General features: G+C 60.5%; 80 protein-coding genes and 2 pseudogenes (1 of these 82 cut by a window edge). 44 read left to right on the top strand and 38 right to left on the bottom strand.

Annotated elements, in window-relative coordinates:
- Positions 1-128: 128 nt before the first annotated feature.
- The 4 genes and pseudogenes from BLL36_RS11055 to BLL36_RS11040 form a co-directional block, all read right to left on the bottom strand.
- Positions 129-1,151 (bottom strand): annotated as a pseudogene (locus tag BLL36_RS11055) (CheR family methyltransferase); the annotation flags it as partial.
- Complete coding sequence (locus BLL36_RS11050) at positions 1,148-1,660, bottom strand: chemotaxis protein CheW (protein WP_076951452.1); 513 nt, start codon at positions 1,658-1,660, stop codon at positions 1,148-1,150. The pseudogene BLL36_RS11055 and the gene BLL36_RS11050, both read right to left, overlap by 4 nt.
- Complete coding sequence (locus BLL36_RS11045; protein WP_076951451.1) at positions 1,660-3,282, bottom strand: methyl-accepting chemotaxis protein; 1,623 nt, start codon at positions 3,280-3,282, stop codon at positions 1,660-1,662. The genes BLL36_RS11050 and BLL36_RS11045 overlap by 1 nt, the downstream gene beginning before the upstream one ends.
- A gap of 317 nt (positions 3,283-3,599) precedes the next feature.
- Positions 3,600-4,304, bottom strand: coding sequence for a tellurite resistance TerB family protein (locus tag BLL36_RS11040; protein ID WP_076951450.1), 705 nt, complete (start codon positions 4,302-4,304; stop codon positions 3,600-3,602).
- A 168-nt stretch (positions 4,305-4,472) separates the two neighbouring features.
- Here BLL36_RS11040 and BLL36_RS11035 point away from each other — a divergent pair, with 168 nt between their 5' ends.
- The 9 genes from BLL36_RS11035 (at position 4,473) to BLL36_RS10995 (ending at position 16,762) form a co-directional block, all read left to right on the top strand.
- Complete coding sequence (locus BLL36_RS11035) at positions 4,473-5,384, top strand: LysR family transcriptional regulator (RefSeq protein WP_076951449.1); 912 nt, start codon at positions 4,473-4,475, stop codon at positions 5,382-5,384.
- A 133-nt stretch (positions 5,385-5,517) separates the two neighbouring features.
- Positions 5,518-6,975: a gamma-aminobutyraldehyde dehydrogenase gene (locus tag BLL36_RS11030; protein ID WP_197678449.1), complete on the top strand. Its 1,458-nt coding sequence runs from the start codon at positions 5,518-5,520 to the stop codon at positions 6,973-6,975.
- A 70-nt stretch (positions 6,976-7,045) separates the two neighbouring features.
- Positions 7,046-8,197 carry a putative ABC transporter substrate-binding protein YdcS gene (ydcS, locus tag BLL36_RS11025; RefSeq protein ID WP_076951447.1) on the top strand — a complete coding sequence of 384 codons (1,152 nt, stop codon included), beginning with the start codon at positions 7,046-7,048 and terminating at the stop codon, positions 8,195-8,197.
- A gap of 218 nt (positions 8,198-8,415) precedes the next feature.
- Positions 8,416-9,450, top strand: a complete 1,035-nt coding sequence (locus tag BLL36_RS11020) for an ABC transporter ATP-binding protein (RefSeq protein ID WP_076951446.1) — start codon at positions 8,416-8,418, stop codon at positions 9,448-9,450.
- Between the two features lies 1 nt (position 9,451).
- The gene (locus BLL36_RS11015; protein ID WP_076951445.1) at positions 9,452-10,381 is read left to right on the top strand and encodes an ABC transporter permease; all 930 of its coding nucleotides are present in this window, start codon (positions 9,452-9,454) and stop codon (positions 10,379-10,381) included.
- The gene (locus BLL36_RS11010; RefSeq protein WP_076951444.1) at positions 10,371-11,180 is read left to right on the top strand and encodes an ABC transporter permease; all 810 of its coding nucleotides are present in this window, start codon (positions 10,371-10,373) and stop codon (positions 11,178-11,180) included. Before BLL36_RS11015 ends, BLL36_RS11010 begins: the two co-directional genes overlap by 11 nt.
- A gap of 177 nt (positions 11,181-11,357) precedes the next feature.
- Positions 11,358-12,782 (top strand): gamma-aminobutyraldehyde dehydrogenase, encoded by a 1,425-nt coding sequence (locus tag BLL36_RS11005; RefSeq protein ID WP_076951443.1) that lies wholly within the window; start codon positions 11,358-11,360, stop codon positions 12,780-12,782.
- 140 nt (positions 12,783-12,922) lie between these two features.
- Positions 12,923-14,785, top strand: a complete 1,863-nt coding sequence (locus tag BLL36_RS11000; protein ID WP_076951442.1) for an NAD(P)-binding protein — start codon at positions 12,923-12,925, stop codon at positions 14,783-14,785.
- A 351-nt stretch (positions 14,786-15,136) separates the two neighbouring features.
- A complete protein-coding gene (locus tag BLL36_RS10995) occupies positions 15,137-16,762 on the top strand; it encodes a glucan biosynthesis protein D (protein ID WP_076951441.1) in 1,626 nt (541 codons plus the stop codon).
- Positions 16,763-16,824: 62 nt separating this feature from the next.
- Here BLL36_RS10995 and BLL36_RS10990 read toward each other — a convergent pair whose 3' ends face one another.
- The 3 genes from BLL36_RS10990 to BLL36_RS10975 all read right to left on the bottom strand — a co-directional run bounded on the left by BLL36_RS10990 (position 16,825) and on the right by BLL36_RS10975 (position 20,507).
- The gene (locus BLL36_RS10990; protein ID WP_076951440.1) at positions 16,825-17,010 is read right to left on the bottom strand and encodes a hypothetical protein; all 186 of its coding nucleotides are present in this window, start codon (positions 17,008-17,010) and stop codon (positions 16,825-16,827) included.
- Positions 17,011-17,285: 275 nt separating this feature from the next.
- The gene (locus tag BLL36_RS10985; RefSeq protein ID WP_076951439.1) at positions 17,286-18,392 is read right to left on the bottom strand and encodes an NADH:flavin oxidoreductase/NADH oxidase; all 1,107 of its coding nucleotides are present in this window, start codon (positions 18,390-18,392) and stop codon (positions 17,286-17,288) included.
- A 213-nt stretch (positions 18,393-18,605) separates the two neighbouring features.
- The gene (locus tag BLL36_RS10975; protein WP_076951437.1) at positions 18,606-20,507 is read right to left on the bottom strand and encodes a potassium transporter Kup; all 1,902 of its coding nucleotides are present in this window, start codon (positions 20,505-20,507) and stop codon (positions 18,606-18,608) included.
- A 364-nt stretch (positions 20,508-20,871) separates the two neighbouring features.
- Here BLL36_RS10975 and BLL36_RS10970 point away from each other — a divergent pair, with 364 nt between their 5' ends.
- The 7 genes from BLL36_RS10970 (at position 20,872) to tsaA (ending at position 25,351) form a co-directional block, all read left to right on the top strand.
- Positions 20,872-21,138, top strand: coding sequence for a type II toxin-antitoxin system RelB/DinJ family antitoxin (locus BLL36_RS10970; RefSeq protein ID WP_076951436.1), 267 nt, complete (start codon positions 20,872-20,874; stop codon positions 21,136-21,138).
- Complete coding sequence (locus tag BLL36_RS10965; protein ID WP_083735278.1) at positions 21,135-21,227, top strand: hypothetical protein; 93 nt, start codon at positions 21,135-21,137, stop codon at positions 21,225-21,227. Before BLL36_RS10970 ends, BLL36_RS10965 begins: the two co-directional genes overlap by 4 nt.
- Positions 21,228-21,395: 168 nt before the next feature.
- Positions 21,396-22,736, top strand: a complete 1,341-nt coding sequence (gene rimO / locus BLL36_RS10955) for a 30S ribosomal protein S12 methylthiotransferase RimO (protein WP_076951434.1) — start codon at positions 21,396-21,398, stop codon at positions 22,734-22,736.
- A 96-nt stretch (positions 22,737-22,832) separates the two neighbouring features.
- Positions 22,833-23,300, top strand: coding sequence for a GNAT family N-acetyltransferase (locus BLL36_RS10950; RefSeq protein ID WP_076951433.1), 468 nt, complete (start codon positions 22,833-22,835; stop codon positions 23,298-23,300).
- Positions 23,301-23,411: 111 nt separating this feature from the next.
- On the top strand, positions 23,412-24,122 hold the full coding sequence (locus BLL36_RS10945; protein WP_076951432.1) for an rRNA pseudouridine synthase: 711 nt from the start codon (positions 23,412-23,414) through the stop codon (positions 24,120-24,122).
- Between the two features lie 68 nt (positions 24,123-24,190).
- Positions 24,191-24,652 carry a YehS family protein gene (locus tag BLL36_RS10940; RefSeq protein ID WP_076951431.1) on the top strand — a complete coding sequence of 154 codons (462 nt, stop codon included), beginning with the start codon at positions 24,191-24,193 and terminating at the stop codon, positions 24,650-24,652.
- Between the two features lie 3 nt (positions 24,653-24,655).
- The gene (tsaA, locus tag BLL36_RS10935) at positions 24,656-25,351 is read left to right on the top strand and encodes a tRNA (N6-threonylcarbamoyladenosine(37)-N6)-methyltransferase TrmO (RefSeq protein WP_076951430.1); all 696 of its coding nucleotides are present in this window, start codon (positions 24,656-24,658) and stop codon (positions 25,349-25,351) included.
- 182 nt (positions 25,352-25,533) lie between these two features.
- Here tsaA and fpr read toward each other — a convergent pair whose 3' ends face one another.
- Complete coding sequence (fpr, locus tag BLL36_RS10930) at positions 25,534-26,313, bottom strand: ferredoxin-NADP reductase (protein ID WP_003172178.1); 780 nt, start codon at positions 26,311-26,313, stop codon at positions 25,534-25,536.
- Positions 26,314-26,436: 123 nt separating this feature from the next.
- Between fpr and BLL36_RS10925 the strand changes: the two genes are divergently transcribed.
- Positions 26,437-27,363: a LysR family transcriptional regulator gene (locus BLL36_RS10925; RefSeq protein ID WP_048720074.1), complete on the top strand. Its 927-nt coding sequence runs from the start codon at positions 26,437-26,439 to the stop codon at positions 27,361-27,363.
- A gap of 3 nt (positions 27,364-27,366) precedes the next feature.
- Here the strand turns inward: BLL36_RS10925 and BLL36_RS10920 are convergent, their stop codons facing one another.
- The 3 genes from BLL36_RS10920 to BLL36_RS10910 all read right to left on the bottom strand — a co-directional run bounded on the left by BLL36_RS10920 (position 27,367) and on the right by BLL36_RS10910 (position 29,427).
- Entirely contained in the window at positions 27,367-27,729 is a 363-nt protein-coding gene (locus tag BLL36_RS10920) for a diacylglycerol kinase (protein ID WP_076951429.1), read from the bottom strand.
- A 75-nt stretch (positions 27,730-27,804) separates the two neighbouring features.
- Entirely contained in the window at positions 27,805-28,455 is a 651-nt protein-coding gene (gene erdR, locus BLL36_RS10915) for a response regulator transcription factor ErdR (RefSeq protein WP_003189050.1), read from the bottom strand.
- Positions 28,456-28,707: 252 nt separating this feature from the next.
- Complete coding sequence (locus BLL36_RS10910) at positions 28,708-29,427, bottom strand: tRNA-uridine aminocarboxypropyltransferase (RefSeq protein ID WP_076951428.1); 720 nt, start codon at positions 29,425-29,427, stop codon at positions 28,708-28,710.
- A gap of 179 nt (positions 29,428-29,606) precedes the next feature.
- Here BLL36_RS10910 and BLL36_RS10905 point away from each other — a divergent pair, with 179 nt between their 5' ends.
- Both BLL36_RS10905 and BLL36_RS10900 read left to right on the top strand, forming a co-directional pair.
- Positions 29,607-30,041 carry a PA3611 family quorum-sensing-regulated virulence factor gene (locus BLL36_RS10905; protein ID WP_076951427.1) on the top strand — a complete coding sequence of 145 codons (435 nt, stop codon included), beginning with the start codon at positions 29,607-29,609 and terminating at the stop codon, positions 30,039-30,041.
- Between the two features lie 287 nt (positions 30,042-30,328).
- Positions 30,329-31,441, top strand: a complete 1,113-nt coding sequence (locus tag BLL36_RS10900; RefSeq protein ID WP_076951426.1) for an LOG family protein — start codon at positions 30,329-30,331, stop codon at positions 31,439-31,441.
- A 206-nt stretch (positions 31,442-31,647) separates the two neighbouring features.
- Here the strand turns inward: BLL36_RS10900 and recX are convergent, their stop codons facing one another.
- The 10 genes and pseudogenes from recX to BLL36_RS10850 all read right to left on the bottom strand — a co-directional run bounded on the left by recX (position 31,648) and on the right by BLL36_RS10850 (position 38,111).
- Positions 31,648-32,115 (bottom strand): recombination regulator RecX, encoded by a 468-nt coding sequence (gene recX / locus BLL36_RS10895; protein WP_076951425.1) that lies wholly within the window; start codon positions 32,113-32,115, stop codon positions 31,648-31,650.
- A gap of 8 nt (positions 32,116-32,123) precedes the next feature.
- The gene (recA, locus tag BLL36_RS10890; protein WP_048720087.1) at positions 32,124-33,182 is read right to left on the bottom strand and encodes a recombinase RecA; all 1,059 of its coding nucleotides are present in this window, start codon (positions 33,180-33,182) and stop codon (positions 32,124-32,126) included.
- 83 nt (positions 33,183-33,265) lie between these two features.
- Positions 33,266-33,766, bottom strand: coding sequence for a CinA family protein (locus BLL36_RS10885; RefSeq protein WP_076951471.1), 501 nt, complete (start codon positions 33,764-33,766; stop codon positions 33,266-33,268).
- An 81-nt stretch (positions 33,767-33,847) separates the two neighbouring features.
- Positions 33,848-34,318: a lysis system i-spanin subunit Rz gene (locus BLL36_RS10880; RefSeq protein ID WP_076951424.1), complete on the bottom strand. Its 471-nt coding sequence runs from the start codon at positions 34,316-34,318 to the stop codon at positions 33,848-33,850.
- Positions 34,306-34,861 (bottom strand): annotated as a pseudogene (locus BLL36_RS10875) (glycoside hydrolase family 19 protein). The gene BLL36_RS10880 and the pseudogene BLL36_RS10875 overlap by 13 nt, the downstream one beginning before the upstream one ends.
- A gap of 386 nt (positions 34,862-35,247) precedes the next feature.
- Positions 35,248-35,577 (bottom strand): hypothetical protein, encoded by a 330-nt coding sequence (locus BLL36_RS10870; RefSeq protein WP_076951423.1) that lies wholly within the window; start codon positions 35,575-35,577, stop codon positions 35,248-35,250.
- An 8-nt stretch (positions 35,578-35,585) separates the two neighbouring features.
- The gene (locus BLL36_RS10865; RefSeq protein WP_083735276.1) at positions 35,586-35,771 is read right to left on the bottom strand and encodes a zinc finger domain-containing protein; all 186 of its coding nucleotides are present in this window, start codon (positions 35,769-35,771) and stop codon (positions 35,586-35,588) included.
- Between the two features lie 136 nt (positions 35,772-35,907).
- Positions 35,908-36,423, bottom strand: coding sequence for a hypothetical protein (locus tag BLL36_RS10860; protein ID WP_076951421.1), 516 nt, complete (start codon positions 36,421-36,423; stop codon positions 35,908-35,910).
- 21 nt (positions 36,424-36,444) lie between these two features.
- The gene (locus BLL36_RS10855) at positions 36,445-36,789 is read right to left on the bottom strand and encodes a phage holin family protein (RefSeq protein ID WP_076951420.1); all 345 of its coding nucleotides are present in this window, start codon (positions 36,787-36,789) and stop codon (positions 36,445-36,447) included.
- 587 nt (positions 36,790-37,376) lie between these two features.
- Positions 37,377-38,111: a LexA family transcriptional regulator gene (locus BLL36_RS10850; protein ID WP_076951470.1), complete on the bottom strand. Its 735-nt coding sequence runs from the start codon at positions 38,109-38,111 to the stop codon at positions 37,377-37,379.
- A gap of 617 nt (positions 38,112-38,728) precedes the next feature.
- On the opposite strand from BLL36_RS10850, the gene BLL36_RS10845 reads away from it, so the two are divergent.
- From BLL36_RS10845 to fdxA, 3 genes are all read left to right on the top strand, one after another.
- Positions 38,729-39,004 (top strand): DUF3077 domain-containing protein, encoded by a 276-nt coding sequence (locus tag BLL36_RS10845; protein ID WP_076951419.1) that lies wholly within the window; start codon positions 38,729-38,731, stop codon positions 39,002-39,004.
- A gap of 306 nt (positions 39,005-39,310) precedes the next feature.
- Positions 39,311-41,902: a DNA mismatch repair protein MutS gene (gene mutS, locus BLL36_RS10840; RefSeq protein WP_076951418.1), complete on the top strand. Its 2,592-nt coding sequence runs from the start codon at positions 39,311-39,313 to the stop codon at positions 41,900-41,902.
- A gap of 142 nt (positions 41,903-42,044) precedes the next feature.
- Positions 42,045-42,368 carry a ferredoxin FdxA gene (gene fdxA, locus BLL36_RS10835; RefSeq protein WP_076951417.1) on the top strand — a complete coding sequence of 108 codons (324 nt, stop codon included), beginning with the start codon at positions 42,045-42,047 and terminating at the stop codon, positions 42,366-42,368.
- Between the two features lie 494 nt (positions 42,369-42,862).
- On the opposite strand, the gene apbC is transcribed toward fdxA, so the two are convergent.
- On the bottom strand, positions 42,863-43,957 hold the full coding sequence (gene apbC / locus BLL36_RS10830; RefSeq protein WP_076951416.1) for an iron-sulfur cluster carrier protein ApbC: 1,095 nt from the start codon (positions 43,955-43,957) through the stop codon (positions 42,863-42,865).
- 172 nt (positions 43,958-44,129) lie between these two features.
- On the opposite strand from apbC, the gene metG reads away from it, so the two are divergent.
- The 4 genes from metG (at position 44,130) to BLL36_RS10810 (ending at position 48,401) form a co-directional block, all read left to right on the top strand.
- Positions 44,130-46,181 (top strand): methionine--tRNA ligase, encoded by a 2,052-nt coding sequence (gene metG, locus BLL36_RS10825; protein ID WP_076951415.1) that lies wholly within the window; start codon positions 44,130-44,132, stop codon positions 46,179-46,181.
- Between the two features lie 266 nt (positions 46,182-46,447).
- Positions 46,448-47,428 (top strand): electron transport complex subunit RsxB, encoded by a 981-nt coding sequence (gene rsxB, locus BLL36_RS10820; protein WP_076951414.1) that lies wholly within the window; start codon positions 46,448-46,450, stop codon positions 47,426-47,428.
- Positions 47,429-47,472: 44 nt separating this feature from the next.
- Complete coding sequence (gene nth / locus BLL36_RS10815; RefSeq protein WP_076951413.1) at positions 47,473-48,111, top strand: endonuclease III; 639 nt, start codon at positions 47,473-47,475, stop codon at positions 48,109-48,111.
- A 107-nt stretch (positions 48,112-48,218) separates the two neighbouring features.
- Positions 48,219-48,401 (top strand): PA3496 family putative envelope integrity protein, encoded by a 183-nt coding sequence (locus tag BLL36_RS10810; protein ID WP_076951412.1) that lies wholly within the window; start codon positions 48,219-48,221, stop codon positions 48,399-48,401.
- A gap of 84 nt (positions 48,402-48,485) precedes the next feature.
- On the opposite strand, the gene BLL36_RS10805 is transcribed toward BLL36_RS10810, so the two are convergent.
- From BLL36_RS10805 to BLL36_RS10795, 3 genes are all read right to left on the bottom strand, one after another.
- A complete protein-coding gene (locus BLL36_RS10805) occupies positions 48,486-49,118 on the bottom strand; it encodes a response regulator transcription factor (protein WP_010212736.1) in 633 nt (210 codons plus the stop codon).
- A gap of 617 nt (positions 49,119-49,735) precedes the next feature.
- Positions 49,736-50,953, bottom strand: a complete 1,218-nt coding sequence (locus tag BLL36_RS10800) for an argininosuccinate synthase (RefSeq protein ID WP_012722490.1) — start codon at positions 50,951-50,953, stop codon at positions 49,736-49,738.
- Between the two features lie 129 nt (positions 50,954-51,082).
- Positions 51,083-51,991: a flagellar protein MotY gene (locus BLL36_RS10795; protein WP_076951411.1), complete on the bottom strand. Its 909-nt coding sequence runs from the start codon at positions 51,989-51,991 to the stop codon at positions 51,083-51,085.
- Between the two features lie 156 nt (positions 51,992-52,147).
- Between BLL36_RS10795 and pyrC the strand changes: the two genes are divergently transcribed.
- Positions 52,148-53,194, top strand: coding sequence for a dihydroorotase (pyrC, locus tag BLL36_RS10790; protein ID WP_076951410.1), 1,047 nt, complete (start codon positions 52,148-52,150; stop codon positions 53,192-53,194).
- The gene (rnt, locus tag BLL36_RS10785) at positions 53,191-53,862 is read left to right on the top strand and encodes a ribonuclease T (protein ID WP_076951409.1); all 672 of its coding nucleotides are present in this window, start codon (positions 53,191-53,193) and stop codon (positions 53,860-53,862) included. Before pyrC ends, rnt begins: the two co-directional genes overlap by 4 nt.
- Positions 53,863-53,919: 57 nt before the next feature.
- On the opposite strand, the gene BLL36_RS10780 is transcribed toward rnt, so the two are convergent.
- A complete protein-coding gene (locus tag BLL36_RS10780) occupies positions 53,920-54,522 on the bottom strand; it encodes a peroxiredoxin (protein WP_057724790.1) in 603 nt (200 codons plus the stop codon).
- A gap of 242 nt (positions 54,523-54,764) precedes the next feature.
- Between BLL36_RS10780 and BLL36_RS10775 the strand changes: the two genes are divergently transcribed.
- Together BLL36_RS10775 and bfr are read left to right on the top strand one after the other, a co-directional pair.
- A complete protein-coding gene (locus BLL36_RS10775) occupies positions 54,765-54,983 on the top strand; it encodes a bacterioferritin-associated ferredoxin (RefSeq protein WP_017526354.1) in 219 nt (72 codons plus the stop codon).
- 200 nt (positions 54,984-55,183) lie between these two features.
- Positions 55,184-55,654 (top strand): bacterioferritin, encoded by a 471-nt coding sequence (gene bfr / locus BLL36_RS10770; protein WP_076951408.1) that lies wholly within the window; start codon positions 55,184-55,186, stop codon positions 55,652-55,654.
- A gap of 68 nt (positions 55,655-55,722) precedes the next feature.
- Here the strand turns inward: bfr and grxD are convergent, their stop codons facing one another.
- Entirely contained in the window at positions 55,723-56,061 is a 339-nt protein-coding gene (gene grxD / locus BLL36_RS10765; RefSeq protein ID WP_076951407.1) for a Grx4 family monothiol glutaredoxin, read from the bottom strand.
- Between the two features lie 77 nt (positions 56,062-56,138).
- Positions 56,139-58,247 (bottom strand): molybdopterin oxidoreductase family protein, encoded by a 2,109-nt coding sequence (locus BLL36_RS10760; RefSeq protein WP_076951406.1) that lies wholly within the window; start codon positions 58,245-58,247, stop codon positions 56,139-56,141.
- A 431-nt stretch (positions 58,248-58,678) separates the two neighbouring features.
- Here BLL36_RS10760 and argF point away from each other — a divergent pair, with 431 nt between their 5' ends.
- Both argF and BLL36_RS10745 read left to right on the top strand, forming a co-directional pair.
- Positions 58,679-59,599, top strand: a complete 921-nt coding sequence (gene argF, locus BLL36_RS10750; RefSeq protein WP_076951405.1) for an ornithine carbamoyltransferase — start codon at positions 58,679-58,681, stop codon at positions 59,597-59,599.
- Positions 59,596-60,705, top strand: a complete 1,110-nt coding sequence (locus BLL36_RS10745) for an ABC transporter ATP-binding protein (protein WP_076951404.1) — start codon at positions 59,596-59,598, stop codon at positions 60,703-60,705. Before argF ends, BLL36_RS10745 begins: the two co-directional genes overlap by 4 nt.
- 74 nt (positions 60,706-60,779) lie before the next feature.
- Here BLL36_RS10745 and ybaK read toward each other — a convergent pair whose 3' ends face one another.
- Positions 60,780-61,250, bottom strand: a complete 471-nt coding sequence (ybaK, locus tag BLL36_RS10740; RefSeq protein ID WP_076951403.1) for a Cys-tRNA(Pro) deacylase — start codon at positions 61,248-61,250, stop codon at positions 60,780-60,782.
- A 327-nt stretch (positions 61,251-61,577) separates the two neighbouring features.
- On the opposite strand from ybaK, the gene BLL36_RS10735 reads away from it, so the two are divergent.
- From BLL36_RS10735 to BLL36_RS10685, 11 genes are all read left to right on the top strand, one after another.
- Positions 61,578-62,435: an MIP/aquaporin family protein gene (locus BLL36_RS10735; protein WP_076951402.1), complete on the top strand. Its 858-nt coding sequence runs from the start codon at positions 61,578-61,580 to the stop codon at positions 62,433-62,435.
- Positions 62,436-62,512: 77 nt separating this feature from the next.
- Positions 62,513-64,018 carry a glycerol kinase GlpK gene (glpK, locus tag BLL36_RS10730; protein ID WP_076951401.1) on the top strand — a complete coding sequence of 502 codons (1,506 nt, stop codon included), beginning with the start codon at positions 62,513-62,515 and terminating at the stop codon, positions 64,016-64,018.
- Positions 64,019-64,114: 96 nt separating this feature from the next.
- Positions 64,115-64,870 carry a DeoR/GlpR family transcriptional regulator gene (locus BLL36_RS10725; RefSeq protein ID WP_076951400.1) on the top strand — a complete coding sequence of 252 codons (756 nt, stop codon included), beginning with the start codon at positions 64,115-64,117 and terminating at the stop codon, positions 64,868-64,870.
- A gap of 286 nt (positions 64,871-65,156) precedes the next feature.
- Positions 65,157-66,695, top strand: a complete 1,539-nt coding sequence (gene glpD, locus BLL36_RS10720) for a glycerol-3-phosphate dehydrogenase (RefSeq protein WP_076951399.1) — start codon at positions 65,157-65,159, stop codon at positions 66,693-66,695.
- Positions 66,696-67,062: 367 nt separating this feature from the next.
- Positions 67,063-67,989: a glutamate/aspartate ABC transporter substrate-binding protein gene (locus tag BLL36_RS10715; RefSeq protein ID WP_076951398.1), complete on the top strand. Its 927-nt coding sequence runs from the start codon at positions 67,063-67,065 to the stop codon at positions 67,987-67,989.
- Positions 67,990-68,182: 193 nt separating this feature from the next.
- Positions 68,183-68,929: an amino acid ABC transporter permease gene (locus BLL36_RS10710; protein ID WP_076951397.1), complete on the top strand. Its 747-nt coding sequence runs from the start codon at positions 68,183-68,185 to the stop codon at positions 68,927-68,929.
- Positions 68,929-69,600 carry an amino acid ABC transporter permease gene (locus BLL36_RS10705; RefSeq protein WP_076951396.1) on the top strand — a complete coding sequence of 224 codons (672 nt, stop codon included), beginning with the start codon at positions 68,929-68,931 and terminating at the stop codon, positions 69,598-69,600. The genes BLL36_RS10710 and BLL36_RS10705 overlap by 1 nt, the downstream gene beginning before the upstream one ends.
- Entirely contained in the window at positions 69,597-70,331 is a 735-nt protein-coding gene (locus BLL36_RS10700) for an amino acid ABC transporter ATP-binding protein (RefSeq protein WP_076951395.1), read from the top strand. The genes BLL36_RS10705 and BLL36_RS10700 overlap by 4 nt, the downstream gene beginning before the upstream one ends.
- Positions 70,332-70,581: 250 nt before the next feature.
- A complete protein-coding gene (gene aauS / locus BLL36_RS10695; RefSeq protein WP_076951394.1) occupies positions 70,582-72,483 on the top strand; it encodes a two-component sensor histidine kinase AauS in 1,902 nt (633 codons plus the stop codon).
- Complete coding sequence (aauR, locus tag BLL36_RS10690) at positions 72,480-73,829, top strand: two-component response regulator AauR (RefSeq protein WP_076951393.1); 1,350 nt, start codon at positions 72,480-72,482, stop codon at positions 73,827-73,829. The genes aauS and aauR overlap by 4 nt, the downstream gene beginning before the upstream one ends.
- Entirely contained in the window at positions 73,829-74,167 is a 339-nt protein-coding gene (locus BLL36_RS10685; protein WP_076951392.1) for a GlpM family protein, read from the top strand. The genes aauR and BLL36_RS10685 overlap by 1 nt, the downstream gene beginning before the upstream one ends.
- Positions 74,168-74,297: 130 nt before the next feature.
- Here BLL36_RS10685 and BLL36_RS10680 read toward each other — a convergent pair whose 3' ends face one another.
- The 6 genes from BLL36_RS10680 to BLL36_RS10655 all read right to left on the bottom strand — a co-directional run bounded on the left by BLL36_RS10680 (position 74,298) and on the right by BLL36_RS10655 (position 81,615).
- Positions 74,298-75,695 carry a sigma-54-dependent transcriptional regulator gene (locus tag BLL36_RS10680; protein ID WP_076951391.1) on the bottom strand — a complete coding sequence of 466 codons (1,398 nt, stop codon included), beginning with the start codon at positions 75,693-75,695 and terminating at the stop codon, positions 74,298-74,300.
- On the bottom strand, positions 75,685-77,454 hold the full coding sequence (locus BLL36_RS10675) for a sensor histidine kinase (protein ID WP_076951390.1): 1,770 nt from the start codon (positions 77,452-77,454) through the stop codon (positions 75,685-75,687). The genes BLL36_RS10680 and BLL36_RS10675 overlap by 11 nt, the downstream gene beginning before the upstream one ends.
- On the bottom strand, positions 77,454-78,578 hold the full coding sequence (locus BLL36_RS10670; protein ID WP_076951389.1) for a GNAT family N-acetyltransferase: 1,125 nt from the start codon (positions 78,576-78,578) through the stop codon (positions 77,454-77,456). The genes BLL36_RS10675 and BLL36_RS10670 overlap by 1 nt, the downstream gene beginning before the upstream one ends.
- A 76-nt stretch (positions 78,579-78,654) precedes the next feature.
- Entirely contained in the window at positions 78,655-79,536 is an 882-nt protein-coding gene (locus BLL36_RS10665) for an alpha/beta hydrolase (RefSeq protein ID WP_076951388.1), read from the bottom strand.
- On the bottom strand, positions 79,533-80,927 hold the full coding sequence (locus BLL36_RS10660) for an aspartate aminotransferase family protein (RefSeq protein WP_076951387.1): 1,395 nt from the start codon (positions 80,925-80,927) through the stop codon (positions 79,533-79,535). The genes BLL36_RS10665 and BLL36_RS10660 overlap by 4 nt, the downstream gene beginning before the upstream one ends.
- A complete protein-coding gene (locus tag BLL36_RS10655; RefSeq protein ID WP_076951386.1) occupies positions 80,920-81,615 on the bottom strand; it encodes an MtnX-like HAD-IB family phosphatase in 696 nt (231 codons plus the stop codon). Before BLL36_RS10655 ends, BLL36_RS10660 begins: the two co-directional genes overlap by 8 nt.
- A 217-nt stretch (positions 81,616-81,832) precedes the next feature.
- Here BLL36_RS10655 and BLL36_RS10650 point away from each other — a divergent pair, with 217 nt between their 5' ends.
- Entirely contained in the window at positions 81,833-82,588 is a 756-nt protein-coding gene (locus BLL36_RS10650; RefSeq protein ID WP_076951385.1) for a MipA/OmpV family protein, read from the top strand.
- 133 nt (positions 82,589-82,721) lie between these two features.
- Here BLL36_RS10650 and BLL36_RS10645 read toward each other — a convergent pair whose 3' ends face one another.
- The 3 genes in view from BLL36_RS10645 to BLL36_RS10635 are tightly spaced (each overlapping or abutting the next) and all read right to left on the bottom strand, a layout consistent with a single transcriptional unit that may run on beyond the window.
- Positions 82,722-83,114 (bottom strand): DMT family transporter, encoded by a 393-nt coding sequence (locus BLL36_RS10645; protein WP_076951384.1) that lies wholly within the window; start codon positions 83,112-83,114, stop codon positions 82,722-82,724.
- Positions 83,111-83,491 carry a DMT family transporter gene (locus BLL36_RS10640; protein WP_076951383.1) on the bottom strand — a complete coding sequence of 127 codons (381 nt, stop codon included), beginning with the start codon at positions 83,489-83,491 and terminating at the stop codon, positions 83,111-83,113. Before BLL36_RS10640 ends, BLL36_RS10645 begins: the two co-directional genes overlap by 4 nt.
- Positions 83,488-84,364, bottom strand: the 3' portion of a protein-coding gene (locus tag BLL36_RS10635) for an arginase family protein (RefSeq protein ID WP_076951382.1). 44 nt of this gene lie beyond the right edge of the window; the window shows 877 of its 921 coding nt (coding positions 45-921); its start codon lies beyond the right edge, outside the window; it ends in the stop codon at positions 83,488-83,490. Before BLL36_RS10635 ends, BLL36_RS10640 begins: the two co-directional genes overlap by 4 nt.

Genomic DNA, 84,364 nt, shown 5'->3' with positions numbered 1-84,364 from the left:
AGTGCCGAAATTGATGGAGTTGATGGGCTGAAAGGCCCTTTTTTTCTTCAAGTCCGCAAAAACAAATGCCCCGACAAGTCGGGGCATTTGTTTTTAGCCGGTGCAGGCTGCGTTTTCACACAGCCTGAAGCGGCGCGGGCATCAAAGCTTTTGCCTTCGTTGGCCAGGGTGGCGATGCGGCTGAGCAGGTCGGCCGCGTCGGAGTGCGGCGCTTTGGCCGGCAGTATCGGGGCGCTGAGCGTGCTGAACGGCCGTGGCCTGGTCGGAATCGATGCCGCGCTGCGCTGAGGCATAGGCGCCGGGATCGGCACCGACATGGACATGAACACCGGCCGTGGTTCCGGCTTGACCGGCTCGGCATGCCGACTGAACGCGAAGGACTGCGGCACCCCAATCGAACGCATGCCATGGCGCCCCAGCAGACCGCCCTCGGCCGGGCCGATAAACAGCACGCCGTCCATATGCGTCAGGCCCTTGAGCACCTCGAACACCTGCTGCTGGGTCGGCTGATCGAAGTAGATCAGCAGGTTGCGGCAGAACACAAAGTCATAGCTCGCCTCATTGGCCAGCAGCGCAGGGTCGAGCAGGTTACCGACTTGCAGGCGCACTTGTTCGCGCACGCGGTCGGCGATGTGGTAGCCGTCGCCATGCTCGATGAAGTGCCGGTCGCGAAAAGCCAGGTCACCGCCGCGAAACGAGTTCCTGCCATACACCCCACGTCGCGCGCGCTCCACCGACAGCGGGCTGACATCCAGGCCCTGCACCTTGAACTGGTGCGGCGCCAGGCCCGCATCCAACAGCGCCATGGCAATCGAATAGGGCTCTTCACCCGTGGAACACGGCAAACTGAGGATGCGCAGTGCGCGCATCTGCTTGATCTCGGCCAGGCGCGCGGCAGCCAGGCGGGCCAGGGTCGCAAAGGATTCGGGGTAACGGAAAAACCAGGTTTCGGGGACGATCACCGCTTCGATCAGCGCCTGCTGTTCATGCTCGGAACTCTGCAGGTGTTGCCAATATTCGCAGGGTGTTTGCGCATTGACCGCCTGGGTGCGCTGGCGCACCGCGCGCTCGATGATTGCTTCGCCGACCGACGCAACGTCCAGGCCGATGCGCTCTTTGAGGAAAGCAAAGAAACGCGGGTCGTCGCTCATACGCTCAGCTCGGTAGAAAACAGCACGGCGCGCACATCATCGGTGAGCAATTCATTGACGCTGATCCACTGCATCAAGCCAAGGGCGTCCTCACGCACCGGCCCCAGGTAAGGCGCCTCGCGGTTGTCCAGGCCATAAGGCTTGAACTCGCCAAGGTCGCATCGCAGGGTGTCGGTGGCTTGTTCCAGGATCAGCCCCAGCCAGCGTGGCTGGGCCCAAGGCTGCGGCTGGTAATTGACCAGTACCAGGCGCGTGCTGGTACGGGCCTGGGCCGGTTTGCCGAAGGTCAGGGCGCTGAGGTCGATCACCGGCACCAACGCGCCGCGATGGGCGAAGATGCCCGCCACCCATGCCGGCGCATGGGCGATCGGCTTCAAAGGCAGGCGCGGCAGCACCTCGGCCACTTCGGTGGCCTTGAGGGCATAACGCTCGCTGCCGATGTTAAACACCAGGAACAACGCTTTTTTCGCTGCCGGGACAGCGCCGCGTTTAGCCGCGAGGTCGCTCATCAGACTTTGAAACGCGACACGCCGCTGCGCAGACCGACCGCAACCTGGCTCAGTTCATCGATGGCAAAGCTGGCCTGGCGCAGGGACTCCACCGTCTGGCTGCTGGCATCGCCCAGTTGCACCAGCGCGTGGTTGATCTGCTCGGCGCCGGTGGCCTGGGCCTGCATGCCTTCGTTGACCATCAACACCCGCGGCGCCAAGGCTTGGACCTGATGGATGATCTGCGACAGTTGCTCGCCGACTTGCTGCACTTCAAACATGCCGCGACGCACCTCTTCGGAAAACTTGTCCATGCCCATCACGCCGGCGGAAACGGCCGATTGGATTTCTCGCACCATCTGCTCGATGTCGTAGGTCGCCACGGCGGTCTGGTCGGCGAGACGGCGTACTTCGGTGGCGACCACGGCAAAACCGCGGCCGTATTCACCAGCCTTCTCGGCCTCGATAGCGGCGTTGAGCGACAGCAGGTTGGTCTGGTCGGCGACCTTGACGATGGTGACCACCACCTGGTTGATGTTGCCGGCCTTCTCATTGAGGATCGCCAGCTTGGCGTTGACCAGGTCGGCGGCGCCCATCACCGAGTGCATGGTTTCTTCCATGCGCGCCAGGCCTTGCTGACCGGAACCGGCGGCGACCGAAGCCTGGTCGGCGGCGGTGGAGACCTCGGTCATGGTGCGCACCAGGTCCTTGGACGTGGCCGCGATTTCGCGGGACGTGGCGCCGATCTCGGTGGTGGTCGCGGCCGTTTCAGTCGCGGTCGCCTGTTGCTGCTTGGAGGTGGCGGCAATCTCGGTCACCGAGGTCGTCACCTGCACCGACGAGCGCTGCGCCTGGGACACCAGGGCCGTAAGCTCGGTCATCATGTCGTTGAAGCCGGTTTCGACGGCGTTGAATTCATCCTTGCGCGCAAGGTTCAAGCGCTTGCTCAGGTCGCCGTCGCGCATGGTTCCGAGGATATCGACGATGCGCTGCATCGGCGACATGATCGCGCGCATCAGCAGCAGCCCGCACAGGCCGGCGGCGAGGATGGCGATGACCAGCGACACGGCCATGCTGATCTTGGCCGACAGGACTGACTCGTCGATCGCCGCAGTGGCGCGATCAGACACATTCTTGTTTTCAGTGATGATGTCGTTGAGCTTCATGCGCCCTTCGGTCCAGATCGGCGTCAACTGCTCCTCGAGCAGCACGTTCGCCCCCGCCAGGTCCTTGGCTTCCACGCGTTCCAGCACTTGGGCCAACACCTTGTTGTAGTTGATATGCGCGGCCTTGAAGTTGTCGAACTCCATGCGGTCGGCCTGGCTATGAACGGTTTTTTCGTAATTGGCCATCTGCTGTTCGATACGCGCTTCGAAGGACTTGTAGTCCGCCCTGTCGGCATTGGTGAACGCTTTATCGTCCCGTAGACCAATGATATCGATGGTTTCGAGGTAGCTGTCGACCCACGCGCTGCGGATCATCGAACTGAGATAAACCCCCGGCACCGCGTCATCGCGTACCGATTCCTGGCTGGTTTCGATCTGCAGCAACCGTGAGTAGGACACCACGACCATCAACAGCATGATCGCGATAATGACCGCAAAGCTCGCCAGAATCCGTTGGCGCAAGGTCCAATTCTTCACAGTGTTTCCTCGAAGTGCCGATCAAATGCGGGGGAGTATAGCCGAGCATTGGCCTTATTAAATCAATGGTTTCGCGTGTCAATAACGTTCACGCAAAACAAATGTGGGAGCGGGATTGCTCGCGGCCTGTAGTGAGCGGGCTTGCCCCGCGCTGGGCTGCGAAGCGGCCCCAATAAAAACACCGCCGACCTCTCCAGGTAGAACCGAGTCGCCTGGTTTGGGGCGGCTTCGCCACCCAGCGCGGGGCAAGCCCGCTCACTACAGGCCGCTTTCGCGAGCAAGCCCGCTCCCACATTTTTATCGGTGTAGGACAGGTATTAACTTAGCCGCACTTGTTTTTCCAATTCAGCCTTCAACCCTGGCTCGAGTTTCAGTTGGCGGGCCAGTTCGTCCAGGTAGGCCTTTTCCATGAAGTTTTCCTCATCCACCAGCATCACGCTGGCGATGTACATCTCGGCGGCCATTTCAGGCGTGCCCGCGGCCCGCGCAACGTCCGCCGGGTCCAGGGGTTTGTTCAGCTCGGCGTGCAGCCAGCTTTGCAACTCGCGGTCGTTATCCAGCTTGGTGAATTCGCCTTCGATCAGCGCGCGTTCGCGCTCATCCACATGGCCGTCGGCCTTGGCTGCGGCGACCAGCGCCTTGAGGATGCCCTGGCTATGCTGCTCGACCTGGGCCGGCGGCAGGCGGTCGATGGTCTGCGGCTCGCCCTGAGGCGCGCTGGCCTGCTGCGCCTGCCAATTGCCGTAGGCCTTGTAGGCGATGACGCCCAAGGCCGCCAAACCGCCGTAAGTCAGGGCCTTGCCGCCGAATTTGCGCGCTTTTTTATTGCCCATCAGCAAGCCCATGGCGCCGGCTGCCAGGGCGCCGCCGCCCGCGCCACCGAGCAAACTGCCCAGGCCTCCGCCACCGAGCAGACCGCCCAGTGCGCCTTTGTCGTCCTGCTTACGTTGGCCGCCAGCCTTGTTTTGCAACATGTCCTGGCCGGACTTGAGCAACTGATCGAGCAATCCACGGGTATTCATTCGCAGCCTCCAGACACTTGGGTTCATAGGACCAATAGGCCGCCAGCGTAAAACTAAGTGCCAAAAAGGCCTTATCTAGAGTGCTTCCAGATGTAACGCGGCTACCCCTCGCTTAAATCGATATACACTCAAGCGCATCTATAAAAACACCTCACTGGTGATTCCAGCATGATGACCTTGCGTCAAATCAGGCACTTTATTGCCGTGGCCGAAACGGGTTCGATCTCCGCCGCCGCGCAAACCGCCTTCATTTCCCAGTCCACCCTGACCCTGGCGATCCAGCAACTGGAACAGGAAATCGGCGTCAACCTGTTCAACCGCCATGCCAAGGGCATGACCCTCACGCACCAGGGCCATCAATTCCTGCGCCAGGCGCACCTGATTCTCGCCACCGTCGATAACGCCAAGCGCAGCCTGCAACAGAGCACCGACCAGGTCGCCGGCCAGTTGATCGTCGGCGTGACCAGCCTGGTCGCCGGCTATTACCTCGCAGACCTGCTGACGCGCTTCCAGCGCGCCTACCCCAATGTCGAAATCCGCGTGATGGAAGATGAGCGCCCGTATATCGAGCATCTGCTGGTCAGCGGCGAAATCGACGTGGGCGTGCTGATCCTTTCCAACCTGGAAGACCGCCACGCCCTGCAGACCGAGGTCCTCACTCATTCGCCGCACCGCTTGTGGCTACCGGCGCAGCATCCGTTGCTGGAACACGACAGCATCAACCTGGCCGATGTGGCGCGCGAGCCGTTGATTCAGCTGAACGTCGACGAAATGGGCCACAACGCCCAGCGCATGTGGACCGGTGCAGGCCTGCAACCGCGCGTAAGCCTGCGTACCGCCTCCACCGAAGCGGTGCGCAGCCTGGTGGCGGCGGGCCTTGGCGTGTCGATCCAGCCGGACATGACCTACCGGCCCTGGTCGCTGGAGGGCGACATCATCGAAGCGCGGCCGATTGCCGACCTCAGCCAGACCCTCGACATCGGCCTGGCATGGCGTCGGGGCACGGCACGTCCGGCGCTGGTGGATCCGTTCCTGACCGTCGCCCGTGAACAACCGCACCCACGCAAGCCATCTATTTAATCGAATGCTGCTTTCAGTATTTAGTATTTGTTGACCTCGCGTCTGGCCTCTAGTCTCTGTACATCCATAAGAGAAAGGTCGGGCGACTTATAAGAGAACGCCCATGGCCGCACAAGAAAAGAGACCGCGAAAAATGTCCGGCGCGCCCACCCCGCTGCTCACCGCGTTGCTGATCGACGGCGAACTGGTCCAGGGCCAGGGCTTCGTCGAGCCGATTCTCAATCCGGCCACCGGCGAAGTACTCACCCAGATCGCCGAAGCCAGCACCGAGCAAGTGGAGGCCGCGATCCTTGCCGCCCACCGCGCCTTTGCCGGCTGGTCGCGCACCACGCCGCAGCAACGCTCCAATACTCTGCTGGGCATCGCCGACGCCATCGAGAAACAAGCCGACCACCTGGCCCGCCTGGAATCGCTGAACTGCGGCAAGCCGTTGCACCTGGCGCGCCAGGACGACTTGAGCGCCACCGTCGATGTGTTCCGCTTTTTCGCCGGGGCCGTGCGCTGCCAGACCGGGCAACTGAGCGGCGAGTACCTGCCGGGCTACACCAGCATGGTGCGCCGCGATCCCATCGGGGTCGTGGCTTCGATTGCGCCGTGGAATTACCCGCTGATGATGGCCGCCTGGAAGATCGCCCCGGCCCTGGCCGCCGGTAATACGTTGGTGTTCAAGCCATCGGAACACACGCCGCTGTCGATCCTCGCCCTGGCGCCTGCGCTCAACCAGTTACTGCCGCGCGGCGTGATCAACATTGTGTGTGGCGGCGGCGAAGGCGTCGGCAGCCATCTGGTCAGCCACCCCAAGGTGCGCATGGTTTCGCTGACCGGCGATATCGTCACGGGGCAGAAAATCCTGCAGGCCGCCTCCAAAACCCTCAAGCGCACGCACCTGGAACTGGGCGGCAAAGCCCCAGTGATCGTGTGCGACGACGCCGATCTGGCAGCCGTGGTCGAGGGCGTGCGCGCCTATGGTTACTACAACGCAGGCCAGGACTGCACCGCCGCATGCCGCATCTACGCCCAGGCCGGCATCCACGACAAGCTGGTTGCCGAACTGGGCGCGGCGGTCAGCAGCCTGCGCTTTGCCGGTAAACGCGACGCCGACAATGAACTGGGCCCGCTGATCAGCACGCGCCAGCGCGACCGTGTGGCCAGCTTTGTCGAACGCGCCCTCGGCCAACCGCACATCGAACGCATCACCGGCGCCGCCGTGCATTCCGGGGCGGGCTTCTATTACCAGCCCACCCTGCTCGCCGGCTGTAAACAAAATGATGAAATCGTGCAGCGAGAAGTGTTCGGCCCGGTGGTCACCGTGACCCGCTTCGACACGCTGGAACAGGCGGTGGATTGGGCCAACGACTCCGAATACGGCCTGGCCTCGTCGGTGTGGACCCAGAACCTGGACAAGGCGATGCAGGTGGCGGCGCGCCTGCAATACGGCTGCACCTGGATCAACAGCCATTTCATGCTGGTCAGCGAAATGCCCCATGGCGGCTTGAAGCGCTCGGGGTATGGGAAAGATCTGTCCAGCGATTCGCTACAGGACTACAGCGTGGTGCGCCATATCATGGCGCGCCACGGCCAGCATCTTTAAAACAACAACTAAGCTCATGCGTCACCGTTGCACACACTGCCCCGACCATAATTAAAGAAGAGGGAACCCCATGTCCGCGCATAAGACCGCACTGCTCAGTGCCTTGACCACCGCGCTGCTGGCCAGCGCCAGCCTCCAGGCCGCCGAACCGCTCAAGGTGGTTGGCCCTGGCGAAGGCCAGCTGGATATCGTCGCCTGGCCCGGTTATATCGAACGTGGCGAAAGCGACAAGGCCTACGACTGGGTCAGCGGTTTCGAGAAGGAAACCGGCTGCAAGGTCAACGTGAAAACCGCTGCCACCTCTGACGAAATGGTCAGCCTGATGGCCAAGGGTGGGTACGACCTGGTCACCGCGTCGGGCGATGCGTCGCTGCGCCTGATCGTCGGCAAACGCGTGCAACCGATCAATACCGCGCTGATTCCCAACTGGAAGCACATCGACCCGCGTCTCAAGGATGCGCCCTGGTACGTGGTCGGCCAGCAAACCTACGGCACCCCGTACCAATGGGGCCCGAACGTATTGATGTACAACACCAACGTGTTCAAGACCGCGCCCACCAGTTGGAGCGTGTTGTTCGACACGCAAACCCTGCCGGACGGCAAGCCCAACAAAGGCCGCGTTCAGGCCTATGACGGCCCGATCTACATCGCCGATGCGGCGTTGTACCTCAAGTCGACCAAACCCGAGCTGGGCATTCAGAGCCCTTACGAACTGACCGAAACCCAGTACAAGGCCGTGCTCGAGCTGTTGCGCGCCCAGCAACCCCTGATCCACCGTTACTGGCACGACACTACTGTGCAAATGAGTGACTTCAAGAACGAAGGCGTGGTGGCCTCCAGCGCCTGGCCGTATCAGGTCAACGGCCTGCAGAACGAGAAGCAGCCGATTGCCTCGACCATCCCGAAAGAAGGCGCTACAGGCTGGGCCGACACCACCATGCTGCACACCGAAGCCAAGCACCCGAACTGTGCCTACAAGTGGATGGACTGGTCGCTGCAGCCGAAGGTCCAGGGCGATGTCGCCGCCTGGTTCGGCTCGCTGCCGGCCGTGCCTGCGGCCTGCAAGGAAAGTGAACTGCTCGGCGCCGAAGGCTGCAAGACCAACGGGTTCGACCAGTTCGAGAAGATCGCTTTCTGGAAAACCCCGCAGGCTGAGGGCGGCAAGTTCGTGCCGTACAGCCGCTGGACCCAGGACTACATTGCGATCATGGGCGGGCGGTAAGGCCCCCAGTTAATGGAGATCTCTTGTGGGAGCCGGGCTTGCCCGCGATAGCGGTGTATCAGTCAGAGATGTGCAAACTGACACACCGCTTTCGCAGGCAAGCCAGCTCCCACATTGGACCGCGCCAGACCTTACGACCGTGCACACCGACTCCTTTGTTTTCCAGAAGTCCAAACCGGGCCGCTGCGACGGCCCATGCTTTTTCGGAGCACCGCACCATGACGCTTGCAGTCCAATTCACCCATGTTTCCCGTCAGTTCGGCGAAGTGAAAGCCGTCGACCGGGTTTCCATCGATATCCAGGACGGCGAGTTCTTTTCCATGCTCGGCCCTTCCGGTTCCGGCAAGACCACCTGCCTGCGCCTGATCGCCGGGTTTGAGCAGCCGAGCGCGGGCTCGATTCGTATCCACGGCGAGGAAGCTGCCGGCTTGCCGCCGTATCAACGCGATGTCAACACCGTGTTCCAGGATTACGCGCTGTTCCCCCATATGAATGTGCGCGACAACGTGGCCTATGGCCTCAAGGTCAAGGGCGTGGGCAAGGCCGAGCGCCTCATGCGTGCCGAGGAGGCATTGGCCATGGTGGCGCTTGGCGGTTATGGCGAGCGCAAACCGGTGCAGCTTTCCGGCGGCCAGCGCCAGCGCGTCGCCCTGGCCCGCGCATTGGTCAATCGCCCGCGCGTGCTGCTGCTGGATGAGCCGCTGGGCGCGCTCGACCTCAAGCTGCGCGAACAGATGCAGAGCGAGCTGAAAAAGCTGCAACGCCAACTGGGCATCACCTTTATTTTCGTGACCCATGACCAGACCGAAGCGCTGTCTATGTCTGACCGCGTGGCAGTGTTCAACAAGGGCCGCATCGAACAGGTCGACACCCCGCGCAACCTGTATATGAAGCCGGCCACTGCCTTTGTCGCCGAGTTTGTCGGCACCTCTAATGTGATTCGCGGCGAGCTGGCCCAGCGCCTCGGCGGCAGTGCGCAGCCGTTCTCGATTCGTCCGGAACATGTGCGTTTTGCCGAGGGCCCGCTGGGCGCCGGCGAAGTGGAGGTCAGCGGCCTGCTGCATGACATCCAGTACCAGGGCAGCGCCACGCGCTATGAACTGAAACTGGAAAACGGCCAGGCGTTGAATATCAGCCAGGCCAACAACCAGTGGCTGGATATCAGCAGCGGCCATCAGGTCGGCCAGTCCATCACCGCCCGCTGGGCGCGGGAAGCCATGACGCCGCTGACCGACAGCACAGGCGAGGTGTGACATGAGCCTGGCCGTTTCCCATCCACCGATGCGCAGGTTTTCCAACCTGCTGTACCGCAAGCCCAACCTGTACCTGGCGATGCTGCTGATACCGCCGTTGATATGGTTCGGCGCGATCTACCTGGGGTCCCTGCTGACCCTGCTGTGGCAAGGCTTTTATACCTTCGACGACTTCACCATGGCGGTCACGCCGGACCTGACCCTGGCCAACTTCGCCGCGCTGTTCCAGCCGTCGAACTTCGACATCATCCTGCGCACCCTGAGCATGGCAATCGTAGTGTCGATCGCCAGCGCGGTGGTCGCGTTCCCGATTGCCTATTACATGGCCCGCTACACCACGGGCAAGACCAAGGCGTTTTTCTACATCGCCGTGATGATGCCGATGTGGGCCAGCTATATCGTCAAGGCTTATGCCTGGACGCTGCTGCTGGCCAAGGGCGGCGTGGCGCAATGGTTCGTGCAGCACCTGGGGCTGGAGCCGGTGTTGCAGTTCGTGCTGGGCATTCCCGGCGTGGGCGGCAGCACCTTGAGTACCTCTCACTTGGGGCGGTTCATGGTGTTTGTGTATATCTGGCTGCCGTTCATGATCCTGCCGATCCAGGCGTCGCTCGAGCGCCTGCCGCCGTCGCTGCTGCAGGCATCGGCCGACCTTGGCGCCAAGCCGCGCCAGACCTTCATGCAGGTGATCCTGCCGCTGTCGGTGCCGGGGATTGCCGCAGGTTCCATCTTCACGTTCTCGCTGACCCTGGGCGATTTCATCGTGCCGCAGCTGGTGGGCCCGCCGGGTTACTTCGTCGGCGGCATGGTCTACGCACAGCAAGGCGCCATCGGCAATATGCCCATGGCCGCGGCGTTCACCCTGGTGCCCATCGTGCTGATCGCGGTTTACCTGTCCATCGTCAAACGCCTGGGGGCCTTCGATGCACTCTGACAAATCATCACTGGGCTTGAAGATCGCAGCCTGGGGCGGCCTGGTGTTTTTGCACTTCCCGATCCTGATCATCTTCCTCTATGCCTTCAACACCGAGGAAGCCGCGTTCAGCTTTCCGCCCCAGGGCTTTACCCTGAAGTGGTTCAGCGTGGCCTTCGCGCGGCCGGATGTGCTGGAGTCGATCAAGTTGTCCTTGCAAATTGCTGCCATCGCCACCCTGATCGCCATGGTGCTTGGCACCCTCGCGTCGGCGGCGTTGTATCGCCGTGAGTTTTTCGGCAAGCAGGGTGTGTCGCTGATGCTGATCCTGCCGATTGCATTGCCGGGGATCATCACCGGCATCGCACTGCTGGCGACGTTCAAGACGTTGGGCATCGAGCCGGGGATGTTCACCATCATCGTCGGCCACGCGACCTTTTGCGTGGTGATCGTCTACAACAACGTCATCGCACGGTTGCGCCGTACGTCCCACAGCCTGATCGAGGCCTCGATGGACCTGGGCGCCGACGGCTGGCAGACCTTTCGCTACATCATCATGCCCAATCTGGGCTCGGCCTTGCTGGCGGGGGGCATGCTTGCCTTTGCGCTGTCGTTCGACGAAATCATCGTCACCACCTTCACCGCCGGCCACGAACGCACCTTGCCGCTGTGGCTGCTCAACCAACTGAGCCGCCCGCGCGATGTGCCGGTGACCAACGTGGTGGCGATGCTGGTGATGCTGGTGACGATGTTCCCGATTCTCGGGGCTTATTACCTGACGCGTGGTGGTGAAAGCGTGGCGGGTAGTGGCGGTAAATAAACCACAACAACCTGCTTCGGGAGAAACACGGTCAATGTGGGAGCTGGCTTGCCTGCGATTGCGGTGGGTCAGTTGATGAATTGGCTGGCTGATACACCGCTATCGCAGGCAAGCCAGCTCCCACAGTTGAATCGTGTTTCTTCAGAGAGAAAACCGTCATTTGAGGAGGATTGAATCATGCAAACCAAACTCTTGATCAACGGCCAACTGGTACAAGGCGAAGGCCCGGCCCAGGCCGTATTCAACCCGTCGCTGGGCCGTGTGCTGGTGGAAATCAACGAAGCCAGCGAAGCCCAGGTCGACGCCGCCGTGCGCGCCGCCGACGCAGCCTTCGACGGCTGGTCGCAAACCGCGCCCAAGGACCGCTCGCTGTTGCTGCTGAAACTGGCTGACGCGATCGAAGCCCACGGCGAAGAGCTGGCCAAGCTGGAATCGGACAACTGCGGCAAGCCCTACAGCGCCGCGCTGAACGACGAAATCCCGGCGATTGCCGACGTGTTCCGTTTCTTTGCCGGCGCCAGCCGTTGCATGAGCGGTTCGGCGGCGGGCGAATACCTGCCCGGGCACACCTCGATGATCCGCCGCGACCCGGTGGGCGTGGTTGCCTCCATCGCGCCGTGGAACTACCCCTTGATGATGGTCGCCTGGAAAATCGCCCCGGCCCTCGCCGCCGGTAATACCGTGGTGCTCAAGCCGTCGGAACAAACCCCGCTGACCGCCCTGCGCATGGTCGAACTGGCCGCTGACATCTTCCCGGCCGGTGTGCTCAACCTGGTGTTCGGCCGTGGGCCGACCGTCGGTAGCCCGCTGGTGACTCACCCCAAAGTGCGCATGGTGTCGCTGACCGGTTCCATCGCCACGGGCGCGAATATCATCGCAAGCACCGCCGACAGCGTTAAGCGCATGCACATGGAGCTGGGCGGCAAGGCGCCGGTGATCATCTTCAATGACGCGGATATCGACGCCGCCGTGGAAGGCATTCGTACCTTCGGCTTCTACAACGCCGGTCAGGATTGCACCGCGGCGTGCCGGATTTATGCCCAGGCGGATATCTACGATGCGTTTGTCGAAAAGCTCGGCGCGGCGGTCGCCAGCATCAAATACGGCTTGCAGGATGATCCGGCCACCGAGTTGGGCCCGTTGATTACCGCACAGCACCGCGACCGTGTCGTCGGGTTCGTCGAGCGTGCGGTGGCGCAGTCGCACATCCGTCTGGTCACCGGTGGCAAGGCGGTGGAAGGCAACGGCTTCTTTTTTGAGCCGACGGTGCTGGCCGACGCGCAACAGGACGACGAGATCGTGCGCCGCGAGGTGTTCGGGCCGGTGGTGTCGGTGACCAAGTTCACCGATGAAGCGCAGGTGCTGGCCTGGGCCAACGATTCGGACTACGGCCTGGCGTCGTCGGTGTGGACCGCCGATGTAGGACGCGCCCATCGCCTGGCCGCACGCTTGCAGTACGGCTGCACCTGGGTGAATACCCACTTCATGCTGGTCAGTGAAATGCCCCACGGTGGTCAGAAACTGTCCGGCTACGGCAAGGATATGTCCATGTATGGGCTGGAGGACTACACCACTGTGCGCCATGTGATGTTCAAGCACTAATGCTGTGCCCCCTGTGGGAGCGGGCTTGCTCGCGAATGCGGTACATCCGGCACACATGTGTCGACTGACACACCGTATTCGCGAGCAAGCCCGCTCCCACAGGGGATCTCCTTATAACAATAAATAATTCGTAGGTTCCCATGGATATCACCCGCCGCGACTTCCTCAACGGCGTCGCTGTCACGATTGCCGCCGGCATGACCCCACTGCAATTGCTGCAGGCCGCTCCCGATGGTCGCTACTACCCACCAGCGCTCACCGGCCTGCGCGGCAGCCATGTCGGCTCATTCAAAGTGGCACACCAGATGGGCTGGGAAAAGAAAGCGTTCGACACCGACAAACTGCCGATCGCCGAAGACTATGACCTGGTGGTGGTCGGGGGTGGCTTGAGTGGTTTGTCGGCGGCGTGGTTCTACCGCGAGAAGCACCCCAAGGCGAAGATCCTGATCCTGGAAAACCACGACGACTTCGGCGGCCACGCCAAGCGCAATGAATTCCAGGCCGGTGGCCGCATGATCATTGGCTACGGTGGCAGCGAGGCGTTCCAGTCGCCCAGCCACCTGTACAGCAAGGAAGTGAACGGGCTGTTGAACAAGCTCGGGGTGAATATCAAGCGCTTCGAGACCGCCTTCGATCGCCAGTTCTACCCGAACCTCGGCCTGTCGCGCGGGGTGTTTTTCGACAGGGAAAACTTCGGCGAAGACAAGCTGGTCACCGGCGACCCCACGCCGATGGTGGCCGACGACATCGCGCCGGATCAGTTGAATGCGCGCGCCATTGGCGATTTCATCAATGACTTTCCGCTGCCGCAGGCAGACCGCCAGGCCCTGATCGAACTGCACACGGTGCCCAGGGACTACCTGCCGGGCAAGACCGCCGAGGAAAAAGCCGACTACCTGGCCGCCACCAGCTACCGCGATTTCTTGCTCAAGGATGTAGGCCTATCGGAAGGCGCGGTGAAGTACTTCCAAAGCCGGACCAACGACTTCATGGCCCTGAGCATCGATGCAGTGGCCTCGGCCGACGCCTATAGCGTGGGTTTCCCAGGTTTTGCCGGGATGAACCTGGCGCCGATCAGCGAAGAGGCCGCAGCGGAAATGGAAGAGCCCTACATCTACCACTTCCCGGATGGCAATGCTTCGGTGGCGCGGTTGCTGGTGCGCGGTTTGATCCCTGGCGTGGCGCCGGGGCACACCATGGACGATATCGTGCTGGCGGCGTTTGACTACGCCAAGCTCGATCAGCCCCAGGCTGCAGTGCGGTTGCGCCTCAACAGTACCGCGGTCAGCGTGCGTAACGTCGGGAACCATGTGCATATCGGCTACAGCCGTGGCGGACAACTCGCACAAGTGCGCGGCAAGCGCTGCATCCTGGCCTGCTACAACATGATGATCCCGTACCTGTTGAAGGATCTGCCGGCGCCTCAAGCCCATGCCCTGAGTCAGAATGTGAAATACCCGCTGGTGTACACCAAAGTGGTGATCCGCAACTGGCAGTCATTCCAGAAGTTGGGCGTGCATGAAATTTACGCGGCGACCCAGCCCTACAGCCGGATCAAGCTGGATTACCCAGTCAGCATGGGCGGCTACGACCACCCGCGCGACCCGACGCAGCCCATTGGCTTGCACATGGTCTACGTGCCCACCAGCCCCAACAGCGGCATGAACGCCCGTGACCAGGCGCGCGCCGGGCGGGGCAAATTGTATGGCCAGACATTCGAGCAACTGGAAGCGCAGTTGCGCGAGCAATTGCAACGCATGCTCGGCCCTGGTGGGTTCAACCATCAGACCGATATCCTGGCGATCACTGTCAACCGCTGGTCACATGGTTATGCGAGCTTTTCCAACAGTCTGTTTGATGACGCCGATGAGAGCGAAGCGTGGATGAACCTGGCGAAAAAACCGGTGGGGCACGTGAGCATCGCCAACTCGGATGCCGCGTGGAGTGCGTATGCGCATGCGGCGATAGATGAAGCGTTCAGGGCGGTGGGGGAAGTAGCCTGAGAATAAGGCTTTAAGGCCAGCAATGAACACTTGTGGGAGCTGGCTTGCCTGCGATGGCGGCCTATCAGCCAATATTGTAGTGACTGAATTACCGCCATCGCAGTCAAGCCAGCTCCCACATTGGAATTTGTTCTTAGGTTATGTGTTCGCAAGTAGAGCCGGAAATGTCTTGTCGCATTTGCAATGCCATCACCCCGCTATCAATCAATTTTCCTACGTCATCGAACCGCTTAAGCTATCCGGCGTCTGTTTAATGTCCGTTGTGTTTGGCCGAAGGCATGTCCGAACCGTAATTTCTGATCCGCTACGTGCCAGGAACGGCGCGGGATTTGCTCACGACAGGTTGTCTCTATGCACCGCAGGAATTTGCTCAAAGCGTCCATGGCCATTGCGGCCTACACCGGTTTGTCGGCCAGTGGCCTGCTTGCCGCCCAGGCCTGGGCCGGGAACCGTGCCGCCGACGGCAAGGCCGTGGCGTTCGATTTCGAAGCGCTCAAAGCCCAGGCCAAACAGCTGGCCGGGACCGCTTACAAAGACACCAAACAGGTGCTGCCGCCGACATTGGCGACCATGACACCGCAGAATTTCAACGCCATCGGTTACGACGGCAAGCATTCGCTGTGGAAGGAATTGAACGGCCAACTGGACGTGCAGTTCTTCCACGTCGGCATGGGCTTCAAGACACCGGTGCGCATGCACAGCGTCGACCCCAAGACCCGCGAAGCGCGCGAGGTGCATTTCCGCCCTTCGCTGTTCAATTATGAAAAAACCACGGTGGACACCAAACAACTGACCGGGGATTTGGGTTTTTCCGGCTTCAAGCTGTTCAAGGCCCCGGAGCTGGACCGCCATGACGTGCTGTCGTTTCTCGGTGCCAGCTACTTCCGCGCGGTGGACTCCACCGGCCAGTACGGCCTCTCCGCCCGTGGCCTGGCCATCGACACCTACGCGAAAAAACGCGAAGAATTCCCTGACTTCACACAGTTCTGGTTTGAAACCCCGGACAAGAACGCCACCCGCTTCGTGGTCTACGCCCTGCTTGATTCGCCGAGCGCCACCGGCGCCTACCGCTTCGATATCGACTGCCAGGCCAATCAAGTGGTGATGGCCATCGACGCGCACATCAATGCGCGTACCGCCATTGAGCAACTGGGCATCGCGCCGATGACCAGCATGTTCAGCTGCGGCACCCATGAGCGCCGGATGTGCGACACCATCCATCCGCAAATCCACGATTCAGACCGCCTGGCCATGTGGCGTGGCAACGGCGAGTGGATCTGCCGCCCGTTGAACAACCCGGCCAAGTTGCAGTTCAACGCGTTTGCCGACAAAGACCCGAAAGGCTTCGGCCTGGTGCAGACCGACCATGAATTTGCCAGTTACCAGGACACGGTGGACTGGTATAGCAAGCGCCCGAGCCTGTGGGTCGAACCCACCACCGCCTGGGGCGAAGGCTCGATCGACCTGCTGGAAATCCCCACCACCGGCGAGACCCTCGATAACATCGTGGCCTTCTGGACCCCGAAAAACCCCGTGGCGGCCGGCGACTCGCTGAACTATGGCTACAAACTGTACTGGAGCGCCCTGCCACCGGTGAGTACGCCGTTGGCACAAGTCGACGCGACCCGCTCAGGCATGGGTGGCTTTACCGAAGGCTGGGCACCGGGCGAACACTATCCCGAGGTGTGGGCACGCCGCTTTGCGGTGGACTTCAAGGGGGGCGGCCTGGATCGCCTGCCACCAGGCACCGGGATCGAGCCGGTGGTGACCTGCTCCCATGGCGAAGTCAAAGACTTCAGCGTGCTGGTGCTGGACAACATCAAGGGCTACCGCATCCTGTTCGATTGGTACCCGACCAGCGACAGCGTGGAGCCGGTGGAACTGCGCCTGTTTATTCGTACCCAGGACCGCACCTTGAGCGAAACCTGGTTGTATCAGTACTTCCCGCCGGCACCGGAGCAGCGCAAGTACACCTGATCAGGATGTTCCTCCTCTATGGGAGCCGGCCTGAACGGCTCCCATAGGGTTCAATACAATGCTCAGAACCGCGACACACTTTTCATCGCCCCCATCAAATAGCGCATCGCCACCTGATCGCTCTCGGTCAAGGCGCGGTAATGCGCCAGCAATTGGGCTTCGTCCGAGTTCAATTTTCGTCCGCGCAGACACATCCTGCGCGTCAGAAAAGACACCACCACACCCGCTACACCATAGGACTTGGCCATGGACTGTTTCTCCTGATATCCATCAAAAACTCCTGTTGCCCATCACCCGCCTCGCATGAAGCGCAATGCCTGGGTGAACACACCCGCTGACTTCCTGGGCCAGAACTCAGGCGTATCCTAAGGGTAGAAAAAATCTCGTCTCGTGTGGGATTTTTTTAGAGTATTCACTTAAATAAATGGCTTGGGTAACAAATACCTACAGACTTTTCCCACGCTTACAGTAAGAAAAAAACCCACCGGATCAAGGTGGGTTTCTTTGAATACTAAACGACTTATCAGTCGCGTAAATCGGACTCATGAATCGGCTGGTCACGGTGCGTGGCGCGCTGATACTGCGCCGGCCAGATTGCCTTGCGCCCGCCCAGATCGTCGTCGGCATGCAACGGCCAGTACGGGTCACGCAGCAGTTCCCTGGCCAGAAAAATGATATCGGCCTGGCAAGTGCGCAGGATGTGCTCGGCCTGGGCCGGCTCGGTGATCATGCCGACGGTGCCGGTGGCGATGCCCGACTCCTTGCGCACGCGCTCGGCAAAGCGCGTCTGGTAGCCCGGGCCGGTGGGGATCTCGGCGTTCGCGGCGGTGCCACCGGAGGAGACGTCGATCAGGTCGACCCCCAAGTCCTTGAGGCGGCGCGCCAGTTCGACGGTTTCATCGGGGTTCCAGCCATCTTCCACCCAGTCGGTGGCCGAGACCCGCACAAACAGCGGCAGCTCCTGGGGCCAGACCTCGCGCACGGCCCTGGTCACTTCAAGCACCAGGCGGATACGGTTTTCGAAGGAGCCACCGTACTGGTCCTGACGTTGGTTGCTGATGGGCGAGAGGAACTGGTGCAGCAGGTAACCGTGGGCGGCGTGGATTTCCACCACCTCGAAACCCGCGGTCAAGGCGCGCTTGGCGGCGGCGACAAAGTCGGCGGTTACTTGCCGGATCTGCTCTTCATCCAACGGTTTGGGCTGGGTGTGTTGCGGGTCGAAGGCAATCGGCGACGGACCTACCGGCACCCACCCGCCCTCGTCCGGCTTGACGCTGCCATGCTTGCCGATCCATGGCCGATGGGTGCTGGCCTTGCGCCCTGCGTGGGCCAGTTGGATGCCGGCCACCGCGCCCTGGGCCGCGATAAAACGCGTGATCCGTTGCAGCGGTTCGATCTGTTGGTCGTTCCACAGGCCCAGGTCTTGGGCGGTGATGCGGCCATCCGCGGTCACGGCGGTGGCTTCGGTGAAAATCAGCCCGGCGCCGCCGACGGCCCGGCTGCCGAGGTGCACCAGGTGCCAGTCATTGGCCAGGCCATCCTCACTGGAGTACTGGCACATCGGCGAGACCGCGATACGGTTGAGCAGGGTCAATTGGCGCAGGGTGTAGGGTTCTAGCAGCTGACTCATGGCGCACCTCTTCTGGGTTCTATGGGCACTCCTGTAGGAGCGAGCTTGCTCGCGAAGAACCCGAGAGCGCCGCGCTGAGTCAGATTTCCCGCGTGATCGTTAACGACCTTCGCGAGCAAGCTCGCTCCTACAGAGCCTAGTCGACAACGGTGGATTGCACAGGGTTCAGAAAGGAACGCGGGAGCCGATTGCCGGCTCCCGCGCTGCAAACGCTTACATTTCGACCTGAGTGCCCAGCTCGATCACCCGGTTGACCGGGAGTTTGAAGAAACGCAGGTTGCCGTTGGCGTTCTTCAACATGAAGGCGAACAACCCTTCACGCCAGCGCGCCATGCCTTCGAGTTTCGAGGCAATCACCGTTTCGCGGCTGAGGAAGTAGGTGGTACGCATCGGGCTGAAATCCAGGTCTTCCAAGTGGCACAGCTTCAATGCTTCGGGCACATCCGGCTCATCGGTAAAGCCAAAGTGCAGGATCACGCGGAAGAAGCCTTCACCGTAGGCGTCCACCTCGAAGCGCCGCGCAGCCGGCACGCGAGGAATGTCTTCGTAGACCACCGTCAGCAACACCACTTGCTCATGCAGCACCTGGTTATGCAGCAGGTTGTGCAACAGCGCATGGGGCACGGCGTCCGGACGCGCCGTGAGGAACACGGCGGTGCCCTGCACCCGATGGGGCGGCTGCACGCGGATACTGCTGATAAAGATAGGCAGCGGCAGCCCGCCTTCGTCGAGGCGCTCCACCAGCAATTGCTTGCCGCGCTTCCAGGTGGTCATCAGCACGAACAGTACGATCCCCGCCAATACCGGGAAGGCGCCGCCCTGGATGATCTTCGGGACGTTGGCGGCAAAGTAGAGCCCGTCGACCAACAGGCAGCAGACCAGCACGGGCACAGCCAGTATCGGCGGCCATTTCCACAGCAGCAACATCACCGCCGACACCAGGATGGTGGTCATCAGCATGGTGCCGGTCACCGCCACGCCGTAGGCCGATGCCAGAGCATTGGACGACTCGAAGCCCAGCACCAGCAGGATCACGCCAACCATCAGCGACCAGTTCACCGCGCCGATGTAGATCTGGCCCTGTTCGGCACTGGAGGTGTGCTGGATATGCATGCGCGGGATGTAGCCCAACTGGATTGCCTGGCGCGTCAAGGAGAACGCACCGGAGATGACCGCCTGGGAGGCAATCACCGTGGCCAGGGTGGACAACACCACCAATGGGATCAGCGCCCAGCTTGGGGCCAACAGGTAGAACGGGTTGCGTGCGGCTTCCGGGTCGCCCAGCAGCATGGCGCCCTGGCCGAAATAATTGAGCACCAACGCCGGCAGCACCAGGATGAACCAGGCGCGTGCGATGGGTTTGCGGCCGAAGTGGCCCATGTCGGCATACAGCGCTTCGGCACCGGTCAGTGCCAGTACCACCGCGCCGAGGATTGCCACGCCAATGCCGGGATGCGCCTCGAAGAAACGCACGGCCCACATCGGATTCACGGCGCTCAGCACTTCAGGGTGCAGGGTGATGCCATACACGCCCAGGCCGCCGAGCACCAGGAACCAGGTGACCATCACCGGCCCGAACAGCTTGCCGATGCGGTCAGTGCCGTGCTTCTGGATCAGGAACAAGGCTACCAGCACCACCAAGGCGATCGGCACGACCCATTGTTCCAGGCCGTCGAACGCCAGCTCCAGGCCTTCAACCGCCGATAGCACGGAGATCGCCGGGGTGATCATGCTGTCGCCGTAGAACAGCGCAGCGCCGCACAGGCCACAGACCACCAGGAAACTGCGCAACTTCCTGCGCTTCCCCGCCGCCCGTCGCGCCAGTGCCGTGAGCGCCATGATGCCGCCCTCGCCCTGGTTGTCGGCGCGCAGGACGAACAGCATGTACTTGATCGAGACGACCCAGATCAGCGACCAGAAGATCAGCGCCAGGATCCCCAGCACACCGTCATGGTTGACCTGCACTCCATAACCGCCGTTGAACACCTCTTTAAGGGTGTAGAGCGGGCTGGTCCCGATATCGCCGTAAACCACCCCGACCGCTGCCACCAGCATGCCAATCGGCTTGGTATTTGACTGTTCGGCACCTGCTGCCTGATTACTCGCGTGACCCATCAACCACTCCTGCCCTTTGACCTGCGGTCTTTATTAACAACGCTTCTAAGCGACCCCTAGCATGCGCTGTTTTACTTCTCGTAACAGACGTTTTGTTGACCTTAGGATTTTACCTACACGCAACGGCGCGAAGCATAGCGCAGCAGGCTTTGCATTTCCTTGCATAACGCAGGCGTCTTTTTGCCTGCATTGACGCCACTCAACACCAACGCTACGTTTTCGTTTTTTTACAGACACCACGATTCCGACGTATGGGTCACTTGGCGCCATCCCTGGAACAAAAAGCGTTGATCAGCTTTGACGGGTTGATCCATACCCCAGCTGTAGCCACAACGTAGCTACAATCTTTAGAAGGAGTCGTGATATGTCCACATTATTGAAAACCACTGACGTGCGTTGCCGCATCGACGAGGATTTGAAAGAGCGCGCCACTGCTGTGCTCAATGCCTGCGGGCTTAGCCTCAGTGACGCCCTGCGTCTTTTCCTCCGCCAGGTAGTGACAACGCAGGGGCTGCCTTTTGAGGTACGCGTCCCTTCGGAGAAAACCGCTCGCGCCATGAAGCAAGCGCATGCTATCCGTCGCCAATTTGACTCGATCGATGACATGCTAAGGGACGCCGATGCCATATAGGTGGTGATCTCCTGCTGATTTATGAGCAATCGCGGGCTGACCTGATCACTTTTGTGGACTTGGGGAGCCACGCTGAATTATTTGCTTAGGCATCGGGTATTGAATAGCGCAGCACTCGTCGCATTTCCCCGCATAAAGCTGGTCAAGTGCGCTGCCCGTCGCTAGAATTGCGCACTTTTTGATCAGAGGCACACCAAGTGCCCATCCGCCGCCCTGTCGTGCCCGACTGGCCGCGTCATTCAATACCGAGGTTAGACATGTCCACCACCGTCGCAAAAGCCAACCCCAAGGTTGGCTTTGTTTCCCTGGGTTGCCCGAAGGCTCTGGTCGACTCCGAGCGCATCCTCACGCAACTGCGCATGGAAGGCTATGACGTTGTGTCCACTTACCAGGACGCTGACGTGGTGGTGGTCAACACCTGCGGCTTCATTGACTCGGCCAAGGCTGAGTCGCTGGAAGTGATCGGCGAAGCCATCAAGGAAAACGGCAAGGTCATCGTGACCGGCTGCATGGGCGTGGAAGAAGGCAATATCCGCAATGTGCACCCAAGCGTGCTGGCGGTGACCGGGCCGCAGCAGTACGAGCAGGTGGTCAATGCCGTGCACGCCGTGGTGCCACCGCGCCAGGACCACAACCCGCTGATCGACCTGGTGCCGCCGCAAGGCATCAAGCTGACACCACGCCACTACGCGTACCTGAAGATTTCCGAAGGCTGCAACCACAGCTGCAGTTTCTGCATCATCCCCTCGATGCGCGGCAAGCTGGTCAGCCGTCCGGTGGGCGACGTCCTGGACGAGGCCCAGCGCCTGGTCAAATCCGGCGTGAAAGAGCTGTTGGTGATCTCCCAGGACACCAGCGCCTATGGCGTCGACGTGAAATACCGCACCGGTTTCTGGAACGGCGCGCCGGTGAAAACCCGCATGACCGAACTCTGCGAAGCCTTGAGCAGCCTGGGTGTGTGGGTGCGCCTGCACTACGTTTACCCGTACCCACACGTGGATGAACTGATCCCGCTGATGGCCGCCGGCAAGATCCTGCCGTACCTGGACATCCCGTTCCAGCACGCCAGCCCGAAAGTGCTCAAGGCCATGAAGCGCCCGGCGTTCGAAGACAAGACCCTGGCGCGCATCAAGAACTGGCGCGAGATCTGCCCGGACCTGATCATCCGCTCGACCTTCATCGTCGGCTTCCCCGGCGAAACCGAAGAAGACTTCCAGTACCTGCTGGACTGGCTGACTGAAGCCCAGCTGGACCGCGTCGGCTGCTTCCAGTACTCGCCGGTGGAAGGCGCCCCGGCCAACCTGCTGGACCTGGCCGTGGTGCCGGACGAGGTCAAGCAGGACCGTTGGGAGCGCTTCATGGCGCACCAGCAAGCCATCAGCTCGGCGCGCCTGCAACTGCGCATCGGCAAGGAAATCGAAGTGCTGATCGACGAAGTCGACGAACAAGGCGCGGTCGGCCGTTGCTTCTTCGATGCGCCGGAAATCGACGGTAACGTGTTTATCGACGATGCCAGCGGCTTGAAGCCGGGCGACAAGGTCTGGTGCACCGTGACCGATGCCGACGAATACGACCTGTGGGCTGAAAAGCGCGACTGATCACCAGCTGTGTAAAAAGCCCTGCATCTGATCAAGATGCGGGGCTTTTTTAGGTCTATCGTTTGCCCATTACCCATTCTCGGCAGGGGCAGAAATATGCGTCGGCATTCAATCATCCACACACCCAAAACCAGCGACTATCAAACACTGACAGACATCTGGGAGAATGCAGTGCGGGCCACCCATGATTTCTTGCCGGATAGCTACATCGAACGGCTGAGGAGTCTGGTGCTGACGCACTATCTGGACACGGTGATGCTGATCTGCACCAGGGACGCGCATCAGCACATTACCGGATTTGCCGGTGTGGCCGCAGGCAAGATCGAAATGCTGTTTATCGACCCCAAGCACCATGGCCAGGGCCTGGGCAGTCAATTGCTGCGCTATGCAATCGAGCATATGAATGCCGATGAGCTGGAAGTGAACGAGCAGAATCCACAGGCGCTGGGCTTTTACCTCAAACAGGGGTTCGAGGTGATCGGACGCACCGAGCACGATGGCCTGGGCCAGCCGTATCCATTGCTGCGTATGCGTTTGCGCCAGCAGCAAATATGCAGTGGCTGACGAAACGCAGAACAAGCCAGCTCCCACAAAAAGCACCGAGCTGAAATGGAGCCGGGATTAACCGGCTCCAGGCAGGTACAATAGCCGCCCCCTTTTGTTACGGCCCTTGTCATGACTGACCCCATACGCCTCTCCAAACGCCTTATCGAACTGGTCGGTTGCTCCCGCCGGGAGGCTGAGCTGTTCATTGAAGGCGGCTGGGTCTCGGTGGACGGTGAAGTAATCGACGAGCCGCAGTTCAAGGTCACCACCCAAAAGGTCGAACTCGACCCGCAGGCCAAGGCCACCGCGCCGGAGCCGGTGACCATCCTGATGCACGCCCCTGCCGGCGTGGATGCCGAAACGGCCATGGCGTCGATCAGCGCCGAAACACTCTCGCCGGAACACCGCTTCGGCAAGCGCCCGCTCAAGGGCCATTTCCTGCGCCTGACCGCCAGTGCCGACCTGCAAGCCAAGGCCAGCGGCCTGCTGGTGTTTACCCAGGATTGGAAGATTTTGCGCAAGTTGACCGCCGATGCAGCCAAGATCGAGCAGGAATACGTGGTGGAAGTCGAAGGCGACATGGTTGCCCACGGCCTCAACCGCCTCAACCACGGCCTGACCTACAAAGGCAAAGAGCTACCGGCCGTCAAGGCCAGCTGGCAGAACGAAAACCGCCTGCGTTTTGCGCTGAAAAACCCGCAACCCGGCGTGATCGCGCTGTTTTGCGAAGCGGTCGGCCTCAAAGTCATCGCCATCCGCCGTATCCGCATCGGCGGCGTGTCCATCGGCAAAGTGCCCGTTGGTCAATGGCGTTACCTGTCCGGCAAAGAGAAGTTCTAAGCCGCTCCCCTTTTCGCGACACCGCCCATTGCGGCGGTGTCCTCAGTTGAATATCAGGATTGCCCACCATGATTCACAACGACGTACTACGCAGCGTGCGCTACATGCTCGACATCAGCGACAACAAGATGGTCGAGATCATCAAGCTCGGCGGCATGGACGTGACCAAGGACGACCTGCTGACCTACCTCAAGAAGGACGAGGAAGAAGGCTTCGTGTTCTGCCCGGATGACGTGATGGCGCACTTCCTCGATGGCTTGGTGGTCTTCAAGCGTGGCAAGGACGAGAGCCGCCCGCCTCAGCCGATCGAGACCCCGGTGACCAACAACATCATCCTCAAGAAACTGCGCGTGGCCTTCGAGCTGAAGGAAGATGACATGCACGCCATCCTCAAGGCAGCCGAATTCCCGGTGTCCAAGCCCGAGCTGAGCGCGCTGTTCCGCAAATTCGGTCATACCAACTACCGCACGTGCGGCGACCAGTTGCTGCGTAATTTCCTTAAAGGCCTCACCCTGCGGGTGCGTGCCTGAGCCATGAGCTACAGCGTTTCGCCCGTCGGCTTCGTGCGCTCCTGTTTCAAGGAGAAATTTGCCATCCCACGCCAACCGCAGTTGGCACCCGCCGCCCGTGGCGTGCTGGAGCTGGTGGCGCCGTTCGACGGCGGTGAAGCGGTGCAGGGCCTGGAACAGGTGAGCCATGTGTGGCTGCTGTTCCTGTTCCATCAGGCGCTGGAGGACAAACCGCGCCTGAAAGTGCGCCCACCGCGCCTGGGCGGCAATACGTCCATGGGCGTATTTGCCACCCGTGCGACTCACCGGCCCAATGGCATTGGACAGTCGGTGGTTAAGCTGGACAAGGTCGAGCCGGGCCGTTTGTGGATTTCCGGGATTGATCTGCTGGATGGCACGCCGGTGCTGGATATCAAACCGTATGTGCCCTATGCCGACATTGTCCATGGGGCCACCAACGACATGGCCAGCGGCGCGCCGCAGTTGATACCGGTGCAGTGGCTGAAGACGGCCCTGCATCAGGCACAGAGCCATGCCCAGCGGTTGGATGAGCCGTTGGTGGAGCTGATCGATCAATGTCTGGCACAGGATCCACGGCCGGCGTATCAGATGCCCGGGCCTGAACGTGAGTATGGCGCGCAGTTCTGGGATGTGGATGTGCGTTGGCACTATCCCGAGGCCGGGGTGATTTGTGTGCTGGAAGTGCTTACGGCGCAGTAAATCGCACACACGAAAAAGCCCGCGCTGCCTTCACAGGCAACGCGGGCTTTTCTTTGTAAACACATTCAACCGTAGGAGCGAACTTGCTCGCGAAAAACGAACAGGCACCGCGTTGAGTCAAGATGCCAGCGTTATCGTTGACGTTCTTCGCGAGCAAGCTCGCTCCTAGAAGTGACTCGAAGTCACTTCTCGACGAACGCGCGCTCGATCAAGTAATCACCCGGCTCACGCATGCGCGGCGAGACTTTCAGGCCAAAGCTGTTCAGCACTTCGCTGGTTTCGTCCAACATGCTTGGGCTGCCGCACAGCATGGCGCGGTCGTCCTCGGGGTTGATCGGTGGCAGGCCGATGTCACTGAACAGCTTGCCGCTGCGCATCAGGTCGGTCAGGCGGCCTTCGTTTTCGAACGGCTCGCGGGTAACGGTTGGGTAATAAATCAGCTTTTCACGCAGGGCCTCGCCGAAGAATTCGTTCTGCGGCAGGTGCTCGGTGATGAATTCGCGGTACGCGACTTCGTTGACGTAACGCACGCCGTGGCACAGGATCACTTTTTCGAAACGCTCGTAGGTTTCCGGGTCCTGGATCACGCTCATGAACGGCGCAAGTCCAGTACCGGTGCTGAGCAGGTACAGGTGTTTGCCCGGCTTCAAATCGTCAAGCACCAGGGTGCCTGTCGGTTTTTTACTGATGATGATCTCGTCGCCTTCCTTCAAATGCTGCAACTGGGAAGTCAGCGGGCCATCCGGCACCTTGATGCTGAAGAACTCCAGATGCTCTTCCCAGTTCGGGCTGGCGATGGAGTAGGCGCGCATGAGCGGGCGGCCGTTGGGCTGCTGCAGGCCGATCATCACGAACTGACCGTTCTCGAAGCGCAGGCCCGGGTCACGGGTGCACTTGAAGCTGAACAGAGTGTCGTTCCAGTGATGAACACTGAGGACACGCTCGTGGTTCATGTTGCTCATGTACGGGAAACTCCTGGAAATAGGTCTGCGCTGTATTCAGGCGCGTAATTGCACCGCATTCTAATCGCGGCGACAATATCTGTTAACTGGATTATTAAGATAAGGGTTATCGGTTATATCGATATGCGATTTACTCTCCGTCAACTGCAAGTATTCGTCGCCGTCGCCCAGCAGGAAAGCGTTTCCCGCGCTGCTGGCCTTCTGGCCTTATCTCAATCCGCCGCCAGCACCTCGATTACCGAGCTGGAGCGCCAATCCAGCTGCCAATTGTTCGACCGCGCCGGCAAACGCCTGAGCCTTAACGCCCTTGGCCGTCAACTGTTGCCCCAGGCGGTAGCGCTGCTGGACCAGGCCAAGGAAATCGAGGACCTGCTCAACGGCAAGTCTGGCTTTGGCTCGCTGGCGGTGGGCGCCACCCTCACCATCGGCAATTACCTGGCGACCCTGCTGATCGGCAGCTTCATGCAGCAGCACCCCGAGAGCCAGGTAAAGCTGCATGTGCAGAACACTGCCCATATCGTGCACCAGGTTGCGCACTATGAAATTGACCTGGGTCTAATCGAAGGTGACTGCAGCCACCCGGATATCGAAGTGCAAACCTGGGTTGAGGATGAGTTGGTGGTGTTTTGCGCGCCGCAACATCACCTGGCCAAGCGCGGCGTGGCAACGATGGACGAGCTGACCCACGAGGCATGGATCCTGCGGGAACAAGGTTCGGGCACGCGCCTGACCTTCGACCAAGCCATGCGCCATCACCGTAGCGCGCTGAATATCCGCCTGGAGTTGGAACATACCGAAGCCATCAAGCGCGCGGTGGAGTCGGGGCTGGGGATTGGCTGCATTTCGCGGTTGGCGCTGCGCGACGCGTTCCGCCGCGGCAGCCTGGTGCCGGTGGAAACACCGGATCTGGACCTGGCCCGGCAGTTCTACTTCATCTGGCACAAACAGAAGTACCAGACTTCGGCCATGCGCGAATTTCTCGAGCTGTGCCGCGCTTTCACCGCCGGAGTTCAGCGCAGCGACGAGATCGTGCTGCCGAGCATTGCCTGAGCCTTAGATCAGGATCACGGCCCACACTAGGGTGATCATGGTCAGCGCGACGGCCTGCGCGGCGCTGCCCATGTCCTTGGCGTTTTTCGACAAAGGGTGACGATCCAGGGAGATGCGGTCGATCGCCGCCTCCACCGCCGAGTTGAGCAACTCGACGATCAACGCCAGCAGGCACACGGCGATCAGCAACGCACGCTCGACCCGGCTGACATTCAGGAAGAAGCTCAGCGGGATCAGGATCACATTCAGCAACACCAGTTGGCGAAAAGCCGCCTCGCCGGTGAATGCCGCGCGCAGGCCATCCAGGGAATAACCCCCAGCATTGAAGATACGTTTGATACCGGTTTGACCCTTGAAAGGCGACATAGACGTAGGCAACTGAACCAAAGGAGTGGGGAAACTAGATCACGCACAGTCAAAAAAGCGTGAATCGATGACAGCTTAATGCTGCGAAATTGACTCAAGTTGTTGCAACAGCAGTGCCGCCTGGGTACGCGTACGCACGCCCAGCTTGCGAAAGATCGCTGTCACGTGGGCCTTGATCGTCGCTTCAGACACGCTCAGCTCATAGGCTATCTGCTTGTTCAACAGACCTTCGCAGACCATGGTCAGCACCCGGAACTGCTGCGGTGTCAGGCTGGCCAGGCCATCACGGGCGGCCTTGGCTTCGTCGGACACGTTGATTTCTTCAAAGGCCTGCGGTGGCCAGGACACATCACCGTCCAGCACAGTGCGCACGGCTTTCTGGATGTCTTCCATGGCGCTGGACTTGGGAATGAAACCGCTGGCGCCAAACTCCTTGGAGCGCACCACTACATCGGCTTCTTCCTGGGCCGAGACCATCACCACCGGAATTTGCGGATATTGCCCGCGCAACAGTACCAGCCCGGAAAAACCGTAGGCGCCGGGCATGTTCAGGTCGAGCAGCACCAGGTCCCAGTCGGATTTTTCGGTGAGGCGGGCTTCCAGTTCGGCAATGCTGGCCACTTCGACGAGGCGCACGTCCGGGCCGAGGCCCAGGGTCACGGCCTGGTGCAACGCACTGCGAAACAGCGGATGGTCATCGGCTATCAGGATTTCGTATGTGGCCATTGATTAAATGATCCTGTTTTTTATGGGAACCCTGATGGGTTCAGGGTTCGCCAGTACACAAGGCGAACGCCAGGCAGCGATCGCCACAGGGCGCGCTCGACGTCAAAGGCACCTGGAACGACGTCGAAAATTCACGGTTGCAGCCCAATCGGCGCCCAGCATGCCCAGCGTAGCCTGGGGGGTCAAGCACTACGCCCAGCGGCGTTTCAGCGGCGTGCGGGTTTAAGGTGCCATCATGCGAATGTCGCCTGGCTATACCGCCGGTATATAGGGTGCAAGGCGAGTATGGACGATGTCGGTCGGGTCCAGGGGCAACTGGAATTTGGCCGCCAGGTAATGGGTGCTGAACACGTCGAGGTAGGCATCCAACACTTCGCAGGCCGCCTGGTCACCGGCCAATTCAAGGCACAGGGCGGCGACCTCGGCCGTGCAGAAGTGATCATCACGCTTGGATCGGCGCAGTTTGTAACGCGACAGCTGTTCCGGCGCCAGGCTGAGTACCGGCAAATGCTCCAGATAGGGGCTTTTGCGAAACATCTTGCGCGCTTCACTCCAGGTGCCATCCAGCAGGATGAACAACGGGCGCTTGCCTTCCTCCACCAGCACTTGACTGACAACGCGCTCGGGTGCGACGAATTCACCGGGAAACACGATGTAGGGCTGCCATTGCGGGTCGGCCAACACGTCGAGCAGTTCTGGATCAACCTCGGTGCGCGACCAGGCAAACGCCGTGGTGTCGTCAATCACATCGGCGATCAGCCAGCCGGTGTTGCTGGGCTTCATCGGTTCCACGTCATGCATCAGCAGGCACATCGCCGAGGTTGCGGCGACCTTGGGCCGCCAGGCACACAGGCAGTACTCGGGAATCACCCGGCAGCCCGGGCAGCGCTCGGCACGCGAACCACGATTGAGGAACGGCCGCACGGCGCGGGCCAGACGCTGGGTGCGCAGGCGGGAAACGGCGTGGCTCATTGGATGCGCCGGTGGGACGGGTAAATCGACACGGTTAAAACTCGTGGAAGGCTGAAGTGGCGGCAGTTTACCAGCGATACGCCTGGCTGTAGTGGCCAGGGCTCACCTATAATTGCGCGCCACTGAACGCACAGCGCAGTGGCTGGTCTATGCACCAGTAACCGAATCAGGAGAGTTTCATGCTGCGTTCCATGCTGCGTTTTGTCGCCCCATCCGTCGCCCTCGCGCTGGTATTGCCCGTGTGCGCCCAGGCGGCCTCGCTGCTGGAGGCCCAAATGAACCGGAAACTGCAAAGCGTTGCGGCGGAAAGCAACAAAGACCTGCCCCGGGAAATCGATGAAAAGACCTTGGAAGTGGCCTACACCGTCGAGGGCATGCAACTGATCGATCACCTGAGCGTGCTGCCCGACCGCGCCGAACAGATGCGCGCCAATCCGAAGGCTGTCTACTTCCAACTGGGCCGTAGCGTATGCACCAACCCGGGCTATCGCGAGCTGATGGCCAAGGGTGCGGTCATGCGTTACGAAATCACCGAAAACAAGACCAACCGCCCTGTGGCCTCGGTGAAGTTCGTGGAAGCGGATTGCCCGGCTCCTGTGAAAAAGAAAAAGTAATAGGTTGACCTTCACGCGCTACTGTCCGGTGGCGCGCACTCCCCCGCTTCAACGTCCAGCCGCGGCTAAGCTCCTTGATGAACGACCAATAAGCGGTTGCCAGCCAAGGGTTTTTCGGCCCATCATCCAGTTATCCCAACCCTTCATTCCCAGCGCTTTTTACGCTGTTCTGTAACATTTCCAGGGCAAAAGAAGGTTGCCCCTGCGGCAAGCAGCGACACATGCAGTGTCGTAGCCTCCGGCGAACCTCTGGCCGGCCACCCGGGCCCTGCAAGAAGGAGAAGTGAATGCCTTACGAACCGAATGACCACCTGCTTCGACATTTTGAAGAAAACGGCGCCGACCTCACACAGCAGGTCGAAGCGCAACTCCAACTGATCGCGCCCAACAGCCCGAATATCCCCTTGTATCGCGACATGATCCTCACCGTGTTCCGCATGGCGCAGGACGACCGCGACCGCTGGAACGCCAAGATTACCCTGCGAGCCATCCGCGAACTGGACCACGCCTTCCGCGTGCTCGAACAATTCAAGGGCCGCCGCAAAGTGACGGTGTTCGGCTCTGCACGCACCCCGATGGAAAGCCCGCTGTACTCGCTGGCCCGTGAAGTCGGCGCGGCGCTGGCACGCTCGGACCTGATGGTGATCACCGGCGGTGGTGGCGGCATCATGGCCGCGGCCCACGAAGGCGCCGGCCTGGAACACAGCCTGGGGTTCAACATCACCCTGCCATTTGAACAGCACGCCAACCCGACCATCGATGGTACCGAGAACCTGCTGTCCTTCCATTTCTTCTTTACCCGCAAGTTGTTCTTCGTCAAGGAAGCCGACGCGCTGGTGCTGTGCCCAGGCGGTTTCGGTACCCTTGATGAGGCACTGGAAGTGCTGACCCTAATCCAGACCGGCAAGAGCCCGCTGGTGCCAGTGGTACTGCTGGATGCACCCGGCGGCGGGTTCTGGCAAGGCGCCCTGGACTTTATCCGCAGCCAGTTGGAAGCCAACCGCTACATCTTGCCCACCGACCTCAAGCTGGTACGCCTGGTCTACAGCGCCGAAGAGGCGGTGGAGGAGATCAACCAGTTTTATGCCAATTTCCACTCCACCCGCTGGTTGAAGCGTGAGTTTGTGGTGCGCATGAATCATCCGCTCAGTGATCGAGCGCTGGCCCATTTACAGGATGAGTTTGCCAGCCTGCGCTTGAGTGGCGAATTCCAGCAGCTTGCCTATACCGGCGAAGAACATGACGAGCCGAGGTTCAGCCATTTGACGCGGCTGGTGTTCAATTTCAATGGGCGCGATCAGGGCCGTCTGCGGGAGTTGGTGGACTACATCAATTTGCCGGAGAACTGGGCGCAGGCTCAGGGAAAGACGCAGCAGCGGGTGGCGAAGGAGCCGGCGTGAAACCATAAAACGCAAAAAGGGCCCGCTATTTTCATAGCGGGCCCTTTTTTGGTGGTGTGCCAGGTGCGGTGTGGGGATGCAATTGGGGCTGCTGCGCAGCCCAGCGCGGGACAAGCCCGCTCACTACAGCAGCCCGGCGCGGGGCAAGCCCGCTCACTACAGCAGCCCAACGCGATGCAAGCCGGTCATACAGCCAGCAACTGCGTTCAATCGTCCATATCTCGACCGCTCAATAAGCGGCTGATCATCTCCATTGAAAAACCGCGATAGCTCAGGAAACGCCCTTGCTTTGCACGCTCCCTGGCATCTATCGGAAGATGGCCGGAAAACTTGCGCCGCCAGGTGTCTTCCAACTGCGCCTGCCAGCTGATACCGCACTCGCGCAAGGCAAGGTCGATGTCAGCACGCTGCAGGCCGCGCTGGCTCAGTTCTTCACGAATGCGCGCAGGGCCGTAGCCGGAACGTGCTCGGTAGGAGACAAAACTTTCGAGGTAGCGCGATTCGGAGAGCAACCCCTCTTCCGTCAAACGGTCGAGGGCAGCTTCAATCATCTCGGGCTCCGCGCCGCGCTGACGCAGTTTACGCGTCAGCTCGACTCGACCATGCTCGCGTCGAGCGAGCAGGTCCATCGCGGTGCGCCGAACGGCGACGAGTGTATCGAGTACAACTGTCATCGTTTGCTTCAGATGTCAGTGTCGGCTTCTTCCACTTCTTCAACCGGCTCGCGGTTGGCGGCAGCTTTCACGTCTGGCGCCGGGGTCAGCAGCTTGTCGCGAATCTGCTTTTCAAGCGTGGCAGCGATGTCCGGGTTGTCCGCCAGGAACTTGGCCGAGTTGGCCTTGCCTTGACCGATCTTGCTGCCGTTATAGGCATACCAGGCACCGGATTTCTCGACAAAACCGTGCAAAACACCCAGGTCGATCATCTCGCCGTTCAGGTAGATACCCTTGCCGTAGAGAATCTGGAACTCGGCCTGACGGAAAGGCGGGGCCACTTTGTTCTTCACGACTTTGACGCGGGTTTCGCTACCCACAACCTCGTCACCTTCCTTCACCGCGCCGGTACGGCGGATATCCAGACGGACCGAAGCGTAGAACTTGAGCGCGTTACCACCGGTGGTGGTTTCCGGGCTGCCGAACATCACGCCGATCTTCATACGAATCTGGTTGATGAAGATCACCAGGCAGTTGGCGTTCTTGATGTTACCGGTGATTTTACGCAGCGCCTGGGACATCAAACGGGCTTGCAGGCCAACGTGCATGTCGCCCATTTCGCCTTCGATTTCAGCCTTGGGTACCAGGGCTGCCACGGAGTCAACCACAATCACGTCGATGGCGTTGGAGCGCACCAGCATGTCGGTGATCTCCAGGGCTTGCTCGCCGGTGTCCGGCTGGGAAACCAGCAGGTCGTCAACGTTGACGCCCAGTTTGCCGGCGTACTCTGGGTCCAGGGCGTGCTCGGCGTCGACGAACGCACAGGTGGCGCCCATTTTCTGCGCCTGGGCGATCACCGACAGGGTCAGGGTAGTTTTACCGGAAGATTCAGGACCATAGATTTCAACGATACGGCCTTTTGGCAAGCCGCCAATGCCGAGCGCGATGTCCAGACCCAGAGAGCCAGTGGAAATAGCCGGGATCGCCTGACGGTCGTGATCGCCCATACGCATTACGGCACCCTTGCCGAATTGACGTTCGATCTGACCCAGGGCCGCAGCCAAGGCTTTCTTCTTGTTGTCGTCCATTAAAGTCCTCACGTAATCAATAAGGCCTGACGGCCAACACCTGTATAAGTAGACAGTATTGTTCCACAAAGAACGGAGATCGCCTACCCCTGATTGTCTATTTCTGCTGCAGCTCGTCGCAACAAGCCCTCCAGCGCGGCCTTTACCGTTCGTCGGCGGACCTCGTCGCGGTTGCCGGGAAAGTGCGCAAGCTCGGCAGTGACCTCATCGCCCACGCCAAAAGCCAGCCATACGGTGCCCACCGGCTTGTCGGGCGAACCGCCGTCAGGCCCGGCGATACCGCTGACGGCCACGGCGAAGCGGGCCAGGCTTTTTTTCTGCGCGCCACGGACCATTGCCTCCACCACTTCACGGCTGACGGCGCCCACCTTTGAAAACAATGTTTCCGGCACATTCAACTGCCAGGTTTTCTGCCGATTGGAATAGGTCACATAGCCCGCCTCGAACCACGCCGAACTCCCTGGAATCTGTGTGATCGCTTCTGCGATACCGCCGCCGGTGCAGGACTCGGCAGTGGTGACATGGGCGTTGAGCACCTGTAGACGGCGGCCCAGGTCAGCGGCCAGTTGAGTGATTTCCTTCACGGTCATCTCCAGAGAGGGGGCGGGTTTTGCCTACCCTACAGGAGCCAATCACACGTGCAAGTGACGGAGTGTCTCAAGAAGCTAGCGAGCGACGGCGTGCACATAGGCCTGGCAGGCCCGCAACGCGATCAAGGCGTTATCACCGTCGTCGGTGATGCGGATAATTCGCTGAGCATGCGCCGGGTCAAGTCGGGCTCGCGCGGCTGCATGAACCACGCTGCCGGCGCCGGTGGCGGCTGGCACTGCACAGCCACTGGAGGCGTCGAGAAGGACTGACAGCCGTACATCAGCAGTGGCCAGGCGGTCGCGCAGAGCCGCTTGATGACGTTGGGCATCGATCAACTCCCGGGCATGTCGTATGTCGCTGGCAGTGAGCTGTTGCTCAAGGGCCAGCCGTTGGTCTTGCGCGAACTGTTGCTGATGCAGAGCGGCCTGGATCTGTGTTACCGACAAATGTTCAATCCGCGCCGAGTACCGCCATGCCTGCACCTGCCAGACAACCGCCACCAGCAGGCCTATGCCGATCAGCCGGCACACACCTAGGAAACGCATAACACCGCCTTCGCCCGCGCCCACAGCCGCAGGCGATCCTCCAGCCCATTGAGCCCACCGTTGATGCGCCGCGTAATGGCAGTGAACTGCCCCTTGTCGGCCAGCTCGTTCAGGCCATTGCTCTGCCAGAACCAGCCAGCCGACGCGGCGGCCCATTGGGGCAGCTCGAGCAGCATCGGCTCGCGCAACAAACGATCATCGCCGAACAGTGCCCGGCTGCAGGCCAGATAATTGTGACTACCGGTAATCTGGATCAGCCCCCTGCCCCGGTATGCCTGGCCGTCGCCGTCGGCTTGCGGGGTATTCCCCAGGCGCGCGGCCAACGGGCCGGTGTCGTACCTGCTCAGGTACGCATCACTGCCCAGTTCGCGCACATGGCGCAACTCGGCGGATTCGTGGCCGACTTGGGCGAGGAAGGCGGCGATGCGTATCGGGCGGTCGATCTCGTAGCGAACGAACGCTGTATTCAGGGCGGTTAAAAAAATGCCCGCGCGCGTGGGCGCCAGGCATCACCTGAAGCAGTTGGGGGAGCGTCATGAGCATGGGTTTGACTCTTGGTGATCACGCCATCTTTGTAGGCAATGGTCGTCATTGGCACACCATCTGGTGGGTGTGTGCATCTGCGTGGCCGTGGAGCAACACCAGAGACCACCAAGCAACACAGTGCCGGTACCACCAAGCCACGCGAACACGCCAAGGGCCAGGTCGTTAGGATCCATCGTCACTTCATAGAGAAAAAGTGGCCGAGGTACGACCTGTGCAGATAAGCCAGCTCCAGCAGCACTCCCAGCTCGGAGCAATGGGTGTGGTGGAGACGAAAACGAAAAGGCCCCGCACAATGGCAAGGCCCTGAATAAGTGCGCGGCCTACGCCGCGCGTTGTTGCTTGAAAGTCTGCGTTTACGCAGAGCCGGATCTCTTCAGCGCGGCTTAGGCAACTGTGCCATCAGCGTTGAGATAGTCCCAAGTGACATTGATCTTGCGGTTGTAGTCATTACCCAACAGAAGATAAACCCCAAGCCCTGCCGGGACCATGAAAGGCTCGGTCCGACTCGTCGCAATGAATGCGATAGTTTTGCTGTTATCGAAGGTATCCGCTGGCGGTGTCGCACTCACCACCACAGTGTAAGCGGCGTTAAAATTCACGGTACGCAGAATCAATCCATGTACATTTTGTTCGGGGCCTACAAGCTTATGCGGGCCAAAGGCACCGTTAACGCTTACGTTTACAAATGTCTTGCCGATGGTTTGGATGTCCATGTTTTCACCTATTGAGTCGAATGAATTGTCGCGGAGGATTCCGCTTTCATGTCGCTCAAAGGCGATTGCTCGAGGATCTTGTCCTTCACATGATTCAGCGTCCCGCATCGGGAGCATTTGATCTGGAGCTCTGTAAACCCACCCGTACGGGCGAGAAGTCTTTTGCAGTTACCGCATCTGAATTCTTTCAACATCTGCAAGTCCGTTTATTTATCTGCCAAGCTCCCTCCCGCTCGTGGGAGCAGTGGGGGCCTTGGCTGGCTTGGAAGCTACTGTTGCGATCTGGCAGTATCGAGACCAGGCCGAGGCTATCCCGTAGCAATGCATTGCCTACTCCTGCAACGGGCGGTATTGGTCTGGATCGTCGATGTTCGTGACTTCCCAGCTGCGGGCAAACAGCGGTTTGCCGGTGGGATCGTCGAGCAGTGACGGGCCGAGGTAGAGGTTTTGGGTGAAGGAAACGGTCCAGGTGTCGTAGTCCGTTTCCGCGCCGATGAGGCCGAAGGGTGCCGCAACAATCGCGGTGGGCACGTCGCATTGGTCAGGTGGCAGACCCCAGCGGTTATCCAGGGCCAAGTCCATCAATTGGCTGGCCAGGTCGCAGGCGTCAAACGGTGCCGACGCCCTGGCGACCATGGCCCTGAGCGAGACCGACAACGCATGTGCCTTGCGCCCTGCGAGGGAGCGAACGCCCGGACCGTTGCGCTCAACGCTGATCAAAATGCCGGTGTTATCCGCCGTGCTGGAAAAGTCCTGGTGATTGCCCACCCGCAGTTGCGGGAACGCGCTCTTCAGTGCAACCCCAATAGCCATCGGCAGTTGCGAAGGTTTTTCGAGAAGTGTCATTTGCTTGCATCCTTGCAGCGGTTACTGCTGATCCGGGCGGGAGGTTGGGGCCTCGTTGACCCCGACGCGCTTGGCCGCCCAGCGTTCATAAAGGCCGATGGCCACGTCGGCGCCGGCCATGGCGGTCAGGCAACCAATGGCGCCGGCGGTCCAGATCGACATGCCGGCGGCGTAACACAGCATCAGGGCCGAAACCCCGCAGACCATGCACGCCCCAGACCTGAGCGCCAGGCGCCGAATCAGCGACCAGCCACGGGCCCCCTCCTTGTCGGCGCGCCACATCTCGCCGGAAACTCCGCCAATCAAAGCCAATATGATGACCAGCCAGATAGGCATTTCCGCTAACGCTTGTTGTTCGTTTGTCATGTCACGCCTCCTGGCTGAGCACTGAATAGTCCGTTTTTCAATTACACACACTTCGATAGGTAGGCATTCCAAAAAGCCCGGTAGCCCGGGCTTTTCAGTAATGATGTCCTCGGTCTTTCGGCGCTACTGGCGCGGTATGGACCTTTCCTTGATGTTTTTCCGACCACGATCCCTGTCTGCCGGATAACTGCTTCTGGTGCTTTACGCTGCACACCCGGGTCAGTTGCCAACCCTCTGAACCGTTGAGGCCGGTTCATCGCTGCCTGTTTTTAACGCGGTACAACTAAAGAGCGTCGGCGTCCTTGCCGGTGTTGCCTTGGCATCCTTGCCATCGCTTCGATGGCGTCCATGCCGATATTGCGTGCCTTCCTTGTCTTCCCTGGCAGCATCCTTGCCGCCTCCACCAGGCCTTGTTGGCTGGCTTGAGATGGAGAATAGGACTGTATAAACATACAGTCAATGCATAAATGCATTTATTTCAGAAAATAAATGCACCCGTGCAATTTTAGCGTTTCAGCCGCGGGGTTGAGGTTCTTACAGACGAAAAAAAGCCTGCTCGTTGGCAGGCTTTGTCTTACAGAAAAAGGTTAACGCGCGTACATGCCCCACCAGAACACATGGCCAAGAATGCTGATCTGCTCATCCTGGATATCCTGGAAGCTGTAGTCCTCATCCGGGTGCTCTTCGCGGTTGAAACTGCGCAGGCGAATCCCGGAGGGCAGGCGATAGAGCTGTTTCACGCGCAACTGGCCATTGTGATTGATCGCATACAAATCGCCATCAACGATGTCACCGATCGCACTCTTACCCGCATTCACGCCGACGGTTGCGCCATCGCGCAGCACCGGCAACATGCTATTGCCGCGTACCGTCACACACTTGGCCTGGTCGAACTGCACCCCGTTATGCCGCAGGCTGCGCTTTCCAAAACGCAGGCTGGCCTTCTCGCTTTCCTCGATGACGAATCTTCCTGATCCAGCAGCCAATTCAACCTCACGCAGAAAGGGGATCGACACCTCGTCGTCATTCACGGGGGTGTCGTCGTCCCACAGGCTTATGTCCTTGAGCTCCGAATGCATCGGGTCGCGACCGTCATCCCTCAAAGCGCCCACCACCACGCGCCCGCGCAGTTGGTCGGTGCTTACGCGAAAGTACTCGGCAATGCGGGAGATGTGCTTGTCCGACGGATCAACGATCTTGCCGCTGAGGATCCGGGACAGCGTGGATTGAGGCACGCCGGTACGCCGGTGAAGCTCCGTTGGGGAGATCCGGTCGCGGTCCAGCAGTTCTCTTAAGACGATAGAAACATTGCGTTTTTGCATAATGTGGATAGTGACGGGAGATTTGCGGGTTGGCAAATGCTGATTTGCATATTTATGCATTTGGTAGGCCCATTTATGCTCGGGTGTGCATTGCTGGGCATAGATATCTACACAAATCCCGGTCATTAGATCGTTCCCACGCTCCGCGTGGGAATGCAGCCAGGAACGCTCCGCGTCCCGCCGTGCAGCTGAGGACTTACAAGTGACGCAGAGCGTCACAGGATGCGTTACCACGCGGAGCGTGGGAACGATCGATATGCCTATTTCCTCGGTTGCACCCATCCCACCATCACGCTAACCTCCCCCGGTCGCTGCAAATTCAGCGGCCGGGTGTGAGAACCCGAGCAAATCAAGGCGCAAAGCGCCCAAGAACCCTATCGCGGCGTTTTTTTTCGTCTGCGATATCGTTTTATGGCGGCTGTGCGTGGGAGACCTTCGGGTCTACCGGTTGCCTTGATTGCCGGTTTCTCACCCTGCGCACAGCTGCCACCCAAACCTGTGAGAAGGTTCGTGGCAGTTCCTCAAATCAAGGAGCTTTCACTTATGTGCTTCTACGTTCACCGCACCAAACGGGATCACCGGTCTTGGTTCGTTTCCTCCGTATTCGGAGGTGTTGTATGAATGATGCGCAAGACTTAACCACCCTCGGCGTCACCCCCTTCTCCTTTCACTCCGACCAACCTCTGTTCCGCGTCAACGGCGGCGTTTCCCTGCACGAAGCCCTGCATCACGCCTCCGACCTCCTGCACGTCGCCAAGCAACTCGCAGAAGACGCGGCGATGACCAAAGAGACGGATCGCTACGCCTGGGCATCGCATTACTTGCAGGAGATGGTCAAGGCGGTGGTTGATGATGTGGTGAAGGTGTTGGATTCGCCCGGTAACACTCAGTAATCCGCGAAGGTAAAAAGAGCAGGCGACCGCAAACCTGTGGCGAGGGAGCTTGCTCCCGTTGGGCTGCGTAGCAGACCCATTTTTTGGGGCCGCTGCGCGCCCCAGCGGGAGCAAGCTCCCTCGCCACAGTTACGGTGCTCTTCCTTAAGTGATTGGTATTCGGGCGGCACCACTTTTGTGTTTTAGCTGGCCATCTGCGACCTGCGAAGCCCCGACCTCGCGTGTTAACCTTGCCGCCATCGCAAAAAATGCTGGGCCAAGCGCCCCCTTTGCCCCATCACTTTCAACGAATTTGCCTACTATCCAATGAGTAAAAACACCTCCGATCTGTCCTCCCATACGCCAATGATGCAGCAGTACTGGCGCCTCAAGAACCAGCACCCTGATCAGTTGATGTTCTATCGCATGGGCGACTTCTACGAGATCTTCTATGAGGACGCGAAGAAGGCCGCCAAGTTGCTGGACATCACCCTGACAGCGCGGGGGCAGTCGGCGGGGCAGTCGATTCCGATGTGTGGGATTCCTTACCACTCGCTGGAAGGTTACCTGGTCAAGCTGGTGAAGCTGGGCGAGTCGGTGGTGATCTGTGAGCAGATCGGCGATCCGGCGACGAGCAAAGGGCCGGTGGAACGTCAGGTGGTGCGCATCATTACGCCGGGGACGGTGAGTGATGAGGCGCTGCTGGATGAGCGTCGCGATAACCTGATCGCTGCGGTGTTGGGCGATGAGCGTTTGTTCGGGCTTTCGGTGCTGGATATCACCAGTGGTAATTTCAGCGTGCTGGAGATCAAGGGCTGGGAGAATCTGCTGGCGGAGCTGGAGCGCATCAACCCGGTGGAGTTGTTGATTCCGGATGATTGGCCGAAGGATTTGCCGGCAGAGAAACGCCGTGGGACCAAGCGTCGTGCGCCGTGGGATTTCGAGCGTGACTCGGCGTTGAAGAGTCTGTGCCAGCAGTTCTCGGTGCAAGACCTGAAGGGTTTCGGTTGCGAAACCCTGACCCTGGCCATCGGCGCCGCCGGTTGCCTGCTCGCCTATGCGAAAGAGACACAGCGCACCGCTCTGCCGCATTTGCGCAGCCTGCGGCATGAACGTCTGGACGATACGGTGGTGCTCGATGGTGCCAGCCGTCGCAATCTGGAGCTGGATACCAACCTGGCGGGCGGGCGCGACAACACCCTGCAGTCGGTGGTCGACCGTTGCCAGACCGCCATGGGCAGCCGCTTGCTGACGCGTTGGCTGAACCGTCCTTTGCGAGACTTGACGGTACTGCAAGCGCGCCAGACTTCCATTACCTGCCTGCTGGACGGCTATCGCTTTGAAAAGCTGCAGCCACAGCTCAAGGAAATCGGCGATATCGAGCGCATCCTGGCGCGGATCGGCTTGCGTAACGCGCGCCCGCGTGACCTGGCGCGTCTGCGCGATGCCCTTGGCGCCTTGCCGCAGCTGCAAGTAGCGATGACCGAGCTGGACACGCCGCACCTGCAACAGCTCGCTGTCACGGCCGGCACTTACCCGGAACTGGCGGCGCTGCTGGAAAAAGCCATCATCGACAACCCGCCAGCGATCATCCGTGACGGTGGTGTATTAAAGACAGGCTATGACAGTGAACTGGATGAACTGCAATCGCTGAGCGAAAACGCCGGGCAGTTCCTGATTGATCTGGAAGCCCGCGAAAAAGCCCGTACCGGCCTTGCTAACCTGAAAGTCGGCTACAACCGCGTGCATGGCTACTTTATCGAGTTGCCGAGCAAGCAGGCCGAGTCGGCGCCTGTCGACTATCAACGTCGCCAGACGCTCAAGGGCGCCGAGCGTTTTATCACGCCGGAGCTCAAGGCATTTGAAGACAAGGCGCTGTCGGCCAAGAGCCGCGCCCTGGCGCGGGAGAAGATGCTCTACGAGGCCTTGCTCGAGGGCCTGATCAGCCGCCTGGCGCCGTTGCAGGACACCGCCGCGGCCCTGGCCGAACTGGACGTGCTGAGCAACCTGGCCGAACGCGCGCTGAACCTGGACCTGAACTGCCCACGCTTTGTCAGCGAGCCGTGCATGCGCATCGTGCAGGGTCGTCACCCCGTCGTGGAGCAGGTGCTGACCACGTCGTTCGTCGCCAACGACCTGTCGCTGGACGACGATACCCGCATGCTGGTGATCACCGGTCCCAACATGGGCGGTAAATCCACTTACATGCGTCAAACCGCTTTGATTGTGTTGCTGGCGCATATCGGCAGCTTCGTGCCGGCGGCCAGTTGCGAGCTGTCGCTGGTGGACCGCATTTTTACCCGGATCGGCTCCAGCGATGACCTGGCCGGTGGCCGCTCCACCTTTATGGTGGAAATGAGCGAAACCGCCAATATTCTGCACAACGCCACCGAGCGCAGCCTGGTGCTGATGGACGAAGTGGGCCGTGGCACCAGCACCTTCGACGGCCTCTCCCTGGCTTGGGCGGCGGCGGAGCGTCTGGCGCACTTGCGTGCCTATACGCTGTTCGCAACCCACTACTTCGAGCTGACCGTGCTGCCGGAGAGCGAGCCCCTGGTGGCCAACGTGCACCTCAACGCCACCGAGCACAACGAGCGCATCGTGTTCCTGCACCACGTGCTGCCGGGGCCCGCGAGCCAGAGTTACGGCCTGGCCGTGGCGCAACTGGCCGGTGTGCCGAACGACGTGATCCTGCGTGCACGCGAGCACCTGAGCCGCCTGGAAACCACCGCCCTGCCCCACGAAACCGTGGTCGCCAGCCCGAAGAAAGCCAGCAACAAACCCGCCGCGCCGCATCAGAGCGATATGTTCGCCAGCCTGCCCCACCCGGTGCTGGATGAGTTGGCAAAGCTTGACCTGGACGACTTGACACCGCGCAAAGCGCTCGAAATGTTATATGCACTGAAGACTCGGATATAACGCAGACGCTTGCAAGCTGGTAGACTCTCGCGCGGTTTGGGATGCTGCGGGCTTTTAGCCTGGCCTGCAGACTATCGCTCCCGAACCTCGCGAGCCCTGCCACAAAGGGTTTCGCTGCCGCCGCCTGAGGAGAAAATTAGAAATGACCTTCGTCGTCACCGACAACTGCATCAAGTGCAAGTACACCGACTGCGTAGAAGTGTGTCCGGTGGACTGCTTCTACGAAGGCCCGAATTTCCTGGTTATCCACCCGGATGAGTGCATCGACTGCGCCCTGTGTGAACCAGAATGCCCGGCCGTTGCGATTTTTTCCGAGGACGAAGTGCCTGCGGGCATGGAGCAGTTCATTCAGTTGAACGTCGAGCTGGCGGAGATCTGGCCGAACATCACGGAAAAGAAAGACCCGTTGCCGGATGCGGCAGAGTGGGACGGCAAGCCAGGCAAGATCGCGCACCTCGAGCGCTGACAGCATCGCAGCCCTCAAAAAAGCCCCTTGCGGGCTTTTTTGCATTTCTGGGGCAGGCGTTCACTTTTCTACAGGCAAAAAAAAGGGGCGGTTTGACCCGCCCACATTTTTTCCCTAGTCCCTTTGTTCCTTTTCATCGTCCTGATGAATCGCATCCCGCGATATTCCTTGAACCATCGTTCCGTGATGGCCGTGTCAATCCGTGGACACAGGGCTGATGTTAGAGAGTTCCATGGGAAGTACAACGGGATCCAACTTGGCGACTGACAAGCTTTCCCGCTATAAGCGCATTAATTAATTGTTATATTTCAAAAGGATAGAAAACTCTCCCAATAAATCGGGACGTCCCTGGCGGGTAAAAAAACCGATCGCTTACGATAAAGTAAGCGAATGCTTACACGACTAACTGCGCAATCGCGTCACGCCTGCCCTTTGGCCGTCTTCCAGGTATGAAAAAGCCCCGACTTAGTCGAGGCGCTTTCCCTGCACGGCCCTCAGTCGTCGCTGACAGTAATGGTCGGCATTGCCGGTGCGGCAGCTTCCTGAAGTACGATCCGCGCGCCCACGTGGCGGGCCAGTTCCTGGTACACCATGGCGATCTGACCATCGGGCTCTGCCGCCACGGTCGGCTTGCCGCTGTCGGCCTGCTCACGAATCGACATCGACAACGGTAAAGACGCCAACACCTCAACACCGTATTGGGTTGCCAGCTTTTCGCCGCCGCCCTCGCCGAACAGATGCTCGGCATGCCCGCAATTGGAGCAGATATGCACCGCCATGTTCTCGACCACGCCCAACACCGGGATGTTGACCTTGCGGAACATCTCCACGCCTTTTTTGGCGTCGAGCAGTGCCAGGTCCTGTGGTGTGGTCACGATCACCGAGCCGGCTACCGGGACTTTCTGCGCCAGGGTCAGCTGGATATCACCGGTGCCCGGCGGCATGTCGATCACCAGGTAATCCAGGTCGCCCCAGGCGGTCTGGGTAACCAGTTGCAGCAAGGCGCCGGAAACCATCGGCCCGCGCCAGACCATCGGCGTGTTTTCATCGGTGAGGAAGGCCATCGACATCACTTCCACGCCCAGGGACTCGATAGGCACGAACCACTTCTGGTCCTTGATCTTCGGCCGTGTGCCCTCGGCGATGCCGAACATCACGCCTTGGCTCGGGCCGTAGATATCGGCGTCGAGAATGCCCACGCGCGCGCCCTCGCGGGCCAGGGCCAGGGCCAGGTTGGCCGCGGTGGTGGACTTGCCGACGCCGCCCTTGCCGGACGCAACCGCCACCACGTTCTTGACGTTGGCCAGGCCAGGGATCTGCGCCTGGGCCTTGTGCGCGGCGATCACGCAGTGGATGTCGACCTTGGCCGCCCCGACGCCGTCGAGGCCTTCGATGGCCATTTGCAGCATCTGCGCCCAACCGTTCTTGAACAGACCGGCGGCGTAGCCCAGCTCCAGCTGGACCGAGACCTGGTCGCCCTGGACTTCGATGGCGCGCACACAGCCGGCACTGACCGGGTCCTGGTTCAAATAAGGGTCGGTGTATTGGCGAAGAACGGCTTCCACCGCTGCGCGAGTGACGGCGCTCATGGGCTACTCCCGAAAAAAGACTGACTGAAACAGGCGGCTATCCTAACCGTTCCAGCGGTCCAAAGGCATGCTTTCGCAGGTTCGGAAGATTCGGAAACAGCGCCACGGGGTGAAATATATCCGCTGGCGCTTTATAGTGGCCGACCTCCGTTTCATCAAGTAGCCGAGCCCCATGTCCGAGCCACGCAAGATCCTCGTCACCAGCGCCCTGCCCTATGCCAATGGTTCCATCCATCTTGGCCATATGCTTGAGTACATCCAGACCGATATGTGGGTGCGCTTCCAGAAGCATCGCGGCAATCAATGCATTTATGTCTGCGCGGACGACGCCCACGGTTCGGCCATCATGTTGCGCGCCGAAAAGGAAGGCATCACTCCGGAACAACTGATCGCCAATGTGCAGGCTGAACACAGCGCCGACTTCGCCGAGTTCCTGGTGGAGTTCGACAACTTCCACTCCACCCACTCCGACGAAAACCGCGAGCTGTCGAGCCAGATCTACCTGCGGTTGAAAGAAGCCGGGCACATCGACCAGCGTTCGGTGACCCAGTATTTCGACCCGGAAAAGAAGATGTTCCTGGCCGACCGCTTCATCAAGGGCACCTGCCCCAAATGCGGCACCGAAGACCAGTACGGCGACAACTGCGAAAAATGCGGCGCGACCTACGCCCCGACCGACTTGAAGGACCCGAAGTCGGCGATCTCCGGCGCCACTCCGGTGCTGAAGGACTCGCAGCACTTCTTCTTCAAGCTCCCGGATTTCCAGCAAATGCTGCAAACCTGGACGCGCAGCGGCACCTTGCAGGACGCCGTGGCCAACAAACTCGCCGAATGGCTCGACAGTGGCCTGCAGCAGTGGGATATCTCCCGTGATGCGCCATATTTCGGCTTCGAGATCCCGGGCGAGCCGGGCAAGTATTTCTATGTGTGGCTGGATGCGCCGATCGGCTACATGGCCAGCTTCAAGAACCTGTGCGATCGCACGCCGGACCTGGACTTCGACGCGTTCTGGGGCAAAGACTCCAGCGCCGAGCTGTATCACTTCATCGGCAAGGACATCGTCAACTTCCACGCCTTGTTCTGGCCGGCGATGCTCGAAGGTTCAGGCTACCGCAAGCCAACCGCCATCGCCGTGCACGGTTACCTGACGGTCAACGGCCAGAAGATGTCCAAGTCCCGTGGCACCTTTATCAAGGCGCGCACTTACCTGGACCACCTGTCGCCGGAATACCTGCGCTATTACTACGCCTCCAAGCTGGGCCGTGGCGTCGACGACCTCGACCTGAACCTGGAAGACTTCGTACAGAAGGTCAACTCGGACCTGGTCGGCAAAGTCGTCAACATCGCCAGCCGTTGCGCCGGGTTTATCCACAAGGGCAACGCCGGTGTACTGGTGGCCGAAAACGCCGCGCCGGAACTGACCGACGCTTTCCTGGCCGCCGCGCCAAGCATCGCAGACGCCTATGAAGCCCGCGACTTCGCCCGCGCCATGCGCGAGATCATGGGCCTGGCCGACCGCGCCAACGCCTGGATCGCCGACAAGGCCCCGTGGTCGCTGAACAAGCAGGAAGGCAAGCAGGACGAAGTGCAGGCGATCTGCGCCACGGGTATCAACCTGTTCCGTCAATTGGTGATCTTTCTCAAGCCGGTACTGCCGTTGCTGGCCGCCGATGCCGAGGCATTCCTCAATGTCGCGCCGCTGACCTGGAACGATCACGCCAGCTTGCTCGGCAACCATCAACTGAACGCGTTCAAGCCGCTGATGACCCGTATCGACCCGGTAAATGTCCAGGCCATGACCGACGCTTCGAAAGAAGACCTGATTGCCAGCCAGACCGATACCGGCTCGGCTGCGCCGGCGGGCAATGGTGAGCTGGCCAAGGATCCGATCTCCCCGGAGATCGACTTTGATGCGTTTGCCGCCGTGGACCTGCGCGTGGCGCTGATCGTCAAGGCCGAAGCCGTCGAGGGCGCCGACAAGTTGCTGCGCCTGACACTCGACATCGGTGATGAGCAACGCAACGTGTTCTCCGGGATCAAGAGCGCTTATCCGGACCCGTCCAAGCTCGATGGTCGCCTGACCATGATGATCGCCAACCTTAAGCCACGGAAAATGAAATTCGGTATTTCCGAAGGCATGGTCATGGCGGCCGGGCCGGGCGGCGAAGAGATCTACCTGCTGAGCCCTGACAGCGGCGCCAAGCCGGGTCAACGTATCAAGTAACCTGCAAGGTCTGTGGTTGTGGTTGTGGTTGTGGCGAGCGGGCTTCTTGTGGCGAGCGGGCTTGCCCCGCGTTGGGTCGCGAAGCGGCCTGGAACCTAGAGTCCGCGGTTGACCTGAAAAATACTTACTGGGGCTGCTCCGCAGCCCAACGCGGGGCAAGCCCGCTCGCCACAGAAGCCCATTTGCCACAGAAGACCGCTTGCCATAAGAAGCCCGTTCGCCACATTTAGGCCCTGTTTATTTAACCGGCATGCCATGATCACTTCATGAACCTGATTCAACGCATCGACGCGCTCCTGCCGCAGACCCAGTGCGGCAAGTGCGGGCACCCGGGCTGCAAGCCATACGCCGAAGGCATTGCCCAAGGCGAGGCCATCAACAAATGCCCGCCCGGCGGGCAGGAAACCATCGCCAGCCTGGCGCAACTGCTGCGCCTGCCGGTGCTTGAGTTGGACACGTCCCGTGGCGAAGCGCCCGCGCAGGTGGCCTATATTCGTGAAGCCGAATGCATCGGCTGCACCAAGTGCATCCAGGCGTGCCCGGTGGATGCCATCGTTGGTGCCGCCAAGTTGATGCACACGGTGATCATGGACGAGTGCACCGGCTGCGACCTGTGCGTCGCGCCGTGCCCGGTGGACTGCATAGAGATGCGCCCACTGGCGACTATTATCCCGATCGTCGGCGGCCTGGCGAGCAACGACCGCGAGCGCCATGAGCGTGGCGTCAAGCGCGACCGTGCACGGCGGCGTTTCGAGCAGCGCAACGCGCGCCTGCAGCGTGAAGACGCGCACAAACTCGCCGAACGCCTGGCCCGCGCCCAACGTTCGGTGCCGGCGGCACCGATCCACCTGGACGCGGCGCAAGCAGACCAGGATGCAGCAGTCAAAAAAGCCAAGGTCACTGTGGCAATGAGCCGTGCGCAATTGCACAAGTCACTGAAAGCGTTTGGGCATCCACCGACTTTCGAGCAACAGTCGCAATTAATCCTACTGCAACAACTATTCGAGGCAGCGGAGCAGGCGCTGGCGGCGCTGGAAGTGAACAGCGCACCGGCAGTACCGCTGTCGCCCGGTACCAGCGGCGACCTCAAGCGCGCAAAAATCCAGTTGGCGATGCGCCGAGCCGAACTGAAAAAAGCCCAGGATCAACAGGCCGCCCCGCAGCAATTGGCGCAAGCGCAACACAGGCTTGACGAAGCCCTGCGCCTGGTCGATGCCCATGACTCCACAACCCTGAATACCCGCTGAATTCGCATTCAAGCTGACCGCTTGTGCAAGGAACCGACCGCCCGATGAACGCCGCAAAACGCCTGGAAATTTTCCGCAGATTTCACGAAGACAATCCGGAACCCAAGACCGAACTGGCTTATTCCTCGCCGTTCGAGTTGCTGATTGCGGTGATCCTCTCGGCCCAGTCCACAGACGTCGGCGTCAACAAGGCCACGGCGAAGCTGTATCCGGTGGCGAACACGCCCGAAGCAATCTATGCCCTGGGTGTGGAAGGGCTGTCGGAATATATCAAGACCATCGGCCTGTATAACAGCAAGGCCAAGAACGTTATCGAAACCTGTCGTCTGCTGATCGAACTGCATGGCAGCGAGGTGCCGCAAACCCGTGAAGCCCTGGAAGCGCTGCCGGGCGTTGGACGTAAAACCGCCAACGTGGTGCTCAACACCGCGTTCCGGCAATTGACCATGGCCGTGGACACCCACATCTTCCGGGTAAGCAACCGCACCGGCATTGCCCGTGGCAAGAACGTGGTAGAGGTGGAGAAGCAGCTGATGAAGTTCGTACCCAAGCCCTACCTGCTCGATTCCCACCACTGGCTGATCCTTCACGGGCGCTACGTTTGCCAGGCACGCAAGCCGCGTTGCGGCAGCTGTCGCATCGAAGATCTGTGCGAATACAAGGACAAGACCTCCGACGATTGAGGAAGCATTGGTTTTTTCGATCTACCGATTGAAAAAATCTTTTTTACCAGATCATGGATTATCGTTATAAGGGGCGCCAACGGCAGTCTTAGCCCGGAGTGAACCTTATGAGCACTGGCAAGGAACAACTGGAAGTGGAAGACGACCTCGTCGAGTCGGACGACGATGTGGTCGAGGCCCCCGTGGTAGAGGTCGCCAAGACCAATCTGAGCAAACGCCGCACCATCGACAATCTGCTGGAAGAACGACGCTTGCAAAAACAACTGGCCGATTACGACTTCGATCTCTGATTCGAGCGGTCGACGGCCGGAAGCCTCCCTCACGGAGGCTTTTTTCTGCCGGTCATGCAGGCATTGCGCGGTGCAGGACCTCGTCTATACCAAGCCGTTACGCTGGGCCAATTCAATCAGGTCTACGAGAGAGCGGGCGTTGAGCTTGAGCAGCAGGCGCGTCTTGTAGGTACTGACGGTCTTGTTGCTGAGGAACATGCCGTCGGCGATCTCCTTGTTGGTCCTGCCCCGAGCCAATTGCTGCAATACCATCATTTCCCGACCTGATAGACGCTCGACCATATCGGCCTCGCTGGCATTGCCCATGGTGGAGCGTACCGAATTGAGCGCCTGGTTCGGGAAGTAACTGTACCCCGACAGGACGGCCTTGATCGCGCTCAGCAGCTCGGTCAGGTCCTGTTGCTTGCACACGTAGCCCGCCGCGCCCGCCTGCATGCAACGCATGGAAAAATGACCAGGCGCCTGGGAGGTAAGCACCAGCACCTTGAACGGCGCGGGTTGTTTGGTGGAAGACAGCCGGCAAATAACTTCCAGGCCATCAAGTTTGGGAATCCCGATATCCAGTATGACAATGTCCGGCATATGCTCCCGTGCAAGTTGCAACGCATCGACACCGTTATCGGTCTCGGCAACGACCTCATAACCATGACGTTCCATTAGCATACGCACAGCAAGACGAATGACGGGATGATCATCCACGATCAGCACTTTATTCATGAGAAAGTCCAATTTCGCTGTTCGAATTATTTAGAGCAAGCACAATAGCCTAGTCGTTTCCTAGTTGGCATAGCGTTCCCCCCCAAGCAACAGCAAGCAGAGACCCACCCCACAGCGATAAAGGAAATGCCCTACAAAAAAACGCCATCCCGGAAGTATTCCTTTTTATGGATCCTTTCAGACCTTTCCGGGGGCTTACATATTTTGAGTGAAATATCCCAGGCACAGGAGGGGCTGGGTAAACGTGCCGCACATAACTCTCAGGAAATGCCCCTTGCCTCAGGTGTCCGGCCGAGAAAACCGATAAGGGAAATCCGTTTGCTTCAGTTCCATTAAACATATTCAATTACATCCTTAATTCCTACAGACGGTTCAGCTATTTATATATTCGCTGCACTTGCAAGAGTGAATTTTCTGTAAGACCAGTTCCTACATAGATGTAAAAAATTCATTCCCCCTACAAACTTTTATCAACAATTCATTCAAATCCAGCTGTTGATAAGGTCTTGAAAAAACATCAACGCATGTTTAAGCGCAATAAACATCGCTAACCGCTGAAAACCGTGCAAAAAAAAGGCCCCTTCGAAAAGGGGCCATTCTTTACCGCAGGCTGAAACTTAGAACAACGAGCGGCCTTTGTTGGCCGCGATGCGCATGCGCAACGCGTTCAACTTGATAAAGCCTGCTGCGTCCGCCTGGTTGTAGGCGCCGCCGTCTTCTTCGAAGGTGGCGATGTTGGCATCGAACAGCGAGTCATCGGACTTGCGACCGGTCACGATCACATTGCCCTTGTACAGCTTGAGCCGCACAACGCCGTTCACGTGAGCCTGCGAGGCGTCGATCATCTGCTGCAGCATGAGACGCTCAGGGCTCCACCAGTAGCCGGTGTAGATCAGGCTGGCGTACTTGGGCATCAGCTCATCCTTGAGGTGAGCCACTTCGCGGTCCAGAGTGATGGACTCGATTGCGCGGTGGGCGCGCAGCATGATGGTGCCGCCCGGGGTTTCGTAGCAGCCGCGGGACTTCATGCCCACGTAACGGTTCTCGACGATGTCGAGGCGGCCGATACCGTGTTCGCCACCGATGCGGTTCAGGGTCGCCAGCACGGTGGCCGGGGTCATTTCGACGCCGTCCAGCGCGACGATGTCACCGTTGCGGTAGGTCAGTTCAAGATACTGCGGCTTGTCGGGAGCGTTCTCCGGGGAGACGGTCCATTTCCACATGTCTTCTTCGTGCTCGGTCCAGGTGTCTTCCAGCACGCCGCCTTCATAGGAGATGTGCAGCAAGTTGGCGTCCATCGAGTACGGGGACTTCTTCTTGCCGTGGCGCTCGATCGGGATGGCGTGCTTTTCAGCGTAGTCCATCAGCTTTTCACGGGACAGCAGGTCCCATTCACGCCAGGGGGCAATCACTTTCACGCCGGGTTTGAGCGCGTAGGCACCCAGTTCGAAACGCACCTGGTCGTTGCCCTTGCCGGTGGCGCCATGGGAAATGGCGTCGGCGCCGGTTTCGTTGGCGATTTCGATCAGGCGCTTGGCGATCAGCGGACGTGCGATGGAGGTACCCAGCAGGTACTCGCCTTCGTAGACGGTGTTGGCGCGAAACATCGGGAAAACGAAATCGCGGACGAATTCTTCGCGCAGGTCGTCAATGTAGATCTCTTTCACGCCCATGGCTTGCGCCTTGGCACGTGCAGGTTCGACCTCTTCGCCCTGACCCAGGTCAGCGGTGAAGGTCACCACTTCACAGTTATAAGTATCCTGCAGCCACTTGAGGATCACCGAAGTGTCCAGGCCGCCGGAATACGCGAGAACGACCTTGTTTACGTCGGCCATGCCATCACTCCACGGGGTTGTACGGAAAGCCGTCGATTCTACCGACCAAAACCGTGAATTTACAGGGGCGCGACAGCAAATGAAGATAAAGCGACAGATTATGTCAAGCGAGCGACCGGTGCGCGCCGGTTATGACGTATGCGCGGGGTTGCTTGGGCCGGCAGCCTGAGGCGCCGGTTTCTCGGGGGCTGCCACGCGTTCAAGCTGAATGTTTACGCGACGGTTGCGCGCCCGGTTGGCCGCGTTGGTGTTGGGCGCCAGCGGATAGCTCTCGCCATGAAAGCGCAGGGTGACCTGGGATTCCTGGATGCCGTTGGCCTTGAAGTAGTCCATCACCGCCAACGCACGGCGCCGCGAGACATCGCGATTGCTCAGGCGGTTGCCGCTATTGTCTGAATGGCCATTGAGTTCGATATGGTTGACGGTGGGATCGGCTTTCATGAACGCCACGATCACATCCAGTTTCTTCTTGGCTGCGGCGTCCAGCTCGATACCGCCCCCCGGGAAACCGACCTCGGTCTGTTTGACCTGGTCGTAATTCATCGGCAGCAGCTTGGTGGTGCACTGTTGGTAGTCGTTGTAAGCCTTGTTGAATTTGACCGGCAACAGGCGGATTTCCGAGTAGCCCCCTTCACGCCCGTAGTGTCGGACGGTTGGGCTACGCCCTTCCAACAGCCCCATGAACAGCCGCCCGGCCTGGGCCTGGGAGCTGTTGAACAAGACGTCGCCACTGCCGGCGCGCACGGCGCCGAGGTTGATATCACCTCGGCCCGGCTGCCAAGGGGCGGCGGCGGCCAGCAAGGTGGCCGAGCCTGTACCCAGCGAGCCGTTATAGGCTTTGAGACGAAACGTCGCCTGCTCACCGGCCCGGCGCACGAACTCACCCGAACCGAAGTCGGTGATCGGCTGGGTCAGGCGGCACTCGAACTGGTCGCCTTCCACCTTCCACTCAATATTCTCCAGACGTGTCTGGAACGTGAGGGCCATCGCAGGCAGGCTGGCGAACACACTGAGCAGGGCTAGATAATGCTGGCGCACGGGAGGCTCCACTGGTTGCTACAACACTTCAAAGCGTCATACATCGATAAGGCATACCCCCTGCTATCGGTCGTATCCTGCAAAACTTGATAGCGAGTGCCTGCAAGAGTCTTTTCCGGTAGCATTCCCACCAGATTGACCCGCCTGGAATCCCCAATGTCCGACCGCCTGACCCTGCTGCGTCCCGACGACTGGCATATTCATCTTCGCGATGGTGCTGCGTTACCCCACACCGTGGCCGATGTCGCGCGCACCTTTGGCCGCGCCATCATCATGCCAAACCTGGTACCTCCGGTGCGTAACGCCGAGCAAGCCGATGCCTATCGCCAGCGGATCCTCGCTGCACGACCGGCCGGCAGCCGCTTCGAACCGCTGATGGTGCTCTACCTCACCGACCGCACCCAGCCTTCGGAGATTCGCGAGGCCAAGGCCAGCGGCTTCGTGCATGCCGCCAAGCTGTACCCGGCCGGCGCGACCACCAACTCCGACTCCGGCGTGACCAGTATCGACAAGATCCTGCCGGCCATCGAAGCCATGGCCGACGTCGGCATGCCGCTGCTGATCCACGGTGAAGTCACCCGTGGCGATGTCGACGTGTTCGATCGCGAGAAGCTTTTCATCGACGAACATATGCGCCGGTTGGTCGAGTTGTTCCCGGCCCTCAAGGTGGTATTCGAGCACATCACCACGGCCGATGCCGTGCAGTTCGTGACCGAGGCCTCGGCCAACGTCGGTGCGACCATCACCGCGCATCACCTGTTGTACAACCGCAACCACATGCTGGTGGGCGGGATTCGGCCGCACTTCTATTGCCTGCCAATCCTCAAGCGCAACACCCACCAGGTGGCGTTGCTGGAGGCCGCGACCAGCGGCAATCCGAAATTCTTCCTCGGCACCGACTCCGCGCCCCACGCCCAACACGCCAAGGAAGCCGCGTGTGGCTGCGCCGGCTGCTACACCGCCTTTGCGGCGATCGAGCTGTATGCCGAAGCGTTCGAACAGCGTAACGCCCTGGACAAGCTCGAGGGTTTCGCCAGCCTCAACGGCCCGCGTTTCTATGGCCTGCCGGCGAACACCGACCGCATCACCCTGGTTCGTGAAGACTGGACCGCCCCCGCCAGCCTGCCCTTTGGCGAGCTGACCGTTATCCCGCTGCGCGCCGGTGAAACACTGCGCTGGCGCCTGCTGGAGGAAAGCAAGTGAGTGAAGACCATTACGACGACGAACAAGAGCATAACGGTGGCGGTTCCCGTCACCCGATGGCCGAGCGATTTCGCGGTTATCTGCCGGTTGTCATCGACGTAGAAACCGGTGGTTTCAATTGCGCCACCGACGCGCTGCTGGAAATCGCCGCGACCACCATCGGCATGGACGAACAAGGTTTCGTGTTCCCGGAACACACCCACTTCTTCCGCGTCGAGCCGTTCGAAGGCGCCAACATCGAAGCGGCCGCCCTGGAGTTCACCGGGATCAAGCTCGATCACCCCCTGCGCATGGCGGTGAGTGAAGAAGCGGCGCTGACCGATATCTTCCGGGGTGTGCGCAAGGCGTTGAAGGCCAATGGCTGCAAACGCGCGATCCTGGTCGGCCACAACAGCAGTTTCGACCTTGGCTTCCTGAATGCCGCCGTGGCGCGGCTGGACATGAAGCGCAACCCGTTTCATCCGTTCTCCAGCTTCGACACCGCCACCCTCGCCGGCCTGGCGTATGGCCAGACCGTGCTGGCGAAAGCCTGCCAGGCGGCCGGGATCGACTTCGACGGTCGTGAAGCCCACTCGGCCCGCTACGACACCGAGAAGACCGCCGAGCTGTTCTGCGGCATCGTCAATCGCTGGAAGCAGATGGGCGGCTGGGAAGATTTCAACGACTGAAATCCCAGGCATAAAAAACCCGGCTCAGCGCCGGGTTTTTTATGCCTCGAATTCGGCTTACAGCTTGCCGGCGTTCTCGGTCAGGTAGGCCGCAACACCTTCGGTGGAAGCGGTCATGCCCTTGTCGCCTTTTTTCCAGTTGGCAGGGCAGACTTCGCCGTGCTCTTCGTGGAATTGCAGGGCGTCGACCAGACGGATCAGCTCTTCCATGTTACGACCCAGTGGCAGGTCGTTGATGATCTGGGAGCGAACCACGCCCTTGTCGTCGATCAGGAACGCGCCACGGAACGCCACGCCGCCTTCGGACTCAACGTCGTAGGCCTTGGCGATGTCGTGCTTCATGTCGGCCGCCATGGTGTATTTGACTTTGCCGATGCCGCCATCATTGATGGCGGTGTTGCGCCAGGCGTTATGGGTGAAATGGGAGTCGATGGAAACGGCGACCACTTCGACGTTGCGCGCCTTGAAATCGTCCATGCGGTGGTCCAGAGCGATCAGCTCCGAAGGGCAGACGAAGGTGAAGTCCAGCGGGTAGAAGAACACCAGGCCGTATTTGCCTTTGATGGCTTCGGACAGTTTGAAGCTGTCAACGATTTCGCCATTGCCGAGAACGGCGGGTACATCGAAATCCGGGGCTTGTTTGCCGACGAGTACGCTCATTGGGTATCTCCTGATGCAGGGGTGACGATTGAAGTAAAAGGACCGGCCCCGAGTCTGCCGTTTATAAGCGACAGCCCTGTGACGCAGTCACGCTTCGTGAAGATCGACCATCATACACTGAAAAAACCGTTCGTCAGTGCGGGCGCTTTGCCAGCGAATACCTTGCGAATCTACTTTGACAATCATTCTCGTTAACATTAAGATCCAACGCACTCAAGCCTTAAACCGCGACGGTTCTCCCTATGTATGTGTGCCTGTGTACCGGCGTCACCGACGGACAAATCCGCGAAGCAATCTACGAAGGTTGCTGCAGCTACAAGGAAGTACGTGAAACCACCGGCGTTGCCAGCCAGTGCGGTAAATGTGCTTGCCTGGCCAAACAAGTGGTACGGGAAACCCTGACGCAGCTGCAGACAGCCCAGGCCGCGCTCCCCTATTCAACAGAATTTACGCACGCCTGATTCGTGTGTTTTAAAGAACCGGACTGGGTGTCCGGTTTTTTTATGCCTGAAATTCAATTAGTTAGCGTCAAGACGCGGAACACAAACATTCTTATTCCGATTAATTTTCATTTATTATTCAATAACTTAGGTTTGACACTAAGGATTTCGCCGCTCAAACTCCGCCTTATACACAGCGATTACAGGGCAGGACCCCAGTCATGAAAGGCGACATCTCAGTCATCCAGCAACTCAATAAAATCCTTGCCAATGAACTGGTCGCGATCAATCAGTACTTTTTGCATGCGCGCATGTACGACGATTGGGGCCTGGAAAAGCTCGGCAAGCGCGAATACAAAGAATCCATCAAGGCCATGAAGGATGCTGACGCGCTGATCAAGCGCATCCTGTTCCTGGAAGGCCTGCCGAATGTGCAGGACCTGGGCAAGCTGAACATCGGCGAGCACACCCAGGAAATGCTCAGCAGCGACCTGGGTTTTGAGCGCAAGAGCCACAGCGACCTCAAGGCCGCCATTGCTCACTGCGAAGTGACCAAGGACTTTGGCAGCCGTGAACTGCTGGAAGATATCCTGGAAGACCAGGAAGAACATATCGACTGGCTGGAAACCCAGTTGGGCCTGATCGACAAGATCAGCCTGGAAAACTACCTGCAGTCACAGATGGGCGAATAACTCTCAGGCAACAGGTACAAAAAAGCCCCGCCCTCTTACGAGGAGCGGGGCTTTTTATTGCATTCGGATCACGCGTCAGTCTTGGCTGCCGCTTTCACCGCTGCATCTTTGATCAGCGCCTGCAACGAACCATCAGCGGCCATTTCAGTGATGATGTCGCTACCGCCGACCAGCTCGCCCGCTACCCACAGTTGCGGGAACGTTGGCCAGTTGGCGTATTTCGGCAGATTGGCGCGGATCTCAGGGTTTTGCAGGATATCCACATAAGCGAACTTCTCGCCACACTGCATCACAGCCTGGGAAGCCTTCGCGGAGAAACCGCACTGAGGAGCGTTTGGCGCGCCTTTCATGTAAAGCAGAATGGTGTTGTTGGCAATCTGCTCTTTGATCGTTTCGATGATATCCATGGAACACCTCGGCTGGAACTTTGCGACTCACAGGTCGGCACGGTGGCGCATTGTAACGCAAAATTCCAGCCGGGTGCTCAGGCGGCTGCTACCTGTACGGGAACGCCGTTCAATGCGGCGTTGCCCGACAACTCGTCCAATTGCCGCTCGTCGGTCAAGTCATTGGCACTGGCGCCTGGCTGTTCGCTGGCAATCGTCATCCGCACGCCTGGGCGGCCATGCCCCCAACCATGGGGCAGGCTGACGACGCCAGGCATCATCTCCAGGCTGGCGACCACCTCTACCTCGATCATGCCGATGCGCGAACTGACACGCACGCGCTGGCCATCGCTCAACTGGCGGCTAGCCAGATCATCGGGATGCATCAGCAATTGATGCCGTGGCTTGCCCTTCACCAGCCGGTGATAGTTATGCATCCACGAATTATTGCTGCGCACATGGCGACGTCCGATCAGCAGCAGTTCATCAGCCATCGGCACCGGCTGCGCCGCAAAACGTACCAGATCGGCGAGGATCACCGCCGGCGCCGCTTGCACCTTGCCATCAGCGGTTTTCAAACGCGCCGCCAGGTTGGGCCGCAGCGGCCCCAGGTCCAGGCCGTGAGGGTAGTCCGCCAACTTCGCCACTGAGAGTTTATGGCTGGATGCATCACCGTAGGTACCGGCGCGCAGTCCGAAATCAATCATCTGCGCCGGGGGCATGGTCGGTTTGAGCGCAACACCGGTCTGCGCCGCAAACGCAGTGGCCAGGCCGACGAAGATCTCCCAGTCATGCAGCGCTCCCTCGGGCTTGGGCAATATCGCCCGATTGAACCGGGTGACGTTCCGCACCGCGAACATATTGAAGGTGGTGTCGTAGTGATCGTTTTCCAGCGCTGAGGTGGACGGCAGGATAAGGTCGGCATACCGCGTCGTCTCGTTGATATAGAGATCGATGCTGACCATGAACTCCAGGCCATCCAGGGCTTGCTCCAGTTGCCGGCCATTAGGCGTCGACAACACTGGATTGCCCGCGACCGTGACCAATGCGCGGATTTGCCCTTCGCCCCCGGTGAGCATTTCCTCAGCCAGGGCCGACACAGGCAACTCCCCGCCGTACTCCGGGCGCCCGGAAACCCGGCTCTGCCAGCGATTGAAATGTCCACCGCCGGTCGACGCCACCAAGTCCACGGCCGGTGTGGTGCACAGCGCACCGCCAACACGGTCCAGATTACCGCTCACCAGGTTGATCAATTGCACCAGCCAATGGCACAGCGTGCCGAACGCCTGGGTCGATACGCCCATGCGGCCGTAACACACAGCTTTATCGGCGGCAGCGAAGTCCCGCGCCAACTGGCGGATTTGCTCGGCAGGCACCGCACACTGGCGACTCATGGCCTCGGCGCTGAATCCGGCGATGGCGCGGCGGACATCATCCAGGCCTTCAACCGGCAGGTGGCTATCGCGGGTCAGGTTCTCCGTGAATAGGGTGTTGAGCACCCCGAACAACAGGGCCGCATCGCCGCCAGGGCGCACGAACAGGTGCTGGTCGGCCATTGCCGCGGTCTCGCTGCGCCGTGGGTCGACCACCACCACCTTACCGCCGCGGGCCTGGATCGCCTTGAGGCGCTTCTCCACATCGGGCACGGTCATGATGCTGCCGTTGGATGCCAGCGGGTTGCCGCCCAGGATCAACATGAAGTCGGTGTGGTCGATGTCCGGGATTGGCAGCAGCAGGCCATGGCCGTACATCAGGTGGCTGGTGAGATGGTGAGGCAATTGGTCTACCGAGGTCGCGGAAAAGCGATTGCGCGTCTTGAGCAAACCCAGGAAGTAATTGCTGTGGGTCATCAACCCGTAGTTGTGCACGCTGGGGTTGCCCTGGTACACCGCCACCGCATTCTGCCCATGGCGTGCCTGGATACCCGCCAGCCGTTCGGCCACCAGCGCAAAGGCCTCGTCCCATGCGATGGGCTGCCATTCATTGCCAACCCGCAACATCGGCTGATGCAGGCGGCCGGGATCGTTCTGGATGTCCTGCAGCGCGACGGCCTTGGGGCAGATGTGCCCTCGGCTGAAACTGTCCAGAGCGTCGCCTTTGATCGAGGTAATCGCCAGGCTGCCGTCTTCGGCCCTGGTAGTTTCCAGGGTCAGGCCGCAGATGGCTTCACACAGATGGCAGGCACGGTGGTGGAGAGTCTTGGTCATGGCCAGTCTCTTTATTGGGCTTTGGTCCCACTATGGGCCGCGGCCAGCCACGGCGCCACCAACGTTCGCGCCGTGAATCGATGGGCATCAGGCCAGGCCATGGCCAAGCGTGAGTAAATGTTTCAGAAAACCACCCTCCCCCCGCAAAACCGACGCAGCCTGGCCTGCTGGCGCCCCGACGCATTGCAAAAGGTCTCAGCGCCAGTGTACAAATGGCCCGTTGCTGTCTGGAAATCGTCTTCAAACGCGCTCCGGCGCCCTCCTTGAACACCCTTAAAAACCGTAGCCTATTGGAAACACGCGACATTTAATGTCAATATCGCGCCTTCCCCTATTTCGTCGCCCCGTGCGGCTTTCGCCGCAGGTCTCGCCCGTTGTCACAATAAACAAGGCTTTGAGTATCTGCGGTCTGTTGCAAAAGGTAGTTAATGATGAGCGCAAGGCACTTTCTCTCCCTGATGGATTGCACGCCCGAAGAGCTGGTCAGCGTGATCCGTCGAGGCATTGAGCTTAAAGACCTGCGTAACCGCGGCGTACTGTTCGAGCCTTTGAAAAACCGCGTACTCGGGATGATTTTCGAGAAGTCCTCGACCCGCACCCGCGTGTCTTTCGAGGCCGGCATGATCCAGCTGGGTGGCCAAGCCATCTTCCTGTCCTCGCGCGACACCCAGCTGGGCCGTGGTGAACCGATCGCCGACAGCGCCAAGGTGATGTCGAGCATGCTCGATGCGGTGATGATCCGAACCTTCGCCCACAGCACCGTGACCGAATTTTCCGCCAATTCCAGGGTACCGGTGATCAACGGCCTGTCCGATGACCTGCACCCGTGCCAGTTGCTGGCCGACATGCAAACCTTCCTTGAGCACCGTGGTTCGATCCAGGGCAAGACCGTGGCCTGGATCGGCGACGGCAACAACATGTGCAACAGCTATATAGAAGCGGCGATCCAGTTCGACTTCCATTTGCGCATCGCCTGCCCCGAAGGCTTCGAACCCAATGCTGAATTCCTGGCCAAGGCGGACGGCCGCGTGCAACTGCTGCGCGATCCGAAAGACGCAGTGGTCGGCGCGCATCTGGTGAGCACCGACGTCTGGACCTCCATGGGCCAGGAAGAGGAGACCGCCACGCGCCTGGCCCGGTTCGCGCCCTATCAGGTGAATCGCGCGCTGCTCGACCTGGCCGCCCCGGATGTGTTGTTCATGCATTGCCTGCCGGCGCACCGCGGCGAAGAAATCAGCCTCGACCTGCTGGACGACCCACGTTCGGTCGCGTGGGATCAGGCTGAAAACCGCCTGCACGCGCAGAAAGCGCTGCTTGAATTCCTCGTTCCACCGTCGTACCACCACGCATGAGCCAGCCACTACTGCTGAACCTGCGCAACCTGGCATGCGGCTATCAAGACCAGCGAGTGGTGCAGAACCTCAACCTGCACCTCAATGCCGGCGACATCGGCTGCCTGCTCGGCTCTTCCGGCTGCGGCAAGACCACCACACTCCGGGCAATTGCCGGGTTCGAACCGGTGCACGAAGGTGAAATAAGCCTGGCCGGTGAAGTGATCTCCAGTGCCGGATTCACCTTGGCACCCGAGAAACGCCGCATAGGCATGGTGTTCCAGGACTACGCGCTGTTTCCGCACTTGAGCGTGGCCGACAACATTGCGTTCGGTATTCGCAAGCACCCGCAAAAAAACCGTGTGGTTGCAGAATTGCTCGAGCTGGTGAACCTGAACAGCCTGGGCAAACGCTTCCCCCATGAACTCTCCGGCGGCCAGCAACAACGCGTCGCCCTCGCCCGCGCCTTGGCGCCCGAGCCTGCGCTGTTGCTGCTGGATGAACCGTTTTCCAACCTGGACGGCGAGTTGCGCCGCAAGCTCAGCCACGAAGTACGCGATATCCTCAAGGCACGGGGCACCAGCGCTATCCTGGTGACCCATGACCAGGAAGAAGCCTTCGCAGTCAGCGACCAGGTCGGTGTTTTCAAGGAGGGCCGGCTTGAACAGTGGGACACGCCCTACAATCTCTATCACGAACCGCAGACGCCTTACGTCGCCAGCTTTATCGGCCAGGGCTACTTCATCCGCGGGCAATTGAGCTCGCCTGAATCGGTCAGCACCGAACTGGGTGAGCTGCGCGGCAACCGCGCCTATACCTGGCCGACGGGTGGCGCGGTGGACGTGCTGCTGCGCCCTGACGACATCGTCTACGCGCCGGACAGCGCGTTGAAAGCACGGATTGTCGGCAAGACATTCCTCGGTGCGTCGACCTTGTACCGCCTGCAATTGCCGACGGGCGCCCAGCTGGAGTCGATTTTTCCCAGCCATGCAGACCATCAGGTCGGGGCCCAGGTGGGGATTCGGGTTGCAGCGGAACATCTGGTGTTGTTCCAGGCGTCGGGCAGCATGGCGGCGCAAATCCCGCAGGCCGAATCAGGCGTGCGGCGTTACAGTCCAGCTCACTGACGAAACCCAATCAGAATGTGGGAGCTGGCTTGCCTGCTCTCACATTGGAACTTCTTTGGCTTCGAAAGTGAGGCTCACGCCCGACCAATCGGTGCAAACTTGGCCTGGGTATGCTCCGCCAGCACCGCCGCCGGCAACTCGACTTCCAACCCCCTCCTCCCCGCACTCACAAAAATCGTCGCAAACGGCTGCGCCGTCACATCGATAAACGTGCGCAGGCGCTTCTTCTGCCCCAACGGGCTGATGCCGCCCAGCAGGTAGCCGGTCGAGCGCTGCGCCGCTGCCGGGTCGGCCATCTCGACTTTTTTCACCCCCGCGGCCTGTGCCAGAGCCTTCAAGTCCAGACTTCCGACGACCGGCACCACCGCCACCAATAATTCGCCTTTCTCGCTGCTGGCCAGCAAGGTCTTGAATACCTGCGCCGGGTCAAGCGCCAATTTTTCCGCGGCCTCCAGCCCATACGACGCCGCCTTCGGGTCATGTTCGTAACTGTGGATGCGATGTTCGGCGCGAACTTTTTTCAACAAGTCCAATGCAGGGGTCATGACGTCTCCGGGCGTGGCAAACAGATGGCCGATTCTAGGCCAAGCCCGCGTAAAACGCTCTAGTTCGCCCACTTTCAAGGTGCACGCGCAGCATGACAAATGTGATCATTCACGAGACCAATAGTTTGAAAGTGACTGGCAGTTCACTTTCGACCTTTGACAGCCGTCATTCTTGTCTATATTTTTTCGTTTCCGAATACTGTAGGAATAGACCTACAGCGCTCCAGCAGTAAGCCGCGTCCGGGATGGGGATCCTCGCCACGGTGAAAATCGCGCAACAGCCCGTTGAGGCCGTGCGCCAGACAAGAACAACAACTGAGGTTTTCCATGACAACTGCTCTTCAACAGCCTTCACTTTCGAGCCAATGCATGGCCGAGTTTCTGGGGACTGCGCTATTGATCTTCTTCGGTACGGGATGCGTTGCTGCGCTCAAGGTCGCGGGTGCCAGCTTTGGCTTGTGGGAAATCAGTATCATCTGGGGCGTCGGCGTCAGCATGGCGATCTACCTGAGCGCCGGCATTTCCGGGGCTCACCTCAACCCGGCCGTCAGCATCGCCCTGTGTCTTTTCGCCGACTTCGACAAACGCAAACTACCCTTCTATATCCTCGCCCAGATCGCCGGCGCCTTCTGCTCGGCCGCGCTGGTCTACACGCTCTACAGCAATCTTTTTTTCGATTACGAACAAACCCACCATATGGTGCGCGGCTCCCAGGCAAGCCTGGAGCTGGCGTCGGTGTTCTCCACCTACCCCCATGCGCTGCTGAGCACTGCCCAGGCGTTCCTGGTGGAAATGGTCATCACCGCGATCCTGATGGGTGTGATCATGGCCCTCACCGATGACAACAACGGCCTGCCACGCGGCCCGCTGGCCCCGCTGCTGATCGGCCTGCTGATCGCGGTGATCGGCAGCGCCATGGGCCCGCTGACCGGCTTTGCGATGAACCCGGCGCGGGATTTCGGCCCCAAGCTGATGACCTTTTTCGCGGGTTGGGGTGAAATGGCCTTTACCGGTGGCCGCGATATTCCCTACTTCCTGGTACCGATTTTCGCGCCGATCGTCGGCGCATGCCTGGGTGCTGCGGCCTATCGTGGGTTGATTGCCCGCCACCTGCCGAGCGCCGCACCTGCTATAGCTGAAGAAACACCTGACACGGCTGTCAACGGCAAGACGCGTATTTCCTGAAAACGCCAGCCTGGTCCCCTGCCCTTCGCGGCCCAGGCTGATTTCTGACTTCCTTATTTTCATGCAAGGCAATCGACATGACCGACCTTCAGAATAAGAACTACATCATTGCCCTTGACCAGGGCACCACCAGTTCGCGCGCGATCATCTTCGACCGTGACGCCAACGTGGTCTGCACCGCCCAGCGTGAATTCACCCAGCATTACCCGCAAGCCGGCTGGGTCGAGCATGACCCGATGGAAATCTTTGCCACCCAGAGCGCAGTGATGGTCGAGGCACTGGCCCAAGCTGGCCTGCACCATGACCAGGTTGCCGCCATCGGCATTACCAACCAGCGCGAAACCACGGTGGTTTGGGACAAGGTCACGGGCCGACCGATCTACAATGCGATCGTCTGGCAATGCCGACGCAGCACCGAGATCTGCCAGCAGCTCAAGCGCGACGGCCACGAGCAATACATCAACGACAGCACTGGCCTGGTGACCGACCCGTACTTTTCCGGGACCAAGCTCAAGTGGATCCTCGATCACGTCGAAGGCAGCCGCGAGCGTGCGCGAAACGGCGAGTTGCTGTTCGGCACCATCGACAGCTGGCTGATCTGGAAATTTACCGGCGGCAAGACCCACGTCACCGACTACACCAACGCCTCGCGCACCATGCTCTTCAACATCCACACCCTGGAGTGGGATGCGAAGATGCTGGAGATCCTCGACGTGCCGCGCGAAATGCTGCCCGAAGTGAAGTCCTCCTCGGAAATCTACGGCCGCACCAAGAGCGGCATTGCCATCGGTGGTATCGCCGGCGACCAACAGGCTGCGCTGTTCGGCCAGATGTGCGTCGAAGCCGGCCAGGCAAAAAATACCTACGGCACCGGCTGTTTCCTGTTGATGAACACCGGCGACAAGGCGGTGAAATCCAAGCACGGCATGCTCACCACCATCGCCTGCGGCCCGCGTGGCGAAGTGGCCTACGCCCTGGAAGGCGCCGTGTTCAACGGCGGTTCCACCGTGCAATGGCTGCGCGATGAGCTGAAAATCATCAATGACGCCCACGACACCGAATACTTCGCCGGCAAGGTCAAGGACAGCAACGGCGTCTACCTGGTGCCAGCCTTCACCGGCCTGGGCGCGCCTTACTGGGACCCGTATGCCCGTGGCGCGCTGTTCGGCCTGACCCGTGGCGTACGCGTGGACCACATCATTCGTGCAGCCCTGGAGTCGATTGCCTACCAGACCCGCGACGTGCTCGACGCCATGCAACAGGACTCGGGCGAACGCCTCAAGTCGCTGCGTGTGGACGGCGGCGCGGTGGCCAACAACTTCCTGATGCAATTCCAGGCCGATATCCTCGGCACACAGGTCGAGCGCCCGCAAATGCGCGAGACCACGGCATTGGGCGCGGCGTACCTGGCGGGCCTGGCCTGCGGTTTCTGGAGCAGCCTGGACGAATTGCGCGGCAAGGCGGTGATCGAGCGCGAATTCGAACCGCAGTTGGACGAAGTCGCCAAGGAGAAGCTCTACGCCGGCTGGCAAAAAGCGGTGAGCCGTACCCGTGACTGGGAGCCCCACGAAGGCGCTGAATAAGCCAGGCGTCACAACCCATATGGGGTTGTAACTGGCAGGGAGCGGATTCCTGCGTCATCATGGGCCACTTTTGTATGGCAGCCCAAAGGACGCCCCATGAATCTGCCTCCCCGCCAACAACAAATCCTCGAGCTGGTCCGCGAACGCGGCTATGTCAGTATCGAGGAAATGGCGCAGCTGTTCGTTGTCACCCCGCAAACCATCCGCCGCGATATCAACCAGTTGGCGGACGCCAATCTGCTGCGCCGCTACCACGGCGGCGCGGCCTATGACTCCAGTGTCGAAAACACCGCGTACGCCATGCGTGCCGACCAGATGCGCGACGAAAAACAGCGCATCGGCGAAGCCATCGCCGCGCAGATCCCCGATCACGCCTCGCTGTTCATCAATATCGGCACCACCACCGAATCCATCGCGCGTGCGTTGCTCAATCACAACCACCTGAAAATCATCACCAACAACCTCAACGTGGCTACCATGCTCAGCGCCAAGGACGACTTCGACGTGCTGCTCACAGGCGGTAATGTGCGACGCGACGGCGGTGTGGTGGGCCAGGCGAGTGTCGACTTCATCAACCAGTTCAAGGTCGATTTTGCCCTGGTGGGTATCAGCGGGATCGACGAAGACGGCAGCCTGCTGGACTTTGATTACCAGGAAGTGCGGGTTTCCCAGGCGATCATCGCCAATGCGCGCAAGGTGATCCTGGCCGCGGACTCCAGCAAATTCGGGCGCAATGCCATGATCCGCCTCGGGCCGATCAGCCTGGTGGACTGCCTGGTGACCGATCAGCAGCCGGTGCCGGCGTTGGTGCAGTTGTTGAGTGAGCATAAGGTGAGGCTGGAGGTCGTCTAGCGTCTGCACCGCCGCCATCGCGGGCAAGCCCGCTCCCACATTTGATCGAGTTCCGGCATGGGAATGCGGCCACCTGTGGGAGCGGGCTTGCCCGCGAAGGCGATCCATCCAGCACTCATTCTCTCGAGCCTGGCCCAGGCTCACGTTCACAAATTTTCCTTTCCCCCTCCTTCGATGAGTTTTTTCAATCGAACTCGACTGGCTGTGCCCGCGTTTATCAGCTACCATTTTCGCAAATGAACATTAATGTTCGAATTCCAATACGAAAAGATCGAGAGGCCAGCCGATGAACCCTTCTACCTTGCCTGCTCCACCGCTTGCCGAAGTCTATGACGTTGCCGTAATCGGCGGCGGGATCAACGGCGTCGGCATTGCAGCAGACGCAGCCGGGCGCGGTTTGTCGGTATTCCTTTGCGAAAAGGACGACCTGGCCAGCCACACGTCTTCCGCCAGTAGCAAACTGATTCACGGCGGCCTGCGCTACCTTGAACACTACGAATTCCGCCTGGTGCGTGAAGCGCTGGCTGAACGTGAAGTGTTGCTGGCCAAGGCGCCGCATATCGTCAAGCAGATGCGCTTCGTCCTGCCGCACCGCCCGCACCTGCGTCCGGCCTGGATGATCCGCGCCGGCCTGTTCCTGTATGACAACCTGGGCAAGCGCGAAAAGCTGGCCGGTTCGAAAAGCCTCAAGTTCGGCCCGGACAGCCCGTTGAAAAGCGAAATCACCAAAGGCTTCGAATATTCCGATTGCTGGGTCGATGACGCCCGCCTCGTCGTATTGAACGCCATGGCCGCCCGCGAAAAAGGCGCACACATCCACACCCAGACCCGTTGCGTCAGTGCCCACCGCAGCAAAGGCCTGTGGGAAATGAACATGGAACGCGCCGATGGCAGCCTGTTCTCGATCCGTGCCCGTGCGCTGGTAAACGCCGCAGGCCCGTGGGTCGCCAAATTCATCAAGGACGACCTGAAGCTGGACTCGCCCTACGGCATCCGCCTGATCCAGGGCAGCCACCTGATCGTGCCCAAACTTTACGAAGGTGCGCATGCGCACATCCTGCAGAACGAAGACCAGCGCATCGTTTTCACCATTCCGTACCTGAACCACTTGACCATCATCGGCACCACCGACCGCGAGTACACCGGCGACCCGGCTGCAGTTGCGATCACCGAAGGCGAAACCGACTACATGCTCAAAGTGGTCAATGCGCATTTCAAGAAACAAGTGAGTCGCGACGACATCGTCCACACCTACTCCGGTGTGCGCCCGTTGTGCAATGACGAGTCGGACAACCCGTCGGCCATTACCCGCGACTACACCCTGGCCTTGTCGGGCGGCACGGGCGAGGCGCCGATCCTGTCGGTGTTCGGCGGCAAGTTGACCACGTACCGCAAGCTTGCCGAATCGGCCATGGCGCAACTGGCGCCGTACTTCACCCAGATGCGCCCGAGCTGGACCGCCAAGGCCAGCCTGCCGGGCGGCGAAGACATGACGACGCCAGAAGCCCTGGCCGAAGCCATTCGCAGCAAATTCGACTGGGTGCCGAGCGAGATCGCCCGCCGTTGGTCCACCACCTACGGCAGCCGCACCTGGCGCCTGCTGGAAGGCGTGCAATCCCTGGCCGACCTGGGCGAGCACCTGGGTGGTGGCCTGTACACCCGCGAAGTCGACTACCTGTGCGCCGAAGAGTGGGCGACCCAAGCTCAGGACGTGCTGTGGCGCCGCACCAAGCTCGGCCTGTTCACCACCGCGCAGGAGCAGGAAAGCGTGCAACGTTACCTGTCCAAGGTCGAGCAGAACCGCAGCAAGACCCAGGCTGCCTGACACACCCGTAATCCTGTAGGAGCGAGCTTGCTCGCGAAAAACCTGAGAACGCCGCGTTTATTCAGCATGAACGCGGCGTTTTGCGTTTTTCGCGAGCAAGCTCGCTCCTACAGGCCCATTCGGTTTTCCGAACGCCACACGACAACCTATTCGGTTTGCCGGACCCAAGGCTTAAAAATAACTCGTCATATAAACTTAATCCCCAACTAAATCATGCAGTTAATCTTTTACTGCTGGTATGGCACGACTCATGCTCTACACTCTTGGACGATTGCCTGGGACGCCTCAGGAGCCGTCACGGGCATTCGCTGTACAAGAGAGCCGTTTAGCTGGCTTCATAAAAAAAACAAATGTCGAGGAAGTATTGATGCGCATCGTTCCCCATATTCTGGGCGCAGCTATCGCTGCCGCTCTGATCACCACTCCAGTGTTCGCCGCTGAACTCACCGGCACCCTGAAGAAGATCAACGACTCCGGCACCATCACTCTCGCTCACCGCGACAGCTCCATCCCGTTTTCCTACATCGCGGACGGTTCGGGCAAACCCGTGGGCTACTCCCATGACATTCAGCTGGCTATCGTTGAAGCCCTGAAAAAAGACCTGAACAAACCCGACCTGAAGACCAAGTACAACCTGGTCACCTCGCAAACCCGTATTCCGCTGATCCAGAACGGCACCGCGGACCTCGAGTGCGGCTCCACCACCAACAATGCCGAACGCGCCCAGCAAGTCGACTTCACCACCAACATCTTCGAAATCGGCACTCGCCTGCTGGTCAAGAAAGACAAGGAAGGCAAGCCGTCCTACGCCGACTTCGCCGACCTCAAAGGCAAGAACGTCGTGACCACCGCCGGCACCACGTCCGAGCGCATCATCAAGGCGATGAACGCCGACAAGCAGATGGGCATGAACGTCATCTCCGCCAAAGACCACGGCGAATCCTTCCAGATGCTCGAAAGCGGCCGCGCGGTTGCCTTCATGATGGATGACGCCCTGCTCGCCGGTGAAGAAGCCAAGGCCAAGAAGCCGGACGATTGGGTCATCACCGGTACGCCGCAGTCCTTCGAAGCCTATGCCTGCATGGTTCGCAAAGGCGATCCGGACTTCAAGAAAGCCGTGGATAACGCCATCGTCGGTCTGTACAAGTCCGGCGAGATCAACAAGATCTACGCCAAATGGTTCGAAAGCCCGATCCCGCCAAAAGGCCTGAACCTGAACTTCCCGATGAGTGAAAAGGTGAAGGAGCTGATCGCCAACCCAAGCGACAAACCAGCGCCTGACGTAAAAATCTGATACCTGACTAAGCTTATCGCCTGAGGGAGCCAAACCTCCCTCAGGCGTCTGTTACTACCTGCTGGTTTTATTTTGGAACACTCGACCTGGCGGTTTTCGAGCCGATCGCGTGTGCCTGGCGTTCATCGCCGGGCGGGAATGGACTTTCCCCAAGCGGGTGCTTGTACATCGATCGATTTCGGGGGAGACCCTAATGAATTACAACTGGGACTGGGGCGTATTCTTCAAGTCCACCGGCGTTGGCAGCGAGACGTATCTCGACTGGTACATCGCCGGTTTGGGCTGGACTATCGCCATCGCTGTCGTGGCGTGGATCATCGCCTTGCTGCTGGGGTCCGTCCTGGGCGTCATGCGCACGGTGCCGAACCGCCTCGTGGCGGGCATCGCGACCTGCTACGTCGAACTGTTTCGCAATGTGCCGCTGCTGGTTCAGCTGTTCATCTGGTACTTCCTGATACCCGACCTGCTGCCCCAAGGCCTGCAAGACTGGTACAAACAGGACCTGAACCCGACGACGTCCGCCTACCTGAGCGTTGTCGTGTGCCTGGGCCTGTTCACCGCCGCCCGCGTCTGCGAACAGGTGCGCACCGGCATCCAGGCGCTGCCAACCGGCCAGGAAGCCGCCGCGCGCGCCATGGGCTTCAAGCTGCCGCAGATCTACTGGAACGTGCTGCTGCCCCAGGCCTACCGGATCATCATTCCGCCGCTCACCTCGGAATTCCTCAACGTCTTCAAGAACTCCTCCGTGGCGTCCCTGATCGGCCTGATGGAACTGCTGGCGCAAACCAAGCAGACCGCCGAGTTCTCGGCCAACCTGTTCGAGGCCTTCACCCTGGCCACGCTGATCTACTTCACCCTGAACATGAGCCTGATGCTGCTGATGCGCATGGTCGAGAAGAAAGTCGCGGTGCCCGGCCTGATCTCCCTGGGGGGTAAATAATGGAATTCGATTTCAGCGGCATCATCCCCGCCATCCCCGGCCTGTGGAACGGCATGGTCATGACCCTGCAGTTGATGGTCATGGGCGTGGTCGGCGGCATCATCCTGGGCACGATTCTCGCGCTGATGCGCCTGTCGTCCAACAAGCTGCTGTCGCGCGTGGCCGGCGCCTACGTGAACTACTTCCGCTCGATCCCGCTGCTGCTGGTGATCACCTGGTTCTACCTGGCGGTACCGTTCGTGCTGCGCTGGATCACAGGCGAAGACACCCCGATCGGTGCGTTCACCTCCTGCGTCGTGGCCTTCATGATGTTCGAAGCCGCGTACTTCTGCGAAATCGTGCGGGCCGGCGTGCAGTCGATCCCCAAGGGCCAGATGGCGGCGGCACAGGCCATGGGCATGACCTACGGCCAGACCATGCGCCTGATCATCCTGCCCCAGGCGTTCCGCAAGATGACGCCGTTGCTGCTGCAGCAGTCGATCATCCTGTTCCAGGACACCTCGCTGGTTTACACCGTGGGCCTGGTGGACTTCCTCAACTCCGCCCGTTCCAACGGCGACATCATCGGCCGCTCCAACGAGTTCCTGATCTTCGCCGGTGTCGTCTACTTCATCATCAGCTTTTCCGCCTCGCTGCTGGTCAAGCGTCTGCAAAAAAGGTTTGCCGTATGATCTCTATCAAGAACATCAACAAATGGTATGGCGACTTCCAGGTGCTGACCGATTGCAGCACCGAGGTTAAAAAAGGCGAAGTGATCGTGGTGTGCGGGCCGTCCGGCTCGGGCAAATCCACCCTGATCAAATGCGTCAACGCACTGGAACCGTTCCAGAAGGGCGACGTTATCGTGGACGGCACCTCGATTGCCGACCCGAAGACCAACCTGCCGCAACTGCGTTCACGCGTGGGCATGGTGTTCCAGCACTTCGAACTGTTCCCGCACCTGACCATCACCGAAAACCTGACCATCGCGCAGATCAAGGTGCTCGGCCGCAGCAAGGAAGAAGCCACCAAGAAGGGCCTGCAACTGCTCGAGCGCGTGGGCCTGTCGGCGCACGCCCACAAGCACCCGGGCCAGCTCTCCGGCGGCCAGCAACAGCGTGTGGCAATCGCCCGCGCCCTGGCCATGGACCCGATCGTCATGCTGTTCGACGAACCGACCTCGGCGCTCGACCCGGAAATGGTCAACGAAGTACTGGACGTGATGGTGCAGCTGGCTCAGGAAGGCATGACCATGATGTGCGTGACCCACGAAATGGGCTTCGCCCGCAAAGTGGCCGACCGCGTGATCTTCATGGACGCCGGCAAGATCATCGAAGACTGCCCGAAAGAAGAGTTCTTCGGCGACATCAGCGCCCGCTCCGAACGCGCGCAGCACTTCCTTGAGAAAATCCTGCAGCACTAAGTACTACAGCGCTTCCACTGTAGAAACCGGATCCATTGTGGGAGCGGGCTTGCTGTGGCGAGCGGGCTTGCCCCGCGTTGGGCTGCGCAGCGGCCCCAAAACCAGCGACCGAGGATTGCCTGACACACTGCATTCCTCATTACTGGGGCCGCTACGCAGCCCAACGCGGGGCAAGCCCGCTCGCCACAATAACCCCGCTCGCCACTGGACAAGCACCATCAGCACAACTGGTTGACCCAAGGCATCTGTGATGAAATGCGACCCCAACCAATTTCGCGCCGCACCGCCATCACTTGCCGTGAAACCACGCCTGATTCGCCAACTGTTCCTGCCACCGTTGATCATCGCCCTGATGATCGGCCTGGGTTACATCGGCTTCTGGATCAGCGAGTACTACGGCATTCGCACCCTCAGCGACACCGGCGAACGCCAGCTGGAGTTGCACGCCCGTACCGTCGAAAGTGAACTGAGCAAATACACCTACCTGCCCAGCCTGCTGGAACTTGAATCCAGCGTATCCACGCTGTTGGCCGACCCCAACCAGGAAACCCGCAAAACCGTCAACGATTACCTCGAAGGCCTCAACCGACGCAGTCGCAGCCGCGCCATCTACGTGATGGACACCACCGGCCGCGTACTCGCCACCAGTAACTGGCGCGATGCCGACAGTTACCAAGGCGAAGACCTGTCCTTTCGCGCCTATTTCCAGAACGCCGTGCGCGGCCAGCCCGGACGTTTCTACGGCATCGGCAGCACCAATGGCGAACCCGGCTACTACCTGGCCCATGGCCTGGAAGAACACGGCAAAATCATCGGTGTCGCCGTGGTCAAAGTGCGCCTCGAAGCTCTGGAAGAACGCTGGCAACGCGCGCGCCTCGAAGCCTTCGTCAGCGACGAGAACGGCATCATCATCCTCTCCAGCGACCCGGCCCGCCGCCTCAAGGCCGTGCGCCCGCTGAGCGATGAAACCAAGGACCGCCTGGCCCACAGCCTGCAATATTACTGGGCGACGCTGAACGCGCTGGAGCCCCTGGCCCGCGAACGCCTCAACGAAGGCACCGAGAAACTGACCTTCCCGGCCAATAGCGAAGTGGTCAATGACGAGCACGCCGTCAGTTACCTGGCGCAAACCCGCCCGCTCAACGACACACCGTGGAATTTCACCCTGCTCACCCCGCTCAACGACCTGCGCCGCGCCGCCATCAACCAGGGCATCCTGGTGGCGGTGGCGTTTGGCCTGGTGGCGTTTTTGCTGATTGCCTGGAACGAAAGGCGCAAGGTCATCGCCACCCGCCTTGCCGCACGGGAAGCCCTGCAGGAAGCCAACAGCCAGCTGGAGCGACGGATCGCCGAACGCACCGCCGACCTGCGCGCCAGCAACGAACGGCTCAAAGGCCAGATCCGCGAGCGGCGCCAGGCCGAAGAAACCCTGCGCCGCGCCCAGGATGAACTGGTGCAGGCCGGCAAGCTGGCGGCCATCGGCCAGATGTCCACCAGCATCGCTCACGAACTGAACCAGCCGCTGGCGGCACTGCGCACCTTGTCCGGCAATACCGTGCGCTTCCTGGAGCGCGGCGCGCTGGACACCGCCAGCGCCAACCTCAAGACCATCAACGAACTGATCGACCGCATGGGCCGCATCACCGCCAGCCTGCGCTCCTTTGCAAGGCGCGGCGACGACCAGGGCGAAGCCAGCCTCGCCAAGGCCGTGGACGCCGCGTTCCAGGTACTCGGCGCACGCCTGGACAGCCTGCCGCTGACCCTGCACCGTGGCTTCACCAACGCCCAATTGCAGATTGACCAGACGCGCCTGGAGCAGATCCTGGTCAACCTGATCGGCAATGCCCTTGACGCCATGCAAGCCCAGCCGGCCCCCGAGCTGTGGCTGGACGGCAGCAGCGCCGACGGTAAATACCGCCTGCAGGTGCGCGACAATGGTCACGGCATCGACCCCGAGGCACGCAAACATTTGTTCGAACCGTTCTTCACCACCAAACCCGGCGAGCAAGGCCTGGGCCTGGGCCTTACCCTATCCGCCAGCCTGGCGGCGGCCACCGGCGGCAACCTCGTCGTGGAACACCCGGCCAGTGGCGGAACGGCCTTTGTCCTGTGCCTGCCCTTGGCGGGCGTTCAAAAAGCTGAGTCGACATGAATACAGACGCTACAGCCCTTAAAGACGACCTCACCGTACTGATCGTCGAAGACGACCCCCACGTGTTGCTCGGTTGCCAACAAGCCCTGGCCCTGGAAGATATTCCCAGCGTCGGCGTCGGCAGTGCCGAAGAGGCGTTGCAGCGCATCGGCGAGAACTTCGCCGGCATTGTGATCAGCGACATTCGCCTGCCGGGCATCGACGGCCTGGAGCTGCTCAACCGTCTCAAGGCCCTGGATAAAAGCCTGCCGGTGGTGCTGATCACCGGGCATGGCGATATCTCCATGGCGGTCGGTGCGATGCGCAATGGCGCCTACGATTTCATGGAAAAACCCTTCTCTCCCGAGCGCCTGGTGGACGTCGCGCGCCGCGCCCTGGAGCAGCGCGGGCTGGCGCGGGAAGTCTGGTCGCTGCGCCGCCAACTGGCCGAGCGCGATTCCCTGGAAGGCCGCATCATCGGCCGCTCGCCGGCCATGCAGCACCTGCGCGAGTTGATCGCCAACGTCGCCGACACCTCGGCCAACGTATTGATCGAAGGCGAGACCGGCACCGGCAAGGAACTGGTTGCGCGCTGCCTGCATGATTTCAGCCGCCGTCATGCCCACCAGTTCGTCGCGCTGAACTGCGGCGGCCTGCCGGAAAACCTGTTCGAAAGCGAGATTTTCGGCCATGAAGCCAACGCCTTCACCGGCGCCGGCAAGCGTCGCATCGGCAAGATCGAACACGCCCACGAAGGCACGCTGTTTCTCGATGAAGTGGAAAGCATGCCGATCAACCTACAGATCAAATTGCTGCGCGTCTTGCAGGAGCGCACCCTGGAACGCCTGGGATCGAACCAGAGCGTGGCGGTGGATTGCCGCGTGATCGCCGCCACCAAGTCCGACCTCGACGAACTGAGCCGCGCCAGTCAGTTCCGCAGCGACCTGTACTACCGCCTCAACGTGGTGACCCTGGAATTGCCGCCCCTGCGCGAGCGCCGCGAAGACATCCTGCAATTGTTCGAACACTTCCTGCAGCAGTCATCCCTGCGCTTCGACCGGGCGGTGCCGGAGCTGGACAACCAGACCCTGTCGAGCCTGATGAGCCACGACTGGCCGGGCAACGTGCGTGAGTTGCGCAACGTGGCCGAACGCTTCGCCCTCGGCCTGCCGGCCTTCAAGAAAAGCGGCGCCAGCAGTGGCAATCAAGGCCTGGCCTTCACCGAGGCGGTTGAGGCTTTCGAACGCAACCTGCTCAATGACGCCCTGCAACGCAGCGGCGGCAACCTGACCCAGGCCAGCCAGGAACTGGGCATGGCCAAGACCACCTTGTTCGACAAAGTCAAAAAATACGGGTTGAGTCACTGATGGATCTTTTCTTGAAGGCCGCCCTGGGCGCCGCCGTGGTATTGATTCTGGCGGCGCTGGCCAAGACCAAAAACTACTACATCGCGGGGTTGGTGCCGCTGTTTCCGACCTTTGCGTTGATCGCCCACTACATCGTCGGCAAGGGCCGTTCGGTGGAGGATCTTAAGACCACGATACTGTTCGGGATGTGGTCGATCATTCCGTATTTCGTGTATCTGGCGACGTTGTATGTGGTGGTGGATCGGATGCGCTTGGAGGCGTCGTTAGCCGTGGCGGCGGTAGCCTGGTTGATGGCTGCGACCGTGCTGGTAAGCATCTGGGTACGCGTTCATACCTGACACAACTCGATCAAACTGTGGGAGCTGGCTTGCCTGCGATTGCGGTATGTCTGTGCCAGATGAGTTGGCTGATACACCGCTATCGCAGGCAAGCCAGCTCCCACAGTTGAATTGAGGCGTGCCAGAGAGGTCAGCGGACAATCTTGTCGACCTGGATGCCCAGCTTCTTCAGGCGATACCAGAAGCTGCGCTCGGAAATCCCGATCTTCGCCGCTGCAGCGGCCTGCACCCCATTGCTCTCCTGCAACGCCGCGAGTATGTAGGCCTTCTCCACTTCCGCCAATGCCGCATCCAGATCCTGGGGAATGCCCGGGCCGTCGCTGAGGATCGTTGCCACGCCGCCTACGCTGGGTTTTGATGCAAACAGATACCCCGGCAAGTCGATATCCTCGATAACCGGCGAAGCCGCCACGATGGTCGCGCGCTCCACGCAGTTCTGCAGTTCGCGGATATTGCCCGGCCAGTGATACGCCGCCATGGCCTGCAACGCTTCGGCACTGAACCCGGTAATGCGTTTGCCGGCAGTGGCGCTCAGCGTGTGGGCGAAGTGCCGGGCCAGGGGCGCGATGTCTTCAACGCGTTCACGCAACGCCGGCAGCGGGATCGGGAACACATTGAGGCGGTAATACAGGTCTTCGCGAAATTCCTTGTTGGCCACCGCCTCCAATAGATTCTTGTTGGTGGCCGCGATCACCCGCACGTCCACCTTGCGCTCGCGCGGGTCGCCCACCGGTTCGATCACGCGTTCCTGCAACGCCCGCAAAATCTTGGCTTGCAGGGCCAGCGGCATATCGCCCACTTCATCGAGAAACAACGTGCCCTTGTCGGCCTGCTGGAAGCGCCCTACCCGGTCGGCCACGGCGCCGGTAAACGCGCCTTTGCGATGGCCGAACATTTCGCTTTCCAGCAACCCTTCGGGGATGGCCGCGCAGTTGACCGCCACGAACGGCTTGTCGGCACGGCTGCCGTGCTTGTGGATGGCGCGGGCGACCATTTCCTTGCCGGTGCCGCTTTCGCCGGTCAGCAGAATGGTCGCGCTGCTGTCGCGCACCGATTCCACCGCTTGCAGCACTTTGCGAAACGCCGGGCTGTCGCCGACCAGGCTGTCGAATTGCGCGTGTTCATCCAGCTCGGCACGCAGGCGTGCGTTGTCGCGCATGATGTCGCGAAACTGCAGGGCCTTGGCCACGGTGATGTCCAGTTCGTCGATGTCGAACGGCTTGGCGATGTAGTCGTAGGCACCGTTGCGCATCGACTGCACGGCGTTTTTCACCGTGCTGTAGGCGGTCATCACGATCACCGGCACGTGCGGGTAGCGCAGCTTGATCTCGGCCAGCAGCGCCGGCCCGTCCATGCCCGGCATGCGCCAGTCACTGATGACCAGGTCGATGTCTTCCCCTTCCAGCACCTTGAGCGCATGCAGACCATTGCCGGCGATAAACACCTGCACATCGTTCTGACCCAGGGCCGACGCCAGCAGGTCGCAGAGCTTGGGTTCGTCGTCGACCACCAGAATGTTATGCGTCATGACTGTCCTCGTCGTCTTCGCCCATCGCCGGAATGTACAGGCTGAACGTGGCGCCGGCATCCTTCTCACTGGCGCATTCGATGCTGGCGTCGTGACTTTCCATGATCGAATAGACTTTGGCCAGGCCCAGGCCGGTGCCGGAAGCCTTGGTGGTGACGAAGGGCGTGAAGATACGCTCGATCATTTGCGCCTCGATACCCTGGCCGGTGTCGGCAATGCTGATCACCGTATGCTCGCCCGCCGTGCGAATGCCCAGCGTCAGGCGCCCGCCTTCGGGCATCGCGTCGATGGCGTTGAGAATCAGGTTGAGGCACGCCTGCTTGAGCTGCTTGGCATCCGCATAAAGGGTCGCGCCCGGCGCCTGGTCATCGATCTGTGCATCGATGTTATGGGAGGCCAGTTCCGGGCCGCAGAAGCCAAGAATTTCCTCCACCAGGGGGCGCGCAGGCAGCACCACGCGCAACGGCGGGTTGGGCTTGGCGAAGTCGAGGAATTCGGTGATCAGGTCGTTGATGCGGCTGACCTCACTGATCACGTATTCCAGGTGACGCTTGTCGGTGTCCGCCAGGTCGGCCCGGCGGTGCAGCAACTGGGTCGCAGTCTTGATGATCCCCAGCGGGTTGCGGATTTCGTGGGCCAGGCCCATGGCGACTTCACCCAGGGCGTGCAGGCGATCACGCCGACGCAACTGCGCTTCAAGCTGATGCAACTCGCCCAGGCGCTCGGTCATATGGTTGAAGGTGCTGCTCAATTGCGCCAGCTCGTCGCCACCGCTGACCACCACGCGGTGCGCGTAGTCGCCGGAAATCACCGCGCCGACGCCTTGGGAAAGATCCCGCAGCGGCTTGGTCAGGCGCCGCGACACCCATACCCCCGCCGCCAGCGACAGCGCCGAGCTGAGCAGAAAGATCAGCACGAACAGATTGCTCTGGTTCACCAGCCCTACCAGGCTGGTGTGGCGCAGCAGGCCGCTGAAAATCACGCCTTGCAGCTCGCCCGCATCGTTGAAGATCGGCCAGTACAAACCGCTGTAGTTGTTGGTGAACTGCTCGCTGGGCTGCTTGGTGCTGCGCATCGCGGTTTCGACGTTCTTGGGGATGCGCGAAGGGTGGTCCTCGAAGCGCTGCGTCGAGAATATCTCGGAGAACCCGTCGGGGTTGGCCAGGTACAGGCGCAGGTCCAGGGAATGCACATCCGCCACACTGGTGAGGAAACTGCTGTCGAGGTAAGTCCCCACCAGCAGCAGGTAATCGACGCCGTCCTGGCTGGTTTCGAAGGTCGAGACCACAATGCCGGTGGACGCGCCACCCACCTGCACCGTCTGCAATACCGTGTTCTTGGCCAGGCTGATCTGCTTGACGATGTCATCGGCGGCGGTGCTGAACACCAGTTTGTGGTCACTGACGCGGATCAGCGCCACCACGTCGATATCGGTGGCGTCGGCAATGTCGGCGGTCAACCGGTCGTGCCTCGCGGCTTGCCGGCTCGAAGGCGGGCTGGTGTAGCGCAGGAACAGTTTGGCCATGCGCGCGTTGTCGTGAAGGATGTCGCCGATCTCATCCTTGACGATCTTGGTCGACTCCTGCAGCCAGATGCGCACGTTGCTGTCGAAGATCTGCGACAGCGTGGTGGCGGCCAGTTCCGCGGCGATCATGGTGGGGATCACGCTGACCAACCAGAACGCCAGCACCAGCTTGCGCTGGACGCTCCAGCGCGAAATGGCAAAGGGGCGGGCTTTCTGGCGGGTCTTGGTGATCATCAGGTTTCGCTTATCGCAGCAGCCATGGCAGGGTCGGAACGATCCGGTCGGATAAACAGTTTTACAAGCATGAGCAGGCCGTTGACCAGCCGGTTGCGATGGCGGAAAAACACACTGTTGCCCTGGAACTCGCAGCCCAGGCGCAGCTTACTGGCATACCCGGCCTGCCCGCACTCATACCGCGCGATATTGTGTTGAATACAATAGTCGACGTTGGTCAGCCAGCTGCGAAAGTAGAGGTTGTAGTCGCGGCTGAATTCCACGTCATGCCCGAAAAACTTGTCCACCAGCCGGTGCTCGTCGACCAGCACCAGATTGAACGCCACCAACCGCTCGCCCACCCAGTAGAGCACACAGACCGCGCGCTCATCGAGGCGTTCGAGCACCCCGGTGAAGTAGCCGGCGGGCAGCCGCTCGAACTGCAATTCGGCGCGTGCCAGCGTGGCTTCGTACAGGCGCATGACCTCGGGCAGCACATCGTCGATCGTGCGCCGCCACTCCACCCGCGGCCCCGGCGCACGCAGTTTGCGGCGCAGGTCCTTGCGGGTGGATTTGCCCAGCGAGCCCAGGTAGGCGTCTACCGAGCCATAAGGCAGCGGCAATACGCCCGTGGGCAAGCTCGGCATGCTTTGCAAGCCCGCCGCCCGGCAACTCTGGCGCCAATGCGGGTCTTTGCTTGGCGCGTCCTTGACCGCCAGCAGGCCGATACCAAAGTCGTCGGCGTCCCGGCGTGCGGCTTCCAGCAGGTGCTTGAGCAACTGCGGGCGCAGTGTCTGTGGCACGCCACTGGCGAAACCGGCATCGCAACGTTCGGCCACCGGGGAACCGAGCGCGTACAAGCCAAGTTGCAGCAACCCCGGCCACAGCCGTTCGACACCCTCGGTCAAGCGCTTGCCAGCGCCCGACACCGTGGTATCGAGACGATAATGGGTGATGAAAGCGGCGGCCACCGCCACCAGCGTTCCCTCCTTGTAGACCGCCAGGTAGCGCCACTGGAAATCAGCGATGGCGGCGTTTTCCACGGCGACGTAATAGTCCCAGTCTTCTAGCGCCCCCGGGAAACAGTCGTTCCAGGCGCTGCGCTGGATGGCCCGGATGGTCGGGAAGGCTTGGGTAGTGATCACAGAGTTTTCCTTAGCCTTTGGCGAACGCTGTCAAATGTGGGAGCTGGCTTGCCTGCGATGCAAACACCTCGGTCTATCAGGCAGACCGCAGCGACGCTATCGCAGGCAAGCCAGCTCCCACATCGACCTGCGTTGCGTGTTGTTCGATGAATTGGGCGCTTAGCTCGATCACCCGGCGGTATTGCAGGTCGACCGTGATCATGTGATAGCAATTGTCCAGCAGGATCTTGGTCACCGGCCCGCCGAGGTGGCGTTCCACGTAGTCGGCGTTCCAGCGGCTGGTGATGTCGTCCTCAATGGCGTGCAGCACCAGCGCCGGTACGTTGATCGAAGGCATGCGTTTCTTGACCTCGGCGTTCATCCAATGCAATTCCCGCACGGTCACGCCCTTCATCGTCAACAAGCCCGCTTCGCTGCTTTCGCCTTGTTTCATCTGCCGTTCAACGATGGCGCGCAGGCGTTCGTTCTTGATGCCGTAGGGCGGTTTTTCGGTGAAGCGGAACAGGCGCACGCCAAACGGAATGCGGATCAACAGGGGCGTGATGAACGCCATTTTGCTGATGCTCCAGCCGTCGTACTTGAGCGTGGTGGAATACATCAGCAAGCCGGCGACCTGCCCCGGATGCTCCGACGCCAGGTACATCGACATCACCGCGCCCATGGACAAGCCGCCGACAAACACCTGCGCGTGGCGCTGCTTGACGCCCACGAAGGTCTTGCGAACGCCTTCGTACCAGTCGCGCCAGCCGGTGGCCTGCAGGTCGCTGTTGTCCCCGCAGTGCCCGGCCAGGGTGGGCACGTACACCGTGCAGTTGCCCGCCTTGGCCAGGCCCCGGGCGACCTGGCGCAATTCCGTCGGGGTGCCGGTCAGGCCATGGATCAACAAAATCCCGACCGGCCCGTCACCGAGAACGAAGCCGGCGTCACCTTCACCGAGGTCGATCTCTGCCGGTTTCACCGCTGGGTCGCCCGTACCAGCAGTTGCTCGAGCAGCTTCAAGCCCAGCTCGATTTCCGGGTAGCTGATTTCCAGGGACGGCGCCAGGGTGATCACGTTCTTGTAGTAACCGCCCACGTCGAGGATCAGGCCGAGTTTGCGTCCATCCACCACCATATCGCCCTTCATGCCTTCCTCGACCATGTAGTCCAGGGTCGCCTTGTCCGGGGTGAAGCCGTCCGGGCCGCAGATTTCGCAGCGCAGGGCCAGGCCCAGGCCGTCGACGTCGCCGATGATCGGGAAACGTTTCTGCAAGTCTTGCAGGCCTTCGAGGAAGAACTTGCCCTTGGCCATGACCATCGCGCCGTAGTCGACTTCGTTGGTCATCTTGAACATTTCCAGGCCCACCGCCGTGCCCAACGGGTTGGAGGCGAAGGTGGAGTGGGTCGAGCCTGGCGGGAAAATTTTCGGATTGATCAGCTCTTCGCGCGCCCAGATGCCGCCCAATGGGTTGAGGCCGTTGGTCAGCGCCTTGCCGAACACGATCACGTCCGGCTGCACGTCAAAGTGCTCGATCGACCACAGTTTGCCGGTGCGGTAGAAGCCCATCTGGATTTCGTCGCTGACCATCAAAATGCCGTGCTGGTCCAGCACGTGCTTGAGTTCGCGGTAGAAGTTCATCGGCGGGATCACGTAGCCGCCGGTGCCCTGGATCGGTTCGACGTAGAACGCGGCATACTCGCTCTGGCCGACCTTCGGGTCCCACACCCCGTTGTATTCGGTTTCGAACAGGCGCGCGAATTGCTGCACGCAATGGCTGCCGTACTCTTCCTTGGTCATGCCTTTGGGGCCACGGAAGTGATACGGGAACGGGATGAACTGCGCGCGCTCGCCGAAATGGCCGTAGCGGCGACGGTAGCGGTAGCTGGAAGTGATCGACGAGGCGCCGAGCGTACGACCGTGGTAGCCGCCTTCGAAGGCGAACATCAGGCTCTTGCCGTTGGTGGCGTTACGCACCACTTTCAGGGAGTCTTCGATGGATTGCGAACCGCCGACGTTGAAGTGCACGCGACCGTCGAGACCGAACTTGTTCTTGGCGTCGACCGCGATCATTTCCGACAGCTCGATCTTGCCCTTGTGCAGGTACTGGCTGGCGATCTGCGGCAGGGTATCGATCTGCTGTTTCAGCGCGTTGTTCAGGCGCGGGTTGGCGTAGCCGAAGTTGACGGCCGAGTACCACATTTGCAGGTCGAGGTAGGCCTGGTCTTCGGTGTCCCACACATAGGAGCCTTCGCACCGGCTGAAAATGCGCGGCGGCTCGATGTAATGGACGGTGTCGCCGTAGGAGCAGTATTTGGCTTCTTTATCCAGGAGGACCTGGTCTTCGGCGGTAGCGATTCGGATATCAGACATTGTGGAAGAGTTCCTGATGTTCAACAAAGGAGGCGGCGTTGGCAGCGATGCCTTGGGGCAGTTGCGCAAGCAATGCGGGCACTTGGGCAAAACTGTCGAAACGCGCGTGGGGAATCTGGTGGGCAACGCAGTAGTCGGCGAGGCTGCCCTTGGCGAACACGAAATCGGCGGTGGACGCCACGCACATGTCGGACTTGCCGTCGCCGATCACCAGCACCCGCTTGTCATGCGGGGTGGATTTGCACTTGCAGTTGCCGGAGGCGGCGCGGCAGGCGGCGCTGGCATAGGGGAAATCGATGCGCCAACTGTTCTGGTCGACCTGGCGCAGGCGGTTGGCGAGGATCGGCAGCAAGGTCACGTAGTGGCGTGACAGGATCCGCGCGATGCCCTGCTCGATGCCATCGCTGACCACTTCGATGGACGCGCCCAGGCCCATCACGTGATCGACGAAGTCCGGGAAGTCCGGGTCGATCTCGACGCTGTCGAAATACGCCAGCAGTTCGGAGGGGGTGGCCTTGATCAGCGCCAGTTGGCGGCTCAGGCATTCGCGTGAACCGATGTGCCCATCCAGCCATTGCTGTTCGATGGTTTCCCATTCGGGCCCGGCGAAACGCTGGAGGACGTTGTCGATGACATCGGTGGGGGTAATGGTCCCGTCGAAGTCGCACACGATATGCCAGTCAATCATTGTGGTTACCTTGATGGAGCGCGCTGTCTGCGCTTGCACCAGGGGTTAGAGCAGGGACTGTGCCAATTGGCCAACGCCCAGCGGGGCTGGGCGTGCGGCCGTATGTGTGGGGCGCAAGCTACAATTTTTGTAGCTTGCTACAAACAAGATGAGTGCTTGCGTGGGCATGCCGGTCTGCGCGTTCATGCGCGTGCATTCATTTTCAGGAGCCGTGACCATGTCCAGGATCACATGCGCTGCATTCGCCGGTTTACTCAGCCTCAGCGCGCACGCCACAGGCATCACCGGTGACGTCGGCGCAGGCGTCAGCTACCAGCCCCATGACCCGACCGGCAGCCGCTACGAAACCCGGCCCGTGCCGTATCTCGACCTGGACTGGGGCGATGTCAGCCTGGGCACCGACGACGGCTTGACCTGGAGCGCCTTGCACACCCACGGCTTCAGCGCCGGCCCTTACATCAATTACTTGCAGGGGCGCACCTCCAACGGATCGCTGCAGGGGCTGCGCAATGTGTCGGACATGGCTGAGATAGGCGGCTTTGTGCAATACGCGCCGGCTGATTTCTGGCGGGTCTACGCGCAACTGGGCCAGGCCGTGGGCGGCGGGCATTCGCAAAGTGGCGCGCTTGGCAAGGTCGGGGGTGAGCTGGGTTACCCGCTGGGCGGCGGGGTTATCGGCAGCAGCGGCCTGGTGGCGCATTTCGCCGATGCGCGCCAGACCCAGACGTATTTCGGGGTGGATGACAGCGAAGCCGCAGCCACCGGATTCAAGGCCTACAACGCCAGCGGCGGTTTCCAGAACGTCACGTTGAGCCAGAGCTTCCAGTTCCCGCTGGCGCCCAACTGGTCACTGTTGACCAGTGCGAGTTGGGTGCACCTGGTGGGCTCGGCGGCGGACAGCAGTATTGTCAGGCAGACCGGTGATGTGAACCAGGGTCAGGTGCAGACGGCGATCAGTTACACCTTCAACTGAATCATCTGGGAGCAAAATGTGGGAGCTGGCTTGCCTGCGATGACGGTGTGTCAGCCCCAGATGCATTGACTGATGCGCCGCCATCGCAGGCAAGCCAGCTCCCACAGTAGATAGGTATTTCATAGCGAGATCTTCAGTGCTCTTCGCCCTCGGCCAGCAGCGCGATCCCGGCGATAATCACCCCCACCCCCACCCAATGCAACGGGCTGATATGTTCCCCCAGCCCCAGCCACGAGCCGAGCAGCACCGCCACGAACACCAGCGAACTCAGCGGAAACGCCAGGGACAAGCTGCTTCGCCGCAGGATCAGCATCCACACGAAAAATGCGCCGATGTAGCAGGCAATCGCCGCCAGGATCCCTGGGTTGCGGGCCACCTCGCCCAGCCACTGCCAGTTGAAATCCATCTGCCCCAGTTGGTCCCCGGCCACTTTGGTGAACAATTGCCCGGCGCTTTCGGTACAGATCAATAACGCCCACAGCACCAGCGTGCCGAAACGCCCATGCAGCCACGTATGCGCATTCATGCCTGACTCCCGGCAATCGCCACCAGCATCACCCCCAAGGTAATCACCAGCGTGCCCAGCCAACGGCGGCGGCTGACGGTTTCGTCCAGCACCACCTTGCCCGCCAGCACCACCCCGCAATATGCCAGCGCGGCTGCCGGAAACAGCAGACTCAACGGCGCGCGGGACAAGGCTTCAAGCCAGACGAAAAATTCGATTACATACGCGCCGATTCCGGCCCACAACAGCGGCGCATTGAACACTTGGCCCCAGAACGCATTCAGGCGAAAACCGCCATCCAACTCGGGCAAACGGTCCAGGCCGAGTTTGAAACACAACTGGCCGATCACATCGAGCACGATGGAAAACGCCACCAGCCACACCACGGTCAATGTCACGGGAACAGCTCCTCAAACAGGTCGATCAGGGCTTCATTGGTCACGGCGTTGCGCTGCAGATCCTCCGGGCTCCAGCGCTCGACCGGCGGCTGGTCGGACTTGGCTTCCCAGCGCTTGAAGGCATTGCTGAACACCGGCGTAGCGAACTCGCCGCACACGTCGATGCCGATGATGCGTTTGCGCGCGGCCAAGGCCCGCAGGGCTTGCAGCAAGTGCGCCAGGCGCATGCCGCCTTGGTCCCAGTTGGTGGCCGCGTCTTCGCTGGCGAGCACGTCTTTGTCAAGGGTGATCCAGATCGCCTCGGTGGGCAGGCTGGCGATCATTTGCTCAAGGAACGCAGCCCAGTCCAGCTCGGCCAGGTTGCGCCAGTGCAGGTGGTTTTCCTGTTGTTGATGGCCCGCGCCGTCCCCTACCCGCCCCCATACTTTCGAGGGCGGATGCTGCCAGGGAAACAGCTGCAACTGCCCGCGCTTGAGGGCACCGAGGTTGCCGCCGCGCAATTGCGGGTTATGCAGGTCATCGCTGCACGGGCCAAGGGTGACGATGCGTTTGATCGCCGGCATTTTCAATGCGCGGTTGACCCACGAGCCACAGTGACGCTTGGGCGCAAAACGTACCCAGTCGGGGTGGTTGTCGAAGTGGATCAGGCTGATGGGTTCTTTCAAGTCGGCGAGAAATGCGGGCGTGAGGTGGTGATAGTCGCCGGAGCCGACAAACAGGATTTCCGGCCGCGCATCCGTGGGCCGGGGCCTTTGGGCCAGGCGCTGGGTGAAGCGCTTCCAGGTTTTTTCGGTGGACCACAGGCGCAGTTTCGGGCCCAGGTCCAGCAGGTCGATGCGCGTGGCACGGCCGCTGGCCAAACGCCGGGCAATC

Origin of the sequence: Pseudomonas cedrina subsp. cedrina (assembly GCF_001983175.1) — a bacterium.
GTDB classification, from domain to species: domain Bacteria; phylum Pseudomonadota; class Gammaproteobacteria; order Pseudomonadales; family Pseudomonadaceae; genus Aquipseudomonas; species Aquipseudomonas cedrina.
This window is presented reverse-complemented; position numbering and strand designations above follow the sequence as displayed.

What these genes read in the sequence shown, in the direction of transcription:
- BLL36_RS11050 (WP_076951452.1), bottom strand. Translation starts at nt 1,660, where the DNA reads ATGAGCGACCTCGCGGCTAAACGCGGCGCTGTCCCGGCAGCGAAAAAA.
- BLL36_RS11040 (WP_076951450.1), bottom strand. Translation starts at nt 4,304, where the DNA reads ATGAATACCCGTGGATTGCTCGATCAGTTGCTCAAGTCCGGCCAGGAC.
- BLL36_RS11035 (WP_076951449.1), top strand. Translation starts at nt 4,473, where the DNA reads ATGATGACCTTGCGTCAAATCAGGCACTTTATTGCCGTGGCCGAAACG.
- BLL36_RS11030 (WP_197678449.1), top strand. Translation starts at nt 5,518, where the DNA reads ATGTCCGGCGCGCCCACCCCGCTGCTCACCGCGTTGCTGATCGACGGC.
- ydcS (WP_076951447.1), top strand. Translation starts at nt 7,046, where the DNA reads ATGTCCGCGCATAAGACCGCACTGCTCAGTGCCTTGACCACCGCGCTG.
- BLL36_RS11020 (WP_076951446.1), top strand. Translation starts at nt 8,416, where the DNA reads ATGACGCTTGCAGTCCAATTCACCCATGTTTCCCGTCAGTTCGGCGAA.
- BLL36_RS11015 (WP_076951445.1), top strand. Translation starts at nt 9,452, where the DNA reads ATGAGCCTGGCCGTTTCCCATCCACCGATGCGCAGGTTTTCCAACCTG.
- BLL36_RS11010 (WP_076951444.1), top strand. Translation starts at nt 10,371, where the DNA reads ATGCACTCTGACAAATCATCACTGGGCTTGAAGATCGCAGCCTGGGGC.
- BLL36_RS11005 (WP_076951443.1), top strand. Translation starts at nt 11,358, where the DNA reads ATGCAAACCAAACTCTTGATCAACGGCCAACTGGTACAAGGCGAAGGC.
- BLL36_RS11000 (WP_076951442.1), top strand. Translation starts at nt 12,923, where the DNA reads ATGGATATCACCCGCCGCGACTTCCTCAACGGCGTCGCTGTCACGATT.
- BLL36_RS10995 (WP_076951441.1), top strand. Translation starts at nt 15,137, where the DNA reads ATGCACCGCAGGAATTTGCTCAAAGCGTCCATGGCCATTGCGGCCTAC.
- BLL36_RS10990 (WP_076951440.1), bottom strand. Translation starts at nt 17,010, where the DNA reads ATGGCCAAGTCCTATGGTGTAGCGGGTGTGGTGGTGTCTTTTCTGACG.
- BLL36_RS10985 (WP_076951439.1), bottom strand. Translation starts at nt 18,392, where the DNA reads ATGAGTCAGCTGCTAGAACCCTACACCCTGCGCCAATTGACCCTGCTC.
- BLL36_RS10975 (WP_076951437.1), bottom strand. Translation starts at nt 20,507, where the DNA reads ATGGGTCACGCGAGTAATCAGGCAGCAGGTGCCGAACAGTCAAATACC.
- BLL36_RS10970 (WP_076951436.1), top strand. Translation starts at nt 20,872, where the DNA reads ATGTCCACATTATTGAAAACCACTGACGTGCGTTGCCGCATCGACGAG.
- rimO (WP_076951434.1), top strand. Translation starts at nt 21,396, where the DNA reads ATGTCCACCACCGTCGCAAAAGCCAACCCCAAGGTTGGCTTTGTTTCC.
- BLL36_RS10950 (WP_076951433.1), top strand. Translation starts at nt 22,833, where the DNA reads ATGCGTCGGCATTCAATCATCCACACACCCAAAACCAGCGACTATCAA.
- BLL36_RS10945 (WP_076951432.1), top strand. Translation starts at nt 23,412, where the DNA reads ATGACTGACCCCATACGCCTCTCCAAACGCCTTATCGAACTGGTCGGT.
- BLL36_RS10940 (WP_076951431.1), top strand. Translation starts at nt 24,191, where the DNA reads ATGATTCACAACGACGTACTACGCAGCGTGCGCTACATGCTCGACATC.
- tsaA (WP_076951430.1), top strand. Translation starts at nt 24,656, where the DNA reads ATGAGCTACAGCGTTTCGCCCGTCGGCTTCGTGCGCTCCTGTTTCAAG.
- fpr (WP_003172178.1), bottom strand. Translation starts at nt 26,313, where the DNA reads ATGAGCAACATGAACCACGAGCGTGTCCTCAGTGTTCATCACTGGAAC.
- BLL36_RS10925 (WP_048720074.1), top strand. Translation starts at nt 26,437, where the DNA reads ATGCGATTTACTCTCCGTCAACTGCAAGTATTCGTCGCCGTCGCCCAG.
- BLL36_RS10920 (WP_076951429.1), bottom strand. Translation starts at nt 27,729, where the DNA reads ATGTCGCCTTTCAAGGGTCAAACCGGTATCAAACGTATCTTCAATGCT.
- erdR (WP_003189050.1), bottom strand. Translation starts at nt 28,455, where the DNA reads ATGGCCACATACGAAATCCTGATAGCCGATGACCATCCGCTGTTTCGC.
- BLL36_RS10910 (WP_076951428.1), bottom strand. Translation starts at nt 29,427, where the DNA reads ATGAGCCACGCCGTTTCCCGCCTGCGCACCCAGCGTCTGGCCCGCGCC.
- BLL36_RS10905 (WP_076951427.1), top strand. Translation starts at nt 29,607, where the DNA reads ATGCTGCGTTCCATGCTGCGTTTTGTCGCCCCATCCGTCGCCCTCGCG.
- BLL36_RS10900 (WP_076951426.1), top strand. Translation starts at nt 30,329, where the DNA reads ATGCCTTACGAACCGAATGACCACCTGCTTCGACATTTTGAAGAAAAC.
- recX (WP_076951425.1), bottom strand. Translation starts at nt 32,115, where the DNA reads ATGACAGTTGTACTCGATACACTCGTCGCCGTTCGGCGCACCGCGATG.
- recA (WP_048720087.1), bottom strand. Translation starts at nt 33,182, where the DNA reads ATGGACGACAACAAGAAGAAAGCCTTGGCTGCGGCCCTGGGTCAGATC.
- BLL36_RS10880 (WP_076951424.1), bottom strand. Translation starts at nt 34,318, where the DNA reads ATGCGTTTCCTAGGTGTGTGCCGGCTGATCGGCATAGGCCTGCTGGTG.
- BLL36_RS10870 (WP_076951423.1), bottom strand. Translation starts at nt 35,577, where the DNA reads ATGGACATCCAAACCATCGGCAAGACATTTGTAAACGTAAGCGTTAAC.
- BLL36_RS10865 (WP_083735276.1), bottom strand. Translation starts at nt 35,771, where the DNA reads ATGTTGAAAGAATTCAGATGCGGTAACTGCAAAAGACTTCTCGCCCGT.
- BLL36_RS10860 (WP_076951421.1), bottom strand. Translation starts at nt 36,423, where the DNA reads ATGACACTTCTCGAAAAACCTTCGCAACTGCCGATGGCTATTGGGGTT.
- BLL36_RS10855 (WP_076951420.1), bottom strand. Translation starts at nt 36,789, where the DNA reads ATGACAAACGAACAACAAGCGTTAGCGGAAATGCCTATCTGGCTGGTC.
- BLL36_RS10850 (WP_076951470.1), bottom strand. Translation starts at nt 38,111, where the DNA reads ATGCAAAAACGCAATGTTTCTATCGTCTTAAGAGAACTGCTGGACCGC.
- BLL36_RS10845 (WP_076951419.1), top strand. Translation starts at nt 38,729, where the DNA reads ATGAATGATGCGCAAGACTTAACCACCCTCGGCGTCACCCCCTTCTCC.
- mutS (WP_076951418.1), top strand. Translation starts at nt 39,311, where the DNA reads ATGAGTAAAAACACCTCCGATCTGTCCTCCCATACGCCAATGATGCAG.
- fdxA (WP_076951417.1), top strand. Translation starts at nt 42,045, where the DNA reads ATGACCTTCGTCGTCACCGACAACTGCATCAAGTGCAAGTACACCGAC.
- apbC (WP_076951416.1), bottom strand. Translation starts at nt 43,957, where the DNA reads ATGAGCGCCGTCACTCGCGCAGCGGTGGAAGCCGTTCTTCGCCAATAC.
- metG (WP_076951415.1), top strand. Translation starts at nt 44,130, where the DNA reads ATGTCCGAGCCACGCAAGATCCTCGTCACCAGCGCCCTGCCCTATGCC.
- rsxB (WP_076951414.1), top strand. Translation starts at nt 46,448, where the DNA reads ATGAACCTGATTCAACGCATCGACGCGCTCCTGCCGCAGACCCAGTGC.
- nth (WP_076951413.1), top strand. Translation starts at nt 47,473, where the DNA reads ATGAACGCCGCAAAACGCCTGGAAATTTTCCGCAGATTTCACGAAGAC.
- BLL36_RS10810 (WP_076951412.1), top strand. Translation starts at nt 48,219, where the DNA reads ATGAGCACTGGCAAGGAACAACTGGAAGTGGAAGACGACCTCGTCGAG.
- BLL36_RS10805 (WP_010212736.1), bottom strand. Translation starts at nt 49,118, where the DNA reads ATGAATAAAGTGCTGATCGTGGATGATCATCCCGTCATTCGTCTTGCT.
- BLL36_RS10800 (WP_012722490.1), bottom strand. Translation starts at nt 50,953, where the DNA reads ATGGCCGACGTAAACAAGGTCGTTCTCGCGTATTCCGGCGGCCTGGAC.
- pyrC (WP_076951410.1), top strand. Translation starts at nt 52,148, where the DNA reads ATGTCCGACCGCCTGACCCTGCTGCGTCCCGACGACTGGCATATTCAT.
- BLL36_RS10780 (WP_057724790.1), bottom strand. Translation starts at nt 54,522, where the DNA reads ATGAGCGTACTCGTCGGCAAACAAGCCCCGGATTTCGATGTACCCGCC.
- BLL36_RS10775 (WP_017526354.1), top strand. Translation starts at nt 54,765, where the DNA reads ATGTATGTGTGCCTGTGTACCGGCGTCACCGACGGACAAATCCGCGAA.
- bfr (WP_076951408.1), top strand. Translation starts at nt 55,184, where the DNA reads ATGAAAGGCGACATCTCAGTCATCCAGCAACTCAATAAAATCCTTGCC.
- grxD (WP_076951407.1), bottom strand. Translation starts at nt 56,061, where the DNA reads ATGGATATCATCGAAACGATCAAAGAGCAGATTGCCAACAACACCATT.
- BLL36_RS10760 (WP_076951406.1), bottom strand. Translation starts at nt 58,247, where the DNA reads ATGACCAAGACTCTCCACCACCGTGCCTGCCATCTGTGTGAAGCCATC.
- argF (WP_076951405.1), top strand. Translation starts at nt 58,679, where the DNA reads ATGAGCGCAAGGCACTTTCTCTCCCTGATGGATTGCACGCCCGAAGAG.
- BLL36_RS10745 (WP_076951404.1), top strand. Translation starts at nt 59,596, where the DNA reads ATGAGCCAGCCACTACTGCTGAACCTGCGCAACCTGGCATGCGGCTAT.
- ybaK (WP_076951403.1), bottom strand. Translation starts at nt 61,250, where the DNA reads ATGACCCCTGCATTGGACTTGTTGAAAAAAGTTCGCGCCGAACATCGC.
- BLL36_RS10735 (WP_076951402.1), top strand. Translation starts at nt 61,578, where the DNA reads ATGACAACTGCTCTTCAACAGCCTTCACTTTCGAGCCAATGCATGGCC.
- glpK (WP_076951401.1), top strand. Translation starts at nt 62,513, where the DNA reads ATGACCGACCTTCAGAATAAGAACTACATCATTGCCCTTGACCAGGGC.
- BLL36_RS10725 (WP_076951400.1), top strand. Translation starts at nt 64,115, where the DNA reads ATGAATCTGCCTCCCCGCCAACAACAAATCCTCGAGCTGGTCCGCGAA.
- glpD (WP_076951399.1), top strand. Translation starts at nt 65,157, where the DNA reads ATGAACCCTTCTACCTTGCCTGCTCCACCGCTTGCCGAAGTCTATGAC.
- BLL36_RS10715 (WP_076951398.1), top strand. Translation starts at nt 67,063, where the DNA reads ATGCGCATCGTTCCCCATATTCTGGGCGCAGCTATCGCTGCCGCTCTG.
- BLL36_RS10710 (WP_076951397.1), top strand. Translation starts at nt 68,183, where the DNA reads ATGAATTACAACTGGGACTGGGGCGTATTCTTCAAGTCCACCGGCGTT.
- BLL36_RS10705 (WP_076951396.1), top strand. Translation starts at nt 68,929, where the DNA reads ATGGAATTCGATTTCAGCGGCATCATCCCCGCCATCCCCGGCCTGTGG.
- BLL36_RS10700 (WP_076951395.1), top strand. Translation starts at nt 69,597, where the DNA reads ATGATCTCTATCAAGAACATCAACAAATGGTATGGCGACTTCCAGGTG.
- aauS (WP_076951394.1), top strand. Translation starts at nt 70,582, where the DNA reads ATGAAATGCGACCCCAACCAATTTCGCGCCGCACCGCCATCACTTGCC.
- aauR (WP_076951393.1), top strand. Translation starts at nt 72,480, where the DNA reads ATGAATACAGACGCTACAGCCCTTAAAGACGACCTCACCGTACTGATC.
- BLL36_RS10685 (WP_076951392.1), top strand. Translation starts at nt 73,829, where the DNA reads ATGGATCTTTTCTTGAAGGCCGCCCTGGGCGCCGCCGTGGTATTGATT.
- BLL36_RS10680 (WP_076951391.1), bottom strand. Translation starts at nt 75,695, where the DNA reads ATGACGCATAACATTCTGGTGGTCGACGACGAACCCAAGCTCTGCGAC.
- BLL36_RS10675 (WP_076951390.1), bottom strand. Translation starts at nt 77,454, where the DNA reads ATGATCACCAAGACCCGCCAGAAAGCCCGCCCCTTTGCCATTTCGCGC.
- BLL36_RS10660 (WP_076951387.1), bottom strand. Translation starts at nt 80,927, where the DNA reads ATGTCTGATATCCGAATCGCTACCGCCGAAGACCAGGTCCTCCTGGAT.
- BLL36_RS10655 (WP_076951386.1), bottom strand. Translation starts at nt 81,615, where the DNA reads ATGATTGACTGGCATATCGTGTGCGACTTCGACGGGACCATTACCCCC.
- BLL36_RS10650 (WP_076951385.1), top strand. Translation starts at nt 81,833, where the DNA reads ATGTCCAGGATCACATGCGCTGCATTCGCCGGTTTACTCAGCCTCAGC.
- BLL36_RS10645 (WP_076951384.1), bottom strand. Translation starts at nt 83,114, where the DNA reads ATGAATGCGCATACGTGGCTGCATGGGCGTTTCGGCACGCTGGTGCTG.